The following is a 115343-nucleotide window of genomic DNA, read 5'->3' as shown; positions in this document are numbered from 1 at the left end:
CGCGCCAGTCGCCGCCCTCGCTCTCCAGCACCACGTAGCCGACCAACTGCCTGCCGTCCACCGCCAGCACCGCCGCCTCGCGCACCCACGGATGCTCCAGCAGGCGCGCCTCGATCTCGCCCAGCTCGATGCGCAGGCCGCGCAGCTTCACCTGGTGGTCGATCCGCCCGGCGTACTCGATCACCCCGTCGGCGCGGTAGCGCGCCAGGTCGCCGGTGCGGTACATCCGCTCCCCGGCCACGAACGGGCTGGCGACGAAACGCTCGGCAGTCAGCCCCGGACGCTGGTGGTAGCCACGGGCCAGGCCCCGACCGGCCAGGTACAGCTCGCCGAGCACGCCCACCGGTACCGGCTCCAGGTTGCCATCGAGGATGTAGCAGGCCAGGTTGGCGATCGGCCGGCCGATCGGCACCGCGTCCTTGCCCTCCTCCACGCAGGTCCAGTGGGTGACGTCGATGGCCGCCTCGGTCGGGCCATAGAGGTTATAGAGGCCGGCCTGCGGCAGCTTGGCGAACACCTGCTGCTGCGCGTCCGCCGGCAGCGCCTCGCCGCTGCAAACGATGCGTTTCAGGCTGGTGCAGGAGGCGACGTCTTCATCCTGCAGGAAGGCCTGCAGCATCGACGGCACGAAGTGCAGCGTATCGACCCCTTCGCGGTTGATCAGCGCCACCAGCTTCGCCGGATCGCGATGGTCGCCCGGCGCGGCCACCACCAAACGTGCCCCGCTCATCAGCGGCCAGAAGAACTCCCAGACCGACACGTCGAAGCTGAACGGGGTCTTCTGCAGCACCGTGTCGCCGACGCCCAGCCCATAGGCCTGCTGCATCCAGCACAAGCGGTTGCTCAGCGCCGAATGGCGGTTGCCGGCGCCCTTGGGCTTGCCGGTGGAACCGGAGGTGTAGATGACATAGGCAAGATTCTCGCCGTTCAGCTCGACCCCTGGATTGTTCTCGGCATGGTTTTCCAGCCAGGCATCGGCCTGGTCCAGGTCGATCCGCTGCACACCTTGCGCCAGCGGCAGCTTCAGGTGCGACTGGCTGAGCAGCAGTTGCACGCCGCTGTCCTCCAGCATGTAGGCCTGGCGCTCCTCGGGATACTCCGGGTCCACCGGCACGTAGGCGCCGCCGGCCTTGAGGATCGCCATCAGGGCCACGACCATCTCGATGGAACGTTCCATGGCCACGCCCACCAGGCGGTCCGCGCCGATCCCGCGCTCGATCAGGGCATGCGCCAGGCGGTTGGCCCGGCGGTTCAGCTCGGCGTAGTCCAGGCGCTCCTCGCCGAAGGCCAGCGCCGGCGCCGTCGGTGTGCGCTCGACCTGCTCCTCGAACAACCGGTGCACGCCGCGTTGCAGCGGGTACTGGGCCGCAGTGGCGTTCCAGCCTTCCAGCAACTGATAGCGCTCCTCGGCATCGAGCATCGGCAGCGAGTCGACGCTGGCCTGCGGGTTTTCCAGCATGCCGCGCAGCAGGTTCTGCCAATGCCGCGCCATGCGCTCGACGGTCCGCGCCTCGAACAGGTCGGTCGCGTAGGTCAGCGCGGCGTACAGGCGGCCGCCCTTCTCGTAGGTATCCAGGCTCAGGTCGAACTGGGTGGTACGGCTCTTCCAGTCGAGCTGGCCGAAGCTCAGGCCGGCCACGCTGTCCAGCGCCTCGATGTCGGCCACCAGCGGCTGGTGGTTGTACATCACCTGGAACAGCGGGCTGTGGCTCAGGCTGCGCTCGACCTTGAACGCCTCGACCAGGCGTTCGAACGGCAGATCCTGATGGGCCTGGGCGCCAAGCACGGTGTCCTTGAGCCCGGCCAGCAGGGTCGCCACCGACGTGCGGCCGTCGAATACCGAGCGAAGCACCTGGGTGTTGACGAACAGGCCGATCAGCCCTTCCACCTCGGCGCGGTTGCGGTTGGCGATGGGGACGCCGACCCGCAGGTCGGTCTGCCCGCTATAGCGTTGCAGGAGGATATTGAAGCCGCCGAGCAACAGCATGAACAGGGTCAGCCCCTGGCGTCGGGCGGTGCCGCGCAGGGCCTCGGCCAGGGCCGGCTCGATGCTGAACTCGTAACGGCTGCCACGGTAGCTGGGAACCGCCGGACGCGGGTGGTCGGTCGGCAACTCCAGGACCGGATGCCGCTCGCCGAGCTTGCCGCGCCAGTACTCCAGCTGGCGCTCCTGCTCACCGGCCTCCAGCCAGCTGCGCTGCCACAGGGCGTAATCGGCGTACTGGATCGGCAAGGCCGGCAGGCCGGGCTCCGCGCCAGTCGCATAGGCACTGTAGAAACGACTGAATTCTTCGATCAGCACGTTCATCGACCAGCCGTCGGACACGATGTGATGCAGGGTCAACAGCAGCACATGCCGCTCCTCGCCCAGGCGGATCAGGCGGACCCGCAGCAACGGCCCCTCGCACAGGTCGAACGGCTGCAACGACTCGCGCTGCGCCTCCTCGCGCAGGCGGGCTTCCTGCTCGGCCTCGGGCAGGCCGCTGCAATCCTCGAAGGCAACCTCCAGCGGGCGTTGCAGGGGCGCCTGCGCCAGGCTGTCGTCGGCGCCGCGCGGGAACACCGTACGCAGGGTTTCATGACGCTGCACCAGGCTGGCGAAGGCGCGCTCCAGCGCCTGGCGATCCAGCGGTCCGTTCAGGCGCACCGCGCTGGGCAGGTTGTAGGCGCCACTCTGTGGCTCCAGGTGCCAGAGGAACCACATGCGCTGCTGGGCGTAGGACAGGCGGTCGCGCTCGGCCGAAGACACGCCGGCCGGAATCGGGAACAGCGAGAAATCGATTCCCTCCCCTCGCAGGGTTTCGAGGAAGACCCGACGCTTCTCAACGGGTAGTTCGATAAAGCGGCGGGCGAGCTTGAGGGAATCTTCTGCGTTCATCGGTCTTCTTCCGTGCACATGGGCAACGAGCGCGGGGCTCGGTCATTCATGTGAAACGGACGACACATCGTGAAAATTAACCGGACAGCGACTTCCGGTCGCACCTTGGCCGATCGGTTTTTTGCATAGCCATCAGGCGCTTAGGCAAATGACGAAGAAATCCCTCGCGAGGAGCACGAAAGCTTTTGCGAAACATTTGCTTTCATCTTCCCTTTCAGGTTCTGCGCGGCTCATTCGTCCTATATGGATGAACGGGGCGTATCCAGTCTCCGCAACCCATGGTCGGTGCCCACGACCCCTAACCTACCGTTAGCCTCATGTCGAAAAAGTCCCGCTCCAGACTCTGGTTCCTCGTCCACAGCTGGCTGGCCCTGCCCATCTGGTTCTTCGTCCTGATCGTCTGCCTCACCGGCACCCTGGCGGTGGTCAGCCAGGAGATCGTCTGGCTGGCCAACCCGGAAATCCGTGCCAGCAAGCCAAGCGACTCCGCCGAACCGCTGAGCTACAGCCAAGTCCTCGCCAGCATCAATCAGGCCCGGCCCGAGCTGAAGGTCGAATCGATCGAACGCCCCGACGAGTCCCACTTCGCCCTGACCGTGGATGTCAGCCATCCCGACGGCAGCAGCGCTGCGCTCTACGTGAATCCCTACACAGGTGCCATCCAGGGCAAGAGCCCTCACTTCGATTTCCGCCAGTTCACCCGCGCCCTGCACGGCTGGTGGCTGATGCCGTTCGATAACGGCTACAGCTGGGGCTGGTACCTGGTCTCGCTACTCGGACTGCCGATGTTGGCCTCGCTGGTCACCGGTCTGGTGGTCTATAAACGATTCTGGAAGGGTTTCTTCAGACCACGCCTGCGCATCAGCCAGGGCGCGCGCATCTTCTGGGGGGATTTCCACCGCCTGAGCGGCATCTGGTCGATCTGGTTCATCGCCGTGATCTCCATCACCGGCACCTGGTTCCTGATCCAGGCGATCCTCGCCGACAATCACATCACTCTCTCCAGCGAAGGCCCGCCGCCGGTCATCGCCCGCAGCGAGGTGCCGCTCTCGCCTTCCGGCCAGCCGGCTGTGCAGATCGACCTCGACGAGGCCGTGCGCATCGCCACTCGGGACATTTCCGGCTTGGAAGCCAGCGGGCTGTTCCTCCCAGGCAACGCCTACAGCCCGCTCTATGTCTATGGCCGCGGCTGGTACCCGCTGATGTACCAGTCGGCAGCGATCAATCCCTACAACGGCAGGATCGAGTCTTCCCGCCTGCTCGGCGACCGCACCCCGCTGGAGTTCGTCACCGAATCCATGCGCCCCCTGCACACCGGCGATTTCGGCGGCATCTGGGTCAAGCTGATCTGGTTCGTCTTCGGCCTGCTGCTGAGCATGATGGTGCTCAGCGGCCTGCTGATCTGGAGCAAGCGCACCGCACAGGCCACCGCCGCGCTGGTCAAGCGCGGCAAGCGCCCGGCACGCCAGCCGAAACCGGCCAAGCCGGCGCCGGTAATGGCCAACCAGACCGCGGAGGGACAGCCATGAGCAAGGCCGCCGTTGCCCAGCCCGTTTCGCCGCTGCGCCAGTTCTGGCTGCGCTGGCGTTTCCACCTGAATGTTCTGCTGATCCTGATCCCGCTCGGTTTCATGCCGCGTTATTTCGCCGACGTCGCACTGTTCCGCGGCACCAGCGGCCTCGGCGAACGAGAGGCGGGCGAGATCCAGGTCGGCCCCTGGAGCCTGCGCCTGGCGGAAATGCGTATCGAACCGCCGCACGACGAAGGCCCCGCCGGCTTCATGAAGGACTTCAATGCCGCCCTCTGCCAGGCCTGCATTCCCCAGGTCAAGGCGACCTACCTGCGCATCGGCAAGCCGCGCAGCCTGCGTGCCGCCGGGGTGATCTTCTTCGGCAGCCCCTACCGCATGGGCACCAGCGTGCCGATCCCGCCGCGCACCCGGCCCGACGCCGAGCTGTGGATCACCATGGAAGGTTGGGACGGCTCCATGCACCAGGCTTCCATTCCCCTGGCCGAGGCATCCCCCGCCACCGTGGCCTGGCTGAACAAACGAGGTAAGCAATGAGCATCCACACCCGCCCCTGGCGCCTGCCCCTGGCCGCCCTGTTGCTCGGCCTGAGCGGCGCGGCCCTGGCGCACAACCCGATCTGCGAATGCGAGGAAGTGCAGGCCGGCGAGATCCGCTGCAAGGGCGGCTTCTCCGACGGCAGCGGCGCCCCCGGCGTAACCCTCGACGTGATCGGCTACGACGAGCAGATCCTGGTTCCCGGCAAGCTCGGCGCCGACTCGACCCTGACCTTCAAGCGTCCCGACGGCGAGTTCTACGTGCTGTTCGACGCCGGCCCCGGCCACGTGGTGGAAATCGACCACGCCGACATCGCCGCGCCATGAGCGTCGAAACCGTCCGCCCGGCCGGCGCCGGCCACGAGACCCTCTACGTACTGCTCGGCAGTGTGCTGATCCTGGCCCTCGCCGCCACGGTGGTCGGGCTGCGCCAGCAGTCCCATGAAGCGCAAGCCCTGGACGCCCACCAGGTGGACGCCCGGCTCGACCTGAATGCCGCCGAACAGGGCATCTACGCCGACCTGCAGGTCGCCGCCGAAGACATCCAGGCGCGCCTGGACGACGGCGAAGCCGCGCCTTCCGTCGACGAACTGGCCGCCGAGGGCTTCCCGCCCTTCGTCGCCGACGTCGCCGCGAGCAGCCGCGGCGAGCACCGCTGGAGCTACAGCGAAACCGCCGGGCGTCCGAGCTACCTGGGCGTCAGCGGCAAGCCCGGGGTGGCCGGCTCGTTTCTCCTGCTGCTCGGCCCCGCCGAAGTCTGGCTGAAGCCCGCCGCGGCCGCTGCCGGCGCCGTACCGGGCGACGCCCTCGCCCTGGCTGACGCCGGCTGGCGCCAGGTGGTCAGCCGCTTCGACGCCGGCGTGACCCGTCAGCACCGCCATTGATCGCACATCGACTCCACAGAAGGCGTTTTTCCATGCTGTTCTCCCGTCGCTCATCCCGTCCGCGCGGCCTCGCCGCCCTCCTCCCGGGCCGTGCCCTGCTGGCCGCCCTGCTGCTGGCCCTGCTCGCCCCGCTGGCCCAGGCCGAAGACGGCAAACGCCTGCGCATCGGCATCACCCTGCATCCCTACTACAGCTACGTGAGCAACATCGTCGGCGACAAGGCCGAGGTGGTGCCGCTGATCCCCGCCGGTTTCAACCCGCATGCCTACGAGCCGCGCGCCGAGGACATCAAGCGCATCGGCACGCTCGACGTGGTGGTGCTCAACGGCGTCGGCCACGACGATTTCGCCGAGCGCATGATCGCCTCCAGCGAAAAGCCCGGCATCCCGGTGATCGAGGCCAACGCCAAGGTGCCGCTGCTGGCCGCCACTGGCATGGCCGCGCGCGGCGCCGGCAAGGTGGTCAACCCGCACACCTTCCTGTCCATCAGCGCCTCGATCACCCAGGTCAACACCATCGCCCGCGAACTGGGCAAGCTCGACCCGGCCAACGCCAAGGCCTACACCCGCAACGCCCGGGCCTACGCCAAGCGCCTGCGGGCCCTGCGCGCCGACGCCCTGGCGCGGCTGAACAAGGCCCCGGCCGCCGACTTCCGCGTCGCCACCATCCACGGCGCCTACGACTACCTGCTGCGCGAATTCGGCCTGGAAGTCACCGCCGTGGTCGAGCCGGCCCACGGCATCGAGCCGAGTCCGAGCCAGTTGAAGAAGACCATCGACCAGCTCAAGGCGCTGGACGTGAAGGTGATCTTCTCCGAGATCGACTTCCCCTCCACCTACGTCGAGACCATCCAGCGCGAGTCCGGGGTGAAGCTCTATTCGCTGTCGCACATTTCCTATGGCGACTACAGCGCCGGCAAGTACGAGGAAGAAATGGCGCGCAACCTCGACACCGTGGTCCGCGCCATCCAGGAGTCCGGCGCATGACCGTGGCCGAACGGCTTTGCGCCACGCCTTGCGGGCCGGCCATCGACTTCGCCGGGATCGACCTGAGCCTCGGCGGCAGCCGCATCCTCGATGGCGTGCGCCTGCGCGTCGAGGCCGGCAGCGTGCACGCGCTGGTCGGGCCGAACGGCGGCGGCAAGAGTTCGCTGGTCAAGACCCTGCTCGGGCAGATGCCGCATCGCGGCGAGCTGCGCCTGGAGTGGCCCGGCGCGCCCGGCTGCATCGGCTACGTGCCGCAGGCGCTGGAGTTCGACCGCGGCCTGCCGCTCACCGTCGACGATTTCATGGCTGCCATGTGCCAGCGCCGTCCGGCCTTCCTCGGCCTGTCGCGCAGCCGGCGCCCGGCGATCGACGCAGCCCTGGAACGAGTCGGCATGCTGGCCAAGCGCGGTCGGCGCATGGGCGCCCTCTCCGGCGGCGAGCGCCAGCGCGTGCTGCTGGCGCAGGGCCTGGTACCGCCGCCGCAACTGCTGGTGCTGGACGAACCGATGTCGGCCCTCGACGAGGGCGGCATCCAGGTCTTCGAGCGGCTGCTGCTGGACTGGCGCCAGGCCGGCGTCACCGTGCTCTGGATCGAGCACGACCTGGAGGCCGTCGGCCGCCTCGCCGACCGGGTCAGCGGTCTCAACCGCCACCTGCTGTTCGACGGTCCGGCGGCCAGCAGCCTGACCCCGGAACGCCTGCTCACGCTGTTCTCCACCCAGCCCCGGAAGAACGCGGAGGCCAGCCGATGAACGACGCCTACGAACAACTGCGCCAGGCCGTCCAGGCCTGGGCCGCCGCCGGCTACCTGCCGGAGACCCTGGCCTACGGCTTCGTCGTCAACGCGCTCCTCGCCGGCCTGCTGATCGGCCCGGTGCTCGGCGGCCTCGGCACCCTGGTGGTGGTCAAGCGCTTCGCCTTCTTCTCCGAGGCGGTCGGCCACGCCGCGCTCACCGGCGTGGCCATCGGCATCCTCCTCGGCGAGCCCTACACCGGGCCCTACGGCAGCCTGTTCGGCTACTGCCTGCTGTTCGGCGTCCTGCTCAACTACCTGCGCAACCGCACCGGCCTGGCCCCGGACACCCTGATCGGGGTGTTCCTCTCGGTGTCCCTGGCGCTCGGCGCCAGCCTGCTGCTGGTGCTGGCGGGCAAGATCAACGTGCATATCCTCGAGAACGTGCTGTTCGGCTCGGTGCTGACCGTGAACGGCCATGACCTCGCGGTGCTGGCGGCGGTCGCCGTGCTGGTGCCGTGCCTGGCCCTGCCGCTGTACAACCGCATCATGCTGGCCAGCTTCAACCCGCAACTGGCGGCGGTGCGCGGGGTCGCGGTGAAGAGCCTGGACTACCTGTTCGTGGCCCTGGTGACCCTGGTCACCGTCGCCGCGGTGAAAGTGATCGGCGCGATCCTGGTCGGAGCCCTGCTGGTGATCCCGGCGGCGGCGGCGCGCCTGGTCAGCCAGTCGCTGAAAGGGTTCTTCTGGCTGGCGGTGCTGATCGCCACCGTCAGCACGCTGGCCGGTATCCTGTTGCCGATCATGTTCGACCTGCCGATTCCCTCCGGCGCCGCGATCATCCTGGTCGCCGGCCTGGCCTTCGGCCTCGCCGCCATCGCTCGCGGCTGCCTGCCGCACCTGAAAGGAACCCCCGGATGAACCTGAAACCCCATTGCCTCGCCCTGGCCCTGGCTTGCGCCGGACTCGCCGGCCCGCTCCCGGCCCTCGCCGCGACGCCGGCCGCGGCCCAGTCCGCGCCAGTCACGGTACTGGCCAGCCTGCCGGTCACCCACGCCCTCGCCGAACGCCTGCTGCGGGACACCGAGGTCAAGCTGCAACGGGTCGCCCCGGCCAACCTGCCGGCCAGCCGCCAGGCCTCGTTCTTCGCCGGGCGCGGCGCCGGCGGCCTGGCCAAGGCCGCCGGGCAGGCCGACGCGGTGATCGACCTGCGCTCGATCTGGAGCGACGACCCGCTCTACCCGCTGGCCCGCCGTAGCAATATCCGTATCGTCGAGATCGACGCCGCGCGTCCGGTGGACGGCGCCCTGCCCGGCATCGCCCTGCGCCCCGGCAGCGACCTGCATGCCTACCCCTGGCTCAACCCGACCAACCTGGGGCGCATGGCCGATGTCCTCGCCAGCGACCTGGAACGCCTGGCGCCCGGCGCCGCAGCGACCATCCAGGCCAACCTGGCGACGCTGAAGAAGCAATTGCTGGAAGCGACCGCCAGTAACGAGACTCGCCTGGCGAAGGCCGACAACCTCAGCGTGATCAGCCTCTCCGAACGCCTCGGCTACCTGCTCGCCGGGCTCAACCTGGACCCGCTGGACGTGGAGATCCAGGCCGACGACGGCTGGACCGAGACCAATATCCAGGCTTTCGCCGAGGAGCTGAAGAGCGAGGATATCGCCCTGGTCCTGCACCATCGCCAGCCACCCAAGCCCCTCGCCGATGCCATCGCCGCCAGCGGCGCACGCCTGGTAGTGGTGGACACCGAGGCGGCGGACCCGGTGGCCGGCCTGGAAAGCGACATGAAAGCGATAGTCGAAGGGCTGCTGGCCGGTCAAGGCTGAGCCGCGCCTCGTAACGAAAAAGGCCGGGGAGCGCTGCTCCCCGGCCTTTTTTTCGTCAACATCGGACCCGCCGCAGGGCCTATGGCGCCCTCGCGGGCATCAGCAGATCGCCGCCGACTCCACCGCCAACGCCGCGGCGCCCTGCCCCGCGCGCCAGGCCTCGACCTGGCGCTCGACGACCGCCAGCACCTCGGCCTCGCGCTGATGGATGAAGAAGTGCCCGCCGTCGAACAGTTCCAGTTCGAAACCGCTGCGGGTTTCCTCGGCCCAGGCCAGCAACTGTTCCTCGCTGGCCTTGTCCTCCCTGCCGCCAAGCGTTCGGATCGGACAGGCCAGCGGCGGGCGCCGCTGGTGACGATAGCTGCCGCAGAGCAGGAAATCGGCGCGCAGGATCGGCAGGGTCAGGCTCATCAGCTCGCGGTTGCCCAGCACCTCTTCCGGCGTACCTTGCAGGTCGCGCAGGTCGGCGATCAGCTCGGCGTCGCTCTTCGGTTCGGCGAAACCGCGGTCATACTCGGCGCGTCGCGACGGCGCCGCGGTGCCGCAGGCGAAGAACCCCAGCGGCGTCGGGCAACCCAGCTCGCGCAAGGCATACAGCACCTCGCAGGCGAGCAAGGCGCCGAGGCTGTGGCCGAGCATCGCGTAGGGGCCCTGGCGGACCTCGTCGTGCAGCTCGCGCGCCAGTTGCTGCGCCAGGCTCGCCAGGTCGGTCTGCAACGGCTCGGCCATCCGCGCCCCGCGCCCCGGCAACTCCACCGGACGCACCGCCAGCCAGGCCGGCAGCTTGCGCCGCCAGCGGCTGTAGGTCATGGCGCTGGCGCCGGAATACGGCAGGCAGAACAGCCGTACGGGCGTACCGCCCACTCAGCCGGCCGCCTTGTCCATGTGCTGGCGCAGGCTCAGCGGGCGCATGTCGGTCCAGACTTCCTCGATGTAGGCCAGGCAGTCCTTCTTCAGGCCGCTCTTGCCGGCCGCCCGCCAGCCCTGGGGAATCTCCTTGTATTCCGGCCAGATGGAATACTGCTCCTCATGGTTGACCACTACCTGGAACTGGATGTCGTCACGGTCGAACACTGAAGTCATTGCTTGCTCCTGATGGGATCGAACGGCCGCGCGCAGCACGGCCCTTGCGTTGGATAACGAAAAGCCCGGCGGGAAAATTAGCCGGCCAGCGCCGCGCCGAGGGCGCGGGCGAAACGCCGGGCCACCTCGTCGATCTGTTCGGCGCCGATGATCAGCGGCGGCAGGAAGCGCACCACGCTGCCGTGGCGGCCGCCCAGTTCGAGGATCAGGCCGCGCCTCAGGCACTCGCGCTGGACCCGCGAGGCCAGGGCGCCGTCGGTCGGCGGATGACCGAGGGCATCCGCCTCGCCCTGCGGGTCGACGATCTCGACCCCGAGCATCAGCCCCCGACCGCGGATATCGCCCAGTTGCGGATAGTCGCGCTGGAGGATGCGCAGGTGCTCGGCCAGGCGCTCGCCCATGGCCGCCGCGTGGGCCGCCAGGTCGTGTTCCTTCAGGTAGCGCATCACCGCCGAACCGGCGGCCATGGCCATCTGGTTGCCACGGAAGGTGCCGGCGTGGGCGCCGGGCTGCCATTTGTCCAGCCATTCGCGGTAGACCACCACCGCCAGCGGCAGGCTGCCGCCGATGGCCTTGGACAGCACCACCACGTCGGGGACGATGCCGGCGTGCTCGAAGGCGAACATCCTGCCGGTACGGGCGAAGCCGCTCTGGATCTCGTCGACGATCAGCGCCACCCCGGCCTGCTCGGTGATCCGCCGCAAGCCGCGCAGCCAGTCGAGATCGGCCGGGACCACGCCGCCCTCGCCCTGGACCACCTCGACGATCACCGCCGCCGGCAACTGCACGCCGCCTTCCGGATCGTTCAGCAGGTTCTCCAGGTAGTGCAGGTTCGCCTTGACCCCCGCCTCGCCGCCGAGACCGAACGGGCAACGGTAATCGTAGGGATACGGCAGGAACTGCACGCCCGTGCTGAGCACCGCGCCCAGCGGCTTCTTCGGTCCGAGATTGCCCATCAGCCCCAGCGCGCCCTGGCTCATGCCGTGGTAGCCGCCCTGGAACGACAGGATGGTGCTGCGCCCGGTGGCGGTGCGTACCAGTTTCAGCGCGGCTTCCACCGCGTCGGTGCCGGTCGGGCCGCAGAACTGGATCTTCGCCTCGGCGGCCAGCGCCGGCGGCAGCAGGCCGAACAGGTCCTGGACGAACTGGTCCTTCACCGGGGTGGTCAGGTCGAGGGTGTGCAGCGGCAGCTCGTCGGCCAGAACCTGGCGGATCGCCTCGATCACCACCGGATGGTTGTGCCCCAGCGCCAGGGTGCCTGCGCCGGCCAGGCAATCGATGAAGGTACGCCCCTCGACGTCCTCCACCAGCAGCCCCCTGGCCTTCTTCAGCGCCAGCGGAATCCGCCGCGGATAGCTGCGCGCGTTGGACTCCTGGCGGCTTTGCCGTTCCAGCAAGGGCGACTGGGAGAACTCGTAGAGCGTTTCGCCCTCCGCCGGGGTGGCGCGGAGCGGCTGGTCTTCGATGACGCTGGTGGCGACGTGCATGTCTTCAACCCTCAAGGCGTGGTGGTGTTCCACTGGCAACCGGCGATCCGGCCGCCAGGGGCGGCATTCGCGGATCGGATGCACAGGAGACGCAGGAGGGACGCACGGATTTACTGCGCCGGACCGCAGCACCGAGCCCGGACCGCCAGCTCCGGCCCGGACACCGTCGAGCAGGCCGCTAGTCGGCGCCCGCGGCGCTCACCCGCCAGATCGCGTTGCCGACGTCGTCGGCGATCAGCAACGCCCCGTCGGCCGCCTGCGCCAACCCCACCGGCGCGCCGAACAACTGCTTCTCGTCCGCGGAGACGAACCCGGTCACCACCGGCTGCGGCGCACCGGCGGGCTTGCCGTCGGCGAACGGCACATGGACCACCTGGAAGCCGCTGACCGGCGAGCGGTTCCAACTGCCGTGCTCGCTGACGAAGGCGCCGTTGCGATAGCGCTCGGGCAACTCGTCGCCGGTGTAGAAGAACAGGCCCAGCGCGGCCACGTGGGAACCCAGCGCGTAGTCGGGGACGATGGCCTTCGCCACCAGGTCGGGACGCTGCGGCTTCACCCGCGAATCCAGGTGCTGGCCGAAGTAGCTGTAGGGCCAGCCGTAGAAGCCGCCCTCCCGTACCGAGGTCAGGTAGTCCGGGACCAGGTCGTTGCCGATCTCGTCGCGCTCGTTGACGATGGTCCACAGCTTGCCGGAGACCGGTTCCCACTGCAGGCCGGTCGGGTTGCGCAGGCCGGAGGCGTAGATGCGGCTGCCGCGGCTGGCGACGTCCACCTCGAGAATCGCCGCACGACGGTATTCGATCGCCGCGCCGTTCTCGGTGATGTTGCTGTTCGAACCGACGCCCACGTAGAGCTTGCGCCCGTCGGGACTGGCGAGCAGCGCCTTGGTCCAGTGGTGGTTGATGGTGTCCGGCAGGTCGGTGAACTCCATCCCCGGGTCGGCGACCCGGGTTTCACCCGGCACGTAGCGGTAGCGCATGATGTTCCCGGTATTGGCGACATACAGGTAATCCCCCACCCGCTGCACGCCGAACGGCGAGTCCAGCCCTTCCAGGAACACGTACTTCTGCCACTGGCCTCCGGCGCCGGCTCGGCGCAGCAGGGTGATGCGGTTGCCGCCCTTGCCGGCCTTGCCGGACTTCCCCTTGACCATCCCCGCGATGAGTTGCTTCGGCGTGGTCACCGGCGCGGTGCCGGGCGAGTTGGCCTCCACCACCAGCACATCGCCGTTGGGCAAGACCAGCAACTGGCGAGGGTGTTGCAGGCCATCGGCGATCTTCTCGATCTTCAGGCCCTGGGCCACCGTCGGCTTGGCCTCTCCCGACCAGCCCACGCCTTCCGGTACCTTCATCGGCGGCAGAAGGAAGTGCTTCGGTTCCGGAAGCGCCGGATTGGCGCCGGTCTGCTGCTGCGGATCGTTCTGCGACCCCTGGTTGCAGCCGGCCAGGACCAGGCCGAGGGCAAGCGCGACGGGGCGCAGCGAGTGGAGGCTAGCCATGCGCCACCTCCTCCGCGGATACCGCCAGGAGCGCCTCTCCCAGCGCCAGCAGCAGCACCGTCGCGATCGACAGCCATAGCCCGGCCGGCATCACCGCATAGGCGTCGCGGCTGTGCACGAAGGCATTGAAGATGGCCAGGACGATGCCGGCGAACTTCAGCAAGGAGGAAACCCTGGCCGCCGCGACGACTGCCGCGCGCCGCAGCAGCCATACGCGGCACAGGTCGACGAGGCAGGGCAGGATGGCGAACAGCAGGCCGAGACTGATCAGCCAGGCCGCGCTCTTGCCCCACATCACCTCCGCCGTGGCGAAATAGGTGGCGTCGAAGACCAGGGCGGCGACGAAGAAACCGAAGGGAACCGGGTTGAGGACGTTGTAGAAGGCGTCCAGCGGTCTGAAGCGTAGTGCGGTGGCCATTGCGAAACACTCCTCTCGGGAAACGCAGGCTTCCCGACGTGAAGGGACGGGCAGGAGATTCGAACCGCCGAGGCCCTGCGCAAGGCGCGGGCAGCGGGGAACGGCACGGCGAAACGGCGACTGGGGGGCTCGCGCCCCTTCTGCGACGGACCTGCGCGAAGCGCTGGAGTTCATCTGCAAGGACCTGTCGGAAGCGATAGGTACGCTGGCGATCCTTCCGATGGAACTTCGTGCGCCGCGACTCACCGAAACAGGGGTAGCGCCCTTCCCGGCCCTTCCGCCGGGTTGCCGCGCCGCCCCAGGCGCACCCCGCCGGCGACCGATCCGCGCCCGGCGTTTGCCGAAGAGGAGACAGCCGATGCCTGATCGAACCGCTCTGCCCCGCGCCATGCTCGCGGCCTGGGTCCTGCTCCTGCTGGCGGCCTGCAGCCAGGGCCCGGCGCCTACCCCGCCCGCGTCCTGGGGTTGGCAGGACGCCAGCGGCGAACGCGCGATCGCCCCCGACGAAGCCTATCCCGAGCTGTTCCAGGCGGTGCAGGAAAGCCGGCTGTTCAGCGACCAGAAGCACTTCGTCGATGCGCTCCCGCTGCGCGAGCCTGCACGGATCCGCGCCGACTACCTGCGCGAGAGGGAGCGGCCCGGCTTCGACCTGCGCGCCTTCGTCGGCCGCAACTTCGAGGAGTCCGGCAGCGTCGAGACCGCCCCGCCGGAAGCGGGCGCCGATCTCGCCAGCCACATCAGCGACCTGTGGCCGGCGTTGACCCGCCACTACGAGCAGGTGCCGGCCCACAGCAGCCTGCTGCCGCTGCCGAAACCCTACGTGGTCCCCGGCGGACGCTTCCGCGAGGTGTACTACTGGGACTCCTACTTCACCATGCTCGGCCTTGCGGAGAGCGGGCAGCACCAGCGGGTGCGCGACATGCTCGACAACTTCGCCTACCTGATCGATACCTACGGGCACATTCCCAACGGTAACCGCAGCTACTACCTGAGCCGTTCGCAGCCGCCGTTCTTCGCCTACATGGTGGACCTCCAGGCAAGACGCGAAGGCGACGCCGCCTACCGGCGCTACCTGCCGCAGCTACAGAAGGAATACGCCTACTGGATGGAAGGCTCCGCCGGGCTGCGCCCCAACGAGGCGCGCCTGCACGTGGTGAAACTGGCCGACGGAAGCCTGCTGAACCGCTACTGGGACAACCGTGACACACCGCGCCAGGAGTCCTTCCTGGAGGACCGGGCGACCGCCGCGCGCGCCCCGCAGCGCCCCGCGGGCGAGGTCTATCGCGACCTGCGGGCCGGCGCGGAAAGCGGCTGGGACTTCTCCTCCCGCTGGCTGGACGACGGCCGCGAACTGGCCAGCATCCGCACCACCGCCATCGTCCCGGTGGACCTCAACGCCCTGCTCTACCATCTCGAACGAACCATCGCCAAGGCCTGCGCCAGCAGCGCGCTGAAGGCCTGCGAGCAAGGCTACGGAGCCCGCGCGGAGAAGCGACGACAGGCCATCGAAGACCACCTCTGGCACCCGGCGGGCTACTACGCCGACTACGACTGGCAACGCCGGCGGCCCATCGAGCGGATCAACGCCGCCAGCCTCTTCCCGCTATTCACCGGGCTGGCCTCCACCGAACGCGCCGGTCGTACCGCCGACAGCGTCGCCGCCCAACTGCTGCGCCCGGGCGGACTGGCCACCACCACCCGTGCCAGCGGCCAGCAATGGGACGAGCCGAACGGCTGGGCACCCTTGCAGTGGGTCGCCGTACAGGGCCTGCGCGCCTACGGCCGGGACGCCCTGGCGGAAGACATCGGCCGGCGATTCCTCGCCCAGGTGCAGCAGGTCTACGACCGCGAAGGAAAACTGGTGGAGAAATACGACATCAGCGGCAACCAGGGCGGCGGCGGCGGTGGCGAGTACCCGCTGCAGGACGGCTTCGGCTGGTCCAACGGCGTGACCCTGCAACTGCTCCGACTCTACGGCCCGGGCGCCGGTCGCTGAGCCTCAGCCCGGCGCCGGGTACTGGCGCTGCGCGGCGTCGGCGAAGCCTGCGGCGAGAAAGTCGATCAGCGCGCGGACCGAAGGCAACAGCCCGCGCCGCGAGGGGAACATTGCCACCACCATGCCTTCCACCGGCGTCCACTCCGGCAGCACCCGCACCAGCCGGCGCTCGGCCAGGTCGCGACTGACCACGCAGAGCGGCAGGCCGCCGATCCCGACGCCCTCCAGCACCGCCTGGCGCAAGGTGCCGAGGTCGTCGCTGAGCAGTTGCGGGCGCAGGTTGAGGGCCGCGCTGCTGCCATCCGCGCCGACCAGCCGCAGGCTGCCGTCCAGGCGCGAACGCTCCCAGCCGACGTAGGGCATCGCCGACAGGTCGGCCGGCAGCTCCGGCGGGCGGTAGCGGGCCAGCAGCTCCGGGCTGGCCACCAGCACCTGCGGACTGCGTGCCAGCACCTTCATCACCAGGTCGCTGTCCTCCAGCGGCGGGAAACGCAGCGACAGCGAGATGTCGTAGCCTTCGGCGATCACGTCGACCCGGCGATTGAAGGTCTTCACGTACAGCTCGACGTTCGGATACTGCGCCATGAAGCGCGCCAGCATCGGCGCCAGTTCGAAGTGCAGCAGCGGCGTCGAGCAGGTCAGGCGGACCATTCCGCACGGCTCCGAGCGGTTCTGTTCGATGACGTCCTCGGCAGCCTCCGCTTCCACCGTCATCGCCACGCAATGACGGTAGTAGGCCTGGCCGATCTCGGTCACCTGGAATTGCCGCGTCGAGCGCTGCACCAGGCGTACGCCCAGGCGCGCCTCGAGCTGCGCGACCTTGCGGCTGATGGTCGACTTGGGAATCCCCAGCACCCGCCCGGCGGGGGCGAAGCCACCGTGCTCGACCACCTTGGCATAGATGAAAAGCGCGTTCAGATCGAACACCAGCTCACCACTCATCGTTCCACCTGCGAGACTCTGAGACTTGATTTGCGGACTACCGGTTCCCACTCCCGGGAACTAGCGTATCGCTCCATCGACTCAATCGAGGAGCACCGACGTGAAAAAGGTCCTGGGAATCTACGGCAACGCCAACCGCCACTGGGTGGGCGACGGATTCCCCGTTCGTTCGCTCTTTTCCTACAACACACTGGGCCAGCATATCAGCCCGTTCCTCTTGCTGGACTACGCCGGGCCTGCTGATTTCCCCCCCGCACAGCAGCGCCGCGGCGTAGGCCAGCATCCTCATCGCGGCTTCGAGACGGTGACCATCGTCTACCAGGGCGAGGTCGAGCACCACGACTCCACCGGCGCCGGCGGACGCATCGGGCCGGGGGATGTGCAGTGGATGACGGCGGCCTCCGGGATCCTCCACGAGGAGTACCACTCGGAACGCTTCCGTAGCACAGGTGGAACGCTGGAAATGGTCCAGCTATGGGTCAACCTGCCCTCCAGCGACAAGATGAACCCGCCGCGCTACCAGACCCTGCTGGATGCCGACATTCCCCGCGTCGGCCTGCCCGACAGGGCCGGCGAACTGCGGGTGATCGCCGGACGCTACGGCCGCCACCAGGGGCCGGCGCTGACCCACTCGCCGCTGGCGGTCTGGGACGTGCAGCTGAAGGCCGGCAAGCACCTCGCCCTCGACCTGCCCAAGGGACATACCTGCGCCGTGGTGGTCCTGCGCGGCACCCTCGCGGTCGGCGACGAGATCGTTCGCGAAGCCCAGGTCGCCCTGCTCGACCGCGACGACCCGCGGCTGGAACTGGAAGCCAACAACGACGTGCAGTTGCTGGTGCTCAGCGGCGAGCCGCTGGACGAGCCGATCATCGGCTATGGCCCCTTCGTGATGAGCAGCCGCGAGGAAATCGACCAGGCCATCGAGGACTTCGAGAACGGGCGCTTCATCCGCGCCCACTGAAGTCCGCCGCCCCTACGACATGGCCCGTGCAGGAAGCGCGGGCCCGGCCGGGCTTTGCCCGAAACTCACGGACGACCACCCTGCAAGAGGAAATGGAAATGAGCGCTCCCGCCAACTTCAACGGCCAGACCCCGAAGATCGATCCGGCCAACGCCGCCATGTTGCTGATCGACCACCAGAGCGGCCTGTTCCAGACGGTCAAGGACATGCCGATGACCGAACTGCGCGCCAACGCCACCACCCTGGCCAAGGTCGCCACCCTGGCGAAGATCCCGGTGATCACCACCGCCTCGGTACCGCAGGGCCCCAACGGCCCGCTGATCCCGGAGATCCACGAGGCCGCGCCGCACGCCCAGTACGTCGCGCGCAAGGGTGAGATCAATGCCTGGGACAACCCGGAATTCGTCGCCGCGGTGAAGGCCACCGGCAAGAAGCAACTGATCATCGCCGGCACCATCACCAGCGTGTGCATGGCCTTCCCCAGCATCGCCGCGGTACACGACGGCTATCAGGTGTTCGCGGTGATCGACGCCTCCGGCACCTACTCCAAGATGGCCCAGGAAATCACCCTGGCACGGGTGGTCCAGGCCGGCGTGGTGCCGATGGACACCGCCGCGGTCTGCTCGGAAATCCAGCGCACCTGGAACCGCGACGACGCCGTGCAGTTCGCCGAGGCCTACAGCGCGGTCTTCCCGCACTACCAACTGCTGATCGAGAGCTACGCCAAGGCCCAGGCCGTGGTCACCAACCACGAGCAACTGGACTCGCAGCGCAAGTGATCATCGCACGCGGGTCAACCCGCGCGCCCCTCCCCCGATAGCAAGGAGAAAGCCATGTCCTTCCAATACAAGCGTCTCGACAAGAACGATGCCGCCGTCCTCCTGGTCGACCACCAGACCGGCCTGCTCTCGCTGGTCCGCGACCAGGACCCGGACAAGTTCAAGAACAACGTGCTGGCCCTGGCAGACCTGGCCAAGTACTTCAAGCTGCCGACCATCCTCACCACCAGTTTCGAGAACGGGCCGAACGGGCCGCTGGTACCGGAGTTGAAGGAACTGTTCCCGCAGGCGCCCTACATCGCTCGTCCGGGTAACATCAACGCCTGGGACAACGAAGACTTCGTCAAGGCGGTCAAGGCCACCGGCAAGAAGCAACTGATCATCGCCGGCGTGGTCACCGAGGTCTGCGTCGCCTTCCCCGCGCTCTCGGCGCTGGAGGAAGGTTTCGAGGTGTTCGTCGTTACCGATGCCTCCGGTACCTTCAACGAAGTCACCCGCGACGCCGCCTGGACACGCATGGTCGCCGGTGGCGCGCAATTGATGAACTGGTTTGGCGTAGCCTGCGAACTGCACCGCGACTGGCGCAACGATATCGAAGGGCTGGGGGCGCTGTTCTCCAACCACATTCCCGACTATCGCAACCTGATGACCAGCTTCAGCCTGCTCACCGCAGCCAAGTAATCCCGCCCTGCCCCGGCCATCCAGGCGCCCGCGCCGGATGGCCGCTTCCGATCCCCCGACAGCGGAGGTCCGCATGCGACGCGCCATTCCCCGGCCGTGGCCCACCGTCCTGTCGCTCGGCCTGCTGGTCGGCGGCGAGGCCTGCCTGGCCGACGACTCCCTGGGCCATCGCGACAACATCAGCACCGGCCTGAACCAGCGGCAGAAAGCCGAAATGAAGGTGCCGCCGGGCTTCGTCGAAGGCTCGACGCTGAACGGTTTCCTCCGCAACTACTATTTCGCCCGCGACAACCACGACACCCCGTCCCGCCGCGACCAGCGCGAATGGGCCCAGGGCCTGATGCTGTCGTTCCGCTCCGGCTATACCGACACGCCGATAGGGGTCGGCCTGGATGCGCACGCCTTCTACGGCCTGCGCCTGGACGGCGGTGGCGGCAGCGGCGGCGCCGGCGTGTTGCCGCTGGACTCCGCCGGTCGCCCCGCCGACAGCTTCTCCGCCGCCGGCGCGGCCCTCAAGCTGCGCGGCCTGGACAGCCTGGTGAAGATCGGCGACCAGTTGCTGGAGAACCCGGTGATCGCCAGCGGCGTCAGTCGCATGGTGCCGCAGAGCTACCGTGGCGTGACCCTGAAGAACTACCATTTCCGCGCGTTCGAACTGGACGCCGGCTTCGTCGAAGCCACCCGCCTGCGCAACCAGAGCGGCCACAGTCATCTCACCAGCGGCTACGGCAACGGCACCAAGGGCGGTATCGCCGCCGATCGCGAAAGCCCGCACATCGCCTGGCTGGGCGCCAGCTACAGCGCCCCCGGCGGCAGCCAGGTGACGCTCTACAGCGGCCGCCTGGCGGATATCTGGAACCAGCACTACCTCGGCCTCAGCCAACCGTGGCGGCTTTCCAGCCAATTGACCCTGACGCCCTGGCTGCATTACTACAAGACCCGCGACCAGGGCCGCAGCCAGCTCGGCCGGATCGACAACGACCTCTACAACGCCGGGCTGACCCTGGCCGGCGGCGGCCAGTCGCTGAGCCTCAGCCTGCAAAAGGTCGATGGCGACACCCCGTTCGACTTCATCGCGCAGAACGACCGGACCTTCCTCTACGAAAGCAACGCCATGCAGTACGCCGACTTCAACGGCCCCGGCGAGCGCTCGTGGAAGATCCAGTACCAGGCCAGCCTGGCCTTCCTCGCCGCCCCGGACTGGCAGTTCGGCGCCGCCTACGGCCGTGGCCAGGCCGACCTGACCCGGGTCGACCCGGACAGCGCGGGCTACGGCTACCTCTACAACCCCAATGGCAAGAACGCCCAGCACTGGGAACGCGACCTGTCGCTGCGCTACGCCTTCCCCGCCGGCCCGGCCAAGGGCCTCAGCGTGACCCTGCGCTGGGCCACCCACCGCCCCGGCGAAGGCTACACCGCCCCCGGCAACACCCGCGGCAACTCCAGCTCCGACGAATACCGGGTGGTGGTCGACTACCCGATCAGGTTGCTCTGAACCCACGGAACCAGAAAAAGAGAAATCCCCTCATGCGTGCAGCCCTGCTACCCACCTTCGGCGCCCTCTCCGCCGCGCTCTGCCTGGAGGCCCGCGCCGACGCCGTCGCGCTGCCGCCGCTGGCGCTCGGCAACGCCAGCTTCATGGACGGCGTCAGCCGTCCCGGCATGCTCTTCGAACTGCCCCTGCAATACGTTCGGGCGAACAACGCCAGCGACGCCGGCGGGCATTCGGTTCCCGGTCGGCAACGGGTTCGTGGCACCACACTGTTGCCGCACTTCGCCTACCTCAGCCAGAACACCCTGCTCGGCGCCCACTACGGCGCCGAAGTGCTGCTGCCGCTGGTACGCCTGGACCTCGATATCGACGGCGGCCCGGACGGCCGGCGCACCCGCCAGGGCGACCTGATCGTCAGCCCGCTGATGCTGCAATGGGGGCCCGCTACGCTGTTCGGCCGCCCCTACTGGCAGCGCCTGAACTTCGTCTTCTCCCTGCCCACCGGCGACTACGACAAGGACGCCGCGATCAACACCGGCAGCAACACCTGGATCTTCAACCCGCACTACGCCTTCACCTGGGAACTGGGCGAGCGCCTGGAACTCAGCGGCCGCCTGCACTACGCCTGGATCAGCCGCAACGACGACCCCTCGCCGCGCCTGGGCGCAAACGACGTACAGCCGGGACAGGCGCTGCACGCGAACTTCTCGATCTCCTACGCGCTGGACCCGCACTGGCGGATCGGCCTGGCCGGCTACCAGTTGAAACAGATCAGCGCCGACCGCATCGACGACCACCGGCAGGCCGACTCGCGCGAGCAGGTCTTCGGCATAGGCCCGGGGGTGATGTACAGCCAGGGCAGGCAAACGCTGTTCGCCAACCTCTACGCCGAAAGCGGCGCGCGCAACCGCAGCGAAGGCAACCAACTGACCCTGCGCTACCTGCTGGCGTTCTGAATCGGCGGATAACGCCCTGGAAACGCCGACACCTCCCCGGGTCCGTAGGGCGAATAACCGCTCGCGGTTATCCGCCGCTTAACCGCGACATCGGCGGATGACGCCCATGGCGTTATTCGCCCTACACACCCCGAAAACACCGGAAAGCGTCCAGGTCCGTAGGGCGAATAACCGCTCGCGGTTATCCGCCGCTTAACCGCGACATCGGCGGATGACGCCCATGGCGTTATTCGCCCTACACACCCCGAAAACACCGGAAAGCGTCCAGGTCCGTAGGGCGAATAACCGCTCGCGGTTATCCGCCGCTTATCCGCGACATCGGCGGATAACGCCCATGGCGTTATTTGCCCTACGCACCCCGGAAACGCCGGACAGCGTCCCAACTCCGTAGGGCGAATAACCGCTCGCGGTTATCCGCCGCTTATCCGGGGTATCGGCGGATACCGCCTGTGGCGGTATTCGCCCTACAGGCCCTGGAAACGCCGGACAGCTCCCCCGGACATTTCCGCAGGCTCTCTCAGAAGCCCGGGAATTGGATAAAAACCCAGTAGGAGGATGATGGAGGGGCCGGCAAATCCATCCCGCAGGGACAGGACCGAACGGCACTGCCCTCTATTTTCTGAGGGCAAAAAAGACGCGGGCCGCAGGTGGTGGAACACCTACGACCCGCTAACCACAAACCAGCTTATGAAGGAGCTGACCCATGGCTAAGCCGAATGATACGTCCAACCCCGAGGTAACAGAATCGTCCCCCCGCTTCGTCCCGCTGCTCCCCACCTCCCAGGCCGACATGTGTCCGCGTAGCGCCACCCTGTACGTGGACACCCATGCACTCCCCACGCACTTGTTCGACAACGCGAAAGTGCGCTTGAGGTCGGCGATCAACATCCTGGCCATGACCCGTTTGCTCGATGAGAAAGAAGAGCCCGGCGGCACCCTGGCCTACATCAACGGTGCGTTGCTGTCGCTGCTCAGCGATGCCTTGTCCGAAATCGAGGCGGGCCACCCGAGCCTGTAGCGCCGCTCCCCGGCGCGACGCCCCCGGCCTGGCCGGGGGCTTTGTGGCATCGCCCATCACAGGACCTTTCGCGCCCGAACGGCACGCTTGATCGCCGTCCCGGTCCTCGCGAAACGGCCGCCAATTGCCCGAAGCTTCCGACCCTTTTTTCGGACGATTTCTTACGCCCTTATAAATCAGCAAGTTACGAGACCTCGAAAAAAGAGGTTTTCTGGCAGGGAAAAACCCGCCGCTCCTGTTTTCCGCCAAATGGCTATAGGTTTTCCGGGCCAGCCCAGTGCCACGCAGATAACCAGGAAATGCTCAGGGAACGGGTTCGGCTGCGAGCAGTTCACCGCCATATAGACAGTGGACAAGAGCCTACCCCTCATAGGCCTAGCTGTTCAGCGGGCTTGTGCCATCGGAGACTTCGTACAAGGCTTAGCCATTGCCGTCCTACAGGCGCTGTCAGTAGGCTTTTTTCGCCGGCGACTTCGGTTCCCGGCAGGCCACGGCCTGCTGACCCAACACCCACGAGCGGCCTGTCTCCCTGCCGCGCCGGCAGAAGCCAGGCAGCGGACAGCTCAGAGAAGGATTTCTCCTATGCACGGCCATACCCAGCTTGCCCCGCACTACTTCTTCCGACAGCAGCGATTGCTGCGCGCGCTGCTGATCGACGACCAGGCCTGGTTCGTCCTCGACGACTTCGCCCGGCTCATCGAACACAGCCAGCCCGAACAGATGCTCGCCCGCCTGGACGACGACCAGGCGCGCCGGGAGTCGTTGCGTTCCGAACGTGGCGAAGAGCAGGCGCAGTGGCTGATCAGCGAGTCCGGCGCGTATGCCGCGCTGATCTACCAGCAGCGCGGCGATGGCAGCGAATTGCGCCGCTGGCTCAGCGGCGAGGTGGTGCCGGAGTTGCGCAGCGCCACCGACGACAGCGGCATGCCGCGCTACGTCAAGTTGCGCTGGGAGCGCCAGGTGGTGCACATGCTCGACTGGCAGGGCAAGCTCTGGGTGAATTTCAGCGAGATGCCCGACCTCCTCGAACGCCAGGGCGAACCCATGGTGCAACTGGGTTGGCGACGCTGGTTGCGCAAGTTGCGGCCGCTCTAGGCGAGCGGCCACTTGCTCGTCGCAGGGGCTCCACTCCTCCACCCGTTCGAGACGAAAGCCCGAACCCGATCAACAGGTTGAGCAGGCTGCCCAGCGTGCGGTGACGCTTGACCACGCCGCTGGCCAGCCAGTCGGTGGTACGCGGCCCTTCGTTCGAGTAGCGGTCCGGCAGGTGCGCCGACCCTCCCTGTCCAGCCGCCAGCCAGGCTGGCGGGACCACCTGTAGACAGGAGACGCCGGGCAGCGGTATGGCGTGCAGGTTGACCGGCAGGCGGCGCAGAAGTCGTCGCGACCGTGAATGTTCTGCATCATGTGCCTATCCCCGGAAGAGCAGCGAAAGAATAAAGGCCGGCGGGCCCGCGACCACCGCGGGCCGAAGCGAGTTCCGAATATAAGTTAATACCCTGTCAGATCTGGCAGCTTAAGGCGTATGGGGGCGCCAGTTAACAATATGGAAATAGACTTTCCCTAGCCTCACCTCCACGCACAACAACAAGAAGTCATCGGCATGAAAAAAATTCGAAAATTAATATTGGATGATTCCTTCGGAGAAGATTATGACTGCCAGGATCTACCGGGAAGTCGTCAACCCGGGAAAACTCGACGAAACACAGAGGGGAAACCTCGCAAGCGAACTCTACGCGATTCACGCCAGGATCTTTCATGGCGTCCAGTATGAATCCTTCGCTCGCGAGGTCATCCACTCCACTGCCCGCCTCACCCGCATCGCCATCTACCGCAACCGCCAGCACGAGATCGTCGGCTATTGCGCCGTGCATTTCCACGACTCGGAAGTCTTCCAGTACAGCAAGGCCTGCGTGATCCGCGCCGAGTCGGGGATCCTCCCGGAGTACCGCGGGAGCAACCAGAGCATTCCCTTCCTTACCCGCCAGGTGCTGCGCTACAAGTTGCTCAACCCCGGCAAGCGCCTGCTGTTCCTCGACACGCTGATCCATCCCTCCAGCTACGCCCTGGTGACCAAGTACGTGGATGACGTCTGGCCCTGCCACTGCGACCTGGAAAGCCACCACGTGAAGTTCCTCGAACACCTGATCGCCCAGTTCAGCTTCAAGCGCAGCAGCAACGATCCGCTGGTGGTCGACACCGGCTGGACCACCACCGAGGCCGATCACGAACGGGCACGCTGGGCTACGCACAGCAATCCGAATGTGCGTTTCTTCCTCGATCGGAACCCGGAATATCACAAGGGCAACGGATTGATCACGGTATTCCCGATCACCTTGAAGAACATCTTTACGGCGACCCGGCGTTTCAAGCGCAGTTCTTCGGTCAAGCGTAAACAGCACCAGCGTTACAACGCAGCTTCGGCGAAAGTCGGGAATATCGCGTTGTAATGAATCAAGCCGCCCCATATATCGGCGTTTATATATACGCACATATATGAAGAATGGCCGGAAGGGAGTATGGAACATTCCCTTCCGGCCATTTTCATCGCCCCCCGCGAAGGGCTCGGCGGCCGGATCCGATCAGAGCATTTCCAGCTTCGACATCAGGTCGTTCAGGCGCTCGGCCTTCTGCTCGCTGATCTCGCTCGGGGCCAGGGACTCGATGTAGCTGGCCAGCTCTTCCACCGTGGTGCATTCGAACATCGCCCGTAGCGGCACGTTGCGTTGCAGGGCCTTCTGCACCCGCGAGGCGATCTGGGTGGCCAGCAGCGAATGCCCGCCGAGTTCGAAGAAGTTGTCGAACACCCCGACCCGCTCGACCTTCAGCACCTCGGCCCAGATCCGCGCCAGGGTTTCCTCCAGTTCGTTGCGCGGGGCCTGGTAGGCCTGGTTCTGCATCTGGCCGATGTCCAGCGCCGGCAGCGCCTTGCGGTCGAGCTTGCCGTTGGCGTTGAGCGGCATCCGGTCCAGCACCAGCCAGTGCAGCGGCACCATGTAGTCCGGCAGGTCGGCGCGCAGTTGCTGCTTGATCCGCTCGAACCAGGCGCCCTGCTCCACCATCAGTCCGGCCGGCGAGTCGGCGCTGGAACGCTGTGTCTCGCCGGGAACCAGGTAGCCCACCAGGTACTTGCCGTTCGCCCCTTCCTGCACCGCCACCGCCGCCTCGCGGACGTCGGCGCGTTCGTGCAGGCGCGCCTCGATCTCGCCCAACTCGATGCGGAAGCCGCGGATCTTCACCTGGTGGTCGATCCGCCCGACATATTCCAGCACTCCGTCGGCGCGCCGCCGCGCCAGGTCGCCGGTACGGTACAGGCGCTCGCCCGGCGCGCCGAACGGATGCGGGACGAAGGCCTGGGCGGTGCGCAGCGGATCGCCGACGTAGCCACGACCGACGCCGGTGCCGGCCACGCACAGCTCGCCCACCGCGCCCAGCGGCACCAGTTCGAAGGCGTCGTCGGCGCCGGCACCGAGCAGGTACAGGCGGTTGTTGTCGGTGGGACTGCCGATCGGCAGGTAGGTGCTCTCGGTGGAGGCCAGGTCGACGCGGAAGAACGCCACGTCGTCGGAACACTCCGCCGGCCCGTAGGCATTCACCAGGCCGATCCTTGGGTAGCGCTTGAGCCACTGGCGCGCCAGTTCCGGCGGCATCGCCTCGCCGGTGGGCAACATCCAGCGCAGGCCGTCGAGGGCCTGGCGCTCTTCGGCGAGCATGCCCTGGATCAGCGACGGCACGCTTTCCAGCACCGTGATGCCCTGTTCGCCGACGTGCGCCAGCAGGCCCTGCGGATCGTGGGCGATGGCGTTCGGCACGATCGCCACGCGGGCGCCGAACAACGGCGCGGCGAGGAACTGCCAGACCGAGATGTCGAAGCTCTGCGAGGCGGTCTGGGCGATCACGTCGTTCTCGTCCAGTTCCAGGTACGGGACCTTGCTCAACTGGTTGTTGAGCATGCCCGCCTGCTCCACCATCACGCCCTTCGGCAGTCCGGTGGAGCCGGAGGTGTAGATCACGTAGGCGAGGTTCTGCGGCCCGCTGTAGACCTGCGGATCGTGCTCGGCGCCCTCGCCCTGCTGGATCTCGTCCCACACCAGCAGGCGCGGCCGGTCGACGCAGCCGAGTTCGTCGAACAGCGCCAGCACCTGCTCGCGGCAGGCCTGGGTGCAGACCAGCACCGGCGTGCGGCTCAGCTCGACGATCCGGGTCAGGCGCTGGGTCGGATGGCCGGGGTCGAGCGGCAGGTAGCCGGCACCGGCCTTGAAGCTGCCGACGATCATGCCGAGCAGGTCGAGGCCGCGCTCGGCCAGCAGTGCCACCGGCTGGTCGATGCCGACGCCGGCGGTGCGCAGGGCGTGGCCGAGGCGGTTGGCCCGGCGGTTCAGCTCGGCGTAGCTCCAGCGCTGTTCCAGGCAACTGGCGGCGATGCGCTGCGGATGGGCCGCCACCTGCGCCTCGAACAGCCGCACGTAGCCTTGCTCCAGCGGGTAGTCGCGGGCGCTGCGGTTGCAGCCGTCGAGGAGGAAGTCACGCTCGTCCTCGCCGAGCAGCGGCAAGGCCTCCAGTTCGCCGTGGAAACCGTCGGCCAGGGCCAGCAGCAGGCGCTTGAACTCGCCGAGCAGGCGCTCGACGGTCGGCGCCTCGAAGTAGCGCTGGTCGTAGGACAGGTGCAGGCCGAGGTCATCGCCCGGATAGCAGACCACGGTCAACGGGAAGTTGGTGTGGGTACGCCCGGAGTCGGAACTGGCGTTCAGGCTCTGCGCGCGGTCCAGCACCGAGACTTCCACCGGAGCGTTCTCGAACACGAACAGGCTGTCGAACAGCGGCTGGCCCTTGGGCAGCTCGCTGCTTTCCTGGATGGCTACCAGGGGCAGGTGCTCGTGCTCGCGCAACTCCAGGTTGCGCTCGAACAGCCGGTTCAGCCATTCGCGCACCGTGCAGCGCTGGCCGGCGGCCGGCATCTGCACGCGCAATGGGATGCTGTTGATGAACAGGCCGACGGTGCGCTGCATTTCCGGCATGCCCACCGGACGCCCGGCCACGGTGACGCCGAACAGCACGTCGCGCTCGCCGCTGAAGCGGCGCAGGGTCAGCGCCCAGGCGGCCTGGGCGAAGGTGTTGACGGTGAGCTGGTAGCGCTGCGCCAGTTCACGCAGGCGCGCGCCGTCGGCGGCGTCCAGACGCGTGTAGCGGTCACCGACGATCATCCCGCCGCTTTCGCCGGCGTGCTCGCGGAGGAACGGGCGGTCGCTGGGCACCAGGGTCGGCCGCTCGAAGCCGCGCAGGCTCTCGCTCCACCAGCGACGCGATTGCTCCAGGTCCTGGCGTTGCAGCCAGGCGATGTAGTCGCGGTAGCGCGGCGGCGTCGGCAGGTTCGCCGGGCGGCCTTCGCCGAGGGCGCCGTAGATCTCGAAGAAGTCGTTCATCAGCAGGCCACGGCACCAGGCATCGATGAGGATGTGGTGGTTGCTCATCATGAACCAGTAGCGCGCCTCGCCCAGGCGGATCAGGCGCAGGTGGAACGGCGGCTGTTCGAGCAGGTCGAAGCCGGCCTCGCGCTCGCGCTTGTGCAGCGCTTGCAGGCGCTCCTCGTGGCCGTCCTCCGGCAGCTCGCTCCAGTCGAGGAACTCGATGCGGGTGCGACCGGGCTTGTGGATCACCTGCAACATCGTTTCGCCGGCATTCCAGACGAACGACGCGCGCAGCGCCTCGTGGCGGGCCACCACCGCCTGCCAGGCGGCGGCGAAGCGCTCGGGATCGAGCGGGCTGTCGATCCGGTAGCGGTCCTGCATGTAGTAGATGCCGGTGCCCGGTTCCAGCAGGGTGTGCAACAGCAACCCTTCCTGCATCGGGGTCAGCGGATAGACGTCCTCGATCTCGCCGGCCGGCACCGCCAGGGCGTCCAGTTGCGCCTGGCTCAGTTGCGCCAGCGGGAAGTCGGACGGGGTCAGGCCGCCGGCGCCGTCTTCCAGGCAATGCTCGATCAGCGCCTGCAGTTCGGCGAGATAGGCCTGCGCCAGCTCGTTCACCGTCCGCGCGTCGTAGCGCTCGCGGCTGTAGGTCCAGCGCAGCACCAGCTCGCCGCCGTAGACCTGGCCATCGACGCTCAGCTCGTTGGGCAACGGCGCCTGCTCGTCGTGGATCGGCCCGGTGGGCTGGTCCAGCGGCTGGAACAGGGCGTCGGCGAAGCTCTGGTCGAACTGTCCAAGGTAGTTGAAGGTGATCGGCGCCGTCGGCAGCGCGGCCATCGCCTGGCGCACCGCCGGATCGGCGAGGTAGCGCAGCACGCCGTAGCCGAGGCCTTTGTGCGGCACCGCGCGGAGCTGTTCCTTGATCGCCTTGATCGACTCGCCCGGGCTCTGCGCCGGGGTCAGGCGCAACGGGTAGGCGCTGGTGAACCAGCCGACGCTGCGGGTCAGGTCGATATCGTCGAACAGCGCCTCGCGGCCATGCCCTTCCAACTGCACCAGCGTCGACGGCTGCCCGCTCCAGCGGCAGAGCACGCGAGCGAGGGCGGTCAGCAGCAGGTCGTTGACCTGGGTGCGGTAGGCCGCCGGCGCCTGTTGCAGCAATTGCCGGGTACGTTGCGGGTCGAGCCGCAGGCTGACACTTTCCGCCAGCGCCTCGCGGTTGTCGCCCTGCGGGCGGTCGCACGGCCACCCGACCGGCTGCCCACCCAGCCGGGCTTGCCACCAGCCCAGCTCCTCGCGCAGCGATTCGCTGCCGGCGTAGGCCTGCAGGCGTCCGGCCCAGTCGCGGAAGGCGCTGGTCTTGGCCGGCAGCGCCGGTTCGGCGCCCTCGGCGAACTGACGGTAGACCTGTTGCAGGTCCTCCAGCAGCACCCGCCAGGACACCCCGTCCACCACCAGGTGGTGGATCGCCAGCAGCAGGCGTTGCTCGCCGGCCGGGCCGTCCACCAGCACCGCGCGCAGCAGCGGCCCCTGTTCGAGGTCGAGGCTGCGCTGGGCCTTGGCGAACAGCTCGGCGCATTCGTCGAAGGATTGCACCGGAACGTGCCAGAGCAGTTCCTGTTCGCGCAGCGGACGATGCTGCGCCAGCCATTCGCCGTCGACCTGGCGGAACGCCAGGCGCAGGGCGTCATGCTGTTCGACCAGGCGTTGCAGGGACTTGCGCAGCAGGCCGAGGTCGAGGGCCTGCCGCGGCTGCAACAGCAGCGACTGGTTCCAGTGCTCGCGGCGCGCCAGCGGCAGGTCGAAGAACCAGTGCTGGATCGGCGTCAGCGCGCTGTCGCCCTGCACCGGCCCCTGCTCGGCCTGGCTGGCCTGGCTGTGCCGGGCCACCGCGGCGAGGCTCTGCACGGTCTGGTGCTGGAACAGGTCGCGGGGGCTGAAGTGGATGCCGAGCTGGCGGGCGCGGCTGACCACCTGGATCGACAGGATCGAATCGCCGCCCAGTTCGAAGAAGTTGTCGCCGAGGCCTACCCGCTCGACGTTCAGCACCTCGCGCCAGACCCCGGCCAGTTGCTGCTCCAGCACGCTGCGCGGGGCCTCGTAGGCCTGCCGGTTGAGCGCCGGGTCGGGCGCCGGCAGCGCGCGGCGGTCGAGCTTGCCGTTGGCGGTCAGCGGCAGGCTGGCGAGCAACAGCAGGTGGGCCGGCACCATGTAGTCCGGCAATTGCTGCTTGAGGTGCGTTTTCAGCGCCTCGCGCAGCGCCGCCTGGGCGTCCTCGTCCTGCTCGGCCACCGCGCTGGCGACATAACCGGCCAACTGCTTGCCGCTCGGGCTGTCGAGCGCCAGGACCAGCGCTTCGCGAACCTGCGGATGCTCCAGCAGGCGCGCCTCGATCTCGCCCAGTTCGATGCGGAAGCCACGGATCTTCACCTGGTGGTCGATGCGGCCGACATATTCCACCTGGCCGTTGTCGCACAGGCGCACCAGGTCGCCGGTGCGGTACAGGCGGCCGCCCTCGGCAGCGAAGGGATCGGGCACGAAGCGCTCGGCGCTGAGCGCCGGACGCTCATGGTAGCCGCGCGCCAGGCCGGCGCCGCCGACGTAGAGTTCGCCGGTCGCGCCCTGCGGCACCAGGGCCAGGTCGGCATCCAGGATGTAGGCGACCCGCGCGCCGACCACGCTGCCGATCGGCACGCTGGCGGCACCCTCCTCCAGTCGTTCGGGAGCCAGGCAGGCCAGCGGCATGACCACCGTTTCGGTCGGTCCGTAGGCATTGAAGAACGACGCCGGGGCGAAGGCCTGGCGAATCCGTTGCAGGTGCTCGCCGGTCAGCGCTTCGCCGCCGGTGATGCACATGCGCACCGGCAACTGCCGGCCCTGGCTCTCCAGCCACTGGGCGAGCTGGCTGCCGTAGCTCGGGGTGAAGCCGAGGATGCTCACGCCCTCCGCGCGGATCAGCTCGCAGATTTCCTCCGCGCCCCACTGGCCCTGGGCCCGCAGCACCACGCGGGCGCCGCACAGCAACGGGGCCAGCAGGCGCTCGCTGGCGGCGTCGAAGTTGATCGAATAGAAGTGCAGTTCACAATCGTCGGCGCGCATGCCGAAGCGCTCGATCACCGCGGCGCAGTGCATGGCGATCTCGCCGTGGGAGACCGCCACGCCCTTCGGCTTGCCGGTGGAGCCGGAGGTATAGATCAGGTAGGCCTGGTGCTGCGGCCCGCTCAGTGCTGCCAGCGGCGCGGGGTCCTCGGCGTCCAGCGCCGGGCCGTCCTCCTCGAGGCACCAGCGCACCACGCCCGCCGGCAGCTCGCCGAGGGCCTCGAACAGCGCCGCGTGGCTGAGCAGCAGGCGTACGCCGCTGTCCTCGATCATGTATTGCAGGCGCTCCAGCGGATATTCCGGGTCCAGCGGCACGTAGGCGCCGCCGGCCTTGAGGATCGCCAGCAGGCCGACGACCATCTCCAGCGAACGCTCCAGGGCCAGGCCGACCCGCACTTCCGGGCCGACGCCGTGACTGCGCAGGACGCGCGCCAGACGGTTGGAGCGGGCGTCGAGTTCGGCATAGCTCAGGGTCTGTCCGGCGAAGGTCAGCGCCGGGGCCTGTGGGCTGGCCGCCACGCGGGCGGCGAACAGGCCATGGAGGGTGTCCTGGAGCCCTGCCTCGCCGGCCGTGCCGGCGAGCAGCAGTTGCTTCCGCTCCTCGGCGGCGAACAGCGGCAATTCGGCAATGCGCCGCTGCGGGTCGCCCAGCAGCGCCTCCAGCAGGTTCTGCCAGTGTCCGGCCATCCGCGCGATGCGCGGTTCGTCGAACAGGTCGCGGCTGTAGGTCAGGCAGCAGCCGAGGCGCTGGTCGAGGTCGGTGACCTCCAGGTTGAGGTCGAACTTGGTCGCCCGCGCATCGTTGGCGATGTACTCGACGGTCATCCCGGCCAGTTGCCGGGTTTGCTGGAACTCCCAGCGCTGAACGTTGCACATCACCTGGAACAACGGGTTGTAGGCGGCGCTGCGCGGCGGTTGCAGGGCTTCCACCAGGTGGTCGAACGGCAGGTCCTGGTGCGACTGGCCATCGATCACGGTCTGCCGCACCTGCTCAAGCAGCTCGCCGACACTCATCTGTCCGTCGAGCCGGCAGCGCAGCACCTGGGTATTGAGGAAGGCGCCGATCAGCCCTTCGCTCTCCGGGCGGATGCGGTTCGCCACCGGCGCGCCGATACGCAGGTCCTGCTGGCCGCTGTAGCGGTAGAGCAAGGCCGCAAGGGTGGCGGTCATGGTCATGAACATGGTCAGCCCGCGGGCGGCGTTGAAGCGGCGCACGCGCTCGGCCAGCTCGGGGCTCAGGTCGAAGCGGTAGAGGTCGCCCTGGTGGCTCTGCACCGGCGGGCGTGGCCGGTCGCCCGGCAGTTCGAGCAGCGGATGCTCGTTGCCCAGCTGGGCCTTCCAGTAGTCGAGCTGGCGCTGGCGCTCGCCGCTCTCCAGCCACTCGCGCTGCCACACGCTGTAGTCCAGGTACTGGACCGGCAACGGCTCCAGCGGCGATTCGCGGTCGTCGAGGAAGGCCTCGTAGAGCGCGCCCAGTTCGCGGGCGAAGATGTCCATCGCCCAGCCTTCGGTGACGATGTGGTGCAAGGTCACCACCAGGTAGTGCTCACGCTCGGCCATCTTCACCATGCAGACCCGCAGCAATGGCCCGCTCTCAAGATCGAAGGGCCGGTGCGCCTCGCTGTCGGCGAGGGTCTGCAGGTGCTGCTGGCGGCTGTCGCGGTCGAGCGCGGAGAAGTCCTGCCAGTCCATGTGCAGGCCGCCATCGCCATGTACGCGCTGTACCGGCACGCCGTCGACGCTGGGGAACGTGGTGCGCAGGGTCTCGTGGCGCTGCACCAGGGCCTGTAGCGCGGCCTCGAAGCGCGCCACGTCCAGCGGCCCGCTCAGGCGCGCCAGGCCGCCGACGTTGTAGGCCGGGCTGTCCGGCTCCAGTTGCCAGAGGAACCACATGCGCTGCTGCGAGTAGGACAGCGGCACCGGCTGCTCGCGGTCGATGCGGCGGATCGCGCCGTGGCTGTCGGTACGTCCGGCAGCCTGGGCTGCGCGGACCTGTTCGCAGAAGGCCTCCAGTTCGCTGGCCTCGAACAGCGCGCGCAACGGCAGTTCGACGTCGCAGGCCTGGCGTGTGCGCGAGACGATGCGGGTGGCCAGCAGGGAATGCCCGCCGAGTTCGAAGAAATCGTCGCGCAGGCCGACCCGCGGCAGGCCGAGCACTTCGCTCCAGATCGCGGCGATGCGCCGTTGCAGCTCGGTCCGCGGCTCGACGTGCTCGCGCTGCTGCCAGACCGGCTCCGGCAGCGCCCGCGTATCCAGCTTGCCGCTCGGGCCGAGGGGCATCTGCGCCAGGCGCATCAACTGCGCCGGAACCATGTATTCCGGCAGTTCGGCCTGTAGCGCGGCGCGCAGACGCTGGTTCTGCTCGGCTTCCGCCTCGGCGCCGACAGCGCCGGTGTAGTAGCCGACCAACTGGCTGCCGGCCACGCCTTCGCGGATCACCACTACCGCCTGGGCCACCCCCGGCTGCGCCAGCAGGCGTGCCTGGATTTCCTCCGGCTCGATGCGGAAGCCACGCAGCTTGACCTGCTGGTCGAGGCGGCCGAGGTATTCCAGCACGCCGTCGGCGTTCCAGCGCGCGCGGTCGCCGGTGCGGTACAGGCGCTCGCCAGCGGCCGAGAACGGATCGGCGACGAAGCGCTCGGCGCTCAGCGCCGGGCGCCCCAGGTAGCCGCGGGCCAGGCCCAGGCCGCCGATGCACAGCTCGCCGGCGACGCCGGCCGGCAGCAGGTTGAACTCGGCGTCCAGCACGCGGCAGACCACGTTGCCCAGCGGCCGGCCGATCGGCGAACGCTCGCCGTCTTCCGCGCGGCACTGCCAATGGGTGACGTTGATGGCGGTCTCGGTCGGCCCGTAGCGGTTATGCAGGGCCACCGCCGGCAGGCGTTGCAACACGCGGTTGCGCAGCTCCGCCGGAAGCGCCTCGCCGCCGGAGAACAGGCGGCGCAGGCTGCCGCAGGCGGCGACGCCGGGTTCGTCGATGAACAGTTGCAGCAGCGGCGGCACGAAGTGCAGCGTGGTCACCCCGAACTGCCGCACCAGTTCCACCAGGCGCGCCGGATCGCGGTGCTCGCCGGGGGCGGCGAGCACCAGCCGGCAACCGGTGACCAGCGGCCAGAAGCACTCCCACACCGACACGTCGAAGCTCACCGGCGCCTTCTGCATCAGCACGTCGTCGCCGTCGAGGGCGTAGGTGGCCTGCATCCATTGCAGGCGCTCGGCCAGCGCCGCGTGGGTGTTGCCCACGCCCTTCGGCTGGCCGGTGGAGCCGGAGGTGTAGATGACGTAGGCGAGATTGTCGCCGTGCAGGTGCAGGCCCGGTGCCTGGCTCGGCCAGTTGTCGAGCTTGAGGCTGTCCAGGCAGATCGGCGTGACGCCCTCCGCGCCAGGCAGGCGCTCGAACAGATGGGCCTGGGTCAGCAGCAGCTCGACGCCACTGTCGGCGAGCATGTAGGCCAGGCGTTCGCTGGGGTAGTCCGGGTCCAGCGGCACGTAGGCGCCGCCCGCCTTGACGATCGCCAGCAGACCGACCAGCAGTTGCGGCGAACGCTCGGCGCAGATCGCTACCCGCACGTCCGGGCCGACGCCCTTGTCGCGCAGGTAGTGGGCCAGGCGGTTGGCCCGGGCGTGCAGTTCGGCGTAGCCGAGGCTGCCGCCGTCCCACTCCAGGGCGACGCGTTCGGCGGACTGCGCCAGTTGCCGCTCCAGCAGCTCCGGCAGCCAGGCGCGCGCCGGCTCGCAGGGCGCGCTGCCCCATTCGGCGAGGCGCGCCGCCTGCTCGGCGTCGACCAGGGCGATATCGCCGAGGCAGCGCTGCGGGTCTTCCGCGACCTGGCGCAGCAGCTCCAGGTATTGCGCGGCGAAACGCCGGATGCTGGCCTCGTCGAAGAGGTCCGCGGCGTAGTCGAAATTCAGGGTCAGGCGACCGCGAGCGTCCTCCTCGCTCTGCAGTTGCAGGTCGAACTTGGCTTCGCGGCTGTGCCAGGGCAGCTCGTCGGCGAGCAGGCCGGGCAGCCGGCGCAACGCCGACAGGTCGCGCTGCTGGTGGTTGAACAGCACCTGGAACAACTGGCCGCCCTGGCCGCAGGCTGCGAGCACCTGGTCGAACGGCAGGTCCTGGTTGGCCTGGGCGCCGAGGGTCGCCTCGCGAGCCTCGCCGAGCAACGCGGCGAACGGCTGGCGCGCCCGGGGCGTGCCGCGCAGGACCAGGGTGTTGATGAAGAAGCCGACCAGCCCCTGGGTCTCCAGGCGCTGGCGGTTGGCGCTGGGCACGCCGATGCGGATCTCGCCCTGCCCGCTGTGGCGATGCAGCAGCGCCTGGAACGCCGCCAGCAGCCACATGAAGACACTCGCCTCATGGTCCAGCGCGGCCTCGCGGATAGCCCGCGCCAGGGCTTCGTCGACCCGCAGGCTGTAGCGCGCGGCGGGCGACGCCTGGCGCGCCGTGCGCGGATGGTCGGTGGCCAGTTCCAGCACCGGCGCCGTGTCGCCCAGGCGCTCCCGCCAGTAGGCCAGTTGGCGGGCGCCCTCGCCCGCGTCCAGCCACTGCCGTTGCCAGGCAGCGAACTCGGCGTAGTGCAGTTCCAGCGGCGCCAGGTCGGCCGGCTGGCCGCCGCAGGCTTCGGCGTAGAGCCGCGAGAATTCGTCGAGCAGCAGGTTCAGCGACCAACCATCGGCGACGATGTGATGCAGGGTGACCCAGAGCTGGTGCTCCTGTTCGTCCAGGCGCACCAGGCTGACCCGCAGCAGCGGCCCCTTTTCCAGGTCGAACGGCTGCTGCGCCTCGGCTTCGCGGCGCTGCGCGGCAGCCGCGGCGCGTTCGTGCTCGGCCAGCGCGGCGAGGTCGACGAACTGCCAGGCGAACTCGCCCCGCTCGTCGATACGCTGCAAGGCCGCGCCGTCGCGCTCGAGGAAACGCGTGCGCAGCGCTTCGTGGCGTTCGACCAGGCGCTGGAAGCTGGCGCGCAGCGCCGCTTCGTCCAGCTCGCCGCGCAGGCGCAGGCCGCCGGGGATGTTGTAGGCGGCGCTCTGCGGATCGATCTGCCAGGTCAGCCAGAGACGCTGCTGCGCCGCCGACTGCGGCAGGTCGACACCGCGCGGCAGGTGCGCCATCGGTGCCTCGGCCGGCAGGCCGGCGGCCAGTTGGCGGGCCACCGTGGCGCTGAAGGCCTGCAGGGTCGGCGCCTCGAACAGTTGGCGCAGGTCGAGGGCAACGCCGAGACTGTCGCGCACCTGGGCGACAACCTGGGCGGCGCCAATGGAATTGCCGCCAAGCAGGAAGAAGTGATCGCGCGGCGCTACCTGCGCCACGCCCAGCCGGGCCTTCCAGATCTCGCCGATGCGTGCCAGCAGTTCGTCGTCGCCTGCCGGCGGCTGCGCCTCCTGCACGGCCTGGAGGCCGGGAAACAGCGCATAGCTGTCCAGGCTGCCGTCTTCCAGGCGCAGGCGGCAGGCGGAACGTTGCAGCTTGCCGCTGGACGTCTTCGGCAAGGCGCCGGGATTGAGCAGCGCCACCACCTTCGGCGCTTCCTGGTAGGCCTCGGCCACCGCCTGGCGGATCGAGTCGATCAGCTCCTGGGCCGGCACCGATTTCTGGACGCCGCGACCGATCTCGGCGGCGATGCCGATGCCTTCCTCGCCATCGACCGTGACCGCGAAGGCCGCGACCCTGCCCTTGCGCGCCGACGGCACCTCGCTCTCGACGGTGCGTTCGATGTCCTGCGGATAGAGGTTGTGGCCGCGGACGATGAGCATGTCCTTCAGGCGCCCGGTGACGAACAGTTCGCCGTCGCGGAGGAAGCCGAGGTCGCCGGTGCGCAGCCAGGTGCGCCCGTCACGCTCGACGAAGGTCTTCGCCGAAGCTTCCAGGTTGCGCCAGTAGCCGTGGGCGATGCTCGGCCCGGCGGCCCAGATCTCGCCGACGTTGTCGTCGCCGAGGACCTCGCCGCTCGCCGCGTCGACGATCAGCACGGCGTGTTCCGGCTGGCTGCGGCCGCAGCACATCAGCACGCTGCCTTCGCCTTCGGCGATGCGGTTGCGCGCCAGCGCCTCGCCATCCACCGCCAGGGCGGGAATGCCCTGGCCGCGCTGGCCGCCGGTGACGAACAGGGTCGCCTCGGCGAGGCCGTAGCAGGCGAAGAAACTGGACGCATCGAAGCGGCTGGCGGCGAATTTCTCGGCGAAGCGTTCCAGGCTGTCCTGGCGGATCGGCTCGGAACCGGAGAAGGCTACCCGCCAACCGCTCAGGTCGAGACGCTGCAGGGCCGACTCGGCGACCCGCTCGCTGCACAGCCGGTAGGCGAAATCGGGACCGCCGCTGACGGTGCCGCCGTACTGGCTGATGGCTTCCAGCCAGCGCACCGGACGTTCGAGGAAGTAGCGCGGCGACATCAGCACGCAGGGTACGCCGCTGAAGATCGGTTGCAGCAGGCCGCCGATCAGGCCCATGTCGTGGTACAGCGGCAGCCAGCTGACGATCACGTCGTCGGCACCGATGCCGAAGCCTCGGCGGATCAGCACCTCGTTGGCGACCAGGTTGCCATGGCTGACCTGCACGCCCTTGGGCAATGCGGTTGAACCGGAGGTGTACTGGAGGAAGGCGATGTGCTCGGGACGCACTTGCGGCTCGTCCCAGGCCTCGGCAACGGCCGGGTCCAACTGGTCGACGCAGAGCAGTTGCGGGGCGTTGGCGGCGGACAGTTGCGCGTTCATCTGCAGCAATGGCTCGCGCAGGTCAGCGGTGGTCAGGACCAGGCGCGGCTCGGCGTCGGCGATGATCGACAACAGGCGTTCCTGGTGATGGCGGCGCGCCGATTCCGGCGGGTAGGCCGGCACCGCGATGACCCCGGCATACAGGCAACCGAAGAACGCCGCGACGTAGTCGGGGCCGCTGGGAAACAGCAGTACCGCGCGATCGCCCAGCTGCGCATGGGCCTGCAGGGCCGCGGCGATGCTCCGCGCGCGCAGGTCGAGATCGCGATAGCTGAGGACCACGCCTTCGCCATCGTCCTCGGCGAGGAAGCGCAGCGCCAGGCGCTCGGGCTCCTGGACAGCGCGGCGACGCAGGGCCTGGACCAGGGTGGTGGGAAGTTCGAAGGCGTCCATCATGTGTTTTCCTGCCTGAATTCGGCTTGCAATCGAGTTCTAGTGAGTCCCGGAAACAGTCGTCGCGGCCGCCCCTCAACTGGCGGCGCGCATGCTTCCCCGGACCTTGTCCTTGTGCCAGCGCAGCAGATGCTGGCCGGCGTAGCGACGCAGCAGGCGCAGCAACTGCCCCTGCTGTTCACGGATGAAAAAGTGCTGCCCGTCGAGCAGGTCGAGGGTGAAGTCGCCCCCGGCCTCATGCAGCCAGCCGAGCAACTCGGCGCTGCGCAGGCTGTCCTCGCGTCCGCCGAACAGGTGCAGCGCCGCGTCCAGCGGCCCATGCGCCTGGTAGCGGTAGCTGCCGGTGACGAGAAAGTCCGCTCGCACCACTGGCAACAGCATCTGCATCAGCGACGGATCGTTGAGGACGGCCTCCGGAGTACCCCGGTAGTCGCGCAACGCGGCGACCAGTTCGGCGTCGGCCTTGGCGCGCCGGTAGCCGCTGACATCGTTTTCGGCGGGCGGGGATACGCCGGAGAGGAATAGCGCCAGCGGCCCTTCGAGGCCGCGCCGACGCATGGCATGGGCCAGTTCGAAGGCCAGCAGCCCGCCCAGGCTGTGGCCGAAGAAGGCGTAGGGAGAAGCGCTATCGAGGGTGCCTTGCAGCTCGCCGGCCAATTGCGCGACCAGGCTGGCGGCATCGGTATGCAGGGCCTCGCCGAAGCGAAGACCGCGCCCCGGCAATTCCAGGGGCAGCAAGCGGATCCAGCCCGGCAGGCTGGGCTGCCAGCGGCGGAACAGCGTGGCGCTGGCCCCCGAATAAGGCAGGCAGAACAATTGCAGGGAAACGGCCGGGCTCACCTGCCGACCTCCTTGCGCCGCTGTCGTGGCCCTCGTCCGGGGCAGAGCGCTTTCCCATGATCGATCGGCATTTCCGTCTCCTGCTGCGCACGCCGGGGCGCCGGGCACCTGCCCGCGCTGTCACAGAGGGGAACGGATAACAACGGCAAATAATTAGCGCATGTAACCGCAATCTCCGGGCAACCGCGGAGCATTGCGCGAAAGGACGCCAACCCCTATCCATTCTGATGGGTTGTGCCCGGCGCTATCGCCGCATCGGTGATAGCGATGTACGCCATGGAGCAGCCGGGAACGGTTGTCGCAGCGCCTTAGCGCAGTTCTTGCGCGGAACGCCGGCAGGAGCGGCGAGGCATTCAATACCGATTTCTAACTAGCTGATTCCTAAAGATTATTAAAAAAATTTCGTCTGCGACGCATGACTGCAACATTGGCGCGGCCATCCTTCTGAAACGCCGAAGAATTTCTCCCCTCCATCATTCGCAGCGGCTATTTGCCAGCATGCGGACCATTCACGAATAAAGGTGAGATTGGTTATTTCTTCGTAATTGACAATCATTATCATTCAACATAATTTGTTGCGCCATGTGTGGGTCTTACCCCACCGCCAGTGCTCTGCAGCCCCCTCCGCAGCAAGGTGATTTCCATGTCGGAACAACTGTCTACCCGCAGATGCGATACCCCGCTCCTCCAGGCATTCGTCGATAACCGTACGATCCTGGTGAAGATCGCCGCCCGCATTACCGGTTGCCGCTCGCGAGCCGAAGATGTGGTCCAGGATGCGTTCTTCAGGCTCCAGTCGGCGCCGCAGATCACTTCGTCGTTCAAGGCACAGCTCAGCTACCTGTTCCAGATCGTCCGCAACCTGGCCATCGATCACTACCGCAAGCAGGCGCTCGAACAGAAATACTCGGGGCCGGAGGAAGAAGGCCTGAACGTGGTGATCCAGGGCGCCTCGCCGGAAACCTCGCACATCAACTACGCGACCCTCGAACACATCGCGGATGCCCTCACCGAGCTGCCCAAGCGCACCCGCTACGCCTTCGAGATGTACCGCCTGCACGGCGTGCCACAGAAGGACATCGCCAAGGAACTGGGCGTCTCGCCGACCCTGGTCAACTTCATGATCCGCGACGCCCTGGTGCACTGCCGCAAGGTCACCGCCGAGCGCCAGGGCGACAATCTGGCGAACCTGAGCGCGCGTCGCTGAGACACAGGGGCAGGCATTGCGCCTGCCCGTTTCTCTATTGGCGTCCGCCGGACGCCTCGAGCTTCTTCCCGCCCCGTCAGGCCAGACGACAGCGCTCGAAGAACCGTTCGCGGCCGATGATCATCAGCGCCGCCCGCTTGTGCGGAAAGTCGAACTCCTTCTCGCAGTGGAAGCACAGGTTGTGCATGTGACCGATCATCCGCGCGTTATCTGCGCGCGGTTCCGCCACCACTCGCTGCGAGCGCGGGTCGTCGAGAAACAGGTAGTGGACCAGTGCCGATAGCCAGCAGGCGACCTTGTGCGGACCCCGGTGGGCCTCCTCGCCGACCAGCATGTGGATCCCGCGGTCGTAGTCTTCGGCCACGTAGAACGGCGCGATGCGATCCTCCTTCGCCCAGTAGGCCTCGAAATAGGCGAAGGGCTCATCGTCGAAACAGCCGATGAGCCCCAGTGCATGAGGATCCGCCTCGAGCTGGCGCAAACGCTCGCGATGTTGTTCCAGGCTTCCATCTTCCTGCCAGAACTCCGCCACCCTGGGCGAGTTCTGCCAGCGATGAAAACGCTCCAGGTCCCTCTCGATGTCCAGGGTACGCAAGGATATCCAGCATCCCAATCGCGCATCGAAGCGCCGGTAGACCTCTCCCCTGGGCTTCGGCCGGCGCAGCGGATGACGCTTTCCATCGGTAAGTTGCATCGACTGGGGATAGCACGGCTGGGCAAGCGGCAGCCAGGGCCATGGCAACTGCCAGAACCGGCCCCTCTCGCAGACATAGGTGCCCGCTGCGGCGGCTCCTGTCAGCATCCCCTTCGCCAGGGACTCTTCGGGTTCCCAGGACAGCGACCAGACGAGCCGCTGGCAATCCGGATCGCGGGCGAACAGCCAGTAGCTGGCAGCCCACAACGCATGCTCGGCATCGCCGCCGGGAAGCTCCTCCACCGCCAGCCGTATTTCCGTGTCTGTGCGCTCCAGGCGCAGGCGCAACAGCAACGCACCATCCAGGGCAAGGCTGAGCCGGCTATCGGTTTCGTCGCCACTCAAACGCTGCCCGCCAGGCAACGGCAATACAGTCAGGGAATTCAACAGGGGCATGATCGGACTCGAGACACGGAGTTGTTCTCAGAGGAACGTCATGTGAAGGAGGAAATTTAAGCGCGCGCGAGCCAGGCGGCAACGCGCGCGTCGAGGCGCCAGCGTCATCCAGAGGCGCGGCCGGAGGAACAAGGAAGAACCCGAGTGAGCGAAGTACGCGGCGCCCACTGGCTCAGTAGACTTCCGGCACGATGATCTCACCGGGCGTCGGATGCCTGACGTAATCGGCGTGGCGCAGGCGCTCCGGCAGGTGTACCGGCGGCTGCGGAACTTCCCGGTAGGGCATCTGCTGCAACAGGTGGTGGATGCAATTCAGCCGCGCGCGCTTCTTGTCGTCGGCCTGTACCACCCACCAGGGCGCCTCGGGGATGTGGGTGCGTTCGAGCATGGTTTCCTTGGCCTTGGTGTAGGCCTCCCAGCGCCGCCGCGACTCCAGGTCCATCGGGCTGAGCTTCCACTGCTTGAGCGGATCGTGGATACGGCTGAGGAAGCGCAGGTGCTGCTCGGCGTCGGAGATGGAGAACCAGTACTTGAGCAACTGGATGCCCGAGCGCGCCAGCATCTTTTCGAACTCCGGCACACTGCGGAAGAATTCCTCGTATTGTTCGTCGTTGCAGAAACCCATGACCCGCTCGACCCCGGCGCGGTTGTACCAGCTGCGGTCGAACAGGACGATCTCGCCACCGGCCGGCAGGTGCGAGACGTAGCGCTGGAAATACCACTGGGTCTGCTCGCGGTCGTTCGGCGCGGGCAGCGCGGCGACCCGGCAGACCCGCGGGTTGAGGCGCTGAGTGATGCGCTTGATCACACCGCCCTTGCCCGCCGCGTCGCGCCCCTCGAAGAGAATCACCACCTTGTGCCCGGTGTGCACCACCCAGTTCTGCAGTTTCACCAGTTCCCGTTGCAGGCGGAACAGTTCGCGGAAATAGCGGCGCCGACTCAATTCGCCGGGCGCATCCTCCTGCTCGGGACCGAACAGCTCGTCCAGGTTCAGCTCGTCGTCGAGCAGTTCCTGCTCCAGCTCTTCGTCGTGTCGATCGAGCCAGTCGCGACCGATGCGGCCCGAGGTATCGCCATAGGAGTCCATGCGCTGCTCTCCACGTCATGCCGAAATACCGCGAATGCTAGGCGCGTCTTCATGACGGTTTGGTGACGGTTCGATGAAAACGTAGCGATCGCCCGCCGTCGAAAACAGTCGAAAGGTCACTGAAAGTCAGAAAATTCCCTAATCATTTGAATGACTTGGCCTAAGCTGGCCAGCCTCTCCGCACTTTCCACATGCTCCGCGCACCCCGGCGACCGCCGGGGCGAACCGCGCCCTTGCGGCGCCATTGATCGGAGATCGACCATGCAAGCGTTTTCCAAACAGCAACTCATCGATGCGCTGAACGCCCAGAGCAGCGACCTGGCCACCCTGCAGAGCCTGGTCATGGGCCTCTACCTGTGGATTCGCGACAGCCATGGCCAGGCCAGCGTCGATGCGGCCTTCCAGCGCGCCCGCGAGGAGGCCAGGCAATTCCGCCAGCAGAGCGGCAACCAGGCTGACGAGCGATTGATCCTGCACCTGGCGGAAATCGTCCGCGAACAACCCTGAGCCATGACCGGCACAGACTGACCGGTTCGGCCTGACTCAAGGCCGCAAGGCAGTCCCGGGCGCCGCGGAATCGACTTTCGCGGTGTCCTCCGCGGGCAGCACCCGGATGGTCGCGGTCACGCCGGCGCGCAAGGTGTTGCGCTGGCGATAGGCGGGATCGATGGCGATGCGCACCGGAATTCGCTGGGCCAGCTTGACCCAGGTATAGCTCGGGTTGATGTTCGCCAGCAGGCGCGAGCCCTCGGCATTCTCCCGGTCGGTGATGGCATGGGCGATGCTCTGCACGCGCCCGTCGAAGCGCTCGCCGCTCATCAGTTCCACCCGCGCCCGGCTGCCGACGTGGATGCCCGGCAACTTGGTCTCCTCGAAGTATCCGCTGACATAGAACGAATCGCGGTCCACCAGCGCCAGCAATGGCACCCCGGCGTGGGCGTAGTCGCCCTCGCGGGTCTGCAGGTTGGTCACGTAGCCGCTGACCGGGGCGCGCACCTGGGTACGTTCGAGGTCGAGACGGGCCTGCTGCAAGGCGGCTTCGGCAAGCTCCACGTTGGCCTGGGCCAGGCCGAGGCTGGCCTGGTTCCTCAGCAACTCGGCCTGGGCCAGGCTGACGTCGGTCTGGGCCTTTTCGTTCTCTTCCACCGATAGCATCGAGCGCTTCTGCAATGCCGAGCGCCGCTGCGCCTCGCTGCGGCGCTGGCGCAACTGGGCCTGGCTGGCCTCGATCGCCGCGCGCGACTCGCCCAGCGCCGCCCGCGCCACGTTCACCGCGCGCTCGGCGCGCAGCACCGCCAGTTCATAGCGCGCCGGATCGATGCTGAGCAGCAGCTCGCCCTTCTCCACGGGCTGGTTGTCGCTCAGCGGCAACCGGGTGATCAGCCCGGAAACGTCCGCCGACAGCGTCACCACATCGGCACGGACCCGCGCGTCACGGGTCCAGGGCGTGCGGGTGTAGCGTTCCCAGGCGAGGAACACCAGCGCCGCCGCCACCAGCACCGCCAGCAGGGTGGCCAGGCGCGGCCATTTGCCTTGCAACAGGTTCATCGGGACATCTCTCCCATCCACAGGATCAGACCGGCGCAGATCGCGCAGTACAACGCGCCCTGGAACAGCGCTTCGTGCCAGACCCGCTGCAACACGCCGAAGCGCCGCAACAGCGGGTTGAGCAGCAGCAGGATCAGCCAGGCCAGCAGCAGCGCCTGGGCGATCGGCGGCAGGTAGGCGCCCCCGACCTCGACATCAGCGGGCATGTCCGCCCTCCTCTTCTGGTTCTTCGACGACCGCCGGTGCGCCGCGGTCCTCCTCCAGCAGCGTCCGATAGCGTTGCAGCGACTGCTGCAGGATCAGTACCGCGACATTCATGATGAAGCGCTGCCGCGTCGCCCCGAGGTCCTTCGACGGCTGCGCCAGCAAGGCCTCCAGGCCCCGGCCGAAACGCCGCAGGGCGGCCAGGGCGAGGTCCTGCCGCGGGGCGTCCGCGCCGCCGGCTATGTAGGCGGCGACCTCGCGCAGCGCCTCGCCCAGCAGCGGCTGCAACTCCAGCGGTACCACCCCGGCGTCATGCAGCGGCTCGCGCAGGCGGTTTAACGCCACGCCCATCACCACGCAGCCCAGGGCGCACTGGAAACGTTCCGCCGCAGCCGGCTCCTGGCTCGCCGGCAGCAGGCCGACCATCACCGCCAGGCGATCGATCATCCGCGTCTCGAAGGCAAAGCGCTGCGCCTCGCTGGCCTCGCAACGCGACATTTCCGCGACGTCCTGGCGCGACAGGTAGAGCAGCCGGCGCAGGCGCGGGCCGGCGCGGAACGGATAGACCAGGGCGAACACCAGCACGGCGAGGACCGCCGCGGCGAGGAAGCCGCCGACGAACTCGAACCACTGCGAAGCGTTGCTGTAGTAGACCGCGATATTCTGCGGCGCCACCATCAGCAGGGTCTCCAGGCCGATACCCATGGCGATCCCGGCGCTCAGCGGGCTGCTCAGGCCGACCGCGACCACGTACAGCAGCAACGCCATCCACAACGCCAGCCACTCGAATTCGGCGGATGCCGGTAACAGCACGAACAGCAGCGCCGCCGAGATCAGGATCGCCAGCAGCAGTCCGCGCAGGAAGTTCTGCGCCGCCAGCAGCGGACGCGGGAAGGTCGCCATCAGCGAGCACATCACGCCGACCAGCAGCAGGCTGCTGAGGGCGCCGTTCCAGGCGCTGGTGATCCACAGCCAGGCGGCGCAGGACAAGGCGACGAAAGCGCGCACGGCGTTCATCGAGGCCAGCGCCCAGTCCAGGTGCAGCGCCTGCGCCTGGCCACGGCGGTAAAAACTGCTGGCCTGGCGGCCGGACTGGATCGCATCGTTGAGTTCGAGCACTTCGCCCAGGCGCTGGAACAGCCGCGCGTATTCCCAGCGCAGGATCGCCACCTGCGGGCGCAGCGCCGGGCTCAGCGCCTCGTCGTAGGACTCCGCGCGCGTCGCCGCGGCATCGAAGGCCTGGCGCACCGCCTGGAACTCCTCCAGCACCTCGGAGGGTACCGCCCGCCCCTGCTCGGCCAGCGCGTCCAGCACCCGCAACGCACGATCCAGCAGTGCCTGGATATCCGCCGGCAACGGCCCGACCCAGTGCGCCCGCACCAGCAGGCGATGCTGGCGCAGCAGCAACAGCCGCGAGGCCATCAGCACCAGCAGGTTACCCAGCAACTGCACCAGGCCATCGGCGCGGCGCAGGTTCGGCGCGTCGAAATAGAGGTGCCGGCGCAGGCCGTCCAGCGCGGTGATGCTGGCGACCAGTTGCATCTGCCGCTGGTTGAACGACTCGTCGCCCTCGTCGCCGCGGATCACCGCCGCGGCGTGCCGCGCGGTACTGCGGATCAGGCCGTCGACCTGGGCGAAGTAGCCCTTCGCCACCGCCTGCGGTCGCGCGCTGAGCAGGCTGACCAGGGCCACGCAGGCGACGCCCAGCAGGGTCTCGGTGACCCGCACCACGGCGAGCATGAAGGTGTTTTCCGGATCGGGAATCGACAGCACGGCGACGATCACCGCGGTGAAGCCGCTGAGCACGAAGGCGTGCGAGTCGGTGTAGCGCAGCAAGGTGCCGCCGGCGGTGCAGAGCGCCAGCCAGAGTCCCAGGGCGACGAAGAACGGCAACGGTTGCTGGGCGAACAGCGCCATGATCAGCACCGCCACCACGGCGCCAGCGAAGGTACCGAGGACCTGGGCGAAACTGCGCTTGAGAGCCATCCCGGCCAGCGGCTGGCTGACGATGACCACGGTCATCAGCGCCCACTTCGGCTGCTCCAGGTCGAAGAGGAAGGCCAGGTACAGGGTCAGCAGCCCGGTGGCGACGGTGCGCAGGGCGAACAGCAGGGTTTCCCGCGGCGGCCGCCAGAGCAAGCGGGCGTAGAATTTCAGCCCTTCCATGCCCGGCCCCGCACCTCCAGGCAACGGTTGGCCGCGGACCAGGCGGCGATGAAGCGACTCGACATGCTGGTTTCTCGTTCGGGGTTCATGCGGCGGGTTCGCTTCCAGTCTAGAAGGCGCAAGGAAATCCGTGGCCGCCTACGGGGGCGGGCAGGTGCGGTCGGCCACGGAGCGACGAGTCGCGGCTACAGGGTAAAAGCCCCGACGGCCTTCCCGGTAGCGCGTCCAGGCGAAAACCGTTTTCGCTGAGAACGAACGCTGCGGCGCCTTTCGATTGGGTAAGCTTGCTCAAGGCTGGATCGATTTAGCTTGCGAATCAAGCGGATAGAAAGCCCAAGGAAAACGACCAGGAGGAGCCGAGAATGCGTCGAGCGATTGCCACTGTATCGTGGGCCCACCGATGAGCCTGCGTTTCGACGATATCGAAGCCTTCCTCAACGTCGCCGAACTCAACAGCGTGACGTCGGCGGCCGAGCGCATGAGCCTGTCCAAGTCGGTGATCAGCAAGCGTGTCAGCGATCTCGAACGACGCCTCGGCGTCCGCCTGCTCTATCGCACCACGCGCAACGTCGAGCCGACCGAGGCCGGGCATTTCTTCTACAAGGCCGCCAAGGCCTCGCTGCAGGAACTCAACAACGCCGCGGAGATCGTCGCCCTGCGCGAGAACGACCTGTGCGGCGAATTGCGCATCGTCACCCCGATGAGCTTCGGCACCCTCTGGCTGTCGCCAATCATCGCCGACTTCATGAGCCAGCACCCGCGCCTGGAGATCGTCCTGCAGATGGACGACCGCCTCACCGACTTCGAGAAGGAAGGCTACGACCTGAGCATCCGCGTCACCCGCCTGGACGACAGTTCGCTGATCGCCCGGCCGCTGGCCAACAGCCAGCGGGTGGTCTGCTGCAGCCCCGACTACGCGGAACGCCACGGCACGCTGGACACCCTCGAACAACTGATGCAGCACGAGTGCCTGGGCTACAACAACGCCACGCCGAGCCAGGTCTGGACCTTCGAACCGGCGTTCCCCGGCGCCAAGCCCCGTGCCGTCTCGCCACGCGGACGCTTCAGCAGCAACAACGGCCAGGCCATGCGCGACGCCGCCCTGCGCGGCCAGGGACTGGCGTTGCTGCCGCTGTTCATCGTCGCCGAGGACCTCAAGAACGGCCGCCTGGTGGACGCCGCGCCCGGCCTGCGCCCACTCGACGACGTGATCTACGCGATGTATTCGCGGGCGGCGGCGATGTCGCCGAAGGTCAAGGCGTTCATCCAGCATCTCCAGCAGGCGCTGTCGATCCCGCCCTGGGGCAACGGCTGAGCGACCGAACCATTCCCGCGAGGCTCCGGTCAGATACTGGGCATGCGGAGAAGACTCCCAGGAGCCTGTCGTCTCTCCCCCGTCCGGCCACCCGGCCCACAAAGGAGAACTGCCATGATCGTGCGTACCCTGCTCATCGCCGCCGCCCTGCTCGGCGGCACCGCCCAAGCCGCCGAAAGCACCGACCTGTGCGGCGCCAACCTGCAGAAGCTGGACGATATCCTCGCCGTGCGCGGCAAGACCTCGGTCACCGGTGCGCGGGTCACCGAGGTCAAGGAACTCCAGGCCAAGGCCAGGCAGGACCAGGCCAGCGGCGACACCAAGGGCTGCATCACCGCCACCACCCAGGCCCTGCAGATCCTGCAGAACGCCGGGAAGAAATGATCCGCGACAGACGCAAGGCGGATAACCGCAAGCGGTTATCCGCCCTACCCCAATGCAACCCTCCGTAGGGCGAATAGCGCCGCAGGCGTTATCCGCCGACACTCCAGCCCCCGCCCCGACCGCGTCCGATTTCGCTCATTCGAAGCGCAGGCTTTCCCGCACCGCACGGATTTCTGCCTGGCTGGCGTCGTAGGCCTCGGCCAGGCCGGCATAGGACAGCGAATAGGCCGAGGTCTTGCCGGCCGCGGCGAGCAAGGTCTGCTTCATCACCACGGCGCCGCGCTGGCGAATGGTGCAGGTGGTCTCCAGCGCCGCCAGCCCGCCGGTGGTGGACGGCTGCGGCGAGGTGCAGGCGGTCTGCAGGCCGTTGCGCAGGAACTCGATCTGCACCAGCTTGCGCATGTGCCCGAGGACTTTCTCCAGGTTCACTGCCTGCCCGCTCTGCAGGGGCATCCGCGTCACCTCCATCACCAGTGCCTGGGAGCCGTCTGCCTGCAACTTGACCGCGCGCTGGCGCTGGCCGGCGCCGGCCTGGCCGGGCTGCGCGGCGGGCAGGTCGCTGACCTGCCAGCCCGCCGGCCAGCGCGCCATCGACGCCTCGGCCAGGCTCAGCGCGGACAGCGTGCCGACCGCCAGGGCCAGCCAGCGCCAGCCGTTGCGTCGCGTTTGCGCCTGCCTCACGGTGTACCCTCCTCTTCGCGTCCCTCCACGGCCGGCCGGGGCTGCCCGAGGGGCTCCTCGAAACGCAGCAGGCGTCCGGCATTGCCCAGCACCAGCAAGGTGCTGAGGTTGTGCAGCAGCGCCGCGACCATCGCCCCGGCCGCGCCGAGCAGGCCGAAGGCTGCCGCGGCGACGATCGCCAGGGTCCAGCCGAGGCCGATCGCCACGTTGACCTGCAGGGTCCGCCGGCATTGCCGGCTGAGCCGCACGCAGGTGCCGAGCCGGCGCAGGTCGCTGCCGATCAGCACGATATCCGCCGAGGCCAGGGCGATGTCGGCGCCGCCGGCGCCCATTGCCACCCCGACCACACCGGCCTTCAGCGCCAGCGAATCGTTGATGCCGTCGCCGACCACCATCGGCCGGAAACCGCTGCCGATCTCCGCGCCGACCTGGCGCAGCTTGTCCTCCGGCAACGCCTGCGCCACCAGTTGGCGAATCCCCACCTGCTTGGCCACGGCGTCGGCCACCGCCCGGCGATCGCCGGTCAGCAACAGTTGCCGGCCCAGACCCAGTTCGCGCAGATCGGCCAGGGCCTCGGCGGCCTCCGCGCGTACGCTGTCGGCCAGCAGCAGCCAGCCGAGGAAGCGCCCGTCCAGGGCGATTCCGGCGATCGGTCCCTCATGCTCCGGCACCTCGCTGGCGTCGATGCCCAGTTGCTGGAACAGTTCGGGCCGGCCGAGGGCGGCTTCGCCCGCCGCTGTTCGTGCGACCACGCCGAACCCCTGGCGTTCGCGAATATCGCTCAATGGATGATAGGCATCGTGCGCCGCCAGGGCTGCCAGCGCTCGGCTCACCGGATGGCTGCTGGCGGCACCGAGGCTGGCGGCCAGGCGCAGCACCGACGCCTCCTCGGCGGCATCGGCCAGGCGCAGCGCCTGCAGGCGCAGGCTGCCATGGGTCAGGGTGCCGGTCTTGTCGACCACCAGCGAAGTCAGGTCCGCCAGTTCCTCGAGGAAGGCCGAGCTGCGGATCAGGATGCCATGACGGGCGGCCACGGCGATCCCGGCGATAGCCGTGGCCGGGGCGGACAGCACCAGGGCGCAGGGACAGGCGGCGACCAGCACGGCGAGCATGGCCTGGGCATCGTTGGTGACGAACCAGGTGACCGCGGCGATCAGCAACACCAGCAACATGTACTGCCCGGCGTAGCGCTCCAGCAGGCGGGTGATCGGCGGCTTGGCGCGCTCGGCCTGCTGCATCAGGCCGATCACCTTGCCCAGGGTCGAGGCCTCGCCGGTACGGGTTATCTCGATGCGCAGCAGGCCGTCGAGGTTGATCGCGCCGCCGTAGACCTCCATCCCCGGCGCCACCTCGAGCGGCACCGACTCGCCGGTGATCGGCGCGGTGTCGAGACTGGCCTGGCCCTGCAGGACCCGCCCGTCGGCCGGAACCCGGTCGCCGGCGCGCACTTCCACCTGGTCGCCCGCTCGCAGGCTGGCGTTGTCCACCTCGCTCAGGCTGCCGTCGGCCTCGATCCGCCGGGCATGGCTGCGGGTCAGCTCGCCGAGGGCGGCGATGGCCTCCTGGGAGCCGATCACGCTGCGCTCCTCCAGCACGTGGCCGAAGATCATGATGATCGGCAGCAGCGCGGCGGTCAGCAGGTCGCCGCTGGCCCAGGCGCCGAGCATGGCCAGCGCGATCAACTGGTCGGTGACGCCGTGCAGGCTCGGATGCCGCAGGCTGTCCCAGGCCGAGCGGGCCACCGGAAGCGCCACCAGCAGCGACGCGCCGCCGAGCAGGATCTGGCTGACCCCGGCCTGGTCCGCCGCCAGCCAGCGCCAGGCCAGGCCGAGCAGCAACAGGCCGAGGGCGAGCATCGCCAGGCTCAGCTGGCGCGCGGCGCGGCGCTGCTCGTCGCGGCTGAGCAGGCCGCCGCCGAACGGCAGGTGATGATGGTGATGCGCGCAGCCGCCATGGCTGCCGTGGGCGGTCGGCTCGCTCATGCGCACCTCCCGGGGCGAGCCGCGGCGGCTATTGCGGGAAGCGCGCGTCCGGCCGGCGTACGTAGTCCAGGGCTTCCTTCTCGGTGAGCTCCCAGATCTGCTTGACCTGCCCGTTGTTGTCGCTCTTCAGGCCGACGAAACTGCCCTTGAGCTGGGGCATGCGGCCATAGACGATGAACAGGTTCTGCGCCGTGCGGATGCGCACCGACGGCGCCACCGAATAGCTGACGGTCTTCTTCCCCAGCCCCAGGGTGAGCACGCTGCGCAGCAGGCTCTGCTTGGGCTTCTTCAGGGTGATGACCGGGTACTGCGCGCTGGCCACGAAGCCCACCAGCATGTCGCTCGGCAACTGCCGCGCCAGCGCCTCGCCGCCGCACAGCAACAGCGCCAGCCCGCACAGCAGGGCCCTGCCGGGTGATAGCCGCGCACCGTTGCCCGTGAATGGAATACCGCCTGCCGTCATTGCCCGTCCCGTTCGCCTGGTTGTTCGACTCGGCGCCGCGTTCCGCTGGCGGAAGCGCGTACCGAAGGTTGATGCCGACGCAGGGTAGCCGTTTCACGTTCGCTTGTCCGTCCATTGTTTCACAGCCCGCGAAGGGCACCGTCGGGCAGCGGCTCATGGCTGCCCGCCTTGCAGAATCAGGCGGCCATCGTCGCGCGGATCGACGCTGCCGACCGAACCGGCCTTGCCGAGGATCGCCGGCACCCGTTCGCGGTACAGGCGCCAGAGCAGGCCGGGATCGGTCGCGCCCAGCGCCGGGGCCAGGCCAACGATGCTGGCGGTGTCGCGGCGCGCCTGGGCCAGCCGTTCGCCGGCCTCGGCGCGGGCGAGCTGCAGGGTGCGGTCGGCCCCTTCGGTGGCGGCCTGGGTGAGTTTCTCCGCCTCGGTGCGCGCCTTGGCGACGTTCTGCTCGGCCAGTTGGCTGGCGGTCAGCACCGCGTTGAAGGCGCTTACCGCATTGCGCGGCAGGCTCGACTGCACGTCGACCCGCACCACCTGGATGCCCAGCCCGCTGCCGGCCGCGGCCAACGCCGCCAGGCTGTGGTTGATGCCCTGCACCAGGTCGCCGCGCAGGCGTTCGCGGCGCTCGGCGACCGCGCTGTCGTTGCCGAGCAACTCCGGGCGCGCCACCAGGATGGTGTCCAGGTCGCGCGCGGCGCAGACCTGCACGGCGTTGCGCGCCACCAGCCGGTCCAGCGCCGGCAGCACGTGGGCGCCCTGGAGGACGTAGGCGTACGGGTCGTCGACCTTGTAGAACACCCGCACGTCCAGTTGCACCACCCCGGCGTCGCCGGTCAGCAGGTAGCCGGAGCCGGCCAGCGCGTCGCTGGACAGGCTGACGTCGAGGTCGGCGCGACGCGCCTGCTCGGAACGCAGCAGGCCCTCGACGCGGCGTTCGATCACCTGTTCGGCGGACGGCAGCAGCACCACCTGCTCCAGCGGCTGCGGCCAGGCCAGCAGCAGGCCGGGACCGGCCAGGCGCTCCAGCGCGCCCAGGCGCAGCACTACGGCGCGGTTCTCCGGGCCGATCTGGCGGACGTTGGAAAACGCCCAGGCCAGCGCCGCCAGGAGGGTCACGCCGAACAGTGCGAGGAACGCCAGGCGTCCGGCCTGCAGCCAGGGGCTGCGCAGCCCCTCGCGCGCTTCGCCGCTCATGGCCGGCGCCCGTTGGCCGGCGCTTCGGCGGGGAGCGCCGGCGGCCCGTCGACCAGCACGCGGAACGGTGCGGCATCGGTGCGCAAGACCAGCCGGGTATCGCCGTTGACGATGGTGCCGAGGGTGTCCAGCGAGCGCAGCAGGTTGTATAGCTGCGGCGAACCGGCGTAGGCCTTGCCGTAGATGCGCGCCGCCTCGACCCGTGCCTGGGCCTCGATCTCCGCGGCTTTCACCGAAGCCTCGGCCTGGATCACCCGGGCGTCGCGCTCCGCCGCCGAACGGATCTCCGCGGCCTGGCGACGGCCCTCGGCGGTACGCTCGGTGGCGATGGTCTCGCGCTCGGCGCGCATGCGGTCGACGGTGGCGCCGAGGGTCACCTTGGGCAGGGTCAGGCGCTCGATGCCGACCTGCACCACCTTGACCCCGTAGGTCGCCAGCAACTGATGGTCGATCTGTTCGCGCAGGCGCGCTTCGAAGTCGCCGATACGCACCCGCGACGCCTCGGTATTCACCAGGTCGGCCAGGTCATAGGCGCTGGCGGTGGTTTCCAGCGCCGAGCCGACGAAGGTGCGCAACTGCCGGGCAGCCTCGTCCGGCTGGTTGCGCACCGCGCGCATGAAGCGCTGCACGTTGTCGGCGTCGCCCTGGACCTGCCAGGCCACGTAGGCCTGGACGATGATCCGCAGGCCATCGCGGGTGCCGACGTCCTGCAGGCCGCTGGAGGTGGTGCGCAGGCGCAGGTCGACCGGGATCGCGCTCTCGAACGGCAACGGCAGGCGCCAGGCCAGGCCCGGTTCGAGCAGGACCCGCGCCGGGTTGCCGAAACGGGTGATGACCATCGCCTCGCCGGAACGTACCTGCACCAGGCAAGCGGCGGCGACGGCGAACAGCACCAGCAGCGCGGCGACCAGCAGCCGGCGCCAGGGCGACGCGGCCTGTGCGCCATGGCCGTGATCGTGATCGTGATCGTGATCGTGATGATGCTCGTGGTGGCTGTGCGAGTGGGAGTGACCGAGGCTCAAGAGCGCTCTCCTCATGGTGCGGATTGCCCGGCCGCGGACGCCGGAGCGGCGGACGGACGGGACGAAGACGGGGAATCCAGGCGGCCGAGGCCGAAGCTGCGCAGGTCGATGGTCGGCGCGCCGGCGCCGGCGATGCGGTGGTCGATGAGCAGCAGGTTGGCCTTGCCCAGGCCGCGTCCGAGTTGGCGGTAGTAGGCCTCCAGCAGGAAAGCCTGGCCGGCGTCGGCATAGCCTTCCCGCTCGGCGGCGAAACGCCGGTCGGCGGCCTGCGCGGCGGCCAGGGTCTCGCGGGCCTGCGCGCTGGCCCGGTCGTGCGCCACGCTGGCCTGTAGTTGCGCCTCGTTGCGCTGCGCGGCGGCCTGCCCGCGCTCGCGGGCGATCAGCGCCTGGGCGGTGATCTGCGCGGCCTGCACCGCGTGGTAGGCGTTCGCCGCACCGGCCGGCGGATGGATCGCCTCGACCGCCGCGCCCAGTACCTCGACGCCGCTGCCGAGGCGGTCGAGATCGGCCTGCACGGCCTGGCCGATCTGCTCGGCCAGGCCCGCGCGCTGCTCGCCGAGGACCTCATCGAGGGTCCGCGAGGCGAAGGCATGCACCAGTACGCGGCTGGCGGTGCTGCGCACCAGCGTCGGCACGTCGGCGCTGCGGTAGGTCGCCGCCAGCGCCGATGCGTCATCGAGAGCGATGCGGTAGACGATGCGCACGTCCATGTTGACGATCTGGAAGCTCTGCCGATGGTCGGCCAGGCTGGCGATGACCTGCGATTTCTCGCTGACGTGGGAGGCGTCCCACAAGCGGTTGGCGCTATCCGGGGCCGGACCTTCGGCGGGCGCGAGCGGCTCGGCTCCGCCGTCGCCGGCGGCGACGCTGGTGGCCAACTCGTGGACCACCCCGTTCTCCACCGCCAACACCCGCCCCAGCGGCCAGGGCAGCCCCAGGTGCAGGCCGGGGCCGAGCACCGCGACCGGCTTGCCGAAGCGCTCGTAGACACCCCGTGCATCCATGCCGATCTCGCGTACGCCGCTGAGCAGCCAGCCGCTCAGCGACACCACTGCCAGCACCGGCAGGAACGCCCGCCGCATGAAACCGAAGGCCCAGACCTGGCGCAGGTCGATGCCGAAGCGCTGGTGCAACTCATGCTGCAGACGCTGCAGGGGACGCGGCGGCCAGCGCAACAGGTCGGCCAGCAGGCTGGTGGCGACCAGGCGCGGTTCGAGGCCGGCACGCTGCGGCGCGAACATCGCCAGGATCGCCCTGCCCAGCAACTCCAGCGCCAGCGCCGCCGGCAACAGGCCGAGCAGTACCGCCAGGCGCGGGGCCCAGGGGTGTCCCTGGCGAGCCAGGAACAGACAGAGGGCGGCCAGCACCAGGGTACCGATCAACGCCCGCGCCAGTTGCCCGAGGACCGGGGCTTCCGGCCACTGCGCCGGCCCTTGGCTGGCGAGGCGACGTTCCAGCACCAGCACCGCGAAGGCCAGCAGCAGGCAGATACCGATGGCGAGGTCGGCCGCTTGCCCGGAACTGGCCGGCGGCAGGTCGAGACGCCAGCCGGCGGCTACCAGGCACAACGCCAGCGCCGCGCTCGCCGCCAGCCACAGCGCAGCGTGCCCGAGCTGGGCCAGGCCGTGGGCGATGGCCTGGCCCAGGCGCTCCAGCAGCCGTTCATAGGCGCTGTCGGCGGTGGCGTCGGGTTCGTCCCGCTGCCAGCGCAGCCAGGCAGGCCGCGCGCTGGCCTCCGCGCCGAGGACCACGCAACGCCAGGCCGCGACCCGGTAGGCCGCGTGCAGACCGGCGAACAGGACCAGCCAGGCCGCGCCGAGGTTGTACAGCAGCGGCGGCCAGAGCGAGTCGGCGGCGAACAGGCCGATGAAGAACCCCAGCACGGCGCAGGCGGCGGCCAAGGCGACGCTGGCCGCTGCCCATCGCCACAGCTGGCGCAACTGCCGGGGCGCCTGCTGGAAACGCGGCAGCGATTCGGCGGCGACGCCCTCGGCGTCCAGGTCGACTCTCATCTTCACTCCAGGCAAAACTCGAAGGTACCGGCCAGGCCGGCGCAAACGCCCGCAACTTTATAACAATGCGCGTTAAGAAGTTGTCATGATTTGAAAAACAGTCTGCATCCCAAGGCTCTTGACTGGAAGACGAGAGTCTGTGTGCAGCACCCTGGGCAACACCTAACCAATCGAAAGGTTCTAAGCAGCCGGGAAAAACCACCGGACATCCGTGCAAACGACCATTCGTCGGCAATTCTCATTCAAATCGGATTTCTTATAACCAATCCGCATAGGCCTACCGGAGCCCTCATCTCCCCCGCAAAGGCACGCCATTCCGGGCCTCGACGCGTAGCCGGCAGGCCTTTTCGCATAGCCTGACGGTTTTATAACAGCGGCAGAGCGTCAATAATCCGACCATCGACTGTGATAGCGTCAAAAAAGAATCATATCGATCCTTTGTAGCGTTATCCGGTGCCATGCAGTCCTTATCGAACAACCGCCGGGGCCTCGCCAAGCCCCGGTTCGAGCCACGCATTGCGTGGTCGCAGCAAACGTTTGTGCGGATTACCCCAGGAGGCTCGCCCATGACCGAATCGACTGCCGGGGCCGGAGTCCATGGCACAGCCTCCGGACAGGCTGGCGAAAGCCCTGCCGCGCGCAGGGAACGATCGCCGGTGACGGATCGTCGATGAGCCGGGGGAAGCCATGCGAAGCCTGATCGGGATGACGTTCCTGAACTCCTCCGTAGGCCAGCGCCGGCTGCGCCAGAACGGTATCGTGCTGCGCCTGGGACCGGTAGTCGCGGATCGCCGGCGCGCGACCCTGCCGCACCGGCAAGGCCACTGCCTCGATCGTCAGGATCTGGAAACCCTGTTGCTATGGCTACAGCGGCACTTCCTCTGCGTGCCCCTGGAACACCTGCTCGAAGGCCCCGCTCCAGCCTGCCTGCGGATCGCCCTGAGCGTCGACGGCAACCCTGCGGAACTGGCCGAGCAGGTCTATCCGCTGCTGGAACGCTACGAAATGCCGGCGAGCGCCTTCATCGGCGGTGACCCGCGCAGTTGGCGCGAAGCGGTGGCCGAGACGCTCTGGCAGGCCGATGCGACTGCCGCCGGACCCTTGCTGGAACTGCTGGAGGGTTACAGCGGCGCGGCACTCATGGCGGTGTTCGAACGCACCGGCGACGACCAGCGTCGCAGCCGCAACCTCGACCTCCTCCTGCGCAAGCTGGAACGCCTCGACCCGGCCTCGCAGCAGGCCTTGCACGCGGCCTGCCCGGTTCCCGCACCGTACAGCGCTGGCGACTGGGAGCGGGTCCGCCGCCTGGAAAACAGCGGCCTGCTTCGCTTCGGCCTGCGCGGACAGGAGCCGCACCCATCGGCAGGCCTTTGCGCCGAGGACTGTCTCGGCCGCGCCCACCGCCAGCTCCAGCAGCATTGCGCCGCCCCCCTGCCGGTGTTCTGCCAAGCTCGCACCACACCCGCCGCGCAACCCGGCCTGCGCGCCGCCCTCGGTCGGCTTGGCTACCGCTTCGCCTTCGGCGCGCGCAATGGCCTGGTGGATACCCGTTGCGACCCGCTGGACCTGCCGCGCATCGAGGTGGATGCGGCGATCGCCGCCCGTCTCGGCCGGCTGGCCTGGCGCATCTATCGTGGAGCCCGCCCATGAGCATGGCTTCCAGCCCGTTCCCAAGGAGGCGCGACAGGCAGTCGCCCTCCGCCGGAAGACCGCCCGAACCACGGGAAGCGAACGCGCCGTCGCCCGCCACGCCGCAGCGACGCCGCTCTCAGGGATATGGCCAGCCCAGCTGGCCCGGTATCAGCAAGGATCGTCCCATGACTGCAGACACCCCTACCTCTGTCGCTACCATCAACCACCTGCTGCTCGGCGCGCCCTACACCAGCCCACTGGTGATCCCCGGCGACTGGCTGGTCGACGAGCTGGAAGGCGCCGTGGAGGTCGGCGGCTTCACCGACGGCCTGTTCCGCTGGCCGACGCGCAAGCGCAGCGGCCGCCCTTCGCCGATTCTCTGCGGCGACCTGCTGCGCGCGGTACGTACCGAATGCGCCGAGTCGGTGCAGTTCTGGTGGGGTTTCAGTCCGAGCCTGGTGGGGCGCTGGCGCCGCGCCCTCGGCGTGACCCGCCGCAACAATCCCGGCGACCAGGCGGTGGCGCGCGCCCGCGCCGCCCTCGCCCGCTCGCTGGACCGCAAGGCGCCGCCGAAGGCACCGGCCGCCTGGTCCAGCGAAGAAGTCGAGTTCATCCGCCGCCATGGCAGCAAGCGCAGCCTGGCCTGGTGCGCCTACATGCTCGGCCGCAGCTACCAGAGTGTCGCCAGCAAGGCCGAGGAGCTTTCCCCGCACAGCGGGCGCGACCGCAACAATGCGATCTGGAGCAAGTCCGAGGAAGATCTGTTGCGCCAGCACTACCAGCAGCGCGGCTCGCTATGGTGCGCGCAGCAGACCGGCAAGACCCGCGCAGCGGTATTCCACCGGGCCAAGAAGCTGGGCCTGCAACGGCAGCGGCCGAAACACCCGTGAGGCCGGTCGCCGCCCTCTCCCGCCGAGGCGAGAGAGGGCCAGTGCTCAACCGCGGTAGTAGCGCTGCGCCACGAAGGGCATCTTGCTGACCACCAGGGTCACCGGCTTGCCGCGCACCATCGCCGTCACCTCGCTGCCCAGGCCGGCCAGCTCGCTCGGCACGTAGCCCATGGCCAGCGGCGCGTTGAGACTCGGACCGAAACCGCCGCTGCTGACCTTGCCGATCGCCCGCCCCTGGGCATCGACGATCTCGGCGCCCTCGCGCACCGGCATCCGCCCCTGCGGCAGGAAACCGACGCGCTTGCTGGCAACGCCCTGCGCCTGCTGGGCAAAGATCCGCTCGGCGCCGGGGAAGCCGCCGGCGCGCACGCCGTCGGCGCGGCGCGCCTTGGAAATGGCCCAGCCGAGGCTGGCTTCGACCGGCGTGGTGGCGCTGTCCATGTCGTGGCCGTAGAGGCACAGGCCGGCTTCCAGGCGCAGCGAGTCGCGCGCGCCGAGGCCGATCGGCGCCACTTCCGGCTCGGCCAGCAGGCGCCGCGCCAGGGCCTCGGCATGGGCGGCGGGCACGGAGATCTCGTAGCCGTCTTCACCGGTATAGCCGGAGCGGCTGACGTAGCAGTCCTGGCCGAGCAGCTCGACGCGGGCGAACTGCATGAAGGTCATCTGCGCCACCTGCGGCGCCAGGCGCTCCAGCACCCGCACCGCCGCCGGTCCCTGGAGGGCGAGCAAGGCACGCTCCTCGAACAGCGGCTCGACGCTGCAACGGTCTTCCAGGTGACGACGCAGGTGCGCCAGGTCCTGGTGCTTGCAGGCGGCGTTGACCACCAGCAGCAGGCAATCGCCGAGGTTGGCCACCATCAGGTCGTCGAGGATCCCTCCCCGCTCGTCGGTGAACAACGCGTAGCGCTGCTGGCCCACCGGCAGGTCGAGGATGTCCACCGGCACCAGGCTTTCCAGGGCCAGCGCCGCATCGGCGCCCACCAGGCGGATCTGGCCCATGTGCGAGACATCGAACAGACCGGCCTGCTCGCGGGTGTGCAGGTGCTCCTTGAGCACCCCGGCCGGGTACTGCACCGGCATGTCATAGCCGGCGAAGGGCACCATCTTCGCCCCCAGTTCCAGGTGCAGGGCGTGCAGGGGCGTCTTGGCGAGGGTTTCTGCGGTCATGTTTCACTCCATGGCATCCCGGCCTCCTGTCTGCCGGAGAGCCGCGATCGATTGTCGGGAAAGAAAAAAGAAGCGCCGGCGCAGCGGCGCGGTTCAGCATTCGATGATGTTCACGGCGAGGCCGCCGCGCGCGGTTTCCTTGTATTTGCTTTTCATGTCGGCGCCGGTCTGGCGCATGGTACGGATGACCTTGTCGAGAGAGATGAAATGCTGGCCGTCGCCGCGCAGGGCCATGCGCGCCGCATTGATCGCCTTCACCGAAGCCATCGCGTTGCGTTCGATGCAGGGCACCTGGACCAGCCCGCCGACCGGGTCGCAGGTCAGCCCGAGGTTGTGCTCCATGCCGATCTCGGCGGCGTTCTCGACCTGCTGCACGCTACCGCCGAGCACTTCGCAGAGCGCTCCGGCAGCCATCGAGCAGGCCACGCCGACCTCGCCCTGGCAACCGACCTCGGCGCCGGAGATCGAGGCGTTTTCCTTGTAGAGGATGCCGATCGCCGCCGCGGTGAGCAGGAAGCGCACCACGCCGTCGTCGTCGGCCCCGGGGATGAAGCGCGCGTAGTAATGCAGAACCGCCGGAATGATCCCCGCCGCGCCGTTGGTCGGCGCGGTCACCACGCGGCCGCCGCTGGCATTCTCCTCGTTCACCGCCAGGGCGTAGAGGTTGACCCAGTCGAGCACACTGAGGGCGTCGCGCAGACCGGCCTCCGGCCGCTGGCACAACTGGCGGTGGAGCGCCGCCGCACGGCGCCTGACCTTCAGTCCGCCGGGCATGATGCCCTCGTTGCGGCAGCCGGCCTCGACGCAATCCTGCATCACCTGCCAGATACGCAGCAGGCCGGCACGGGTTTCCTCGGCGGGGCGCCAGGCCTTCTCGTTCTCGGCCATCAACTGGCTGATCGACAGGCCTTCGCGGACGCAATGGTCGAGCAGTTGCCGCGCGGTCTTGAAGGGGAACGCCAGCGGCGTGCGGTCCTCGACGATGCGGTCGAGGCCGGCGGCCTCGTCGTCGACCACGAAACCGCCGCCCACCGAGTAGTACTCGCGGCTGCGGACCTGCAGGCCGGCGGCGTCGAAGGCACGGAAGATCATGCCATTGGGATGGTAGGCCAGCGGCTTGCGGATCAGCGCAAGGTGTTCCTTCTCGACGAAGCGGATCGGCCGCTCGCCGAGCAGGCGCAGCTCGCCGCTGGAACGGATGGCATCGAGCCGAGCGGGAATCGCGGCGGTATCCACCTTGTCCGGCTGCTCGCCCTCCAGGCCGAGCAGTACCGCCTTGTCGCTGCCGTGGCCCTTGCCGGTGGCGCCAAGCGAGCCGTACAGCTCGACCTTGACGCTGGCAGTGGCCTCCAGCAACCCCTCGCGCCTCAGCCCCTCGGCGAAGCGCGCGGCGGCACGCATCGGCCCCACGGTGTGGGAGCTGGACGGCCCGATGCCGATCTTGAACAGATCGAAGACACTCAGGGACATGCTCGTCTCCGCTTGCGGATTGGCCGCCACCACGGCGGCGTTCCTGTTCAATCAGCGTAGACCGGGAAGTGCCGGCAGAATTCGCCGACCTGGCCCCTGACCCGTTCGCCGACCTCGGGATTGTCGATATCGTCGAGGATGTCGCAGATCCAGCCGGCCAGTTCTCGGCACTCGCCCTCGCGGAAACCGCGAGTGGTCACCGCTGGGGTGCCGATGCGGATGCCGGAGGTGACGAACGGGCTCTGCGGATCGTTCGGCACAGCGTTCTTGTTCACCGTGATGTGCGCCGCTCCGAGCGCCGCGTCGGCGGCCTTGCCGGTCAGCCCCTGGCGCACCAGGCTGATCAGCATCAGGTGGTTGTCGGTGCCGCCGGAAACCACGTCGTAGCCGCGCCCGATGAACACCTCGGCCATCGCCTTGGCGTTGCGGATCACCTGCGCCTGGTAGTCCTTGAAGCCCGGCTCCAGCGCTTCCTTGAAGCACACCGCCTTGGCCGCGATCACGTGCATCAGCGGGCCGCCCTGGGCGCCAGGGAATACCGCGGAGTTGAGCTTCTTCTCGATCTCCTCGTTGGCGCGCGCCAGGATCAGGCCGCCGCGCGGGCCGCGCAGGGTCTTGTGGGTGGTGGTGGTGACCACGTCGGCGAAGGGGATCGGATTCGGGTAGAGGCCGGCGGCGACCAGCCCGGCGACGTGGGCCATGTCGACGAACAGCAGCGCGCCGACCTTGTCGGCGATGGCGCGGAAGCGCGGGAAGTCGAGGGTCTTGGAGTAGGCGGAGAAGCCGGCGACGATCATCTTCGGCTTATGCTCCACGGCCAGGCGCTCGACTTCGTCGTAGTCGATCAGCCCGGTAGCGGTGTCCAGGCCGTACTGCACGGCGTTGTACAGCTTGCCGGAGGAGGACACCTTGGCGCCGTGGGTGAGATGGCCGCCGTGGGCCAGGCTCATGCCGAGGATGGTGTCGCCGGCGTTGAGCAGCGCCAGGTACACCGCGGCGTTGGCCGAGGAACCGGAGTGCGGCTGGACGTTGGCGTAGGCGGCGCCGAACAGTTGCCTGGCGCGGTCGATGGCCAGCCGCTCGACCTTGTCGACGTGTTCGCAGCCGCCGTAGTAGCGCTTGCCCGGATAGCCCTCGGCATACTTGTTGGTCAGGCCGCTGCCCTGCGCCTGCATGACCCGCTTGCTGGCGTAGTTCTCCGAGGCGATCAGTTCGATGTGGTCTTCCTGCCGCCGGTCTTCGGCGTCCATCGCGGCGAGCAGTTCGTCGTCGTAGCCCTGGAGCTGGTCGTGCTTGCTGAACATGGCGCTGGCCTCTTGTCGTGTCGGTGTCAGGACGCTCGCTGGCGCGAGCGTGGCCGCGGCGCCGCTACGCAAGCGCGGCGCCGGGAAAGGGGTATCGCCGGAAACGCGAGGACGCCGCCGCTGGCGGCGCCCTCCTCGTCCGTCACTCCTCGCTGTACGCCTCGATCGGCGGGCAGGAGCAGGTCAGGTTGCGGTCGCCGTAGACGTTGTCGACGCGGCCCACCGGCGGCCAGTACTTGGCCTCCACCAGGCTGGCCAGCGGATAGGCGGCCTGCTCGCGGCTGTAGGCGTGGTTCCATTCGCCGAGCAGTTCGGCGGCGGTGTGCGGCGCGTTCTTCAGCGGGTTGTCTTCCTTGTCCAGCTCGCCGCGTTCCACCGCGCGGATTTCCTCGCGGATGCGGATCATCGCGTCGCAGAAACGATCCAGCTCGGCCTTCGACTCGCTCTCGGTGGGCTCGATCATCAGCGTGCCGGCCACCGGGAAGGACATGGTCGGCGCATGGAAGCCGAAGTCCATCAGGCGCTTGGCCACGTCGTCGACGCTGATCCCGCTGCTGTCCTTGAGCGGACGCAGGTCGAGGATGCATTCGTGGGCGACCAGGCCGTTGCCGCCGGCGTAGAGCACCGGGTAGTGCTCCTCCAGGCGATGGGCGATGTAGTTGGCATTGAGGATGGCCATTTCCGAGGCGCGCTTGAGGCCTTCGCCGCCCATCATGCGGATGTACATCCAGGTGATCGGCAGGATGCTCGCGCTGCCGTACGGCGCCGCGCTCACCGCGCCTTCCTTGCGCTCGCCGCGAGCGTGGCCGGGGAGGAACGGCGCCAGGTGCGCGCGCACGCCGATCGGGCCGACGCCCGGGCCGCCGCCGCCGTGGGGGATGCAGAAGGTCTTGTGCAGGTTCAGGTGGGAAACGTCGCCACCGAACTTGCCCGGGGCGCACAGGCCGACCATGGCGTTCATGTTGGCGCCGTCGATGTACACCTGGCCGCCACAGTCGTGGACGATGGCACAGATCTCGCGGATCGCTTCCTCGAACACGCCGTGGGTGGACGGATAGGTGATCATCAGCGCGGCCAGGCGTTCCTTGTGCTCGCTGGCCTTGTTGCGCAGGTCCTCGACGTCGACGTTGCCGCGCGCGTCGCAGGCCACCACCACCACGCGCATGCCGACCATGCTGGCGGTAGCCGGGTTGGTACCGTGGGCGGAGGACGGGATCAGACAGATGTCGCGCTGGCTGTCGCCGCGGCTCTGGTGGTAGGCACGGATCGCCAGCAGGCCGGCGTACTCGCCCTGGGAGCCGGCGTTGGGCTGCAACGACACGGCGTCGTAGCCGGTGGCGGAACAGAGCATCGCCTCCAGTTCGTCGGTGAGCTGGCGGTAGCCTTCGCTCTGCTCGGCCGGGGCGAACGGGTGCAGGTTGCCGAATTCGGCCCAGGTCACCGGGATCATCTCGCTGGCGGCGTTCAGCTTCATGGTGCAGGAGCCCAGCGGGATCATCGTGCGGTCCAGCGCCAGGTCCTTGTCCGCCAGCTTGCGCAGGTAGCGCATCAGCTCGGTTTCCGAGTGATGGCGGTTGAAGATCGGGTGGCTGAGGATCGCCGACTGGCGCAGCAGCTCGACTGGCAGGCGGTCCCCGCTGCTGGCGGCAAGGGTGGCGAAGTCCGGGAGCGCCTGGCCCTCTTCAGCCAGCAGGCCCCAGAGCGTTTCCACGTCGGCCTGGCGGACGGTCTCGTCGAGCGACAGGCCGAGACGGCCGGCATCGATCTCGCGCAGGTTGATCCCGGCGGCGCGGGCCTTGGCATGGATCGCCGCGGTACGCGCGCCGGTGGCCAGGCTCAGGGTGTCGAAGAAGTGCTTCTGCTCGACGGCCACGCCCAGGCGCTCCAGGCCGGCGGCGAGGATCGCGGTCAGCCGGTGGGTGCGCCGGGCGATGCGCAGCAGGCCCTGCGGGCCGTGGTAGACGGCGAACATGCTGGCGATGTTGGCCAGCAGCACCTGGGCGGTGCAGATGTTGCTGGTGGCCTTCTCGCGGCGGATGTGCTGCTCGCGGGTCTGCATGGCCAGGCGGTAGGCCGGCTTGCCGTGGCGGTCGATGGAGACGCCGACCAGGCGTCCCGGCATGTCCCGCTTGAAGGCGTCGCGGGTGGCGAAATAGGCCGCGTGCGGGCCGCCGAAGCCGAGCGGCACGCCGAAGCGCTGGGCGCTGCCGATGGCCACGTCGGCGCCGAACTCGCCCGGCGGGGTCAGCAGGGTCAGCGCCAGCAGGTCGGCGGCCACCGCGACCAGCGCATCGACCGCATGGAAGCGGCTGACCAGTTCGCGATAGTCGACGATCTCGCCGTCGCAGGTGGGGTATTGCAGCAACGCGCCGAAGTAGGCGGAGAAGTCTTCGATGGCGCTCTCGTCGCCGACCACCACCTCGATGCCCAGCGGCTCGGCACGGGTGCGCAGCACGTCGAGGGTCTGCGGGTGGCAATGGCGGGAGGCGAAGAATGCCTGGCTGGTGCGGTTCTTCGACAGACGCTTGCAGAAGGTCATGGCCTCGGCGGCGGCGGTCGCCTCGTCGAGCATCGAGGCGTTGGCGATCGGCAGGCCGGACAGGTCGCTGACCAGGGTCTGGAAGTTCAGCAGCGCCTCCAGGCGGCCCTGGGAGATTTCCGGCTGGTACGGCGTGTAGGCGGTGTACCAGGCCGGGTTCTCCAGGAGGTTGCGCAGGATCGGTGCCGGGGTGTGGCAGTTGTAGTAGCCCTGGCCGATGAAGGAACGCAACGCGCGATTGCGCGCGGCGATCGCCTTCAGGCTGGCCAGCGCCTCGGCCTCGCCCATGCCGGCCGGCAGGTCGAGCACGCTGCTGCCCTTGATGCTGTCGGGGATCACGTTGCCGATCAGCGCGTCCAGCGAGTCGTAGCCCAGGCGCTGGAGCATGGCCTGGGTGTCGGCGGCACGCGGGCCGATATGGCGGGCGATGAATTCGTCGTCGGTGCCCAGGTCGATGGCGCCGAGGTTCAGGTTATCGGTCATGACGGGATCCTCAGGCGTCGGCGTTGGCGTTCAGCAGGCGGTCGTAGGCGGCCTGGTCGAGCAGCTTTTCCCAGGCGCCGGCGTCGGCCGGACGGAAGCGGAAGAACCAGGCCTCGCCGAGCGGATCCTGGTTGACCAGCTCCGGGGCGTCCGGCAGCGCGTCGTTGATCGCCACCACCTCGCCGTCCAGCGGCATCAGGATGTTGCTGGCGGCCTTGACCGACTCCAGCACCGCCACTTCACTGCCGGCGGCGTGTTCGCCGAGTTCCGGCAACTGCACGAATACCACGTCACCGAGGGCGTCCTGGGCGTAGGCGGTGATGCCGACGGTCAGCAGCCCGTCGTCGTCCTGGCGCAGCCATTCGTGGTCGGTGGTAAAGCGCAACTTGCTCATGCTGGATCCTCATTGTCAGCGGGTCGCCCGGTCGGGACGGGACTTTGTTCTGCGGCAGCCCGTAGCAAGCAGGGTGCCAAGCGGCCCCGGCCCTGTCGCCACGGGGCGTGGCCGGGGCGCGGGGGAAACCCGGACAGGGCCGCCATGGAACGCTTTCGTTACAGACCCGCCGGACATTTCCCGAACCAGAGCGCAAACGCCTGACAGCAAAGGTTTTTCCGGCAATCGGAACGAATTCGTTCCACTCGTAACCGAAGCGTTACAGCCGATGGCACAGCCCCTGTCGCTGCAAGCTGGCGCGCAGGTGCTCGAGGAACGCGCGGACCTTCCGCGTGTTGCGCCGGTGCCCCGGATAGAGGACATGGATGGAGGGCCCGAACGGCCCCGGGTCGAAGTGGTAGTCGCCGAGCAGGCGCACCAACCGCCCTTCGCCGAGCAGCGGCGCGACACTCCACTGCGGACAGAACTGCAGGCCCAGCCCGGCCAGCAGGTGGGCGAGCAGGAAGTCGTAGTTGTCGCTGGCCAGTCGCGGGCGCGGCTGGTCGATACGCTGGCGGGCGCCGTCGCGTTCCATCCACCAGAAGTTCTGGTTCAGCGAAGGGTGCTGGAAGACCAGCCAGGCGTGCCGCTCGAAGTCCTCCGGGCCTTGCGGCGCGGGTTGCCGCGCCAGGTAGGCCGGGCTGGCGCAAAGCACGATCTGGTTCGGCGCCAGCGGCCGCGCCACCAGCCCCGGCAGGTCGATGGGGCCGTCGCGCAGGCCGAGGTCGTAGCCGCCTTCGCTGAGATCGAGGAAGGTTTCGTCGAGGTCCACCCGCAGGCTGATCCGCGGATGCGCCTCGAGGAAGCTGGCGCAGGCCTGCTGGAGGAACGCCGCGGCGAACGACGGCGGCGCGGCGAGACGCAGTTCGCCGCGCAACTCCGACTCCAGCAGTTCGATCTCCTGCCCCGCCGTGCGCAGCGTTTCCAGGGACTGACGAGCCGCCTCCAGGTAGATCTGCCCGGCCTCGGTCAGCGCCAGGCTGCGGGTGGTGCGCTCGAACAGGCGGGCACCGAGTTCCGCTTCCAGGTGGGCGACGGCCTTGGTCAGCGCCGAGGGCGTCTTGCCCAGGCGCTCGGCGCCACGGCTGAAGCTACCGGTTTCGGCAGTGGCGACGAACATCGCCAGGGCATTCAATTTGTCCATCGACTCCTTCCGTTCCGGCACAAGTGTTGTGCGTCGCGCCCGGTTCTGCCGGGCCGGCGCTTTGGCTAGTCTCGCCTTGCCCGGGCCACGCTACACAAGACCAAGAAGCAAAGGAAACCACCATGAAGCAACGGATTCCCACCCTCCTCGCCGGCGCCTGCCTGGCCATCCCCCTGCACGCCCTCGGCGCCGCCGACCTGCTGGTGGTCAACGCCAGGATCTTCACCGCCAATCCGCAGCAACCCTTCGCCGAGGCCCTGGCGGTGGAGGACGGGCGGATCCTCGCGGTCGGCGACGAGGCCGGGCTGCGCGCCCTGGCCGATGGCGACAGCCAGGTCGTCGATCTCGGCGGCAAGCGCCTGATGCCCGGCCTGATCGACACCCATTCGCACGCGGTGTTCGGCGGCCTGGAGCTGGCCGGCGCGGACATGGGCAACGAACAGGTCGGCCTCGACGAACTGGAACGGCGCCTGCGCGCCTGGCGCGACAACGGCAAGGCGCGACATGGCGACATGCTCAATGTCAGCGGCATGCATACCGCCTACTGGAGCCAGGTCAAGGACTTCCGAGCGCGATTCGACCACGGCGAATGGGCCGACCAGCCGCTGGCCTTCATCGGCAGCGACCACCACACCGGCTGGGCCAACGCCGCCATGCTGAAACGCGCCGGCATCGACGCCGCGCGGGTCCGCGCCCTGCCCGAGGAACAGCGCAACACCATCGGCCACGACGCCGACGCCACCCCCAACGGCTTCCTCGCCGATGCCGGTCTCGACGCGGTGCTCGCGGTACTGCCGGCGCCGAGCGCGGAACAGATGCTAGAAGCCGGACGCAGCGCGGTGCGCTACAGCAACTCGCTGGGCCTGACCGCATGGATGGACCCGGCCGCCAATGGCTCGCCGGGCGATGCCCTGTTCAGCCTCAGGCCCGACGAGAACACCGTCGGCGTGCTACCGGTCTACCAGCGGCTGGCCAAGGGCGGCGAACTCAGTGCCCACGTCGCCGCCCTCCTGGTCGCCAATCCACGCAGCCGGCCGGCCGACCTCGAGGTGCTGGACAAGGTGCGCCAGCGCTTCCTCGGCAGCCCCAACCTGACCCTGCCGGGAATCAAGGTGTTCGCCGACGGCGTACCGGAATACCCGGCGCAGACCGCCGCGCTCCTCGAGCCCTATCGCAACAGCAGGAAGACGGGCGAACTGCTGATCGACCCGGCGCACTTCGGCGAACTGGTCAGCGCCGCCGACGCCCGCGGCTGGCTGGTCCACGTCCACGCCATCGGCGACCGCGCGGTGCGCGAGGCGCTGAACGGCATGCAGCAGGCGCGGCGCGACCGCGACAGCGGCATCGCCCATTCGATTACCCACCTGCAACTGGTCAATCCCAAGGAGTTCGAGCGCTTCAGGCCGCTTGGCGTGATCGCCTCGATGCAGCTGTACTGGGCCGCCGCCGACGAAACCACGGTGGACCTGATGAAGCCCTATATCAGTGCCTTCGCCTACCGCTACCAGTACCCGGCGCACTCCCTGCTGAGCAAGGGCGCGACCATCGCCGGGGCCAGCGACTGGCCGGTGTCCAGCCTGTCGCCGTGGAAGGCCATCCAGCAGGCGGTGACCCGCAAGGGCCCGCAGGGCGTGCTCAACGCCGGCGAACGCCTGGACCGCCAGACCATGTTCTACGCCTACACCCGCAACGCTGCGCGGACCATCGGCCTGGAACACCGGATCGGCAGCCTGGAGCCGGGCAAGCAGGCGGACTTCATCGTCCTCGACCGCGACGTGTTCGAGGTGCCGGAGACGCAACTGGGCGAAACCAAGGTGCTGAAGACCTGGTTCGCCGGCAAGCCGGTGTATTCCAGCGAGGGCTGAGCCCGCTTCAGGCGCGCGGACCGATGCCGTACTTGCGCAGGCGGTGGGCGATGGCGGTGTGCGAGGTTTGCAGGCGCGCAGCCAACTGGCGGGTCGATGGATAGCTGACGTAGAGCTTCTCCAGCAGGGCTTTCTCGAAGCCCTCCACCGCCTCCTCCAGGCTGCCCACCTCGCCGTCGTTCTGCCGCGCCACGGCGGTGCCGGCGATCTCCAGGTCGCCGATATCCACCAGGCTGCTCTCGCAGATCGCAGCGGCACGGAAGATCACGTTCTGCAACTGGCGCACGTTGCCCGGCCAGCGGTTGCTCAGCAGCGCCGGGTAGGTGCCCGGCGCCAGCCGGCACACCGGGCGCTGGATCTGCGCACAGGCCTGCTGCATGAAGTGCCGCGCCAGCAGCAGGATGTCGTGGCCGCGCTCTCGCAACGGCGGGACTTCCAGGCTGAGCACGTTGAGGCGGTAGAACAGGTCCTCGCGGAAGCTGCCCTCGGCGACCATCTTCTCCAGGTTGCGGTGGGTGGCGCTGAGGATCCGCACGTCGACCCTCACCTCGCGGTCGCCGCCGACCCGGCGGAAGCTGCCGTCGCTGAGGAAGCGCAGCAGCTTGGCTTGCAGATAGGGGGACATCTCGCCGATCTCGTCGAGGAACACCGTGCCCTGGTGGGCCAGCTCCAGCAGGCCTGGCTTGCCGCCGCGCTGGGCGCCGGTGAAGGCGCCGGGGGCGTAGCCGAACAGCTCGCTTTCGGCCAGGTTCTCCGGCAACGCCGCGCAGTTCAGCGCCAGGAACGGCGAGTTGTGCCGCGCACTCAGGGCATGGCAGCCGCGCGCCACCAGTTCCTTGCCGGTACCGGTCTCGCCGTGGATCAGCAGCGGCGCGTCGAGCGCCGCCACGCGCTGCGCACGGGTCTTCAGGGTGCGGATCGGCTGGGAATCGCCGAGGAGCATCTCGAACCCCTCGGCATGGTCATGGTGCAAGGCCGCCAGGCGCTCGCCGATGCGGTTCGGTTCGTAGAGGGTCAACAGGCCGCCGGCCAGGTGCCGCTCGCCCTCGCCCGGCCCTTCGGTGATCGGCGTGGCATCGAGCAGCAGGGCCTGGCCCATGAATGTCACTTCGCGCAGCGGCAGGCGGAAGCCCTGCTCGACCAGCGCATCCTCCAGGGTTTCATCGTCGAACAGGCTGGCCAGCCTCTCGCCGGCCGGGTCGCGTCCGCAGCGCTCGCTGAAGGCCGGGTTGGCCAGCAGCACCAGGCCCTTGCCGTCCACCGCCAGCACCGGATCGGCCATCGCCGCCAGCAACGCATCGAGCTGCAAGCGGCGGCGCTGGCCGGGAAGGATGTCGACCACGGTCATCGCCTGCACGCCACGGATGCCCAGCAGCGCTGCGCGCAGTTCCTCCAGCACTTCGGGACTGAGGGTCGGCGCGTCGATGTAGACGTTCGGCGGCACCATTTCCACCGCGTCCAGGTTCAGGTTGCGCCCGCCCAGCAGCGCCAGCACCTCCTGGGTGATGCCGACACGGTCGATGAAGGAGACGTGGATGCGCATGCGGGAACCTGGACTGCGGCGACGCTCGCCATAAAGCCGTCGATTGTACGGCCTGGCGCCGCCCAGCCCAAGGGGCCGGCGTCAGGGTACGGGGCGCAGCGCCTCGCTGCGGGTGCGGTGGCTCCAGTCGCCCTCGTCGTCCATCACGGTTTCGGTCACCAGCACTCGGCCCGGCTGCTGCGGGTCGGCCTTGTACAGCACCAGCTCGGCCTCGGCATCGTCCCAGGTGGTGGAGATGTCCGGCAGCATCCGCACCCACTGGCCGTCGCGGATTTCCAGCAGCGACGACTTGGTCCAGGTGCTGGTCCACCAGGTACGCAGCAGTTGCAGGCGCTCGCGGCCGCTGTCGTCGAGGTCGCCGAGGACGCTGAGCACCGCGCCGGTGCAACTGCCCAGCGGCTTCGGCGGGACGCGCGCGTCGGCGCTCCAGAGGTCGCAGCGGCAATCCTCGTATTCGTCGCACAAGGCGGCGCTGTTCGGCGCGTGGGCCACTACCCAGGCGAAATCCGCCTCGGTACCGGCGAAGCGGCCGCGAGCCAGCGGGGTGTACCGCGGGTCGACGGCGTAGCGGGTGATCTCGTCGCTCTCGCCGACGAAGCGCCAGGTATCGCCCGGCCCGGCGCGCTCGGCCAGGAGCAGCCCCGGATAGTTGCGCAGGCGTCCGTCGAGGCGTACCTGCTTGACGAAGCGCACCTCGTAGCGGCCTTCCTGGTCGCCCGGCACGATCTGCGGCGCAGCGACGATGCGCTGCTCGAAGTCGGGATGGCGGGCGAAGAAGGCCTGCTTGGCGGAGAGGGTGCGCTCGCGCGTCTGCGCGCGGCCATAGTAGTCCAGGCGCGGCGCATATACCCCTTCCAGGGCCTTGCCGCTGCGCTGCCCGTGGGCGGCCTGCCAGCGCTGGAACAGGCCGAGGATTTCGCTTTCGGCGGCAGCCTGGACCAGCGCTGGGTACAGGCAGAAGAGCGCGGCGCAGAATACCGGGCGCAAGAGTCGGCGCATCGAGAACATCCTTGTCGTTCGATTGAGGCGAACGCCGATTGTCCCCTATCCGCCGACGCTGGCAAATGGCCCTGGACGATTTTTTCCGATTCCGCAACGCGGTGGGCATTGCGGACACGCTCCGGACAGCCTTCCCCCACCTCTAAGGCCGCGGCACGGCGGATAACCGCAAGCGGCTATCCGCCCCACGCCAGCCAGCCGGCTCAATGCGCCGGCAACAAGGCCTGCAACCCTTCGGCAAGCTCCAGGCTCCACGCCGCGTAGTCGTGACCGCCGGGGAACTCACGGTAGTGCAGCGGGTAGCCCTTGCCTTGCAGCGCCGCGCGCAGGCTGCGGTTGCTGCCGAGAATGCCGTCCGCCTCGGGCTCCTCGAGCAGGCCGGAACTGAGGAAGAACGCCAGCGGCAAACGCTCGCCAGCGGCGAACTGCCGTACCAGCCACTGCGGCTGCTGCTCGTCCGGCCCCCACCAGAACGAGCCGGACAGGCTCAGCACCTTGCCGAAGCGTTCCGGATAACGGTAGGCGATGCAGCCCGAGGCCAGCCCGCCGTAGCTGGAACCGGAAAGCACGCGATCGGCAGGCTCCTCGCTCAATGCATAGCGCTGCTGCAACCAGGGCAGCAGCTCGTGGGCGAGCATGTCGGCGAAGGCCTCGTTGCAGGGCAGCTCGCGGCCCCGGCTGCTGGCGTCGACATTGCCGACAATCACCGCCAGGGTCGGGCGGATACGCCCGGCGGCGATCAGGTTGTCGAGGATGGTCGGGGTCGGTACGTCGCGCGCGTAGTGGTCCTCGTCGAACAGCACCAGCAGCGGATAGCGCTGGCCCTCGGGATCGTAGCCCGGCGGCGTGTAGAGCGTCAGCTGGCGCTGGTTGGCCAGGGCCTGGCTGGTATAGCCGAGGCGCTCCACCTTGCCGCGCGGCACGTCCTTGCGCGGCTGGTCCCAGGTCTCGGCAGGGGCGCCGCCGAGCTGCACCAGCGAGGCCTGCTCGGCCCGCGGCAGCGCGCGGCTGTTGGGCCACGGCGTACGGCTCAGCGGGTCCGGCCGCGCCGCCGCCTGCAACGCCAGGCGCAAGGTGCCGCGATCGGCCTGTTGCAGGTCCGGCAGGTCGGCGCTGAGCTGGTAGGAAACCCGCGCGTCGCGGCGCAGCGGCAGGCTCAGGTAGCGCACGTCGCTGCCGGCCAGGGCCTCGAAGCGGCGGGTGTTGACCTCCGGGGTCGGCCACAGCAGGCGCACGTCGCCGGGACGCTGCTGGCGCCAGAGGAAGGTGACCAGCACACGTTCGGCATCCAGCGGCTCCACCAGCGGCGTGCCCTGCTTCGCTACCTGCTTCCAGAACGCCTTCAGCGCGCCGGGGCGCTTTTCCGCAAGCTCCGCCTGCAGGCGTTGCAGGGTCGGGCTCTGCGGCGCCGGCGAATCAAGCGCCGGGGTCTGCGGGGTGAGGCGCTGGGTGGGGATCAGGGTCAGTGCGGTGTCTTCGTCGGCGCTGAAGGTCAGGCGCAGGCCCTGGCGCTCGCCGGCCTGCAGGCCGAGCGACTGGCGTCCGGCCAGCTCCGTCGCGCGCAACGCCTTGCCGTCGGGCGTGGTGGCGCGCAGGCGGACGCGGCCGCGGTCGACCTCCAGGTCGAGCAACTGCAACTCGCCGGGGGCAAGGTCGAGGTAGCGCTGGCGGCTCTCGCCGGCAGCGATCTCGATGCGGCCATCGGCCAGCGGCACGGGCTGGGCGGCCTGGGCCGGGGTCAGCAGGTTGAGGAAAAGCAACAACGAGGTGGAAACGGCAGACATGGAATCTCCCTTCGAATAGGCGCCGCCATCCGGGCGGCTCACCGGAAGAGACGTACGATCACAGCGGAAATTTGCCGCTGTGATCCAGGCTAGAGCGGTTGCGCCGCGACTGGAGTAGAATCCGCCGCCTCGAAAACCGTCCGAAGGAAAATTCCGATGACCTCCCGTCTGCTGCCCGCCCTGTTGCTCTCGTCCGCATTCGCCGTCCTGGCCGGCTGCTCCACCCCGACCATCGTCACCCTCAACGATGGCCGCGAGATCCAGGCGGTGGATACCCCGCGCTATGATCGTAGTTCCGGCTTCTACGAACTGGAGCAACTGGACGGCAAGCGCACCCGCGTCAACAAGGACCAGGTGCGCAGCATCAAGGACATGTAATCCCCCGGACCCGCCATCCGCGCGGTGGCGCACTCCAGGGAAGGAGTCGAACCATGCGATCCGACCTGCACGAGGCCAACCGGCTGTCGTGGAACGCCGCCACCCGGGCGCACAACAGCCACAAGGCCGACCAGGCCGCCTTCTTCCGCAACGGCGGTTCCACGCTCTATCCCGAGGAACTGCAACTGCTCGGCCATCTCGACGGCCTGCGCCTACTGCATCTGCAATGCAACGCCGGACAGGACAGCCTGAGCCTGGCGCGCCTTGGCGCCCGCGTCACCGGGGTCGACATCGCCGACAGCGCCATCGACTTCGCCCGCCAGCTGTCCCGCGACAGCGGCATCGCCGCCGACTTCCAGCGCGACGACATCCTCCGCTGGCTGCCCGTCGCCGCCACCCGCGGCGAACGCTTCGAACGGGTCTTCGCCTCCTACGGCACGCTGGTCTGGCTCTCCGACCTCAAGCGCTGGGCCGACGGCATCGCCCAGGTACTGGTTCCCGGCGGGCGCTTCGTCCTGGTGGAGTTCCATCCTTTCGCCCTGTACTTCGACCCACACTGGCAACCGGCCTACGACTACTTCAGCCGCGAGCCGATCGCCGAGAGCGGCGTCAGCGACTACGTCGCCGAGTCCGGCGCCAGCCTGGCGCCCTCCGGCTACCGCGCCGGCGTCGAGAACTTCAGCAACCCTCATCCCAGCTACGAGTTCCAGTGGGGCCTGGCCGATGTGATCGGCGCCCTGCTCGGCGCCGGCCTGCAACTCGAACGGCTGGAGGAATACCCCTACGCCAACGGCTGGGCCGGCTTCGACGGCATGCGCGACGGCGGCGGCGGACGCATGCTGCCGCCCGCCGATCGTCCGCGCCTGCCGCTGATGTACGGCCTCAGCGCAAGGAAATCACGATGACCGAAGAACGCCTGCTGCGCCGCGACGAAATCCCCCTGGTCTGGGAGATCGACCGCAGCGAAGTGATCGAACACCTGTATTCCGTCGAGGCCGGCCAACTGGTGCTGCGCCCCGAGTTCTACGACATGCGCGGCTGGCCGGAGGGCGAGGCCGAGCATTACACGCCGATCCTGCTCGACTGCTTCGACCGCGGCGGCTGGTTCCTCGGCCTGTTCGACCAGGGCCGCCTGATCGGCGCAGTAGTCCTCGACCCGCGCCGCCTCGGCCCCGAGCGCGACTGGCTGCAACTGAAGTTCCTCCACCTCAGCCACGCCTACCGCCGCCGCGGCCTCGGCGCCCACCTCTTCCACCTCGCCGCCACCCAGGCCCGCCACCTCGGCGCCAGCGCGCTCTACGTTTCGGCTACGCCGTCGCAGAACACAGTGGATTTTTATATGAGACTCGGATGCCGGCTGTGCATGGAACCGGATGAGGAGTTGTATCGGTTGGAGCCGGAGGATGTTCATCTGGTGTTCAATCTATAGTCTGATGCTGAGTCTCGTTGATAATCAGCAGTGCAAATAGACTTCAAGGAATGGAAATGTACAAAGCTCTCGCTTTTCTCCTGTTAAATATATTCATCGCCGTAGTGCATGCGGAGGAAGGCTGGGAGCTTTCAGTTTCGGGACCAGCCCTTGGACAACCTGGACACGTGCCATATCCAGATAGGCGAAAACCCTCGCTCGAAGCCGCTTGCGCGGCCAGCGACAGGTACTATATAGATAGCAATCTGAAGGGGGGTCACGTAGTTCTAGGGTACATCAGCAGAAAAACACTTATAGATGCCCGATACAATTCATTTTTTTGCAGCATCAGCATATTCAGAAAGTCTCCGCTAGCAGTTACATCCGGCACTGCTACCTACGGAAATCCTAACTGGTGGGGGGCCTCCGGCACGGCTGTAAACGTTACTCAGGCTCCTCCAACTGGCTGCCCATACAACCTTTTCAATGGCCGGTACGAGTGCCCCACTGACGTCTCCGATCGAAAGAACGCGGGAATCCCCAACGAAAACGGATGCCAAGGCCCCTCATCTTTCCAGGGAAACCCTATAAATGCCAGTATCGGCAATAAATTTCAACGTGAAACCGATATAGATCCGTCGCACTCCCCTCTCCAGTTCGAGAGATACTACAACAGCATTACCGGAATGTGGACGAACACCTTCCAGGAAGGCTTAAAAATAGTAGGCGAAAATATTTCCCTATCTCTACCCGATGGTCGCCAGGAACTATTCAGGCTGACTGACGGCGCAATATCGTCCGACGCAACGACGGGTACACTTTCAAAAGACCAGGCAGGCTGGAGGTATGACTACAGGGACGGAACCAGCTCACTTTTCGATGTCCAGGGCCGGCTTATCCAGAGGAAAGTCAGGGGGCAGGTCATCACGATAACCTATCCGAACCTCTCCACCACCAAGGCTAAAGATGGGTTCGGAAACACCCTAACCGTTTCCTGGAACGCAACGAAACAACCCTACCTCGTCGATTACAACGGTTCCCTGAAAGTGGAATATCTATATGACGGGGGCGCCAGGCTGGTTTCGAAGAAAACCACGTCCCAAGGACTCAACCGCACCCGGAAGTATCTCTATGCTGACAGTGGCAATGCCGGGTTAATGGTTGGAATCATCGACGAACAAGGCACGCGTTACGCAACATGGACCTACGACGACCAAGGCCGCGCCATCTCCAGCGAACACGCCAACGGCGCCGAAAAGGTCTCCCTCGCCTACAACGATGACGGCTCCACCACCGTCACCAACGAATACGGCAAGCAGGCCACCTACCGCTTCCAGGTGATCCAGGGCATCAAACGCATCGTCGCCATCGAAGGCGAACCCTCTCCCAACTGCCCCAGCAGCAATTCCACCTTCACCTACGATGACCAGGGCCTGCTCACCAGCAAACGCGACAACAACGGCAACCTGACCACCTACCAGTACAACGCCCGTGGCCTGGAGACCTCGCGCACCGAGGCCGCCGGCACCCCGCAGGCGCGCACCGTCGTCACCGACTGGCACCCGACCCTGTTCCTCCCGGTGCAGGTCAGCGAGCCCGGCCGGATCACCCGCTACCAGTACAACGCCGAGGGACGCAAGACCGGCGAGACCGTCACCACCCGCTGACAAGGACGACACCCATGCGCATCCCCCCATACTTCCCCCGTCTCGGCGCCCTCGCCCTGGCCTGCGCCCTGGCCCTGCCCGCTCAGGCGGCCGAGCGCGCCTGGAGCTACAGCTACAACGCCCTCGGCCTGATCGAGCGCGCCGACGGTCCGCGCACCGATGTGCAGGACGTCACCCTCTATGCCTACGACAGTCGCGGCAACCTGACCCAGGTGACCAACGCCCTCGGCCAGGTCACCCGCCTCGGCGACTATGACGAGCGCGGCAAGCCCGGCAGCATCACCGATGCCAACGGCGTCACCAGCAGCCTCGCCTACACCGGCGTCGACGGCTGGCTGGCCTCCGTCAGCACCGCCGGCAGCACCACCCGCTTCGACTATGACGCGGTCGGCCAGATCACCCGCGTCACCCGCGGCGACGGCAGTTGGCTGAGCTACGAATACGACGACGCACGGCGCCTGGTAGCGATCGGCAACAACCTCGGCGAACGCCTCGAATACGACGTCGACACCAAGGGCAATCGCACCGCCCAGCGCATCAAGGACGCCAGCGGCAGCCTGGTGCGCCAGCAGCAATGGGCCTACGACGAGCTTGGCCGGCTGCTCCGTGCGGTCGGCGCCGGCGGCCAGACACGCAGCTTCGCCTACGACCTCAACGACAATCCGGTCGGCGAAACCAACCCGCGCCAGTTCGCCCACAGCCAGGCCTTCGATGCCCTCGACCGGCTGGTCGGCCAGAGCGATCCCCTCGGCGGCAAGACCCGACTCGCCTACGACGCCCAGGACAACCTCACCGAGGTCAAGGACCCGCGCGGTGTCACCACCCGCTACGAATACGACGGCCTCGGCAACCTGACCCGACTGGTCAGCCCGGACAGCGGCACCACCACCTTCGAGCACGACGCCGCCGGCAACGTCATCCGCCGCACCGACGCTCGCGGTACGGTCACCGAGTATCGCTACGACGCCCTCAATCGCCTGATCGAGCGCCACTCGCCGAGCGACCCGAGCCTCGACGTACAGTACCGCTACGACCTCACCGCCGATGGCAACAAGGGCATCGGCCGCCTGGGCGCCATCGAAGGTGCCCGCGACAGCCTGGTGTACCGCTACGACGAGCGCGGCAACCTGGTCGAGCAGGTACGCAGCATCCGCCTCGACCAGCAGACCCTGCTCGACCGCGTGACCTACCGCTACGACGCGGCCAACCAACTGCTGGAGATCGGCTACCCCTCCGGCCTCGCCATCGGCTACCCGCGCAATGCCGGCGGCCAGGTCGCCAGCGTGACCCTGGCAGTGGGCGACAAGGCACCGAGCACCCTGGTCGGGCAGATCGCCTACCTGCCCTTCGGCCCGCTGCAGCGCCTGACCTGGGGCAACGGCATCGCCCTCAGCCGCGAGTACGACCAGGACTACCAACTGCTGCGGCAGAAGGTCGGCCCCTGGCAGAGCGACTACCAGCACGATGCCAATGGCAATATCCAGCAGCACCGCCACAGCCTCTGGGGCACCCTGGACTACCAGTACGACCCGCTGGACCGCCTGACCGAGGAACGCGGCGTCCAGGGCGGGCGCAGCTACGCCTACGACGCGGTCGGCAACCGCACCCAACGCAGCGACAACCCCGCCTCAGGCGGCACCGCCAGCAGCCAGGACTACCAGTACGCGCCCGACAGCAACCGATTGACCGCCATCGGCGCGCAAGCGGTGACCAGCGACGCCGCCGGCAACCTCACCCAGGACCGCGCCGCACGCAAACTGGCCTACGACACCCAGGGCCGCCTGCAAAGCGTCAGCCTCGACGGCCAGCAGGTCGCCGAATACCGCTACAACGCCCTCGGCCAGCGCATCGTCAAGCTCACCCCCGAGAGCGTCACCACCTACCTCTACGGTCCCGACGGCCAGTTGCTCGGCGAAGCCGAACACGACGGCAGCGGCCGGAAACTGCGAGCCCAGTACTACCTGTGGCTGGACAGCCTGCCGCTGGCCACCATCGACGCCGACTACGACGCCCAGGGCAAGGTCGGCAACCCGACCCCGCTCTACCTCCATGGCGACCACCTCGACACCCCGCGCCTGGCCACCGACGCCAGCGGCCAGATCGCCTGGCAGTGGCAGTCCGACGCCTTCGGCCGCGGCGAAGCGCTGAGCCAGGGCAGCACCCAGGTCAACCTGCGCTTCCCCGGGCAGTACTACGATGCGGAGAGCGGGCTGCACTACAACTACTTCCGCGACTATGATCCGGAGACTGGGCGGTATGTGGAGAGTGATCCGATTGGGTTGGAGGGAGGAATCAACACTTATGGTTATGTGAATGCAAATCCGATCAATCAAACAGATTGGCGAGGAACAGTCCCCGATCAAATCTGTTTAGCTGCATGCATTACCGTAGGTACAGTAACGGGTGGTTATGTAGGTACTGTGGTCGGTGGATTAGCAGGGGGGGCAGGAGGTACGCTGGTATTGCCTATAGGTGGGACGATTTCCGGCGGTGTTGCTGGTGCATCCGCAGGTGGTGCAATTGGAGCTATTGGCGGTGGTTTGGCAGGGAATGCTGCAGGAAACGCTTTTTGCCCAGAAGACGAATGTGATCCACCGGCAGGCACACAGTGTTATGAGTACAATACTGGCCACAAACACAAAGGGATGGATCCCCATTACCATATATGGCAAATGAACAAATCCCCTAATGGGTGCTTCTGGAATAAAAAAAGAGGACTGGCAGACACTCACCCCGTACAACCCAGCGGACTATCGTCCTGCTCATCGTACTCAAGTTGGACTAGTCAAAACGGAGGTTAAGCTATGGAGTTCAAATGCATCGGGTTCGATATCAGGCTCCCCGAAAGTCTTGATAATATTTCAGCCGACGCCACAGCCTGGCCGCAAGACACTCAACTTTATGAGAGGGCACTTAACAGTCTAAAACTTCAAGAAAACGAGTTACAGCTAATCCAGATAGATACGCAAGAACAACTAGCGGAGCTTCAAGGCCTTATCAAGGCAGAAGGGAATGGCTCTGTTCTACTATCAATGGAAGTATACAGCGAAGTAATTGACGCACTAAAGCTCTCTCGATTTCGTGATTTCAACTCAACTCAGGCCAGCATAGCCAGCTGGACCGAACTGGGTCTGGATGTATGCGATATAAACGGATACTTCTCTATACTTAAAATGGAGACTTCAATCTCTCAAGAAATATTAATACCGCCAAAAGAGATTGAGAAAGCTCACGCAATTTGCGAAGCAGCCAACATCCTCATCAAAGAACACGCCCCCTTCGTTACTATAAAGTTGCGACACTATTCAGGCTCTGCATGACTCAAAAAAAATAACGCAGCCCTAATTGCAGCTAATCCATATCAGACGACTCTCTTAAGTAGCCGCGACAAATAGAAAAATTAACTACGAGGAAAGAGGGGGCAGATTTATTTTTACCACTATGGGAAAAAGGGGACAGATTTATTTTTCCTACTCTAATTTTGACTAGTGTTTATATCTCTCATTCCCACTGTATACCACTGCCGATCTTACCCACACTGAACCACGTGAAGCGGATAGTTCAGTAAAACCACTCGCCTCTGCCTAGGCCTCGCGGAGCCTCCCTGCTCAGAGAATTAGAGCAGGGAAAATAAATATGTCCCCTTTATGCTGCCCGAGGCCAGTATTTGAAAAAGCAAACGATGTATGTTTTAAAAACTACGACTTCAAACCCTTCAAGTGTTTGAATGGACCTTCCTCTAAGTCAAACCCCATATCCAGGGCTAATTGTACAGCCTCGCGATATTCCTCATCCGTGATAGATACATCATATTCACAAATATGGTCACACAGAACTTCAAAAGCCAGACTTTCCTCATTGTATCCAACATAGTCTAGTGCTCCCTGAAGCAGCGTAGACTCTAGCCGTCCCTGGAATCTCTCCCCAAATTTGACAATACGATCAGCGTACATAAAAGACCTATTTAATGGGCTTATAAGGTGGGATAGGTGCGTTGTCGGGGAAGGCTGTGATCACCTTTCCTGTAGCGGGCTGATAAACAACGCGCATACGAACTCCATCACGAACCTCATAAGCAACCCATTTAGCGGGATCACCCTTGCTTGTATAAACCCCACCAGTTCCTGTTTGGGCATACCATTTGGTACTAGGGGACGTCGCAATATCACCAACCTCGTGAACTATCTTATCTGCCGACCAGTTTTGAGGGAAAACTGTCTTCCCTGCCTGCCCCGGCCACAAATGGCCACCACTCCCAGGTTTGTCGCCATACAAAATATGCTGTTTAGCTTCGTGGGAAAGAATATCGACATAACCTTTACCTCCCCCACCCAGCCGACCCAAATCCCCCACTGCCCCGAGCTGCGAACTCATACTACCGGAAACCGGTGACTCCGCAATCGCGTTGACCAGGTTCTTGGCTGCTGTTGGCAGCTTGGCGGTTATCTGCGCGCCACCTTTCACTGCCGTCAGAACGCCAACAAGTTCCGCAGCGAAGCTACCGCCCTCGACACCAGCTGTGACCGAACCTTGCCAGCCGGCATCCTCGTATGCCTAGGTCAAGAATGCGGCGCGCTCCTCCAGTCCCTTCAGGTAGTTATCGCCAAATTGCTGCCGGAACTCTGGCGAAGTGGCCAACTGCTCCAGAGCTGCATAGGTTTCCCTCCAGCTCTTGACCAGCTCATAAACACCCACTGCGGTTTCAGCTGTCGAAAGACCGATGCCTCCTCCAACACCTACGACGATACCGACATCCTGCTGGGCCGAAATAATTGCCCATTTGGCTTCTATTCCGGTTTTGCAGAGCTGTTTGTCCTTGCAGCCATCGACCTCCTGCCGCTTCTTCTCCTCCTGCCAATGACTGAGGTAGTTGTGTTGGGTGGCATTCCCCGCCACCCAGGCTCCCGTCTGCAAGCTCTTGGCGTCCGCATCGCCCTGCGTCGAAGCTGCCAGCACGCCGATCAACTGCGGACTCATGGTCAGCAGGCCCTTCTTCTCCAGGCAACGCATACGTTGCCCCGGCGAGCGACCCGCCAGGGATGGCGGGGCCGGAGGTTCAGGACTCTGCGGAAGTAGCGAAAGGGAGGTCAGTGCTCTTCTTTTAAAATCGAAAAAGTAAATTATTAAAGAACAGGGAATTACTGAACGGGGAAAATCTATCTACCTTTTAGTTCTAGAGCAGTGAAAATAAATCCGTCCCCTTTATGCTTGTCCCCTTTATGCTTCTACACTTTTGCATCTTATGCCGATTGCAAAAATCTATACTTCCAATAATCCATACCCTCTAAAACCCAATACCTCTCCCTATCGGGCACTAAATGGCAAAAATCCGAACACTTAGCAAGCCAGTCTGAGTAAGCCAATTCTTCATGCGCCCGATTACAGTCCATATGCATGTAAATTTTGCGATCGAAATTCACATAGAACATTGGAAGCCTAGAGGCAACAGTATTAGCATCATGAAAGTAGCTTGCACTCAACTCAACACCAGAAAGATAGTAATCTTCAATTCTTCCATGCAAAGACTCGCTCAAATCAAGCCCGCACACAAACATATCTTTTAGGTCTTGCCGCGATAACACCCACCGCTCCTCCGCCCTCAAATATTTCAAAAAATTCTCAGCAGTAAGTTTAAGAACCCCACCTCTAAACGTCATGCATGCCGACGCATATTGCTCCTGAGTTATATGACCCTTATCAAGGTATGCACGATAATCCTTCTCCGCATCCAAGCTGAAGTTGAATTTATCATCCACAACCCAGAAGCACGCACCCGAATGAACAAAAAAGCATATATTTTTTTCACCACCCCACAAATCATCAGCTAACAGTTGCCACTGAGTCATCTCCCAAACTCCTTCAAAAACTCGTCATGAGAGTATAAGCGCGCATTGCTTGAGTGCTTTTCAAGTAACGACTCCCACATCTTGGGCAGCTCTAAAGCAACGCCTGGTTGGCTCGGATCTACAATTTTGGGTGCCGACGGATCTCGTGGAACGCCCGGAACTGGGCGCTGAGGTATCGCACTATCCATTATCTGCTTATGAAGACCTGCATCTACCTCAAACACTACTACCGACCCGTCCGGACGCTTGTTAGTTAAGAAGTAGCTCGCATGATCAGCACTCCCCACACTGACACAAAGCTGCCCAGAGCATCCAGGGTTAATTTTAATACTGCCATCGGTATTCACAGTAATTCGATTTTGGCTCGTTGCTGCACCGGAGCCACCGCCTTCGACTCTAAAATACGTTTCAGTCTTAGGAGTCGCTCCTTTTGCCCCCCCACCCAGCCGACCCAAGTCCCCCACTGCCCCGAGCTGCGAACTCATACTACCGGAAACAGGTGACTCCGCAATCGCGTTGACCAGGTTCTTGGCTGCTGTTGGCAGCTTGGCGGTTATCTGCGCGCCACCTTTCACTGCCGTCAGAACGCCAACAAGTTCCGCAGCGAACCTACCGCCCTCGACACCAGCTGTGACCGAACCTTGCCAGCCGGCATCCTCGTATGCCTGGGTCAAGAATGCGGCGCGCTCTTCCAGCCCCTTCAGGTAGTTATCGCCAAATTGCTGCCGGAATTCTGGCGATGTGGCCAACTGCTCCAGAGCTGCATAGGTTTCCCTCCAGTTCTTGACCAGCTCATAAACACCCACTGCGGTTTCAGCTGTCGAAAGACCGATGCCTCCTCCAACACCTACGACGATACCGACATCCTGCTGGGCCGAAATAATTGCCCATTTGGCTTCTATTCCGGTTTTGCAGAGCTGTTTGTCCTTGCAGCCATCGACCTCCTGCCGCTTCTTCTCCTCCTGCCAATGACTGAGGTAGTTGTGTTGGGTGGCATTCCCCGCCACCCAGGCCCCCGTCTGCAAGCTCTTGGCGTCCGCATCGCCCTGCGTCGAAGCCGCCAGCATGCCGATCAACTGCGAACTCATGGTCAGCAGGCCCTTCTTGTCATCGATGGGCAGGCTGGCGTATTGCTTGGCGAAGCTATCCACCAGCGCCTCGTTGACTCCCGCAGCCAGGGCTCCGGTACGGAAATCGCCACCGACCGCTTCGGCGGCCAGACCTCCCATCAGGGCGTGCAAGCCGATCTTGCCGAGGCTGCCGTCGTCCAGTACGCCATGGGTGGTGTCGCCAATCAGCTTGAAGCCGTAGGCCGCAAAGGCATTTGCCAGGCTGTTTTGCAACGCATCGCCCAGGCTGCCCTTGCCGCCCAGCGCCCGGTCCAACAGCACCGAAGTACCATTCTGCAGCAACTGGTTCGAGGTGAACTGGCCCACGCCTTGCCAGGTGCCCAACCCTGCGGCGGGCGCCACGGCCCCGGTGTTCGGTAGAGCGGTCGAGGTGCCGGTCTGGGTCGAGGTCCATTTGTCGTAGACGCCGGCAGTCAGCCCCGCAGTCGTGCCAGCGACTGCATAGCCCCTCAGCGCATCGCTGGAGGTCACGTCCTTGACGACATCCCCCAGGTTTCCCCGGTTGTTGATGGTGCTGATCGCTCCATTGCTGGCCACGCCGCTGAGCGCTGCGGTACCTGCCGCGTTCAACCAGCCCGCCGAAGTCGTAGCGGTAGCGGCTGCGGTCGCGCCTGCCATGGAGGTTCCGGCCCCGGCCGTTGCAATCGCCCCACTGGCTGCGCCCGCCGTGAAGTAAGTCACGACGATCGCTATCGCCAACTGCGCGCCGACGCCCAGCCCGGAGTTGCTGTACTTCCAGCTGTCATGCAGTTCCTGCACGCGCCGCCAATCCACATCGCCGCGCTGCTCCATCTGCTTCAGCCAGGCCAGTTGCGGATCCGCCTGCACCATCGCGTCGATGGTCTGGCTCACGGTCTTCTGGTCGATGTGCTTGAGGTCGATCTTCAGCCCTTCCACGGCCTTGATCGCCAGATTCCCCTGGGCCACGATCTGGCTCTGGCGCACGGTTTCGTCGGTCTGGCCCTTGCCCTTCGACGACTGCCACGCCAGGTTGCCCTTGCTCTTCTCGTGGCTTTCCTGGTGCAGGTCCTTTACCGCCTCGAAGGTCACCGCGCCGCCGCTGACGATGGCCAGGTCGTTGCCCGATTCCAGCTTCGCGCCCTGGTAAGTCTGGTCGCCGCCACTGAGCAGGGTGAGGTCGCCGCCGCTGGATATTTGGCTGCCCACTGCCGTCACATCGGTGATTTCGTCGCGCCGGGTCTTCTTGCTACCGAAGCTGCCTTTGCTCTTCTTGTCGTAGAGGTAGTAACTGCTGTCGTTCGCGGCCAGCAGCTCCAGCTTGTCGCCGGCCACCAGGTAGGCTTCGTCGCCGGCGCTGGCCTGGCTCGCGACCAGCCGCAGGTCCTGTCCGGCATTGATCGCCAGGTCGCCGCCAGCGTCCACGCGAGTGGCCTGCTGGGTGATCTTGTCGTCCTGGAAAGTGACCTTCTTGGTCTTGCCATAGGCATGCTCTTCGTTGGCAGCCGCGACCAGGCCCACATCGCGACCCGCCTCGAATGTCACGTCGCGACGAGCGTCGATGCGGCTGCCCACGACGCTGATATCGCGTCCGGCGCTGACGCTGATGTCGCGTCCCGCCACGACCTCGGCGCCCATCTGGGTCGTCTGGGTCTGGTATGCCTGGCTTCCTGCCGTCCAGCCCCGCTCCGCTACCGCAGCCGAAACCAGGACATCCCTGCCGCCTTGCAAAGCGAGGTCACCCTTGCTGTCGATGACACCGCCAATATTGGCTACATCGCGTCCTGCCGAAACGGTCAGCTTCTGCGCAGCCTCGATACGCGCGGCGCTATCGGCAAATGCCTCAGTGGTACCGGTTCCCCTGTAGGAAGACTGGTGCTGGGTCACCGTCCGTTCATTGATGACGTCTCCGGTAAGGGCGGAGAGGCTTACCTCGCGCCCGGCAATGATGCCGCCCTGGTCATTGCGGATGGAGCCGCTGGCCAGCAGGTCGAGGCGGTTGCCGGCCTCGATCAGGCCGCTGTTGTCGATGTTGCCGGCTGTCGCGCTGAGGTCGTTCTGCGCGCGCAGGGTACCGGCGTTCCTCAGGTCCCCGCCGGTGATCAGGTTCACGTCGCGCCCCTGGATCAGCGCGCCGTTCGGGCCCAACCGCCCCTCGGCCTGGGCCAGGTAGACCACGGGGGCGAGGACCTTCTCGCCATTCACCTCGACTTCTTCCAGCCAAACGATGTCGTGGGTCAGCGCCGCCACCTGGGCGGCGCTGAGGGTGACGCCAGGGGTCAGTCCCAATACGTCCTTGCTGGCGATGGCGTTGTCCATCAGATAGCGGAACATCGCTTCGTCGCTGTTCAATCCGGCGATGAAGCGCTGCCCCGTACGCTGGACGATCGCTTCGCGTACCAGGCGCTGCTCGTATAGACCGTCGCCCAGGCGCTTCTTGCTGTCATCCGGATTGATACCCAGGCCACCGAGCAGGTAGTCCGAGTTGAGGAACTGCTTCAGCTCGGTGAGCGCCGGGTTGGTCTCGATCAGATACTTGTGGCTGTTGCTCGGTGTGGCATTGCTGGGCACGCCCTCAACGCGCGCAACCGACGGCAGGGTTTGCAGCGCCGGCTGCCCAACCGGAGGCTCGGCAAGAAGGGCGCTCCGCTCTTCGAGGCGAGGCAGGCTGCCCTGAGCCCTAACGGCCGAAGGCAGTGCCTGCACCGACGACTGCTCAGCCGGCAGATCGGCAAGGATGCTGCCATTGCCACCTGGACTGGAGCCTACCCCCTCTACACGCACTGTCGAAGGCGAGGCGTGGACCGTCGCCTGCGCACCCTGCCAATTGGCGAGAATAGTTCCATTCCCATCGTGACCGGGCACTGTGCCTTGAACACGATCAGCCGCGGGAAGGCTTGAGAACGAGGGTAGACCAGCGCGCAGATCGGCGAGGATGACGCCATTGCCGCTGTGACCCGATGCATTGCCCTCGACGAGTCCACCCAGTCCCGTGGTCGCCTGGTGCTCACCGGCCTGGAAACGGCCAGTGTTTCCCCCGTCGCCCGAGATTGGCGCGGAAGCCCGTAGCGCATCGATAGCCTCAGCTACCCGGCCTTGATAGGCGGAACCGGCAAGCGAGGTGACCCGATCATCGCCGACACGACGCGCCTGGGTACTCCAGCCACTTGCGTCACTGCCTGCCTGTGCGGATACAGATACGCCATGGCCGCTCTGGGTGAGATCGCTGGCGGATTTCAGAGCACCACTTGCCTGGTTCACCTGGGCTCCTTGGGACGCCAGGCGGAAGAGCCCATTCTGGCCTTGAGGCAGGCTGAAGCCCGGCAAGGTGAGAGGATTGATCTGTTGCCTTGCCAAATCCGCTGGCAGTTGACTCTTCAGAGTCACTACGGCGCTCGTCGTGCTTGAAACAGCTATGTCCTGATGAGGTAACTGGGTTTCCTGAACGGCCTGAAATCCCTGTAGGACAGAATTATTGAAACTCTCCGCAGCATTCACCGTTACACGACCGCCAGCTTGCACGACAGCACCAACCGTTGAGTTCGCCCCTTTGTTAATCGTCAACTCATCGAGAGGAGCCAATCCCTTAAGTAGATCTGGAATAGCATCCGTTTTTTTCGATGAATAATTCGGCGCCGGTATTCGTCCAATAGCCTTATTCCAGCGATCTGTGTCCGGATACTCAACATCTAAGGTACCGAAGTACAGGTGCCAACCCGGCCCACCATTTTTCCCGTTTCCATGAATGACCTCCAGCGGAGAGACTTTTTCATTAAAATTCTTGTCGAAATAATGAATATTCGGAAGTCTCCCCCCTGTGCTCGCATATCCCTCCCCATAACTGGGATCGTTGACAGCGTTATACGCCAATATGCGCATAAGCAATTCTTCGCCAAATTTACTCGGCGGCGAATAAACGCCCCTGACCGCATATTCCCCTAACGCATAACCTTTGTTTTCGAAATTACTCAGAGATAGCGTGGCGTCTCTTACAGCACTTATATTAGAAGCAATATTCTGCAGGCTTGCACCTACAACAAGCAGATCTCGACCAGCCGTAATTGAAGCAGCGGCAGAAGACTCTCCCAATGTAGACTTATATTCCCTGATCCAGACAAGCTCGCTCGAAGACCTAGTTTTTCCCCACCTCTCAGAAAGCTGACACCCCGTACAGCGGACGCCAATAGCGCTATTCTGCAAGTCACCTTCAATCTCTAGAGTTTCCCTTCTATTGAGAAGTGAACTCACGGAGAAACGCATATCACCTGTGCTCTCTAAATTCCCGGAAATGTTCTCCAAGCGATTTGCCCAGCCCCCCGCATCGTCGCGGGCGATATCCAGCCTGCCGAGGCTGTACACATCCCCGTAGAGGTTGGTGATGTCGCCGGCGCGCAGGGTCATGTCGGCGCCACTGAACAGCAACCCGCGCTCGTTGAGCAGGGCGGGCGCGTTCAATCGCAGGTTGCCGCCGCCGCCCAGGGTGCCGTAGTTGTTCAGGCTCGCGGCGCTGGCCACGAGGTCGCCGGCGGCGGTGATCCGCCCACGGTTGACCAGCAGGTTGCCGGCGCCAAGCGTGACATTGGCGCCGCCGGCGAGGCTGGCGGCATTGCCGAGGTCGAGGCTGGCGGCGTTCAGGGCGAAGTCGCCGAGGCTGGTGGCGCGGCCGTTGCCACGGTAGCCGCCGCTCAGGTCGAGTCGCAAGCTGCCGTCGCTGGCCAGCAGGCCGTCGTTGCTCCAGTCGCCGCCGCGGCCAGTGAAGGACTGCACCGCCAGCAGCTTGCCCTCGGCCGTCTGGCGGAAGGTGCCGATGTCCAGGTTCAGGCGTCCGGCTTGCAGCACGCTGCTGTTGGTCCATTCGCTGGCGCGGATGTCCAGCAGGCCATTGGTGGTCAGTTCCCCGCCGGCGCGGATCACCTGCGCGGAATCCAGGCCGAAGGTGCCATTGCCGGTGTGGAGGATGCGCCCGCCGGCGTTGGCCAGGCTGCCCAGTTGCAGGTCGAGGTCCTGGTTGGCGCTTTCCAGCACGCCGTAGGCGTTGTTCAGGCCGCCAGCGACCAACCGCGTGCTGCCGCTGCGGCCGAGGGCGCGCAGGCTGCCGCCGCTGTTGTCGATCGCGGCGGCGCGCAGGTGCAGCTCGCTTTCGCTTTCCAACTGGCCGAAGCGGTTGGCCAGCGCGCCGGCCAGGCTGAAGTCGATGCGCCCGGCGCCGACCTTGCCGCCCTGGCCCGCCGCCGCGCCCTGGTTGAGGAAGCGCTGGCCGTCGAGGCTGAGCAGGCCGCTGGCGTAGAGGCCGCCACCCTGGTTGTCGAAGTCGGCGGTGACGATGCGGTTGTCGCCGCCCAGCGCCGAGAGATGGCCCTGCTGGTTGCGCACGCCTTGCCCGGCGCGGATTTCCAGCGACTGCGCCTGGGTGACGCCGGCGCTGTTGTCGAACAGCCCGGTGACCAGCTTCAGCCAACCCTTGGCGCTGTTGAGCACGCCGCCGGCGCCGTTGTCGAGGCTGCCGCTCTGCAGGTCGAGGTTACCGGCCCGGCTGTCCAGGCGGCCGCCCTGGTTGTCCAGCGCGCCACCGATACGCAGCTGGTTGTCGCCCTGGGCCTGGAGCGTGCCCTGGCGGTTGTCCAGGCTGCCGGCCTGCACATCGAGGGCGCCGGCCTGGCTGAAGATCAGGCCGTCCTGCTGGTTGCGCAGGGCGCCGCCGCCCAGGCGCAGGCTCATGCCGGCCTGGCTGGCGAGGGTGCCGGAGGCGCTGTTGTCGAGGCTGCCGGCGCTGATCTCCAGCAGCCCCTGGCTGACCAGCTTGCCGCCGCGGTTGTCGACGCTGGCGCTGCGCAGCAGCAGGTCGCCGCCGCTGGCCAGGCGCGCCGCGCCGGTGTTGACCAGGGCGCCGCCAAGGATGGCGTCGAGCCGGCCCTGGCTGATCAACTGGCCGTCGCTGTTATCCAGGCTGGCGCCCTTGAGCAGCAGGCTGCCGCCGTTGATCCGGCCGCCGGCGTTGTTCAGCAGCGTATCGTCGCGCTCGAAGCTCAGCGCGCGCTGCGCCGAGACCAGGCCGCCCTGGCCGTTGTCCAGCTTCCCGGCGATGCTCAGGGTCACGTCGCTTTCGCCGGAGACGATGCCCTGGGCGTTATCCAGGCTGGCGGCGTCGATCCGTTGCGCGCCCTTGCTGACCAGCGCGCCCTGGCCGTGGTTGTCCAGCGCGCCGCCGAGGCTGATGGCCAGCTCGCCGTCCTTGCTCGAAAGGGTGCCGCCGGCGCTGTTGTCCAGGCTCCCGCCTGTCACCGTCAGGCCCTGCCATCCGGAGAGCAGGCCGGCGCCGGCGTTGCCCAGCGCGTCGGCGTCCAGGCGCAGTTTCCCGGCGCTGATGATGCGCCCCTGCTGGCCGTTGTCGATGCGTCTGGCCAGCAGCTCGAAGCCCTGCTGGCTGGAAATCTCGCCGCCCTGGCGGTTGTCGAGGACGTTCAGCCGCTCGATGCTCAGCGGGCCGCGGGCACTGATCAGGCCGCCCTGGTTATCCAGGTCGCCGCCTCGCAGGTCGAGACTGACGCCGCGCTCGCCGATCAGCCGGCCCTGGCGTTGCACCAGGCGCTCGACCGTCAGGCGCAGGTCGCCCCGGGCGGAGATTTCGCCACCGTCGGCGGAATCGACGCGCCCTGCCGTCAGTTCCAGTTCGCCGTCGCTGGTGAGCAGGCCGCCACGGTTGTCCAGGTTGGCGGCGCTCAGGCGCAGCGACTGCTTGCCACTGAGGGCGCCGCCACGGTTGTCGAGGTCGGCGCTGCTGACGTCCAGCACGCCCTGGCTGATCAGTTGGCCACCCTCGGCGTTGTCCAGCGCACCAGTGACGACGCTCAGGCCGGCGTTGCCAGAGAGCAGGCCCTTGCCGCTGTTGTCCAGCGAGGCGCTGGCGAGCGTCAGGCGGGCGCCGGAGACGGTGCCTTCGGCGTGGTTGTCCAGCGCGCCATCGACGCGCAGGTCGATGCCGGCGCGGCTGGCCAGGGTGCCCTTGGCGCTGTTGTCCAGGCGAGCGGCCGCGATGTCCAGGCCGGCGGCGCCGGAGATCACCCCGGCCAGGCTGTTGTCCAGGGCCTGGGCGATGCGCAGGGTCAGGCTGTCGGCGCCGATCAGGCGCCCGCCGCGGTTGTCCAGGCTGGCGGCGGCGAGGGTGAAGGCGCGGTCGCTGGAGATTTCCCCGCCGGCGCCGTTGTCCACCGCGCCGAGCTGGCGCAGCAGCAGCGCGCCGGGCGTGGCGATCAGGCCGCCATCGCGGTTGACCAGCGTGCCGCCATTGAGGTCGAGGGTGACGCCGGTTTCGCTGACCAGAACGCCGCCTCCGCGCTGGTCGAGGCCTTTCAGGTTGGCGTCGAGCAGGCCCTTGGCGCTGACCCGGCCCTGCTGGCCGTTGTCCAGCCGGGCGGCCACCAGGGTGATGCCGGCGTTGCTGCCGATGCCGCCGTTGCGGCTGTTGTCCAGCACGCCGGTGCGGATATCCACCGCACCCTTGGCGCTGATCACGCCGGAACGGCTGTTGTCGAGGCTGGCGCCCTTCAGCGTCACGCCGGCATCGCTGAGCAGCCTGCCGCCCTGGTTGTCCAGCGCGGCCTGGCTGGTCAGCGCCAGCGCACCGGCGCTGGAGAAGGTCCCGCCACGGTTGTCCAGGCGCGCGGCGCGCGCCGTCAGGCTGCCTTCGCTGACCAGCGCGCCGCCCTGGTTGTCCAGCACGCCGCCGAGGCTCACGCTCAGGCTGTTCTGGCTGTCGAGCCGCCCGCCGTCGCCGTTGAACAGTTCGCCGCCGTCCAGGCTCAGGCCGTCGCGCCCGGCCAGCACCCCCTTGGCCTGGTTCAGCAGGCGCTGCACGGTGAGGCGCAGGCCGCTGTCGCCGATGACCTTGCCGCCGCGGTTGTCCAGTTGCTCGCGGGCGTTCACGGCGACCTTCGAGGTGCTGGAAATCTCGCCGGCGCGGTTGTCGACCTGCCGCGCCTCGATAGCGATGCCGCCATTCGCGGCGATCAGCCCGGACTGGCTGTTGTCGAGCATGTCGGCGCGAAGGTCCAGGCTCCCCTGGCTGACCAGCTCGCCGCCTTGCTGGAGCAGCGTACCGACCGCCGCCTCCAGCACGCCTCTGGCGGCGATACGGCCTTGGTTGCCGTTGCTCACCTGGTCGGCTACAAGCTCCAGGCGGCCTTCACTCACCAGGCTGCCTTGTTCGGCGTTGTCCAGGCTGGTCACGCTGATACGGGCATCACCCTTGCTGCCGATGGTTCCCGCACGGTTGTCCAAGACCTGAGACTCGATGGCCAGTCCGTCGGTCGCCAGGACCTGCCCCTTGAGACTGTTGTCCAGTGTCTTGGCGATGCGCAGGGTCAAAGCTTCGCTGCTGATCAGCCGCCCGCCCTGATTGTTCAGTGTGTTGGCGGCGAGGGTAAAAGCACGGTCGCTGGATATCTCTCCGCCGACGCTGTTGTCCACCATGCCGAGTTGGCGCAGCAGGAGCGCGCCAGGCGTTGAAACCAGACCGAGGTCGTGGTTGTCCAGGGTGCCACCGTTGAGGTCGAGGGTGACACCGCGCTCGCCGACCAGCGAGCCTCCCCCCTGCTGAAGCAACCCTTTCAGGTTGGCGTCGAGCGTACCCTTGGTGCTGATCCGTCCTTCCCGGCCGTTGTCGACCAACCCGGCGACCAGGGTGACGCCCGTATTGCCGCCAATGGATCCCTTCTGACTGTTGTTCAGGGCTCCGGTACGAATGGCCACAGCCCCTTTCGCACTGACCAGGCCCGCACGGCTGTTGTCGAAGCCAGTGCTGTTCAGGGTGGCTCCAGCATCGGTCACCAACCTGCCACCCTGGTTGTTCAACTCGCCCCGGCTGGTAACGAGCAGGCTACCCGCACTGGAGAAAGTCCCCGCCTGGTTATTGACCTGGTCGGCCTTCACTGTCAGCGACCCTTCGCTGACCAGTGCACCGCTCCCCTGGTTGTCCAATGCACCACTGAGCGTTACATCCACCTGGCGTTGGCTGCTGAGCAGGCCGCCATCGCCATTGAGCAGTTCCGCGCCGTCCAGGTGCAATCCATCGCGACTGGCGAGCACACCCTTGGCCTGGTTCAGCAGGCGCTGCACGGTTAGGCTCAGCTCACTGTCGCCGATCACCTTGCCCCCCCGGTTGTCCAGTTGTTCCCGGACAGCCAGAGCCACCTTGGCCACGCTGGATATTTCCCCACCGCGGTTATCGATCTGGCGTGCCTCGGCGGTGACCCCGCCATCGGCGCTCACCAGGCCGCCATTGCGGTTATCCAGGCTATCGGCGTCGAGAGTCAGCGTCCCCTGACTGGCCAGTTCTCCACCCTGCTGCTCCAGGGTGCCAACCGTGACCTGCAGATCGCCCTTCGCGGCAATGCGCCCCTTGGCGCTGCTCACCTGCTTGGCGGTCAGATCCAGGGCGCCTTCGCTGACCACGCGGCCTGCCTCGTTCTCCAGGCGGTTCACCCCGATGTGTGTATCGCCCTTGCTACCAACGATGCCGCTATGGTTGTCGAAGACGAGTGCAGCGACATCCAGCCCTCCGCTTGCGGAAAGAACGCCTTGGAGGCTGTTGTCCAGTGCCTGGGCGATGCGCAGGGTCAGGGAGTCGCCGCTGATCACGCGGCCACCCCGGTTGCTCAGCGCGGTCGCGGCGAGGGTAAAGCTTCGATCGCTGGAGATCTCGCCACCGCCACTGTTGTCCACGACACCCAGTTGCCGCAGCAGCAAGGCTCCAGGCGTGGCGATCAGGCCCTGAGCACGGTTGACCAGTTCTCCCCCGCGCAGATCGAGCGCGATGGCCGTATCGCTGACCAGCCTGCCGCTGCCCTGCTGATCCAGCCCCTTCAGGTTGGCATCGATCGCACCCTTGGCAGTGATCCGGCCGTTCTGGCTGTTGTCCACCAGGTCCGCGACCAGCGCGAGCCCGGCACCGCTGCCTATGCCGCCCTTCTGGCTATTGTTGAGGCTGCCAGTACGGATCTCCGCGGCCCCCTTGGCGCTGACGATGCCGCCCTGGCTGTTGTCGAGGCTGGCGCTGCGCAGGACGGCACCGGCGTCGGTGACCACCCTGCCCCCCTGGTTGTTCAACGCACCCTGGCTGGAAAGCGACAAGGTCCCGGCGCTGGAGACTGCACCGCCCTGGTTGTCCAGCCGACCGCTCTTCACGCTCAGGCGTCCCTGGCTGCTCAAGCTGCCCGCCTGATTGCCCAATACGCCGTCCAGAATGACGTCGATGCTTTGCTGGCTGCTGAGCAGGCCGCCGTTGCCATTGAACAGTTCGGCGCCATTCAGGCGCAGCCCATCACGACTGGCGAGTACCCCGCCGTCCTGGTTGAGTACCCGTGGCGCGGCGAGGCGAAGTCCGCTATCGCCGATGGCCTTGCCGCCTCGGTTGTCCAACTGCTCGGCGACGTCCAGTGTCACCTGGCCCGGGCTGGCGATTTCGCCCGCACGGTTGTCGATCCTCCGGGCGGAAACGGTCAGGTTGCCATCAGCACTGACCAGACCGCCGCTGCGGTTGTCGAGGCTATCGGCCTCGAGCATCAGCGCACTCTCGCTGCTCAATTCGCCACCCGCCTGGTTAAAGGCTGTCACGCTGGCGTGCAGGTCACCCCTGGCCGCGATCCGTCCCCTGACACTGTTCGCTCGCTCGGCAGTCAGTTTCAGACGACCTTCGCTAAGCAGGTCGCCGTCATCGTTTTCCAAACGGGACACGTCGATATCGACGGCGCCCTTGCTGCCGATGGAGCCACTGCGGTTGTCCAGGGCAAGCGCCCGGATATCCAGGCCTCCGGTGCCGGAGAGAACACCTTCGAGGCTGTTGTCCAGAGCCTGGGCGATGCGCAACGTCAGTACACCGCCGCTGCGCAGGCGGCCACCCTGGTTGGTCAGCGCGGAGGTGGTGAGTGTGAAGGCTCGGTCGCTGGAAATTTCCCCGCCGCTGTTGTCCACCATGCCGAGTTGGCGCAGGAGCAAGGTTCCAGGCGTGGCGATCAGGCCCTGAGCGCCATTGGCCAGGGTTCCCTCGTTCAGGTCGAGTATGATGCCGGCATTACTGACCAGCCGCCCTTTGCCCTGCTGATCGAGTCCCTTGATATTTGCGTCGATCATGCCTTTGGCAGTGATCCGACCTTCCTGGCTGTTATCCACCTCAGTAGCAATCAGGCCGAGCCCGTCATTACTGCCAAGATTGCCTTTCTGGCTGTTGTTCAGAACCCCGGTATGGATCTCCGCCGCAGCGTTGGCACTGATGATCCCTGATCGGCTGTTGTCCAGGCTGGCGCTGGTCAGGCGCAGGCTGGAGTCCGTCACCAACTTGCCGCCACGGTTGTCCACCGCCTCCTGGCTGCTCAGTCTCAGCGCACCGGCGCTGGACAGAGTGGCGTCCTGGTTGTGTATGCGCCCGGCGCTCACCGTCAGGGTACCGTCGCTGAGCAGCGCGCCCTTGCCCTGATTGTCCAGCACGCCGTCCAGAGTGACCTCTATATGTCTCTGACTGCTGAGCAGTCCGGCATTGCCATTGAACAATTCGGTACCACTCAGGCGCAGCCCATCGCGGCTGGCGAGTACTCCCTTGTCCTGGTTGAGCACGCGTGGCGCGGTGATGCCCAGACCACTGTCACCGACGATCTTGCCGCCACGGTTGTCCAGTTGCTCAGTGAGGTTCAGCGTCGCCACGCCCTGGCTGGCAATCTCGCCGGCACGGTTGTCCACCTGCCGGGCATCGATGACCACACCTCGGTTGCCGGCGATGCGACCAGCGCCGTTGTCGACTTTGTCGGCGTCGAGGGCCAGCGCGCCCTGAGTCGTCAGCTCTCCCCCGTTCTGCACCAGCGCACCGAGTTTGGCACGCAGATCATCCTTGGCGACGATACTCCCCTTGGAATTGTTCGCCTCATCGGCTACCAGCTTCAGGCCGCGTTCGGCGATCAGCGTGCCAGCGTCGTTTTCCAGGCGGGTCACACCGATATCGATGGCGCCCTTGCTGCCGATGGAGCCACTACGGTTGTCCAGGACGAATGCCTGGATATCCAGACCTCCGGCGCCGGAGACAATCCCCTCGAGGCTGTTGTCCAGGGCCTGCGCGATACGCAAGGTCAGGGCTCCACCGCTGAGCAGGCGTCCACCCTGGTTGTTCAACGCGGAGGTGGCAAGAGTGAACGCGCGGTCGCTGGAGATTTCCCCACCGCTGTTGTCCACCACGCCGAGTTGGCGCAGGAGCAAGGTGCCAGGCGTGGCGATCAGGCCTTGAGCGCGATTGACCAGGCTTCCCTTGTTCAGATTGAGCGTGATGCCGGTATCGCTGACCAGGTTGCCCCTGTCATGCTGGTCCAACCCTTGGAGAGCCGCATCGATCGCACCTTTGGCAGCGATCCGGCCCGCCTGGCTGTTGTCTACCCGAGCGGCGACCAGGGTGAGTCCCGCATCGCTGCCGATACTGGCTTTCCGGCTGTTGTTCAGGTTGCCGGTACGAATCTCCACGGCCCCCTTGCCACTGATCGCACCGGCCTGGCTGTTGTCGAGGCTGGCGCTGCTCAAGCTAAGTCCGGCGTCGCTCGCCAGTCTGCCGCCCTGATTGTTCAGGGCGCCCTGGCTGGTCACTGCCAATGCCCCTGCGCTGGATAGCGTACCGCCCTGGTTGTCGAGCCGGGCTGACTTCACCGTCAGGAAGCCCCGGCTGTCCAGGCTGCCGGCCTGGTTATCGAACGCACCGGCCAGGGAGACGTCGATACCCTTCTGGCTGGACAGCAGGCCCCCCGCGCCGTTGAACAACTCCGTAGCACTCAGGCGCAGCCCATCGCGGCTGGCGAGTACCCCCTTATCCTGGTTGAGCACGTGCGGCGCGGTGATGCCCAGACCACTGTCACCGACGATCTTGCCACCGCGGTTGTCCAGCTGCTCAGTGAGGTTCAGCGCCACCACGCCCTGGCTGGCAATCTCGCCGACGCCGTTGTCCACCTGCCGGGCCGTGATGTCCACGCCCTGGTTGCCAGCGATACGGCCAGCGTTGTTGTTTAGGATGCCCAGGTCGAGAGTCAGCGAGTCCTGACTGGTCAGTTCTCCTCCCTTCTGGCTCAGCGTGCCAACCTTGGCATGCAGGCTATCATTGGCGGCGATACGCCCCTTGGAACTGTTCGCCTCATCGGCTACCAGCTTCAGGCCGCGTTCAGCGATCAGTGTGCCAGCGTCGTTTTCCAGGCGGGTCACACCGATATCGATGGCGCCCTTGCTGCCGATGGAGCCACTACGGTTGTCCAGGACGAATGCCTGGATATCCAGACCTCCGGCACCGGAGACAATCCCCTCGAGGCTGTTGTCCAAGGCCTGCGCAATACGCAAGGTCAGGGCTCCGCCGCTGAGCAGGCGTCCCCCCTGGTTGTTCAACGCGGAGGTGGCAAGAGTGAACGCGCGGTCGCTGGAGATTTCCCCACCGCTGTTGTCCACCACGCCGAGTTGGCGCAGGAGCAAAGTGCCAGGCGTGGCGATCAGGCCTTGAGCGCGATTGACCAGGCTTCCCTTGTTCAGATCGAGCGTAATGCCGGTATCGCTGACCAGGTTGCCCCTGTCATGCTGGTCCAACCCTTGGAGAGCCGCATCGATCGCACCCTTGGCAGCGATCCGGCCCGCCTGGCTGTTGTCTACCCGAGCGGCGACCAGGGTGAGTCCCGCATCGCTGCCGATACTGGCTTTCCGGCTGTTGTTCAGGTTGCCGGTACGAATCTCCACGGCCCCCTTGCCACTGATCGCACCGGTCTGGCTGTTGTCGAGGCTGGCGCTGCTCAAGCTAAGTCCGGCGTCGCTCGCCAGTCTGCCGCCCTGATTGTTCAGGGCGCCCTGGCTGGTCACTGCCAATGCCCCTGCGCTGGATAGCGTACCGCCCTGGTTGTCGAGCCAGGCTGACTTCACCGTCAGGAAGCCCCGGCTGTCCAGGCTGCCGGCCTGGTTATCGAACGCACCGGCCAGGGAGACGTCGATACCCTTCTGGCTGGACAGCAGGCCCCCCGCGCCGTTGAACAACTCCGTAGCACTCAGGCGCAGCCCATCGCGGCTGGCGAGTACCCCCTTGTCCTGGTTGAGCATGCGTGGCGTTGTGATGTCCAGGCCACTGTCACCGACGATCTTGCCACCGCGGTTGTCCAACTGTTCGCGAGTGCTCGCCACCACCCTCGACGTGCTGGAGATATCGCCCGCTCGGTTGTCGATCAACCGAGAGCTCAAGTCGAGATCCTGGCCGGCGACAATGCGACCGCTGCGATTATCGAGCCGATCCGCCTTCAGGAGCGTACGGCGCTCGCTGACCAGCTTGCCGCCCGCACTGTTGTCCAGACGAGCGACCTCGATGTCCATGTCTCCCTTGCTGGAAAGGAGACCGGCACTGCGATTGTCCAGTGCGGCAGCCTGGACCTGCAGTTCGTTCAGACCGACGACCTGGCCGCCACGGTTGTCGAGATCGCCACGGGTCTTGACCACGGCGCGGTCCCGGCTCTGCAACAGGCCGTCCTGGCGGTTGTCCAGGCTGCTCGCCTCGACCCGCAGTTCGCCCTCGGCGAGCAGCTTGCCGCCACGGTTGTCCAGGTGTCCGCCGTCGACCCGGACGGTCGCCCCCTTCAGGCTGCCGCCCTGGTTGTCCAGCGCCTGGCTCGCCTTCGCTTCCAGCGCGCGGCTGGCCACCAGGCTGCCGGCGTTGCGCAGGGTGCCGCTGCGCAGCTCGAGGTCGCCGCGGGCGTTGCGCCGCTCGTCTGGCTCGACGCCGGCTTCGATCACCCCGGCGTTGTCGATATGCGCCGCCTCCAGCACGATGCGTTCGCGCGCCGCCAGGCTCTGCCGGTTGACCAGTTCCTCCGCGCTGCGGATCTCGGCGCTGCCGCCGGCGTAGGTCTTGCCATTCAGCTCCACGGCCTGGGCCGCGATCTTCAGGTCGCCCTGGCTGGAGGCCTGGGCCAGGCTCAGCTTGCCGCTGGCGTCGATGCGGATGTCGCCGCCGCTGGCGGCCATGTCGCCGGCCAGCCGCACCCCCACGCCCTGCTCGGTGCCGACCAGGCGGATCGCCCCGGCGTACATCCCGCCCAGCGCCGAGCTGTCGATCGCCAGCTGCGGCTTCTCGCTGCCATCGGCGGCGCGCGGCGTGGCCTGCAGGCTGTCGGCCTGGACGTCGTTGCGGCCGGTGACGATGTTGAGGTTCTTCGCGTAGAGCTTGGCGTTGAGCTTGGCGCTGCGGGTGATCAGGTCGAACTGTTCGAGGTTGCCGACGTTCAGTTCGGCGCCTTCGACGACGATGTCGCCGCCGTCCACCTGGAAGCGCTCCAGGCGCTGGCCGTCCATGATCGGCTTGCCGGTGGTGAGGGTCGCGCGCGGCGTGTTGATGAAGCCGCAGCCCTGGCAGGTGATGCCGTGCGGGTTGGCGACGATCACCCGCGCCGACTGCCCGGCCACCTCGGTGTAGCCGGCCAGGGTGCTGCGGTTGCCGCCGGTGACCTGGTTGAGGATCACCTGCGCCGCCTGGCCCTTGAGGTTGGGGTTGCCGAGGATGATCCCGCCGAGCTGGGTACCCTGGGTCTTGCCGGTGGCGTTGTTGAGGATCAGCCCGTTGGCGCCGACGTTGTAGTCGCGGAAATGGTTGTTCGACAGCCCGGCGCCGTTGGGCGTGGCGATATTGACGATGGGCACGCCGTTGCCCGCCTGGCCCAGGCCGGTGTTGCCGCCGGCGGCCTTGTCCAGCGCCAGCCCCGCCGCCGCGGCGACGATCGGGTTGAGGAACAGGATGCCGGCCAGGGACAGGGCGATGCACTGGTTCAGCGGGCTGCGGATGTCCATATCGTTACTCCTTGGCGGGTAGGGGCCCGGCGAGGTTAAGCAAGGTTTTCCAAGGAAAGGGCCTCGATGCAGGTAGGCGCTTTCCTAAAGCGTTCAGGAGGTCGCCGCGTCTTCAGAAGAACGCGTCGACCCGGAAATAGATCGGGTGCTCGCGCCGCTCGATGGCGCTGGGCCGCTCCAGCGAGCGGGCGAAGCCGACGCTGGCGGCGAAATAGCGGCCGCGGGCATCCAGTTCGATGGCGTTGCCGCTCATGCGCCCGCTGGCGCCGTCGTTGTAGCGGTCGTGGCGGATCACGCCGACGTCGTAGGCGAAGGCCACGCCGTATTCCTGCAGCCAGGGCCGCAGCGGCGCCCACTCCACCGCGCGCCGCCAGCGCAACTGGTTGCGCCAGTAGCCGCCGCTGTCGCCGGTCAGGGTCTGGTCCTTGAAGCCGCGCACCGAGCTGTTGCCGCCGAGGCTGATGCGCTGCGGGCTGAACAGCACGTCCTCGCTCCTCTGCCCGGTGGCCAGGCTGTCGAAGCTGAAGCGCTCGCCCCATAGCTGGAACGGCTGCAGGTAGCTGAGGGTCAGGCTGTACTTGTCGTAGCGCGCATTCGGATCGCCCGCGTGCGGGTGGCCGCGACCCTGCGCGCCAAGGGCGCCGATGCCCTGCTGCCAGCCGAGGTCGAGGTTGACGAAACCGCTGCCGATCCGCCGGCCGTGGTTGAAGCCGAGCTGGGTCTCGGTGATCCGCGTGCTCTGGTCTTCCAGGCGGGTGTCTTCGACATAGTTGTTGGTGCGCTGGTGGCTGAGCCCCAGGCTCATGGCGGTCTTGCTCATGCCGTCGCGGTGCAGCACGCGTTCGGCGCGGAACTGATGGCTGCGGCTGTCGCCATCGAGCTTGAAGGGGAAGCCGCTGGCCTCGTTGCGCGTGCGGTAGTCGCTCTGGCTGTAGCCGTAGGTGAAGGTCCACCAGCCCCAGGGCAGGCTGTAGAACAGGCTCTGGCTGTCGGAATGGCGCCAGCGGTCGGTCACCGCGTCGCGGTTGGCGCGCAGGTTGAGCTGGTCGGCCAGGCCCAGCGGGCTGTCCCAGTCCAGGCCCAGGCCCATCTGCTGCTCGCCGGTGCTGACGTCGCCGTCGTTGTTGCGCGTGGCGGAGACCCGCCAGGGCTTGTCGCGCTCGCCCTTGAGACGCACCCGGCTGCCGCCGACCTCGCTGCCGGGCACCAGCTCCAGTTGCGCCTGGCGCGACGGCAGGCGGCTCAACTGGTCGACCAGTTGCTCCAGCTCGCGCAGGTCGAGCAGCTCGCCGGTCCTGCCCGGAAAGCTCATCGCCAGTTCGCGCGGGCTGGCCAGCGCGGAGCTGTCCAGGCCCTCCAGGCGGCCTTCGACGACGATGATGCGCAGGGTCCCGGAGGCCAGGTCCTGCTGTGGCAGGTAGGCGCGGGTGGTGACGTAGCCGCGATCCAGGTAATGGTCGGTGACGGCCTTGAGCAGCGCATTGAGCTGGCCGACGCCCAGGCAGCGCCCCTGGTAGGGCGCCAGCAGTTGGCGACGCGCGCTTTCGCCGAGGTGCCCGGCGCCCTCCAGCTCGATGCGGCGGATCTCGAAGCAGCGCTCGTCGTCGCCGGAGGCATCCGCAGCGGCGGGCGCTCCCTTGCCGGGCAGTTGCTGGAGTTCCTCCAGGCGCTTGCGCTGTTCGTCCAGCAGGCGCTGCTGGCGGTCGCGGATCAGGTCGCGGTCGCCGGGGGAGGTGAAGGGGGCGGCGCTGGCAAGCAGCGGCAGTAAAACCAAGCCAGCGACAACCGCACGATAGCTAGAACGCAACATCCGATGTCCTGCGAGTTCCCTTCAATATCCACCGCATAGCTAAACGACATGGGCGTGTTGAGGGGGGATTAGTCCAAAAGTAGGAATGCTAATCCAAACAGGGACAGGAGGGAATGGCACTTTGCCTTCATTGCGTCGTCCTGGCTGTACGGACGTTTCAGGATCGATGCGATGTCGTCATTTTCGTAATGGGAAGGACCTATCGGTCTCCAGGCAGCGCTCGGCCGGGTTCTGGTGAGCTGATTATTTGCGCTCGTGGCCCGGCAGAAAGAAGCCCCGCCAAGGCGGGGCTGCTTTGACGCAGACTCGAATTCACTTCACCGGCAGGTCCTTGCCCCACAGGCGCACCGCCTTGATCCCTTCCGCGCCGCCTTCGAAGACGAAGGTCTGGCGGATGCCGGCCTTGGCCGGGACGGTGACGTCGTCGGGGTTGGCGAGGGCGACCAGGGCGTTGGAGTAGCCGTCGTTGTCGATCACCAGCAGCGCGCCGGTCTGGGTCAGGTTGATCAGGCGCACGGTGGCGTCGCTGTCGTTCTTGAAGCCGAGGGTGACGGCCAGTTGCTGGTCGCGCGGCTCGGTCTTGAGCACTTCGACCTGGCCGATCTCGGCGAAGCCGGCGTTGTCGGAGACCACCTTGGCGCCATCGGCGCCCTGGGCCGACTGGCGGCCGCTGGTGATGCCCTCGCTGACCCCGCCGAGGAGGTTCTTGCCGGTCTCGATGGCCGAGGACACCGCGGCCTTGGCCGCATCCTTGACCGAGCTGCCCTCCTCCGCGGCCACGGCGCTGCCGGCGGCCAGGGGCAGGAGCAGTCCCAATGCGGCGATCCTTGCGTTCATTCGTCCATCCTCTGGTGGTGTGGGAGGCAGCCAGACTAACAGCCGTCTAGCGGCCGTTCCAGTGGCGCGCCCGGCGCTTGCGCCACCAGATGTAGACACCGGTCAGCGACAGCCCGGCGATGGCCAGGCCGAGGGCGGCGATGGCGATGCGTCCCGGCAGGCCGGCGATGCGCCCGCCGTGGATCGGGTACTGCAAGCGGTAGAAACGCTCTCCCCAACTGCCCTGCCCGGCGACTTCCTGGCCTAGCAGGCGGCCGTCGCTGCCGTGGAAGAACAGCCAGGACTTGCCCATGGGGTCGTCGTGGTCGCCGAAGCCGGCGCCGAAGAAGTTGTATTCGAAGCTGTAGTACAGCTCGCCGATCGGCTCGGCGATGCCCAGCCGCGCCGCTTCGACGCTGGCCAACTGGAAGGTGCGGTCGTAGTCCAGGCGGGTCTCCCCCAGTTGCTCCCTGGGCAGCCGCCCGCGCGCCTCGTAGACGCTCGGTTCGATCGGCGAGAACAGCGATACCAGCGGCTTGAACACCTGGCTCGGCAGGTTCAGGGCGACGCTGCTCAGCGCCACCGGCGCCAGCAGCAGCCAGAGCCAGAGGCCGCCGGCGCGATGCAGGTCGAAGTTGAAGCGGTAGGCGTTGCCGCGCTTGATCTTCCAGGCTGTCGTCCACTTGCTCCAGAACGGCCGGCCGCGCGGCAGGGTCAGCCAGGCGCCGACGAAGCAGTCGAGGAACCAGAACATCGCCACCCCGCCCATCAGGTACAGGCCCCAGTTCCCCGGCAGGGTCAGGTTGTGGTGGAACTCCAGGACCCAGGGAACCAGGTTCGCCGGCTGGAAGCAGCAGGCCGCCCAGAGGCGCTTGCCGACTTCCTCGCCGCTGACCGGGTCGAGGTAGAACACGTCGTGCTCGACCTTGGCGCCGGCCTCGCGCGGCACGGTGGCGAGCAACGCCGGATGCCCGCCCGCCTCGGGATACTCCATGTACCACACCAGTTGTCGCGGATAGCGTGACTCGACGCGTTGCACCAGGCTGCCTGGGGAAAGGCGCTCGCCACCCTCGCCCACGGCGTAGAAGCCGGGGTTCAGCCATTCGTCGATTTCATGATGGAAGGCCAGCAGGCTGCCGGTGAGACCGGCGAGGAAAAGGAACAGCGCGGTAGCCAGACCGACATAGCGGTGCAGCAGGACCAGGACGGGGCGCATGGGGGCTCCAGGTAACCAGGGTACGGCCGGCGACGCCGGCGAATGCCCGGCGCGTACGTTGCGCGCCGGGCTGCTTGGCCGGTACCGCGGCGCTGGCGCCGGGGCCCGGGTGGACGGTCAGAACTGGTAGTTCACCGTCGCGGTGACGTTGCGCTTCTCGCCGAAGTAGCAGAAGTCCAGGCTGTAGCAGGACGCCACGTAGTCCTTGTCCAGCAGGTTGTTGGCATTGAGGCTGACGTCCAGGCCTTTCAGGCCGAGCTTGCCGAGGTCGTAGCCGATCCGCGCGTCGACCAGGGTGTAGTCCGGCACCCGCAAGGTGTTTTCCTTGTCCGCCCAGGTCTCGCCGACGTAGCGAGCGCCGCCGCCGATGCTCAGACCGCTGAGCGGGCCGGCGTCGAAGGCATAGTCGGCCCACAGCGAAGCCATGTGCTTGGGCGCCTGGTTCGGCGTATGGCCCTGGTTGCCGTCCAGCGACTTGGTGTAGGTGATGTCGGTGTAGGTGTAGCTGCCGAGCAGTTTCAGGTTGTCGCTGAGCTGGGTATGGGCCTCCAGTTCGAGCCCCTGGGAGCGCACTTCGCCGACCGAGGTGTAGAAGTTGTCCTGGGGTTCCTTGGAGGCGACGTTTTCCTGGGTGATATGGAACAGCGAGGCGGTGTAGAAGCTGTTGCTGCCCGGCGCCTGGAACTTCAGGCCGAGTTCCCACTGCTTGCCCTCGGTGGGCGCCAGGGGCGTGCCGGAGGCGTCGGAATAGGCGTTCGGGTTGAACGACTCGGAGTAGCTGACGTAGGGCGCCAGGCCGTTGTCGAACAGGTACAGCGCGCCGATCCGCCCGGTGAATTTCTCCCAGTCATCGTCGGCCTTGCTGCCGGTGCTGCGGTTCTTGTCGGTGACGCTGACCCAGTCCTGGCGCAGGCCGAGCGAGAAGCGCCACTGGTCGATGTCGATCAGGTCCTGGAGGTAGACGCCGGTCTGCTCCAGGCGGCGGGTGTGGTTGTCGTCCGGGAAATAGCTGATGGCGTCGTCGCCGTAGACCGGGTTGAACGCGTCCAGCGCCGAGGCCGAGCCGGAACGCCAGTCGACCACGGTGCGCCGGCGCTGGTAGTCGAGGCCGGTGAGCAGGGTGTGGCGCGCCGCGCCGGTGGCGAATTCGGCCTGCAGCATGTTGTCGACGATATACGCCTGCAGGTGCTCGCGGGCGCCGCTGAAGTAGCGGTTCAGCTTGTTCGGCTCGCTGGCGCTCCAGCCGTAGGCGTAGACCTGCGACAGGTCGACGTCGGAGTCCAGGTAGCGGAAGTTCTGCCGCGCCGACCAGACGTCGTCGATGCGGTGCTCCAGCTGGTAGCCGAACATCCGCTGGGTGCGGTCGAAGTCGTCCTTGCTCGGCTCGCCATCGAAGAACTCGCGGGAGATGTGCCGGCCGTTGTGGTGCGACAGGGTGCCGTCGGCCGGTACGCCGCCGTGGTAGCCCCCGTTGGGATCGTGTTGCAGGTAGCCTTGCAGGGTCAGGGTGGTGTCGTCGCTGAAGTCGATGGCCAGGGTCGGGGCGATGGCGTAGCGCTCCTCCTTGACGTGATCGAACTGGGTGTCCGAGCCCTTGCCGAGACCGATCAGGCGGTAGGCGATGCGCTTCTCCTCGTCGAGCGGCCCGCTGAAATCGAAGCCCATCTCCTTCTGGCCCATGTTGCCGATGCTGCCGGTGATCTGGCGGTAGTCCTCGTACAACGGCTTCTTGCTGGTCAGCGCCACCAGGCCGCCCGGCAGGCTACGGCCGTAGAGCACCGAGGACGGCCCCTTGAGCACATCGATGCGTTCGAGGAAGTACGGGTCGACCTGCATCGAGCTGAAGGTACCGCTGTCGCCCATGGCCTTGAGGCCGTCGAGGTAGATGTTGTCCACGCTGTTGTCGGCGAAGCCGCGCATCACCACGTAGTCGTAGCGGTTGGAGGCGCCGACCTGGCCGGTGAAGATGCCGGGGGTATAGCGCATCGCCTGCTGTACGGTCTTGGAGGCGGTGTCGTCGATCTGCTCGCGGGTGATCACCGAGACGGTCTGGCTGGTTTCCAGCAGCGGCTTGCTGGTCTTGGTGGCGATCTGGCTATGGGTGGCCAGGTAGCCATCGGTGCTGCCCAGGTTGTTGCCGAGGGCGAAGACCTCCACCGCCTGCATGTTCAGCACATCGCCGTCCTTTGCCGGCGCCTCGCGCAAGACGAAGCTGCCGTCGCCCTGGTCTTCCGCTTCCAGCGGGGTGTCGGCGAGCAGCCGGGCCAGGCCCTGCTGCACGGTGAAACTGCCGCGCAACCCCTGGGAGCTGTAGCCACCGGTCTGCGCCGGAGTGGCCGAGAGGGTGATGCCGGCCTCGCGGGCGAAGCGGTTGAGCACGTCGCCCAACTGTCCGGCGGGGATCGCATAGGGCCGCGCCTGTTCCGCCGCCGCTTCGGCGGCCGAGGCGCAGAGCGGCGCCGCGCCGGCCGCCATGGCCAACGACAGCAGGGCCGCGCGCACCGAACGGCTCAGGCGCGAGGCGCGGGGGAAATCGAGGGACGACGGGGCATTGCGGAGGACGACGGCGGTGGCGGTCATGAACGGGATCCGTTGGAGTCGTTGAAGGGTGTTCAATCGGTAAAGCCGGACCAGTCGTGGAAAACCGACAAAAATAATGAAAATAATTTTCAGTGCGTTTCGCTCCGGGCGAAAGCAAGCGTCCACGCGGCCGCCGGCGCGACTCAGGCGGCGACCACCCTCACCCACCAGCGGGTATGTCGCTGCAGGCGCACCGGCAGGGTCCGCGCGAGCACCTGCAGCAGCTTGTCGGTGTCGTCCAGGCGATAGACCCCGGACAGGCGCAGGTCGGCGACCTCCGCGGCGCAGCCGAGGTAGCCGTTGCGGTAGCGGGCGACCTCGGCGAGGAAATCGGCCAGGCGCATGTCGCGGGTGACGATGAGGCCATCGGCCCAGGCCACGGCGTCCATCTGCGGCCGTTCGAGGCGCCGCACGCCGTCGGCGGCGATCCGATAGCTCTGCCCCGCCTCGGCCACCGGAGCCTGCAGCGGACGCGCGCCGAAGGCATCGATGCGCACCGAACCCTCGCTGACGCTGAGACAGGTGGCGGCATCTTGCAGGCGTACGTTGAAACGGGTGCCGAGGGCCTCGAACAGCCCTTGCGCGGTACGTACCCGCAGCGGCCTGTGCGTGGGCGATTGCGTATCGGCGCCGCTGGCGAGGAAGATCTCGCCGCGGGCGAGGAGGATCAGGCGCTGGCCGGCGTCGTAGCGCACGTCGACCGCGCTGTCGGTGTTCAGTTGCAGGCGGGTGCCGTCGACCAGCTCGATACTGCGTCGCTCGCCGGTGGCGGTGCTGTAGTCGGCGCTCAGGCGCTGCCAGGGCAGGCTGTCGCGACCGACCCAGGCCACGGCGCCGCCGGCCACCAGCAGCGACAGCAGTTTCAGCGCCTGGCGCCGCTGCAGGCGCTGCGCGCTGCTGTCCAGGGTGCCGTAGGCGACCCCGCCGGGCAGCGCCTTGAAGCGTCCGTGCAGTTCTTCGTTGAGCGCGCTGACCTGCTGCCAGGCCCGCTCGTGCTCGCCGTGCTCCGCGCGCCAGGCCGCGCAGGCGCGCTGCAGGCGATCGTCGCCCGGCTGCGAGCGCAGGCGGACCAGCCAGTGGATGGCCTGCCTGACCACCGCTTCGTCGACCCTACCGCGCGTCCCGTCCACGGCTCCGCTCATTCGCCGTAGCGCAGCAGGTAGCAGTGGTACAGCGCCTCGGCCACGTAGCGCTCGACGCTACGCTGGGAAACCCCCATGCGTTCGGCGATCTGCCGGTGGCTGAGGTCTTCGCACTGGGCCAGGAGGAAGGCGGTGCGGACCTTCGGCTTGAGCCCGTCGAGCATCCGCGAGATTTCCTCCAGCAGTTCCAGCACCAGTTCCCGCGCCTCGGGCGACGGCGCCTGTGCCTCGGGCAGGTGGGCGATGCTTTCGAGGTAGGCGCGCTGCAGTTCCTCGCGACGCCAGTGGTCGATCACCAGGCCGCGGGCGATGGTCCGCAGGAACGCGCGCGGCATGCCGATCTCGCGCAGTTCGCGCTTGAGCAGGATGCGCAGGAAGGTGTCCTGGGCCAGGTCCGCCGCGTCCGCCGCGCAGCCCAGCTTGCCGCGCAACCAGTTCTGCAACCAGCCATGGTGCTCGCTGTACAGCGCATGCATGGCGCGATGGTGGGCGCTGAGAAGGATCGGGGCGGACATGGGAAAGTCGGGGCGACACATGAATGATAATGAATCGCATTGTCGAGAAGCCGCGGCCTTTTTGCAATAGCACCCGCCGGCCGGCGCCCTACTCGGCCGCCGCGCCTTCGCGCAGGCAGGCCAGCAGGTCTTCGCTGGCGCGGTCGCGATGCGGTTCGTCGCGCCAGCACATGCCCACCGCGCCCTCGCCGGGAATCTCCAGCGCCAGCCTGGCCACCAGGCCGAGCCCGGCGAGGTGCTCGACCACCCGCGCCGAGCCGATGGATAGCATGTCGCTGCCACGCAACAATTCGATGTTGGCCAGCATCGACGATGACTCCAGGCGGTAGGCCGGCGGCTGCCGGCCGCCCTGGGTCAGGGCCATGTCGAGCTTGCTGCGGATCGGCGAGCCGGGCGGCCAGACGATCCAGTCGTAGCGCCGCACGTCTTCCCAGTCCAGCGCGGCGGCCTGGGCCAGGGGGTGACCGGGGCGCGCCATCACCACGATCGCCTCGCTGTAGAGCACCTCGCAGCGCAGGCTGGCGCGCGGCGCATAGTTGTCCAGGCGCCCCACCACCACATCGAGCTGGCGTTTCTCCAGCCGCTCGAGAAGGCCGTTCATGGTGCCTTCGAGCAGTTCCACCTGGGCCCCGGGGTAGCGTCCGAGGAACGCCCGCAATGCGCGCGGCACCAGGCTCGGCGCGGAGGCCGGCGACGTGCCGAGGAGTACCCGGCTGCCGCTGCCGCTGCGCATCGCCTCGAGGTTCTGCCGCGCCCGCTCCATCTCGGTGAGCACGCGCTGGGCGTGGTTGAACAGGGTCATGCCATAGGGCGTCGGGCGCAGGCCACGGGCGTGACGCTCGAACAGCGGCGCGCCGACGTCCTCCTCCAGTTCCTTGAGCCACTTCGACAGGCCCGGTTGGGTGGTGTGTGCGGCCCGGGCGGTGCCGCTGAGGTTGCCGGTCTCCATCAGGCTGACCAGCAGTTGCAGGTGTTGCAGGCGCAGGCGGCGGGTCCAGTCCATCGCAAGCCATCCTCGAATACGTATAGGTCGATGTCTAAATATCATTATTCGGTTATGCCTTCACCTCGAATAATGGCTACCAGACCGAGGCGGCCCCGCCTCCTCCCGCCGGAGATTCATCGGTATGCATAACGACAATTCCACCGAGAAGCGCGCCGACTTCTATCGACGCATCCGCCAGCAGCACCTCACCCCGCTCTGGGAAGCCCTGCACAGCCTGGTCCCGGCGCAACCCGCCGGCGGCTGCCAGGCGGCGCTGTGGCGCTATCGCGAACTGCGCCCGTTCCTGCTCGAGGCAGGCGACCTGATCAGCGCCGAGGAAGCGGTGCGCCGCGTGCTGGTGCTGGAGAACCCGGACCTTCCCGGCCAGTCGGCGATCACCCCGAGCCTCTACGCCGGCCTGCAACTGATCCTGCCGGGCGAGATCGCCCCCAGCCACCGGCACACCCAGTCGGCCCTGCGCTTCGTCGTCGAGGGCTACGGCGCCTACACCTCGGTGGACGGCGAACGCACCCGCATGGAGCCGGGCGACTTCATCATCACCCCGTCCTGGACCTGGCACGACCACGGCAACCGCGCCGCCGCAGAAGGCGGCGAGCCGGTGGTCTGGCTGGACGGCCTGGACATCCCGATGCTGCGTTTCTTCGGCGCCACCTTCGCCGAAAACCATGACGAACCGGTACAGCCGTTGCGACGTGGCGAAGGCGACAGCCTCGCCCGCTACGGCAGCAACATGCTGCCGCTGCGCCATCAGCCGACGACGCCGACCTCGCCGCTGTTCAGCTACCCCTACGCGCGCAGCCGCGAGGCCCTCGAGCGCCTGGCGCGCCTCGAACGGCCCGATCCCTGGGAAGGCCACAAGCTGCGCTACGTCAACCCGGCCACCGGCGGCTGGGCCATGCCGACCATCGCCACCTGCCTGCAACTGCTGCCGGCCGGCTTCCTCGGGCAGCCCGCGCGCAGCACCGACGCCAGCGTCTATTCGGTGGTGGAAGGCAGCGGCGTGGCGCAGATCGGCGGCCGGCGCTTCGCCTTCGAGGCCAAGGATCTGTTCGTCGTGCCCTCCTGGGCCGAGCTGCGCCTGGAAGCCGGCGCCACCGACTGCGTGCTGTTCAGTTTCTCCGACCGCCCTGTGCAGCAGGCGCTCGGCATCCTCCGCGAATCCCGCGAAACCCTCGCCCACTGAAGGACCCGTCCCATGAACCATCTCTTCGCGCCCGAAGCACCCGTCAGCCTCACCATCCATGGCAGCGACCAGACCTTCCCGGTGCGGCGGGTCTACTGCGTCGGCCGCAACTACGCCGCCCACGCCCGGGAAATGGGCTTCGATCCCGAGCGCGAGCCGCCGTTCTTCTTCTGCAAGCCGGCCGACGCGGTGGTCCCGGTCGCCGCCGGCAGCACCCTGGAGCTGGCCTACCCGAGCCAGACCGGCAACTACCACTACGAGATCGAACTGGTGGCGGCGATCGGCAAGGGCGGCTGCGACATCCCCCTGGAGCAGGCCGAGGAACACGTCTGGGGCTACGCGGTGGGCCTGGACATGACCCGCCGCGACCTGCAGATGCGCATGCGCGAGATGGGCCGGCCCTGGGAAATCGGCAAGGCCTTCGACCGCTCGGCGCCGATCGGCCCGCTCTACCCTGCCAGCCAGGTCGGCCATCCGCGCCACGCCGCCATCAGCCTCCAGGTCGACGGCGAGGATCGCCAGCGCAGCGACATCGACCAGTTGATCTGGTCGGTGGCGGAAACCGTCAGCTACCTGTCGCGCTTCTTCGAGCTGCGCCCCGGCGACCTGGTCTTCACCGGCACCCCGGAAGGCGTCGGCGCGGTCGAGCGCGGCGAGCGGATGCTCGGCGCCATCGACGGCCTCGGCGAACTCAGCGTCCGCGTGGTCTGACCCACCGCCCGCGCACGGCGCGGGCCCACCCTGCCCTTCATCCGGGCTGTCGCCACGGCGACGGCCGAGGAACGCTCATGCCTACGCCCGACAAGAACAACAAGATCGACGTCCAGGCTTTCATCGATGCGCAGGCGGTTTCCGCCTTCCAGTTGCGAGTGCTGTCGCTGTGCTTCCTGATCGTCGCCATGGACGGATTCGACACCGCCGCCATCGGCTTCATCGCCCCGGCCCTGGCCCACGACTGGCAACTGAGCCCGGCGCAACTCAGCCCGATCCTCGGCGCCGCGCTGGCCGGCCTGGCCCTCGGCGCCTTCGCCGCCGGCCCGCTGGCCGACCGTTTCGGACGCAAGAGCGTGCTCCTGCTCTCGGTGCTGTTCTTCGGCGGCTGGAGCCTCGCCTCGGCCTACGCCGGTTCGGTGGAAACCCTGGCCCTGCTGCGCTTTTTCACCGGCCTCGGCCTGGGCGGGGCGATGCCCAACGCGATCACCCTGACCTCCGAATACTGCCCGCGCCGGCACCGCGCGCTGATGGTCACCGCGATGTTCTGCGGCTTCACCCTCGGCTCGGCGCTGGGCGGCCTGCTCGCCGCGCGGATGGTCCCGGCGCTGGGCTGGGAAAGCGTGCTGCTGCTCGGCGGCGGCCTGCCCCTGGCGAGCCTGCCGCTGCTCTGGGCATGCCTGCCGGAGTCGGTGCGCTTCCTCGCCCGCCGCGCACCGGACGCGGCGCGCCTGCGGCGCATCCTCGAACGCCTGGGGCGCCTGCCCGACGGCTGGGCCGGACGCCTCGAACTGCCCGCCGACGAGTCCGACGGCACCTCGCCCCTGCGGCAGATCCTCGGCGCCGAGCTGCGCGGCGGCACCCTGCTGCTCTGGGCCACCTTTTTCATGGGCCTGCTGATCATCTACCTGCTGACCAACTGGCTGCCGACGCTGATCGGCGGCACCGGCTTCAGTCTCGGCGAGGCGGCGACGATCAGCGCCATGTTCCAGCTCGGCGGCACCCTCGGCGCACTCCTCCTGGGCAGCGCCATGGATCGCTTCGACGCGCACCGGGTGCTGAGCCTGGCCTACGTCGGCGGCGCCCTGTTCATCCTCGGCATCGCCAGCCTCTACCACAGCTTCGCCCTGCTGGCGCTGTGCGTCGCCGGCGTCGGTTTCTGCATCAGCGGCTCGCAGGTCGGCGCCAACGCCCTGGCCGCCGATTTCTATCCGACCCGCAGCCGCGCCACCGGGGTCAGCTGGGCCCTCGGCCTGGGCCGCATCGGCTCGATCGTCGGCTCCCTCAGCGGCGGCGCCCTGCTCGGCCTGGGCCTGGGCTTCAGCGGCATCCTCGCCCTGCTGGTGATCCCGGCGCTGCTCGCCGCCGTGGCCGTGCATCGCCTGGGCCAGCGCCGGGCCAGGCCTTCTTCCGTCACTCTCTGAACAGGACTTCCCATGCAGCTCTACAGCTTCTTCAACAGCTCCACGTCCTATCGGGTGCGTATCGCATTGGCCCTGAAAGGCCTGGATTACCAGATAGTGCCGGTCAACCTGCGGCAGGGCGAGCAACTGCGCCCGGCCGACCGCCAGCGCAACCCGATGGGCGCGCTGCCGACCCTGGTCGACGCCGACGGCCGTCGGTTCAGCCAGTCGCTGGCGATCATCGACTACCTCGACGCCGTGCAGCCCGAACCGCGCCTGATCCCTCTCGACCCGCTGCATCGCGCCCAGGCGCTGGAACTGGCCCTGCTGGTGGCCTGCGACATCCATCCGCTGAACAACGTGCGGGTGCTCAAGTACCTGACCCAGGTCCTCGGCATAGACGCCGAGGACCGCCAGCGCTGGTACGCGCACTGGGTCGCCGAGGGCCTGGCGGCGGCGGAGACCCTGCTGAACCGACACCGTCGCGGCGCCTTCTTCGCCGGCACCGCAGCGGGCATCGTCGAGTGCTGCCTGGTGCCGCAACTGGCCAACGCCCGGCGCATGGGCTGTGTCCTGGCGCCCTACCCGGCGTTGCTCGAACTGGAGGGGCGCTGCCTGGCGCTCGAAGCCTTCCAGCGCGCCAGCCCCGAGCGCCAGCCCGACTACCTGCCGGACTGACGCGCTGCCCCGTGGAAAACAACAACAAGAAGGACACGCCCATGACCACCCGCATCCGGGCCAGCCTGCTGGCCCTGCCCCTGCTGCTGCCTCCGTTCCAGGCTATCGCCGCGCTGCCGGGGATGAACCTCGGCCAGACCTCCTTCCTCGACGGCAAGGCCCTGCCCGGCACGCTGTTCCAGCAGTTCGTGAATATCTACGAGGCCGACGACTTCATGGACGCCAACGGACACCGGCGCCCGCTCGACAACCGCCTGCGCACCCTGCTCGCTACCAGCCACTTCGCCCACATCAGCCAGCACCAGCTGTTCGGCGCCTACTACGGCGCGGAAATCCTCGTCCCGGTGCTGCTCGCCGATCCCGACTTCGAACCCCACGCCGGCAGCGCCAACGGCCTCGGCAACCTGATCGTCAGTCCGTTCATCCTGCAATGGCCGCAGACCGAGCTGTTCGGCCGGCCCTACTGGCAGCGCCTGAACCTCGCCTTCCAGTTACCCACCGGGCGCTACGACAGGCATCGGGCGATCAATCCCGGCAGCAACCACTGGAGCTTCAACCCGCACTACGCGCTGACCTGGGAATTCGCCGAAGGCTGGGAAGCCAGCGCTCGCCTGCAGTACCTGTTGCCGGGCAAGAATCGCGACCCGGCGCCGCCGTTGGCCGACGACTACCTGCAACCGGGCCAGGCGTTCCACGCCAACTACTCGGTATCGCTGGCGCTGGATGCGCATTGGCGGCTCGGGTTGTCCGGCTACAGCCTGCGACAGATCACCAACGAGCGGGTCGACGGCCACGACCGCCCGGACTCCCGCGAGCGGGTCGATGCCATCGGCCCGGCGCTGATGTTCGGCTGGGGCAAGTCGCGGCTGTTCCTCAACGCCTATCACGAATACGGCGCACGCAACCGCAGCGAGGGCAGCCGGCTGATCCTGCGCTACTCGCAGGTCTTCTGAGCGTCGCCTTCCGGGACGATCGGCAAGCGCTCCAGGGTGCGGAACACCGAGCTGCGCCGCCAGCGCAGGTCCGTCGGTTCCGAGGCCAGGGCGAAACGGCGACGCACCAGGCCGCGCAATGCGCATTGCAATTCGAGCCGGGCCAGGTACGCGCCCAGGCAGTAGTGCGGACCATGGGCGAACGCCACGTGCTGCTTGGCGTTCGCTCGCTGCAACTGCAGGCGGTCGGGGGCGGCGAACATCTCCGGGTCGCGGTTCGCCGCGAGGAAGCTCAGCCAGACCTTCTCTCCAGGCGGAATCCGCTGGCCGCCGATCTCCACCTCCTCCAGGGTGCAACGCACGCCGCCGCGCACCGCGCCATCGAAGCGCAGCAGTTCCTCCACCGCGTTCGCCGCCAGCTCCGGGCACCGCCGCAGCAGGTCGAGCTGGTCGGGATGGGTGAGCAGCGCCAGCGTAGCGTTGCCGACCATGCTGATGGTGGTTTCGAAGGCGGCCATGAACACCATGGCATAGGCCGCTACCAGGTCCTCGAGGCCCAGTCCGGCCTCCAGCATCGCGGCGCCGTCGAGGATGCTCGGCGCCGCGCCGGACGGCGGGCGCGAAGAGCCATCGCTCCAGCCGCGCGCCTGGCGTTGCAGGTAGTCGCTGAAGGCGGCCGCGCTGCGGTTGATCTGCCCGGCATCGCCGTGGCTGGCGGCGAGATCGAGCCCGGCGGCCAGATCGCGGCCCCAGGGCAGCAGTTGCCCGGTATCTTCGCGGGGAAAGCCGAACAGCTCGGCGGCCACCCGGATCGTCAGCGGTTCGGCGAAATCCCTGAGCAGATCGGGCTCGCGGCGCTCCAGCAAGCTGTCGAGGAGTTCTTCCACCAGCACCTCGATGCGCGCTTCCCAGCGGCGCACGGCGTCGGGGCCGAAGGCCGGAGCGAACAGCCTGCGCAGGCGGGTGTGCCGCGGCGCGTCGTTGAACAGCATGAAGTTGTCGTAGAAGCGCGCCAGCGGTTGCAATTGCTGGTGGCCGAACCAGCTGGCGCCGCCCTGGCGGACGCCGGCGGCGCCAAGGCGAGCGGGGTCGGCGGAGAAACGGCGGTCGCGCAGGCACGCCGAAACATCGGCATAGCGACTGATCCACCAGATCGAGGCCTGGTCGCGGCAGACCGGCGCACGGGAGCGGATCAGCCGCAACAGCGGATAGGGATCGGCGACGAAGTCGGGATGGTAGGTGTGGATGTCGAAACCGTCGCTCCGCGGGGCGAGCGCCGGACGCTGAGCGTCATGGCGCGGCTGCGCGCTGCCTTCCTCGCTGAATGCGTCGTCCATGGCCCTTGCTCCGCTGGGTTGGCGTAACGCAGGGAGTATAGATGGCCGGCGGCTCGGCGCCGGCCCGGAGGATCAGCGCGGACCGAGGATCTCCGCCAACTGGTCCGGCTGCGGCGCGCCCTGTTGCTGCTGCATGCGCCCCTCGGCATTGAGATAGAAGATCGCCGGGGTCGCCGCGGCGCCCATCGACTCCATCAGTTCCATGTTGCCGGCGAGCTGCTTGCGCACCGCCGCCGGGATCTTCGCCAGCGGCTTCAGGGTGCTGGCCTTGCCCGCCTGCTCATGGTCGTGCAGGGCCTTCTGCGGGTCCTTGCTGGCCAGCAGCGCGGCGGACTTGGCTTCGCTGTCCTCGCGGATGATGCCGACCATGATATGCCGCAACTGCACCTTGCCGGCATCCACCCAGGGTCGCGCCTGCTCCCAGAACATGGTGCAGTACGGGCAGTTCGGGTCGCTGAACAGGTAGACCACGCGCGGCGCGTCGGCACGGCCATCGGCGATCCAGGCGCTCTGCTCCATCTTCTGCCACATTTCCTTGGCCAGCGGCGCATACACCAGGCGCTCCAGCGGTTCGCGGCTGAGGTCCTTGCCCTGGGCGTCGAACAGGTGGCCGGTGAGTACGTGCTTGCCGTCGGGCGTCAGGTACAGCGCCATGCCCTGGTTCTGGTATTCGGCGGCGTAGCCGCGCAGGCCATCCGGGGCGTCGAAGCTGCCGAGGATGCGGGCGCCCTTCTCCTGGACCATGCGGATCGGCGCCGGCAGCTCCTCCGCCGCCGTGGCCAGGCCGGCGTTGAGGAGGGTCAGGCCCAGGCCAAGGGTGATCAGGTTGCGCGGCAGTCTCATTCGGAACTCCTGGTTGCGGGGGCGGCAGCGGCCGGCTCGAAGGCTTCGAGGTAGCGCGCCAGGCTGCCGCGGGACAGTTCGCCGAGATGGCTGCCCAGCAGGCGGCCCTCGGCGGTGTAGAAAACGGTGGTGGGCAAGGCGACCGAGCCGACCTGCTGGCCAAGCTGCCCGCCGTTGTCGAACAGCAGGTTGTCCAGGCGCAGGTT

The 115343-nt window shown here is 67.2% G+C and carries 77 protein-coding genes and 1 pseudogene (2 of these 78 cut by a window edge); 35 read left to right on the top strand and 43 right to left on the bottom strand.

What is annotated here, in order from left to right; genetic code table 11:
- On the bottom strand, positions 1-2878 hold the 5' end (the start) of the coding sequence (locus tag AC1RB9_RS13370) for a non-ribosomal peptide synthase/polyketide synthase (RefSeq protein WP_270922101.1). The gene continues 9533 nt to the left of window position 1, outside the view; 2878 of the gene's 12411 nt are visible here — the first part of the coding sequence; the start codon lies at positions 2876-2878; its stop codon lies off the left edge, out of view.
- A 317-nt stretch (positions 2879-3195) separates the two neighbouring features.
- On the opposite strand from AC1RB9_RS13370, the gene AC1RB9_RS13365 reads away from it, so the two are divergent.
- The 8 genes from AC1RB9_RS13365 to AC1RB9_RS13330 are packed head-to-tail and all read left to right on the top strand — an operon-like array spanning position 3196 to position 9380.
- A complete protein-coding gene (locus AC1RB9_RS13365; RefSeq protein ID WP_003122362.1) occupies positions 3196-4407 on the top strand; it encodes a PepSY-associated TM helix domain-containing protein in 1212 nt (403 codons plus the stop codon).
- Positions 4404-4943 carry a hypothetical protein gene (locus AC1RB9_RS13360; protein ID WP_003089621.1) on the top strand — a complete coding sequence of 180 codons (540 nt, stop codon included), beginning with the start codon at positions 4404-4406 and terminating at the stop codon, positions 4941-4943. The genes AC1RB9_RS13365 and AC1RB9_RS13360 overlap by 4 nt, the downstream gene beginning before the upstream one ends.
- Positions 4940-5269 (top strand): hypothetical protein, encoded by a 330-nt coding sequence (locus tag AC1RB9_RS13355; RefSeq protein WP_003089624.1) that lies wholly within the window; start codon positions 4940-4942, stop codon positions 5267-5269. The genes AC1RB9_RS13360 and AC1RB9_RS13355 overlap by 4 nt, the downstream gene beginning before the upstream one ends.
- Complete coding sequence (locus AC1RB9_RS13350) at positions 5266-5826, top strand: DUF6162 family protein (protein ID WP_003451061.1); 561 nt, start codon at positions 5266-5268, stop codon at positions 5824-5826. The genes AC1RB9_RS13355 and AC1RB9_RS13350 overlap by 4 nt, the downstream gene beginning before the upstream one ends.
- Before the next feature lie 32 nt (positions 5827-5858).
- Entirely contained in the window at positions 5859-6812 is a 954-nt protein-coding gene (locus tag AC1RB9_RS13345) for a metal ABC transporter substrate-binding protein (RefSeq protein ID WP_003113055.1), read from the top strand.
- Positions 6809-7564: a metal ABC transporter ATP-binding protein gene (locus tag AC1RB9_RS13340; RefSeq protein ID WP_003116923.1), complete on the top strand. Its 756-nt coding sequence runs from the start codon at positions 6809-6811 to the stop codon at positions 7562-7564. The genes AC1RB9_RS13345 and AC1RB9_RS13340 overlap by 4 nt, the downstream gene beginning before the upstream one ends.
- Positions 7561-8466, top strand: a complete 906-nt coding sequence (locus AC1RB9_RS13335; RefSeq protein ID WP_003106903.1) for a metal ABC transporter permease — start codon at positions 7561-7563, stop codon at positions 8464-8466. The genes AC1RB9_RS13340 and AC1RB9_RS13335 overlap by 4 nt, the downstream gene beginning before the upstream one ends.
- On the top strand, positions 8463-9380 hold the full coding sequence (locus AC1RB9_RS13330) for a metal ABC transporter solute-binding protein, Zn/Mn family (protein ID WP_003116922.1): 918 nt from the start codon (positions 8463-8465) through the stop codon (positions 9378-9380). Before AC1RB9_RS13335 ends, AC1RB9_RS13330 begins: the two co-directional genes overlap by 4 nt.
- A gap of 99 nt (positions 9381-9479) precedes the next feature.
- On the opposite strand, the gene AC1RB9_RS13325 is transcribed toward AC1RB9_RS13330, so the two are convergent.
- The 5 genes from AC1RB9_RS13325 to AC1RB9_RS13305 all read right to left on the bottom strand — a co-directional run bounded on the left by AC1RB9_RS13325 (position 9480) and on the right by AC1RB9_RS13305 (position 13866).
- Positions 9480-10244, bottom strand: a complete 765-nt coding sequence (locus tag AC1RB9_RS13325; protein ID WP_003105945.1) for a thioesterase II family protein — start codon at positions 10242-10244, stop codon at positions 9480-9482.
- Complete coding sequence (locus AC1RB9_RS13320) at positions 10245-10463, bottom strand: MbtH family protein (RefSeq protein ID WP_003089636.1); 219 nt, start codon at positions 10461-10463, stop codon at positions 10245-10247. It lies immediately after the preceding gene.
- 77 nt (positions 10464-10540) lie between these two features.
- Positions 10541-11950, bottom strand: coding sequence for an aspartate aminotransferase family protein (locus AC1RB9_RS13315; RefSeq protein WP_003089638.1), 1410 nt, complete (start codon positions 11948-11950; stop codon positions 10541-10543).
- Positions 11951-12128: 178 nt separating this feature from the next.
- Positions 12129-13448, bottom strand: a complete 1320-nt coding sequence (locus AC1RB9_RS13310; protein WP_003451062.1) for a PQQ-dependent sugar dehydrogenase — start codon at positions 13446-13448, stop codon at positions 12129-12131.
- A complete protein-coding gene (locus tag AC1RB9_RS13305; RefSeq protein WP_003105952.1) occupies positions 13441-13866 on the bottom strand; it encodes a hypothetical protein in 426 nt (141 codons plus the stop codon). The genes AC1RB9_RS13310 and AC1RB9_RS13305 overlap by 8 nt, the downstream gene beginning before the upstream one ends.
- Before the next feature lie 358 nt (positions 13867-14224).
- On the opposite strand from AC1RB9_RS13305, the gene treA reads away from it, so the two are divergent.
- Positions 14225-15862 carry an alpha,alpha-trehalase TreA gene (gene treA / locus AC1RB9_RS13300; protein WP_003451063.1) on the top strand — a complete coding sequence of 546 codons (1638 nt, stop codon included), beginning with the start codon at positions 14225-14227 and terminating at the stop codon, positions 15860-15862.
- Positions 15863-15865: 3 nt separating this feature from the next.
- Here treA and AC1RB9_RS13295 read toward each other — a convergent pair whose 3' ends face one another.
- Positions 15866-16804 (bottom strand): LysR substrate-binding domain-containing protein, encoded by a 939-nt coding sequence (locus AC1RB9_RS13295; protein ID WP_003105956.1) that lies wholly within the window; start codon positions 16802-16804, stop codon positions 15866-15868.
- Positions 16805-16904: 100 nt separating this feature from the next.
- On the opposite strand from AC1RB9_RS13295, the gene AC1RB9_RS13290 reads away from it, so the two are divergent.
- The 8 genes from AC1RB9_RS13290 (at position 16905) to AC1RB9_RS13255 (ending at position 25141) form a co-directional block, all read left to right on the top strand.
- Complete coding sequence (locus AC1RB9_RS13290; RefSeq protein ID WP_003089646.1) at positions 16905-17765, top strand: pirin family protein; 861 nt, start codon at positions 16905-16907, stop codon at positions 17763-17765.
- Between the two features lie 98 nt (positions 17766-17863).
- Positions 17864-18544 (top strand): hydrolase, encoded by a 681-nt coding sequence (locus AC1RB9_RS13285; RefSeq protein WP_003089647.1) that lies wholly within the window; start codon positions 17864-17866, stop codon positions 18542-18544.
- A 54-nt stretch (positions 18545-18598) separates the two neighbouring features.
- Positions 18599-19225, top strand: coding sequence for an isochorismate family cysteine hydrolase YcaC (gene ycaC, locus AC1RB9_RS13280; RefSeq protein WP_003162910.1), 627 nt, complete (start codon positions 18599-18601; stop codon positions 19223-19225).
- Positions 19226-19298: 73 nt separating this feature from the next.
- A complete protein-coding gene (locus AC1RB9_RS13275; protein WP_003451065.1) occupies positions 19299-20720 on the top strand; it encodes an OprD family porin in 1422 nt (473 codons plus the stop codon).
- Between the two features lie 32 nt (positions 20721-20752).
- Complete coding sequence (locus AC1RB9_RS13270) at positions 20753-21673, top strand: SphA family protein (protein ID WP_003089649.1); 921 nt, start codon at positions 20753-20755, stop codon at positions 21671-21673.
- Positions 21674-22376: 703 nt separating this feature from the next.
- Positions 22377-22691, top strand: coding sequence for a hypothetical protein (locus tag AC1RB9_RS13265; RefSeq protein ID WP_003113065.1), 315 nt, complete (start codon positions 22377-22379; stop codon positions 22689-22691).
- Positions 22692-23273: 582 nt separating this feature from the next.
- Positions 23274-23786, top strand: coding sequence for a BRO-N domain-containing protein (locus tag AC1RB9_RS13260; protein ID WP_003451103.1), 513 nt, complete (start codon positions 23274-23276; stop codon positions 23784-23786).
- A 557-nt stretch (positions 23787-24343) separates the two neighbouring features.
- The gene (locus AC1RB9_RS13255) at positions 24344-25141 is read left to right on the top strand and encodes a hypothetical protein (protein WP_003102987.1); all 798 of its coding nucleotides are present in this window, start codon (positions 24344-24346) and stop codon (positions 25139-25141) included.
- A 132-nt stretch (positions 25142-25273) separates the two neighbouring features.
- Here AC1RB9_RS13255 and pvdL read toward each other — a convergent pair whose 3' ends face one another.
- Both pvdL and pvdG read right to left on the bottom strand, forming a co-directional pair.
- Positions 25274-38302 carry a pyoverdine non-ribosomal peptide synthetase/polyketide synthase PvdL gene (pvdL, locus tag AC1RB9_RS13250; RefSeq protein WP_034061161.1) on the bottom strand — a complete coding sequence of 4343 codons (13029 nt, stop codon included), beginning with the start codon at positions 38300-38302 and terminating at the stop codon, positions 25274-25276.
- 72 nt (positions 38303-38374) lie between these two features.
- Complete coding sequence (gene pvdG, locus AC1RB9_RS13245; RefSeq protein ID WP_003116905.1) at positions 38375-39139, bottom strand: pyoverdine biosynthesis thioesterase PvdG; 765 nt, start codon at positions 39137-39139, stop codon at positions 38375-38377.
- A 643-nt stretch (positions 39140-39782) separates the two neighbouring features.
- On the opposite strand from pvdG, the gene pvdS reads away from it, so the two are divergent.
- Positions 39783-40346: a pyoverdine signaling pathway sigma factor PvdS gene (gene pvdS / locus AC1RB9_RS13240; protein WP_003116904.1), complete on the top strand. Its 564-nt coding sequence runs from the start codon at positions 39783-39785 to the stop codon at positions 40344-40346.
- 76 nt (positions 40347-40422) lie between these two features.
- Here pvdS and AC1RB9_RS13235 read toward each other — a convergent pair whose 3' ends face one another.
- On the bottom strand, positions 40423-41436 hold the full coding sequence (locus AC1RB9_RS13235) for a GNAT family N-acetyltransferase (protein WP_003116903.1): 1014 nt from the start codon (positions 41434-41436) through the stop codon (positions 40423-40425).
- 172 nt (positions 41437-41608) lie between these two features.
- Positions 41609-42523, bottom strand: a complete 915-nt coding sequence (ppk2, locus tag AC1RB9_RS13230) for a polyphosphate kinase 2 (protein ID WP_003089666.1) — start codon at positions 42521-42523, stop codon at positions 41609-41611.
- A 261-nt stretch (positions 42524-42784) separates the two neighbouring features.
- Between ppk2 and AC1RB9_RS13225 the strand changes: the two genes are divergently transcribed.
- The gene (locus AC1RB9_RS13225; RefSeq protein WP_003113070.1) at positions 42785-43030 is read left to right on the top strand and encodes a hypothetical protein; all 246 of its coding nucleotides are present in this window, start codon (positions 42785-42787) and stop codon (positions 43028-43030) included.
- Positions 43031-43066: 36 nt separating this feature from the next.
- Here the strand turns inward: AC1RB9_RS13225 and AC1RB9_RS13220 are convergent, their stop codons facing one another.
- The 3 genes from AC1RB9_RS13220 to AC1RB9_RS13210 are packed head-to-tail and all read right to left on the bottom strand — an operon-like array spanning position 43067 to position 46441.
- Entirely contained in the window at positions 43067-44071 is a 1005-nt protein-coding gene (locus tag AC1RB9_RS13220) for an HlyD family secretion protein (protein ID WP_003113071.1), read from the bottom strand.
- Positions 44068-44277 (bottom strand): DUF1656 domain-containing protein, encoded by a 210-nt coding sequence (locus AC1RB9_RS13215; RefSeq protein WP_003116901.1) that lies wholly within the window; start codon positions 44275-44277, stop codon positions 44068-44070. The genes AC1RB9_RS13220 and AC1RB9_RS13215 overlap by 4 nt, the downstream gene beginning before the upstream one ends.
- On the bottom strand, positions 44267-46441 hold the full coding sequence (locus AC1RB9_RS13210) for an FUSC family protein (protein ID WP_003451113.1): 2175 nt from the start codon (positions 46439-46441) through the stop codon (positions 44267-44269). Before AC1RB9_RS13210 ends, AC1RB9_RS13215 begins: the two co-directional genes overlap by 11 nt.
- Before the next feature lie 400 nt (positions 46442-46841).
- Here AC1RB9_RS13210 and AC1RB9_RS13205 point away from each other — a divergent pair, with 400 nt between their 5' ends.
- The gene (locus tag AC1RB9_RS13205) at positions 46842-47756 is read left to right on the top strand and encodes a LysR family transcriptional regulator (RefSeq protein ID WP_003089677.1); all 915 of its coding nucleotides are present in this window, start codon (positions 46842-46844) and stop codon (positions 47754-47756) included.
- 114 nt (positions 47757-47870) lie between these two features.
- Positions 47871-48140, top strand: a complete 270-nt coding sequence (locus AC1RB9_RS13200) for a hypothetical protein (RefSeq protein WP_003089681.1) — start codon at positions 47871-47873, stop codon at positions 48138-48140.
- 135 nt (positions 48141-48275) lie between these two features.
- Here AC1RB9_RS13200 and AC1RB9_RS13195 read toward each other — a convergent pair whose 3' ends face one another.
- The 6 genes from AC1RB9_RS13195 to hflK all read right to left on the bottom strand — a co-directional run bounded on the left by AC1RB9_RS13195 (position 48276) and on the right by hflK (position 55494).
- Positions 48276-48821 (bottom strand): DUF4946 domain-containing protein, encoded by a 546-nt coding sequence (locus AC1RB9_RS13195; RefSeq protein WP_003102966.1) that lies wholly within the window; start codon positions 48819-48821, stop codon positions 48276-48278.
- Positions 48818-50803: a cation-translocating P-type ATPase gene (locus AC1RB9_RS13190; protein ID WP_003122374.1), complete on the bottom strand. Its 1986-nt coding sequence runs from the start codon at positions 50801-50803 to the stop codon at positions 48818-48820. The genes AC1RB9_RS13195 and AC1RB9_RS13190 overlap by 4 nt, the downstream gene beginning before the upstream one ends.
- Positions 50804-50831: 28 nt before the next feature.
- On the bottom strand, positions 50832-51266 hold the full coding sequence (locus tag AC1RB9_RS13185; RefSeq protein WP_003089693.1) for a hypothetical protein: 435 nt from the start codon (positions 51264-51266) through the stop codon (positions 50832-50834).
- A gap of 153 nt (positions 51267-51419) precedes the next feature.
- Positions 51420-52460: an SPFH domain-containing protein gene (locus tag AC1RB9_RS13180; RefSeq protein ID WP_003122375.1), complete on the bottom strand. Its 1041-nt coding sequence runs from the start codon at positions 52458-52460 to the stop codon at positions 51420-51422.
- Positions 52457-53482 carry a protease modulator HflC gene (hflC, locus tag AC1RB9_RS13175; protein ID WP_003113077.1) on the bottom strand — a complete coding sequence of 342 codons (1026 nt, stop codon included), beginning with the start codon at positions 53480-53482 and terminating at the stop codon, positions 52457-52459. Before hflC ends, AC1RB9_RS13180 begins: the two co-directional genes overlap by 4 nt.
- Before the next feature lie 11 nt (positions 53483-53493).
- Positions 53494-55494, bottom strand: a complete 2001-nt coding sequence (gene hflK / locus AC1RB9_RS13170) for a protease modulator HflK (RefSeq protein WP_003113078.1) — start codon at positions 55492-55494, stop codon at positions 53494-53496.
- A 687-nt stretch (positions 55495-56181) separates the two neighbouring features.
- On the opposite strand from hflK, the gene AC1RB9_RS13165 reads away from it, so the two are divergent.
- Both AC1RB9_RS13165 and AC1RB9_RS13160 read left to right on the top strand, forming a co-directional pair.
- Positions 56182-57144: a polysaccharide deacetylase family protein gene (locus tag AC1RB9_RS13165; RefSeq protein WP_003451136.1), complete on the top strand. Its 963-nt coding sequence runs from the start codon at positions 56182-56184 to the stop codon at positions 57142-57144.
- Positions 57141-58016: a hypothetical protein gene (locus AC1RB9_RS13160; RefSeq protein WP_004349942.1), complete on the top strand. Its 876-nt coding sequence runs from the start codon at positions 57141-57143 to the stop codon at positions 58014-58016. The genes AC1RB9_RS13165 and AC1RB9_RS13160 overlap by 4 nt, the downstream gene beginning before the upstream one ends.
- A 45-nt stretch (positions 58017-58061) precedes the next feature.
- Here AC1RB9_RS13160 and gcvT read toward each other — a convergent pair whose 3' ends face one another.
- The 6 genes from gcvT to AC1RB9_RS13130 all read right to left on the bottom strand — a co-directional run bounded on the left by gcvT (position 58062) and on the right by AC1RB9_RS13130 (position 66556).
- Positions 58062-59183: a glycine cleavage system aminomethyltransferase GcvT gene (gene gcvT / locus AC1RB9_RS13155; protein WP_003451142.1), complete on the bottom strand. Its 1122-nt coding sequence runs from the start codon at positions 59181-59183 to the stop codon at positions 58062-58064.
- Between the two features lie 93 nt (positions 59184-59276).
- Positions 59277-60653, bottom strand: a complete 1377-nt coding sequence (locus tag AC1RB9_RS13150) for an L-serine ammonia-lyase (RefSeq protein WP_003106759.1) — start codon at positions 60651-60653, stop codon at positions 59277-59279.
- A 47-nt stretch (positions 60654-60700) separates the two neighbouring features.
- A complete protein-coding gene (gene glyA / locus AC1RB9_RS13145) occupies positions 60701-61957 on the bottom strand; it encodes a serine hydroxymethyltransferase (protein ID WP_003451143.1) in 1257 nt (418 codons plus the stop codon).
- A gap of 142 nt (positions 61958-62099) precedes the next feature.
- Positions 62100-64979 carry an aminomethyl-transferring glycine dehydrogenase gene (gcvP, locus tag AC1RB9_RS13140; RefSeq protein WP_003451144.1) on the bottom strand — a complete coding sequence of 960 codons (2880 nt, stop codon included), beginning with the start codon at positions 64977-64979 and terminating at the stop codon, positions 62100-62102.
- Between the two features lie 10 nt (positions 64980-64989).
- Positions 64990-65373 carry a glycine cleavage system protein GcvH gene (gcvH, locus tag AC1RB9_RS13135; RefSeq protein WP_003089718.1) on the bottom strand — a complete coding sequence of 128 codons (384 nt, stop codon included), beginning with the start codon at positions 65371-65373 and terminating at the stop codon, positions 64990-64992.
- A gap of 259 nt (positions 65374-65632) precedes the next feature.
- Positions 65633-66556, bottom strand: a complete 924-nt coding sequence (locus AC1RB9_RS13130; protein WP_003089722.1) for a LysR family transcriptional regulator — start codon at positions 66554-66556, stop codon at positions 65633-65635.
- A 122-nt stretch (positions 66557-66678) separates the two neighbouring features.
- On the opposite strand from AC1RB9_RS13130, the gene AC1RB9_RS13125 reads away from it, so the two are divergent.
- Positions 66679-68421, top strand: coding sequence for an amidohydrolase (locus AC1RB9_RS13125; RefSeq protein WP_003111567.1), 1743 nt, complete (start codon positions 66679-66681; stop codon positions 68419-68421).
- 7 nt (positions 68422-68428) lie between these two features.
- On the opposite strand, the gene AC1RB9_RS13120 is transcribed toward AC1RB9_RS13125, so the two are convergent.
- The 3 genes from AC1RB9_RS13120 to AC1RB9_RS13110 all read right to left on the bottom strand — a co-directional run bounded on the left by AC1RB9_RS13120 (position 68429) and on the right by AC1RB9_RS13110 (position 72747).
- The gene (locus tag AC1RB9_RS13120) at positions 68429-69964 is read right to left on the bottom strand and encodes a sigma-54-dependent transcriptional regulator (protein ID WP_003105794.1); all 1536 of its coding nucleotides are present in this window, start codon (positions 69962-69964) and stop codon (positions 68429-68431) included.
- Positions 69965-70045: 81 nt separating this feature from the next.
- Positions 70046-70963, bottom strand: coding sequence for a hypothetical protein (locus tag AC1RB9_RS13115; RefSeq protein WP_003105796.1), 918 nt, complete (start codon positions 70961-70963; stop codon positions 70046-70048).
- Between the two features lie 203 nt (positions 70964-71166).
- Positions 71167-72747 (bottom strand): alpha/beta hydrolase, encoded by a 1581-nt coding sequence (locus AC1RB9_RS13110; protein ID WP_003451147.1) that lies wholly within the window; start codon positions 72745-72747, stop codon positions 71167-71169.
- A gap of 156 nt (positions 72748-72903) precedes the next feature.
- Between AC1RB9_RS13110 and AC1RB9_RS13105 the strand changes: the two genes are divergently transcribed.
- The 6 genes from AC1RB9_RS13105 (at position 72904) to AC1RB9_RS13080 (ending at position 79520) form a co-directional block, all read left to right on the top strand.
- Complete coding sequence (locus tag AC1RB9_RS13105; protein WP_003089729.1) at positions 72904-73125, top strand: YgdI/YgdR family lipoprotein; 222 nt, start codon at positions 72904-72906, stop codon at positions 73123-73125.
- A gap of 53 nt (positions 73126-73178) precedes the next feature.
- The gene (locus AC1RB9_RS13100) at positions 73179-74030 is read left to right on the top strand and encodes a class I SAM-dependent methyltransferase (RefSeq protein ID WP_003451148.1); all 852 of its coding nucleotides are present in this window, start codon (positions 73179-73181) and stop codon (positions 74028-74030) included.
- On the top strand, positions 74027-74554 hold the full coding sequence (locus AC1RB9_RS13095; protein WP_003451149.1) for a GNAT family N-acetyltransferase: 528 nt from the start codon (positions 74027-74029) through the stop codon (positions 74552-74554). The genes AC1RB9_RS13100 and AC1RB9_RS13095 overlap by 4 nt, the downstream gene beginning before the upstream one ends.
- A 515-nt stretch (positions 74555-75069) precedes the next feature.
- Positions 75070-76200, top strand: a complete 1131-nt coding sequence (locus tag AC1RB9_RS13090) for a DUF6531 domain-containing protein (RefSeq protein ID WP_373922112.1) — start codon at positions 75070-75072, stop codon at positions 76198-76200.
- 14 nt (positions 76201-76214) lie between these two features.
- Positions 76215-79001: an RHS repeat domain-containing protein gene (locus tag AC1RB9_RS13085; RefSeq protein WP_003451152.1), complete on the top strand. Its 2787-nt coding sequence runs from the start codon at positions 76215-76217 to the stop codon at positions 78999-79001.
- Between the two features lie 3 nt (positions 79002-79004).
- Positions 79005-79520 (top strand): hypothetical protein, encoded by a 516-nt coding sequence (locus tag AC1RB9_RS13080; protein WP_057380423.1) that lies wholly within the window; start codon positions 79005-79007, stop codon positions 79518-79520.
- Positions 79521-79898: 378 nt separating this feature from the next.
- Here the strand turns inward: AC1RB9_RS13080 and AC1RB9_RS13075 are convergent, their stop codons facing one another.
- From AC1RB9_RS13075 to AC1RB9_RS13025, 11 genes and pseudogenes are all read right to left on the bottom strand, one after another.
- Positions 79899-80153, bottom strand: coding sequence for a MafI family immunity protein (locus tag AC1RB9_RS13075; RefSeq protein ID WP_046602502.1), 255 nt, complete (start codon positions 80151-80153; stop codon positions 79899-79901).
- Between the two features lie 7 nt (positions 80154-80160).
- Positions 80161-81198, bottom strand: a pseudogene (locus AC1RB9_RS13070) (EndoU domain-containing protein); the annotation flags it as partial.
- A gap of 242 nt (positions 81199-81440) precedes the next feature.
- Entirely contained in the window at positions 81441-82046 is a 606-nt protein-coding gene (locus AC1RB9_RS13065) for a hypothetical protein (RefSeq protein WP_023086187.1), read from the bottom strand.
- Entirely contained in the window at positions 82043-98965 is a 16923-nt protein-coding gene (gene tpsA1, locus AC1RB9_RS13060) for a two-partner secretion system exoprotein TpsA1 (protein WP_434061251.1), read from the bottom strand. Before tpsA1 ends, AC1RB9_RS13065 begins: the two co-directional genes overlap by 4 nt.
- A 112-nt stretch (positions 98966-99077) precedes the next feature.
- Positions 99078-100775: a two-partner secretion system transporter TpsB1 gene (gene tpsB1, locus AC1RB9_RS13055; protein ID WP_058149248.1), complete on the bottom strand. Its 1698-nt coding sequence runs from the start codon at positions 100773-100775 to the stop codon at positions 99078-99080.
- 312 nt (positions 100776-101087) lie between these two features.
- Positions 101088-101612, bottom strand: coding sequence for a hypothetical protein (locus AC1RB9_RS13050; RefSeq protein ID WP_003120098.1), 525 nt, complete (start codon positions 101610-101612; stop codon positions 101088-101090).
- Between the two features lie 46 nt (positions 101613-101658).
- Complete coding sequence (locus AC1RB9_RS13045; RefSeq protein ID WP_003113288.1) at positions 101659-102807, bottom strand: PepSY-associated TM helix domain-containing protein; 1149 nt, start codon at positions 102805-102807, stop codon at positions 101659-101661.
- A 117-nt stretch (positions 102808-102924) separates the two neighbouring features.
- Complete coding sequence (gene foxA, locus AC1RB9_RS13040; protein ID WP_003113289.1) at positions 102925-105387, bottom strand: ferrioxamine receptor FoxA; 2463 nt, start codon at positions 105385-105387, stop codon at positions 102925-102927.
- Between the two features lie 143 nt (positions 105388-105530).
- Positions 105531-106517, bottom strand: a complete 987-nt coding sequence (gene foxR, locus AC1RB9_RS13035) for an anti-sigma factor FoxR (RefSeq protein ID WP_003131336.1) — start codon at positions 106515-106517, stop codon at positions 105531-105533.
- An 8-nt stretch (positions 106518-106525) separates the two neighbouring features.
- A complete protein-coding gene (locus AC1RB9_RS13030; protein ID WP_003089775.1) occupies positions 106526-107044 on the bottom strand; it encodes a sigma-70 family RNA polymerase sigma factor in 519 nt (172 codons plus the stop codon).
- 88 nt (positions 107045-107132) lie between these two features.
- Positions 107133-108047 carry a LysR family transcriptional regulator gene (locus AC1RB9_RS13025; RefSeq protein ID WP_003089777.1) on the bottom strand — a complete coding sequence of 305 codons (915 nt, stop codon included), beginning with the start codon at positions 108045-108047 and terminating at the stop codon, positions 107133-107135.
- Between the two features lie 124 nt (positions 108048-108171).
- On the opposite strand from AC1RB9_RS13025, the gene gtdA reads away from it, so the two are divergent.
- The 5 genes from gtdA to AC1RB9_RS13000 all read left to right on the top strand — a co-directional run bounded on the left by gtdA (position 108172) and on the right by AC1RB9_RS13000 (position 112978).
- Complete coding sequence (gtdA, locus tag AC1RB9_RS13020) at positions 108172-109233, top strand: gentisate 1,2-dioxygenase (protein WP_003106350.1); 1062 nt, start codon at positions 108172-108174, stop codon at positions 109231-109233.
- A 12-nt stretch (positions 109234-109245) separates the two neighbouring features.
- A complete protein-coding gene (locus tag AC1RB9_RS13015) occupies positions 109246-109944 on the top strand; it encodes a fumarylacetoacetate hydrolase family protein (RefSeq protein ID WP_003089781.1) in 699 nt (232 codons plus the stop codon).
- A gap of 77 nt (positions 109945-110021) precedes the next feature.
- Positions 110022-111368, top strand: coding sequence for an MFS transporter (locus AC1RB9_RS13010; RefSeq protein ID WP_003451359.1), 1347 nt, complete (start codon positions 110022-110024; stop codon positions 111366-111368).
- A gap of 12 nt (positions 111369-111380) precedes the next feature.
- A complete protein-coding gene (gene maiA, locus AC1RB9_RS13005) occupies positions 111381-112025 on the top strand; it encodes a maleylacetoacetate isomerase (protein ID WP_003451362.1) in 645 nt (214 codons plus the stop codon).
- Positions 112026-112066: 41 nt separating this feature from the next.
- Positions 112067-112978 (top strand): SphA family protein, encoded by a 912-nt coding sequence (locus AC1RB9_RS13000; RefSeq protein WP_003451365.1) that lies wholly within the window; start codon positions 112067-112069, stop codon positions 112976-112978.
- Here AC1RB9_RS13000 and AC1RB9_RS12995 read toward each other — a convergent pair.
- From AC1RB9_RS12995 to AC1RB9_RS12985, 3 genes are all read right to left on the bottom strand, one after another.
- The gene (locus tag AC1RB9_RS12995; RefSeq protein WP_003116880.1) at positions 112960-114294 is read right to left on the bottom strand and encodes a cytochrome P450; all 1335 of its coding nucleotides are present in this window, start codon (positions 114292-114294) and stop codon (positions 112960-112962) included. The two genes, AC1RB9_RS13000 and AC1RB9_RS12995, sit on opposite strands and share 19 nt — an antisense overlap.
- A gap of 72 nt (positions 114295-114366) precedes the next feature.
- Positions 114367-115137, bottom strand: a complete 771-nt coding sequence (gene dsbG / locus AC1RB9_RS12990; RefSeq protein ID WP_003089790.1) for a thiol:disulfide interchange protein DsbG — start codon at positions 115135-115137, stop codon at positions 114367-114369.
- A protein-coding gene (locus AC1RB9_RS12985; protein ID WP_003089792.1) for a TlpA family protein disulfide reductase crosses the window boundary here: on the bottom strand, positions 115134-115343 show its final stretch. It continues 627 nt past the right edge of the window; only the last 210 of its 837 coding nucleotides appear in the window; its start codon lies off the right edge, out of view; it ends in the stop codon at positions 115134-115136. Before AC1RB9_RS12985 ends, dsbG begins: the two co-directional genes overlap by 4 nt.

The sequence above is a fragment of the Pseudomonas sp. 20-5 genome (genome assembly GCF_056782835.1).
The sequence above is the reverse complement of the archived record's forward strand: the minus strand, read 5'-3'. Positions and strand labels throughout refer to the sequence as shown.

Excerpts from the sequence above, each read along its gene's own strand:
- AC1RB9_RS13365 (WP_003122362.1), top strand. The coding sequence starts at position 3,196 with ATGTCGAAAAAGTCCCGCTCCAGACTCTGGTTCCTCGTCCACAGCTGG.
- AC1RB9_RS13360 (WP_003089621.1), top strand. The coding sequence starts at position 4,404 with ATGAGCAAGGCCGCCGTTGCCCAGCCCGTTTCGCCGCTGCGCCAGTTC.
- AC1RB9_RS13355 (WP_003089624.1), top strand. The coding sequence starts at position 4,940 with ATGAGCATCCACACCCGCCCCTGGCGCCTGCCCCTGGCCGCCCTGTTG.
- AC1RB9_RS13350 (WP_003451061.1), top strand. The coding sequence starts at position 5,266 with ATGAGCGTCGAAACCGTCCGCCCGGCCGGCGCCGGCCACGAGACCCTC.
- AC1RB9_RS13345 (WP_003113055.1), top strand. The coding sequence starts at position 5,859 with ATGCTGTTCTCCCGTCGCTCATCCCGTCCGCGCGGCCTCGCCGCCCTC.
- AC1RB9_RS13340 (WP_003116923.1), top strand. The coding sequence starts at position 6,809 with ATGACCGTGGCCGAACGGCTTTGCGCCACGCCTTGCGGGCCGGCCATC.
- AC1RB9_RS13335 (WP_003106903.1), top strand. The coding sequence starts at position 7,561 with ATGAACGACGCCTACGAACAACTGCGCCAGGCCGTCCAGGCCTGGGCC.
- AC1RB9_RS13330 (WP_003116922.1), top strand. The coding sequence starts at position 8,463 with ATGAACCTGAAACCCCATTGCCTCGCCCTGGCCCTGGCTTGCGCCGGA.
- AC1RB9_RS13320 (WP_003089636.1), bottom strand. The coding sequence starts at position 10,463 with ATGACTTCAGTGTTCGACCGTGACGACATCCAGTTCCAGGTAGTGGTC.
- AC1RB9_RS13315 (WP_003089638.1), bottom strand. The coding sequence starts at position 11,950 with ATGCACGTCGCCACCAGCGTCATCGAAGACCAGCCGCTCCGCGCCACC.
- AC1RB9_RS13310 (WP_003451062.1), bottom strand. The coding sequence starts at position 13,448 with ATGGCTAGCCTCCACTCGCTGCGCCCCGTCGCGCTTGCCCTCGGCCTG.
- AC1RB9_RS13305 (WP_003105952.1), bottom strand. The coding sequence starts at position 13,866 with ATGGCCACCGCACTACGCTTCAGACCGCTGGACGCCTTCTACAACGTC.
- treA (WP_003451063.1), top strand. The coding sequence starts at position 14,225 with ATGCCTGATCGAACCGCTCTGCCCCGCGCCATGCTCGCGGCCTGGGTC.
- AC1RB9_RS13295 (WP_003105956.1), bottom strand. The coding sequence starts at position 16,804 with ATGAGTGGTGAGCTGGTGTTCGATCTGAACGCGCTTTTCATCTATGCC.
- AC1RB9_RS13285 (WP_003089647.1), top strand. The coding sequence starts at position 17,864 with ATGAGCGCTCCCGCCAACTTCAACGGCCAGACCCCGAAGATCGATCCG.
- ycaC (WP_003162910.1), top strand. The coding sequence starts at position 18,599 with ATGTCCTTCCAATACAAGCGTCTCGACAAGAACGATGCCGCCGTCCTC.
- AC1RB9_RS13275 (WP_003451065.1), top strand. The coding sequence starts at position 19,299 with ATGCGACGCGCCATTCCCCGGCCGTGGCCCACCGTCCTGTCGCTCGGC.
- AC1RB9_RS13270 (WP_003089649.1), top strand. The coding sequence starts at position 20,753 with ATGCGTGCAGCCCTGCTACCCACCTTCGGCGCCCTCTCCGCCGCGCTC.
- AC1RB9_RS13265 (WP_003113065.1), top strand. The coding sequence starts at position 22,377 with ATGGCTAAGCCGAATGATACGTCCAACCCCGAGGTAACAGAATCGTCC.
- AC1RB9_RS13260 (WP_003451103.1), top strand. The coding sequence starts at position 23,274 with ATGCACGGCCATACCCAGCTTGCCCCGCACTACTTCTTCCGACAGCAG.
- AC1RB9_RS13255 (WP_003102987.1), top strand. The coding sequence starts at position 24,344 with ATGACTGCCAGGATCTACCGGGAAGTCGTCAACCCGGGAAAACTCGAC.
- pvdL (WP_034061161.1), bottom strand. The coding sequence starts at position 38,302 with ATGATGGACGCCTTCGAACTTCCCACCACCCTGGTCCAGGCCCTGCGT.
- pvdS (WP_003116904.1), top strand. The coding sequence starts at position 39,783 with ATGTCGGAACAACTGTCTACCCGCAGATGCGATACCCCGCTCCTCCAG.
- AC1RB9_RS13235 (WP_003116903.1), bottom strand. The coding sequence starts at position 41,436 with ATGCCCCTGTTGAATTCCCTGACTGTATTGCCGTTGCCTGGCGGGCAG.
- ppk2 (WP_003089666.1), bottom strand. The coding sequence starts at position 42,523 with ATGGACTCCTATGGCGATACCTCGGGCCGCATCGGTCGCGACTGGCTC.
- AC1RB9_RS13225 (WP_003113070.1), top strand. The coding sequence starts at position 42,785 with ATGCAAGCGTTTTCCAAACAGCAACTCATCGATGCGCTGAACGCCCAG.
- AC1RB9_RS13220 (WP_003113071.1), bottom strand. The coding sequence starts at position 44,071 with ATGAACCTGTTGCAAGGCAAATGGCCGCGCCTGGCCACCCTGCTGGCG.
- AC1RB9_RS13215 (WP_003116901.1), bottom strand. The coding sequence starts at position 44,277 with ATGCCCGCTGATGTCGAGGTCGGGGGCGCCTACCTGCCGCCGATCGCC.
- AC1RB9_RS13210 (WP_003451113.1), bottom strand. The coding sequence starts at position 46,441 with ATGGAAGGGCTGAAATTCTACGCCCGCTTGCTCTGGCGGCCGCCGCGG.
- AC1RB9_RS13205 (WP_003089677.1), top strand. The coding sequence starts at position 46,842 with ATGAGCCTGCGTTTCGACGATATCGAAGCCTTCCTCAACGTCGCCGAA.
- AC1RB9_RS13200 (WP_003089681.1), top strand. The coding sequence starts at position 47,871 with ATGATCGTGCGTACCCTGCTCATCGCCGCCGCCCTGCTCGGCGGCACC.
- AC1RB9_RS13190 (WP_003122374.1), bottom strand. The coding sequence starts at position 50,803 with ATGAGCGAGCCGACCGCCCACGGCAGCCATGGCGGCTGCGCGCATCAC.
- AC1RB9_RS13185 (WP_003089693.1), bottom strand. The coding sequence starts at position 51,266 with ATGACGGCAGGCGGTATTCCATTCACGGGCAACGGTGCGCGGCTATCA.
- AC1RB9_RS13180 (WP_003122375.1), bottom strand. The coding sequence starts at position 52,460 with ATGAGCGGCGAAGCGCGCGAGGGGCTGCGCAGCCCCTGGCTGCAGGCC.
- hflK (WP_003113078.1), bottom strand. The coding sequence starts at position 55,494 with ATGAGAGTCGACCTGGACGCCGAGGGCGTCGCCGCCGAATCGCTGCCG.
- AC1RB9_RS13165 (WP_003451136.1), top strand. The coding sequence starts at position 56,182 with ATGCGAAGCCTGATCGGGATGACGTTCCTGAACTCCTCCGTAGGCCAG.
- AC1RB9_RS13160 (WP_004349942.1), top strand. The coding sequence starts at position 57,141 with ATGAGCATGGCTTCCAGCCCGTTCCCAAGGAGGCGCGACAGGCAGTCG.
- gcvT (WP_003451142.1), bottom strand. The coding sequence starts at position 59,183 with ATGACCGCAGAAACCCTCGCCAAGACGCCCCTGCACGCCCTGCACCTG.
- AC1RB9_RS13150 (WP_003106759.1), bottom strand. The coding sequence starts at position 60,653 with ATGTCCCTGAGTGTCTTCGATCTGTTCAAGATCGGCATCGGGCCGTCC.
- glyA (WP_003451143.1), bottom strand. The coding sequence starts at position 61,957 with ATGTTCAGCAAGCACGACCAGCTCCAGGGCTACGACGACGAACTGCTC.
- gcvP (WP_003451144.1), bottom strand. The coding sequence starts at position 64,979 with ATGACCGATAACCTGAACCTCGGCGCCATCGACCTGGGCACCGACGAC.
- gcvH (WP_003089718.1), bottom strand. The coding sequence starts at position 65,373 with ATGAGCAAGTTGCGCTTTACCACCGACCACGAATGGCTGCGCCAGGAC.
- AC1RB9_RS13130 (WP_003089722.1), bottom strand. The coding sequence starts at position 66,556 with ATGGACAAATTGAATGCCCTGGCGATGTTCGTCGCCACTGCCGAAACC.
- AC1RB9_RS13125 (WP_003111567.1), top strand. The coding sequence starts at position 66,679 with ATGAAGCAACGGATTCCCACCCTCCTCGCCGGCGCCTGCCTGGCCATC.
- AC1RB9_RS13120 (WP_003105794.1), bottom strand. The coding sequence starts at position 69,964 with ATGCGCATCCACGTCTCCTTCATCGACCGTGTCGGCATCACCCAGGAG.
- AC1RB9_RS13115 (WP_003105796.1), bottom strand. The coding sequence starts at position 70,963 with ATGCGCCGACTCTTGCGCCCGGTATTCTGCGCCGCGCTCTTCTGCCTG.
- AC1RB9_RS13110 (WP_003451147.1), bottom strand. The coding sequence starts at position 72,747 with ATGTCTGCCGTTTCCACCTCGTTGTTGCTTTTCCTCAACCTGCTGACC.
- AC1RB9_RS13105 (WP_003089729.1), top strand. The coding sequence starts at position 72,904 with ATGACCTCCCGTCTGCTGCCCGCCCTGTTGCTCTCGTCCGCATTCGCC.
- AC1RB9_RS13100 (WP_003451148.1), top strand. The coding sequence starts at position 73,179 with ATGCGATCCGACCTGCACGAGGCCAACCGGCTGTCGTGGAACGCCGCC.
- AC1RB9_RS13095 (WP_003451149.1), top strand. The coding sequence starts at position 74,027 with ATGACCGAAGAACGCCTGCTGCGCCGCGACGAAATCCCCCTGGTCTGG.
- AC1RB9_RS13085 (WP_003451152.1), top strand. The coding sequence starts at position 76,215 with ATGCGCATCCCCCCATACTTCCCCCGTCTCGGCGCCCTCGCCCTGGCC.
- AC1RB9_RS13080 (WP_057380423.1), top strand. The coding sequence starts at position 79,005 with ATGGAGTTCAAATGCATCGGGTTCGATATCAGGCTCCCCGAAAGTCTT.
- AC1RB9_RS13075 (WP_046602502.1), bottom strand. The coding sequence starts at position 80,153 with ATGTACGCTGATCGTATTGTCAAATTTGGGGAGAGATTCCAGGGACGG.
- AC1RB9_RS13065 (WP_023086187.1), bottom strand. The coding sequence starts at position 82,046 with ATGACTCAGTGGCAACTGTTAGCTGATGATTTGTGGGGTGGTGAAAAA.
- tpsA1 (WP_434061251.1), bottom strand. The coding sequence starts at position 98,965 with ATGGACATCCGCAGCCCGCTGAACCAGTGCATCGCCCTGTCCCTGGCC.
- tpsB1 (WP_058149248.1), bottom strand. The coding sequence starts at position 100,775 with ATGTTGCGTTCTAGCTATCGTGCGGTTGTCGCTGGCTTGGTTTTACTG.
- AC1RB9_RS13050 (WP_003120098.1), bottom strand. The coding sequence starts at position 101,612 with ATGAACGCAAGGATCGCCGCATTGGGACTGCTCCTGCCCCTGGCCGCC.
- AC1RB9_RS13045 (WP_003113288.1), bottom strand. The coding sequence starts at position 102,807 with ATGCGCCCCGTCCTGGTCCTGCTGCACCGCTATGTCGGTCTGGCTACC.
- foxA (WP_003113289.1), bottom strand. The coding sequence starts at position 105,387 with ATGACCGCCACCGCCGTCGTCCTCCGCAATGCCCCGTCGTCCCTCGAT.
- AC1RB9_RS13030 (WP_003089775.1), bottom strand. The coding sequence starts at position 107,044 with ATGTCCGCCCCGATCCTTCTCAGCGCCCACCATCGCGCCATGCATGCG.
- AC1RB9_RS13025 (WP_003089777.1), bottom strand. The coding sequence starts at position 108,047 with ATGGACTGGACCCGCCGCCTGCGCCTGCAACACCTGCAACTGCTGGTC.
- gtdA (WP_003106350.1), top strand. The coding sequence starts at position 108,172 with ATGCATAACGACAATTCCACCGAGAAGCGCGCCGACTTCTATCGACGC.
- AC1RB9_RS13015 (WP_003089781.1), top strand. The coding sequence starts at position 109,246 with ATGAACCATCTCTTCGCGCCCGAAGCACCCGTCAGCCTCACCATCCAT.
- AC1RB9_RS13010 (WP_003451359.1), top strand. The coding sequence starts at position 110,022 with ATGCCTACGCCCGACAAGAACAACAAGATCGACGTCCAGGCTTTCATC.
- maiA (WP_003451362.1), top strand. The coding sequence starts at position 111,381 with ATGCAGCTCTACAGCTTCTTCAACAGCTCCACGTCCTATCGGGTGCGT.
- AC1RB9_RS13000 (WP_003451365.1), top strand. The coding sequence starts at position 112,067 with ATGACCACCCGCATCCGGGCCAGCCTGCTGGCCCTGCCCCTGCTGCTG.
- AC1RB9_RS12995 (WP_003116880.1), bottom strand. The coding sequence starts at position 114,294 with ATGGACGACGCATTCAGCGAGGAAGGCAGCGCGCAGCCGCGCCATGAC.
- dsbG (WP_003089790.1), bottom strand. The coding sequence starts at position 115,137 with ATGAGACTGCCGCGCAACCTGATCACCCTTGGCCTGGGCCTGACCCTC.